The sequence below is a fragment of the Leisingera sp. S232 genome, from assembly GCF_049800895.1.
Lineage (GTDB): Bacteria > Pseudomonadota > Alphaproteobacteria > Rhodobacterales > Rhodobacteraceae > Leisingera.
Genome location: NZ_JBNAFX010000006.1, coordinates 1 through 115343, shown reverse-complemented (window position 1 = coordinate 115343; position 115343 = coordinate 1). Strand labels below are relative to the sequence as shown.

Genomic DNA, 115343 nt, shown 5'->3' with positions numbered 1-115343 from the left:
GAAGTCCGCGCCTCAAGCAGCACCAAGCTGGTTGAACGCGACGTGGAATCGCCTGAGGTTTTCCAGGTGACCGAGGCAGGCCTGTGGGACGGTCGCCCCTCGATCGGCGGTGTCTGGGTGGCCCACCCCGACACAAAAGATCCGGAACGTGTGATCATCCGCAACCATGCCAACGGCCAGTTCGTGATCGGCGCCCTGTTCCGGCGCGAGCGTGAAATTCCGGGGCCGCGGCTGCAGGTTTCGTCAGATGCCGCTGCCGCTTTGGGAATCCTGGCCGGGGCCCCGTCTGAACTGAACGTGACCGCCCTGCGGCGCGAGGAAGTTGCGCCTGAGCTACCAGCCGAAGAACCTGCCGCCGGAGAGATCAGCGAACCGGACACCGCAGCAGCTGCCGAAACCGCACTGGCCAGCAGCGAAATCTCTGCAACGCCGCTGGACCCGATTGCCGGTGCTGCCGCCGCAATTGAAGCCTCTGCGCCCTCTGCCCCGTTGGTTGACGCCGCAGCACCGGCGTCCAAACCGCAGAAATCCTCGCTGAGGAAACCGTTCATCCAGATCGGCATTTTCAGCGTCGAAGCCAATGCAAAACGCGCAGCCGACGCCATGCGCAGCGCCGGAATGGTGCCCGAAGTGCGTGAGCAATCCACCAACGGCAAGGCCTTCTGGAGGGTGCTGGTCGGCCCGTCACAGAGCAGAAACGAACGCAGTGAATTGTTGAAAAGCGTGAAGGAAGCCGGGTTTGCGGATGCCTATGCAGTTTCAAGCTGACTTGCGGACCGCGCGTCTGCAGAGCGCCCTGAAGTCATCGCTTTGCATCAGCCTGGTCGCCGGGCTGGCGGTGAGCCTGTCCGCACTGTCCGCCGCCGCCTTTGATACCAAGGCGCGGGCGGCCTATGTGCTGGATGCAGGCACCGACACGGTGCTGCTCTCCAAAAACGCCGACGTGCCTCTGCCACCGGCCTCCATGTCCAAGCTGATGACGCTTTATGTAGCCTTTGAAGCCCTGCGCGACGGGCGGCTGACACTGGACGAAACCCTGCCGGTCAGCCAGCATGCAATGAGCTACAAGGGCTCTACCATGTTTCTGGACACGCTGGACCGCGTCCGGGTCGAGGATCTTTTGCGCGGTATCGTCGTGTTGTCCGGCAACGATGCCTGCGTGGTGATTGCCGAGGCGCTGAGCCCGGACGGAACCGAAGCCGGCTTTGCCCGCTATATGACCAAACGCGGCCAGGAGCTGGGCATGACAGCCTCGACCTTTGCCAATTCCAACGGCTGGCCCGCGGCCGGCCACCGGATGTCGGTACATGATCTGGCGATCCTGGCCGAGCGGCTGATTGAGGATTTCCCCGAATATTATCCGCTGTTTGCCGAGACCCGCTTTGAATTCGACGGCCGCGCGCCTTCGAACACCCGCAACCGCAACCCGCTGCTGAAGCTGGGCATTGGTGCTGACGGGCTGAAAACCGGCCACACCGAAGAGGCTGGTTATGGCCTCGTCGGCTCTGCCAAACAGGGGGGGCGTCGGGTGATCTTTGTGGTCTCCGGCCTGGCCAGCGAACGCGCCCGCGCAGAGGAGGCAGAAGCTCTCGTTAACTGGTCGTTTCGCCAATTTACCAAAAAAATCGTTGCCAAAGAGGGCATCCCCATCGCCGAAGCCGAAATTTGGCGCGGGGCCGAGCGATCGGTAGGGCTGGTTCCGGCAGAGGATCTGGAAATTCTGCTGCCGTCGCTGTCAGCCAAGACCATCGAAGGCGAAGTTGTCTATAGCGGCCCAATCGAGGCGCCCGTGGCCAAGGGCCAGCGTCTGGCCGAACTGGTGCTGCAACCAGAGGAACTCCCCGAAGTGCGGCTGCCGCTGGTGGCTGCAAGCGATGTCCCGGCCGGCGGCTTTGTGGTGCGGGTGAAAACCGCAGCTCAGGTGCTGATCAAGCAATTCCTGACCGGTCCTGAGGGGGCGCTGTGACGGCTGATAGCAAGCGCGGCCTGTTCATCACCTTCGAAGGCATTGACGGGTCCGGCAAGTCGACGCAATGCCGCCTGCTGGCCGATGCCCTGCAGGCCGAGGGCCACGATGTGGTGCTGACCCGCGAGCCCGGCGGCTCGCCGGGGGCGGAGGAAATCCGCCGCCTGGTGCTGGAAGGCGACCCGGACCGCTGGTCCGCGGAGACCGAGCTGCTCTTGTTCATGGCGGCGCGGCGCGACCATCTGGAGCGCACGATTGAACCTGCCCTGGCGGCAGGCAAAGTGGTGATCTGCGACCGCTTTGCCGACAGCACCCGGATGTATCAGGGCCTGTCGCGCGGCGATCTGCGGGCGGCAGTGGACCAGATGCACAAGCTGATGATCACCCGCGAGCCGGATCTGACCTTGCTGATTGACATGGACCCGGCCGAAGGGCTGGCGCGGGCCAAGGGACGGCAGGGCAAGGAAGAACGATTTGAGGATTTCGGCGTCGAACTGCAGGAAAAGATGCGCGCGGGCTTTCTGGCACTGGCGCAGGAGTTTGCACACCGTTTCCGGGTTGTGGACGGCGCCCGTTCGCAGGGTGACGTGGCCACGGATGTGCGCCAGCTGGCGGATGCAGCCCTGAAAGGCGCCAGAGCATGAGCGCCGAAGAAGAGCGCCCCCGGGCCGATCAGGCCGAAGGCGCGCCGCATCCGCGCGAAACCCTGCGCCTGATCGGCCAGGAAGCGGCGGAGCAAGATTTCCTGACCGCCTATACCTCCGACCGGCTGCATCACGGCTGGCTGCTGACCGGCCCGCAGGGTGTCGGCAAGGCAACGCTGGCCTGGCGGATTGCGCGGTTTCTGCTGGCAACGCCCCCGGCTGAGGACGGGCTGTTCGGCGCCCCGCCGCCGCCGCAGACGCTGGACATTGCCCCGGAACACCCGGTCTCTCATCGCATTCAGGCGCTGGCGGAACCGGGGCTGGCGCCGATCACCCGTTCTTATGACGACAAGGGCAAGCTGCGCAGCCAGATCGTTGTTGATGACATCCGCAAGCTGAACCGCTTTTTTGGTCTGTCGGCCACCGATGGTGGGCGACGGGTGGTGATTGTGGATGCTGCGGATGACATGAATGTCAGTGCTGCCAATGCGCTGTTGAAAATGCTGGAAGAGCCGCCTGCGCGCACCACGATCCTGCTGATCGCACATCAACCCTCGCGCCTTTTGCCGACAATCCGCTCACGCTGCCGCACCCTGCGGCTGGGCCCGCTGTCAGCACCGGATATGGAGGCGGCCTTGGCCCTGTCCGGGGTAGAACTGCCTGCGAACATGGACAATCTGGCCGCTTTGGCAGGCGGCTCGGTCGGTGCGGCGCTGCGGCTGATCAATCTGGGCGGGCTCAGGATCTATGCCGAGCTGGTGCAGATCCTGGACACGATGCCCCGACTGGACCGGCAGCGGGCGATGGCGCTGGCTGAGGCCGCCGCCCAGCGCGGTGCTGCGGAAAAATTCGAACTGCTCTTGTCGCTGACCGAGATGGCGCTGGCCCGACTGGCGCGCACCGGCGCCACCGGAGCACCGCCAGCGCCGGAAGCCGCACCGCAGGAGGCAACGATGCTGAGCCGCCTGTCCCCCGATCCCCGCAAGGCGCGCGCCTGGGCCGACCTCGCTGCCGACGTGACAGCACGCGCACGCCACGGGCAGGCGGTGAACCTTGACCCCGCCGCCCTTGTCCTAGATACGGTTTTCAAGATGCAGGAAACCGCGTCGCGCTGAGGCCAATGGCCCCCCGCGGCACATGTGGCGCCAGAGGACAAATGACCGAAACGACGACCCAGATTGCTCCCCGGATCACAGACAGTCACTGCCATCTGGACTTCCCTGATTTCGAAGGGCGGCTGGATGAGGTGATCGCCAGCGCGGCTGAGGCCGGCGTCACCCGGATGGTGACGATTTGCACCAAGATGAAGAACGAACCATCCGTGCGGGCCATCGCAGAGGCCCACGCACCGGTGTTCTATGCCGCAGGCACCCACCCGATGAGCGCCGCAGATGAACCGATGGTTTCGGTGGACGAGCTGGTGGCGCTGGCCAAACACCCGAAATTCATCGGCATCGGCGAGACCGGGCTGGATTACCACTACACCGCCGACAGCAAGGACGTGCAACAGAAGTCCCTGCGCATCCACATTGCCGCCGCCCGCGAAACCGGCCTGCCGCTGATCATCCACGCCCGCGCGGCAGATGACGACATGGCGCGTATTCTGGGCGAAGAAATGAAGAATGGCGCCTATTCCTGCGTCATGCACTGCTTCTCCTCCTCGGCTGAGCTGGCGAAGGCTGCACTGGACCTGGGGTTCTACCTGTCGATGTCCGGCATTGCCGCCTTTCCCAAAAGCCAGGAGCTGCGCGATATCTTTGCCGCCGCGCCGGTGGACCGCATTCTGGTGGAAACCGACGCCCCCTATCTGGCGCCGCCGCCTTATCGCGGCAAACGCAATGAACCCGCCTACACGGCCTTTACCGCCAAGGTCGGAGCTGAGGTGTTCGGCATGGGCTACACCGAATTTGCCGCCCAGACGCAGGCGAATTTCGACCGGCTGTTCTGGAAAGCCGCAGCCTATGAGGCTGCCGCCTGATGGCTGAACTGCGTTTCACCATTCTTGGCTCCGGCTCATCCGGCGGGGTGCCGCGGATTGGCGGCCATTGGGGCGATTGCGACCCTCAGAACCCCAGGAACCGTCGCCGCCGCTGTTCGATGCTGGTGGAGCGCGACGGGCCTGACGGCACCACCGCGGTGCTGATCGACACCACACCCGACATGCGCAGCCAGCTGCTGGATGCGGAGACGGGTCGGCTGGATGCGGTGGTCTATACCCATTCCCATGCTGATCACCTGCATGGGATAGACGACCTGCGCATGGTCTATTTCAACATGCGCAAACGCATTCCGGTTTACGCAGACGGGCCAACCCAGAACGATCTGCTGAACCGATTTGGCTATGCCTTTGCGCAACCGGATGGCTCACCCTACCCGCCCATTCTGGATCTCAAAACCATCGCCGGCCCCTTTTCCATCGATGGCCCCGGCGGCGAAATCCCTTTTCGCCCGTTTGAGGTAAACCACGGCTCCATGGACGCGCTGGGGTTTCGCATTGGTGGGCTGGCTTACCTGCCGGATGTAAAAGAGATCCCGGACGCTGCCCTGCCGGAACTGGAAGGGCTGGACATTTGGGTCCTGGATGCCCTGCGCCGCACCCCGCATCCAACGCATTTCAGCTACAGCGACGCGCTGGACTGGTTCGCGAGGATGGCGCCGGAACGCGGTGTTCTCACCAATATGCATATCGATATGGATTATGCCACGGTTGAGGCTGAAACACCGGCGCATATCACCCCCGCATATGACGGCATGGTCATGCGGGTGGAGATCTGAAAGGGGGCGGATCAGCGCCCTTTTCTTTTGCACATTTGAGGCTACACAGTGTTTCAAAGCCTGATTGATGTCATCTTGCCGGTGTTTCTGGTCGTCGGCGCAGGCTATGCCGCCACGGCAAGGGGCGTGCTGAGCCAGGACCACATCGAAGGCGTGATGAAGTTTGCGCAGGGGTTTGCGATCCCCTGCCTGCTGTTCAAGGCGATGGCAGGGCTGGACCTGTCGGCCAGTTTTGATCCGCGGCTGCTGGGGAGCTTTTATACCGGAGCCTTTGCCTGTTTTGCGATCGGGGTGTTCGGCGCCCGTATCCTGTTCAAGCGGGACTGGGAGGACTGCATTGCCATCGGGTTCTGCTGCCTGTTTTCCAACTCGGTCCTGCTGGGGCTGCCGATCACCGAACGCGCATTCGGGCCGGAGAACCTGACCGGCAACTATGCAATCATCGCCTTCCACTCGCTTTTTTGCTACGGTCTTGGCATCACCGCGATGGAGTTTGTGCGCAACCGCGGGGCTGGCGGGATCAAGACAGTCACATCTGTGCTGAACGCAATGTTCCGCAATGTGCTGATCCTGGGGATCGCTTTGGGGTTTGCGATGAACCTGTCCGGTTTTGCCATTCCGCTGGTGGTGGACGAGGCGCTGTCCTTGATCATCCGCGCCGCCCTGCCCTGCGCGCTGTTTGCGCTTGGCGGCGTGCTGGTGAAGTACCGCCCCGAAGGCGACATGCGGGCGATCCTGTTTGTCTGTTTCACTTCGCTGATGATCCACCCGGCGATTGTCTGGACCTTGGGCACGGCGCTGGCGCTGCCACAGGACCTGTTCCGCTCTGGCGTGCTGAATGCAGCGATGGCGACCGGGTTCAACGGCTATATCTTTGCCAATATGTACGGGAGAGCCAAGCGCGTTGCCGCGTCTTCGGTGCTGATTGCCACTGGCGCCAGCATCCTGACCGTTTGGTTCTGGCTGCTGATACTGAGCTGAGGAAAAAGGTCAGCATCACTGCCGCAATGTTTCGCGCGCGAAACATTTGGACAGACCCTATGACCTTATCCTTCAGATTTCATTAGCAATTTTCCACCAAACGGTTACCGCCGTCAAAACCGGGGATCACCCTGCTCCAGCAGAGATACCCTGGGGTGAAAACCCGCCAGGAACCAGCTGATGCAAGAATGGGTCAAAAACACCTGCTGGCTGGCCTGCTGAACATACATCACGGCAGAAGGGCAAAATATTGTTGCAATCCAGCATGATGGCGCCTGCTGCGGGATATTCGCCATCATCGCGTGGGCGGCCTCGAACATCTCCTGGTGGCAAACCTCAAAATCGATCCCTGCCGCGCCACCCGTAAGACCACAGGGCAAAAGCGCAGAGACCGCCGGTGCCCGCAATGGGCGTTCTGGCGCAACACCAGCCGCAACATGATGGCGGATGACGGTCTCGCTCGGGAGATGGTCAGGAGGCCAGCCGCCGCTCCGAAAACCGTTTTGCCCGCGTGCTTTCTGTGCGCGTGCTATTCGTCGGGCACATAGAGCTGAGAAAACGCGATGCGGACGGCTTCCGTTGCCTCCTCCCGGCGTTTTTCGATATGGCTGCGCATGGCCAATGCGGCCGCCTCTGCATTGCGGGCGGCAATGCCTTGGACAATCTGGCGGTGGGCAGAAATGTCGCCCGGCGCCTTGCCTCCGGCCCTGTCGCGCATTCGCTTGAGGTCAATCAGCCGGATATAGCGGGTCCGGCCGTTAAGGTTGTTCAGGATACGCTGCAGCTCGCTGTTGCCCGATAGCTGGGCAAGGCGCGCATGAAAGCTTTCGTCCATTGCCAGCAGCTCTTCCGGATCAGTGGCGCTTTGATATTCGGGTTCCATCCGGTTGAGATAGTCCGCAAGGGCTGCGATATCCGCATCTGCAGCACGGCTGCAGGCCAGCCGCGTGGCTTCGCATTCCACCGCCACCCGGGCCTCATACAGGTCCATGATATAGCTCGGCGTCAGCGGTCGGCAGAAAAAGCCGCGGTTGTTCTGGAAGGTCAAAAACCCCTCGGCCACCAGCCGGTTCAATGCCTCGCGCAGCGGCGTGCGGCTGGCGCCCAGCACCTCGGACAGGGCGCTTTCGTTGATCCGCTGGTCAGGCTTGAAGGCGAAATCCGCCGCCATCCGGCGCAACGCCTCATAGACCCTATCCACATTGCTTTCGCGTTTGGCCATCGTTCCGCCTGTCCTTCAATCCGCGGTGCAGACTAGGGGAGCCGGCAGCCCCACGCAATATTGAGTTCTAAACTGCATACAGTTTTGCGGCGCCGGTCGTCTGCTGCCGCAAGGGCACGGCACACTCGCCCGCATTTGGTCCTGCATTGGCCGGGATGTGCGATGGCTGCCAGCCTTGGCCTCTATATGCTGACTTTTGCCGCAGTGCGCCGCCGCGCGGGCAGTGGCGTGGTGCCTGTTTCCACCATCGTCGGCATCCCGGGTCTGTGCTCTCTGCCTGATCGCCCTGCCCGCAGCAACGGGCGATCCTGACCGAACCGCTTACAGCCGGGCAGCGCTCAGGACAGGAACGTAACGCCCGGCATATGACGGATCAGCTCGGTGTCGGTCAGGTAGGTCTGGCTCATTCCATCCACCAGATCCTGCGTCCAGCCAGGAAGATCGATTTCCTCCTCGATCTGCTCTTCATCGTGGAAATAGTCCAGGAACAGCGCACGCACCCGCTCCCGCTGCTCTTCAGTCAGGCCCGGCCGGCTTGCCAGATAGGTTTCCAGGCGCTCATATCCTGTCTCGGAAACGATACCTTTGGTGATATCCAGCTCGCCACTGAAACGGAAGCCGTCCTTCAGGCCGGTCACATGGCCCAGGATGCTCGGCCAGATCACCGGTGTTTCCTCGTTGCACCAGACGGTGATACGGCAGCCCGGGTTGCGGATTTTGATATCCTCGATCACTTCGGACCAGCGCAGATCCAGAAAATCAACGCCCGACGCAAACTGGCTCCAGGTTCTCCCTGACTGCGACTTGAACACCGGTCCGATCAAGGTCGCCGGATCGCGCAGGCCCAGGAAGAATTCACAGGGGTTATCCGGAAACAGCCCCCGCAGGCCGGCGGTGTTCTTGCCCGCATTGCGGTAGAGCCGCCCGCCGCTCAGCATCCATCCTGGCACCCCCAGAAAGCTGGAATTGGTCAGGATGACCCGCGAAACGGCCTGATCCTTGACCAGCCCTGCCAGCAGCGCCTCCCGTTCCTGTCCGGTTACGAAATCCTGGTTCTGTTTATGCAGCAGCTGACTGAGAGCCGACATATACGTGCCCGGACGACGGATCATGACGCCGCGGTCCAGCAGCGCCTGCGCATCTTTGCGCAGCGACCAGACCAGCTGGCCGTTGTCGGTATTGGGCGCCCCTACGTGAAAGGCGAGGGTCACATCTCTTTTGTCTGTCTCTGCCTGGCTCATGTACCTGTCCGGCCTTTGCCCGGTTCATGTTCTGCGGCGAAACAGCGGCCCGCCGCACGGTCTTGTGCGCCCGTCATAGCCGCTCCTGCATCCGCCGGAAAAACCGGTCATCGCGCTGACGCAAAATATACGCACACACCCGTTTCGCAAGCCCCGGATGACCGCGATCCAACGCCAGATTGGCCAGCTCTCTCTGGAACCGGGGGAAGCTGTGCCGTTGACGCAGCAGGCGGTGAAAGCCGTGCGGGGTCAAGTTCCCGGCGATGGCGCTGCAGGCAATCTCCTGCAAGACCCCCATCTGCTGCAGCGAAGACCCCAGCCGGTGCCCCAGCAAAGGGCAGCGCCAGAAGGTGACATTGGCGCCGGTGAAACGGGCCGCGTGAGCTGCATCCGGCACCACATAGGGATCGAACATGATATGCACATCGCCTGCCCCGCGGCTGGCCTGCGCTGCGTCACCGAAAGGTCCGGAAAAATCTCGGTTCCAGACTTTCTTGTAGCGCATTTCCCAGGGCACAATGGATTTATCCAGCGTGGACTGTGGGCTAATTGCAAACACAGTGGAGCCGGGCGCCGCAGCAGCAAAAGCCGCCGCCGCATAGCCGCCCATCGACGCACCATAGAACACCACGCGAGAAAACTGCGCAAAGAACCCGCTGTCGCGCAACTCCTCGAACTTGCGGGAGACTTCCTGATGGCGGAACCAGGTCCAGCCATTGGCCATCACCCCCAGCATCGACCATCCCTGCGCCTCGATGAAGCTGAAGCCCCAGGGCCGACGATCATCCCGTTTGGTCATCGCGATGTCGAGATTGTCAAAGGTAACGACCAGCGTGTCGCCGCGCGGGACATAGAGGAAAGAATGTTCTTCCAGTTCGTCGAAGAAACCCTGCTGACCGGCCAGCTGGCGGGCCGTCCTGGACCATTCGGCAGAGGGCGGCTGCTCCTCTTGCGGTTCCGCGGACAAGATTGCCAACCCATTGCGTTCCACCTCTGGCGGCAGCAGCGTGTTACAGCTGCCGTAGGCCTTGAGGAACGGGTAGCTGCCCGAGCCCTTGCGGATTTCGATCACCAGCCGGCTCAGCGGGTGCAGCGCTGTGTCAAGTACCGGTTTGATGTTCTGGATCTTGCGACCGACGCCGAAGCCGTTCAGCGCCAGGATCACGTCATATTGCCGGCCCGTGCCCGCATTTTCCGTGACCTGGACAGTTTCCAGGTCGACCCCGCCCTGTTCGAGCCGGGCCAGCCATGCCTGACGTTCCGAGGCTTCAGGCGTCCTGGGCCTGCCCTTGCGGTCAAGGCTGATCAAATCAATACGGCAGCCAAACCTGTGATGCAGCAGGATGCACAGCTCTGGCGCCTGCCCGTTGATATCGGCGACCGATTGGATATCGTCGACGTCGAGTTCCGGCAGAACAGTATTATAGTCGAAATCGTTACTCAGCATATATTCCTACGCCTTGCCAAAGCCCCGCCGAACCCGTTACGCAATTGCCCGCTGCGCGCCGCGCTCGATACACCTGCGGTCCAAGGCCCTGACATAGCAGCCAATGATTAATATCTCTGTGCCTGTCACGCAGCCTGCCCGGCCCGAGTCAGGACCGTTGAGTACTTGCCGTGTTTGGCAAGGACCTCGACCACGCCATAGCTCTTCATTGCGCCGATGCCGCCGGATCCCTTCCGGATATCCAGAACGATGCCGCCGCCGTCATTGATCTGGCTGCGGAACAACTGGTCGTAGGTGCCGACCGGATAGTGAAACCCGCAGGACGCCAGGCTGATCACAAGATCGAAGCCGCCGAGCGTGGCCGTGTCTTCAGATTTCGGGTTGAGGCATGTGATCTTCTCGGCTGGCACACCATTGCCTTCGAGAAAGGCCCGGGCGGTCTCCAGGCTTGTATAGCCTGCGCCTTCTCCTTCGAAACCGAAATGGCGGCTGTTGCCCTCTTCGATATCGATCAGAACGAGATCGCAGCCGTAGCGGCGGTGCAGCACCAGGCTGGCAAAGGCGTATCCGCACCCGATGTCAGCGGATCGCTTCGGGGCGATTGTGTCAGCAGATTTCAGGAAGAACTGGCATTCACGCTCCGCGATACGGATCGAGTCATGCAGGATGTGCTCCCGCTGCGTTCTGGCTTCCTCCAGCAGCAGCTGTTCATCGCCGGCCAGCCAGTCCCGGATTGTCTGGCCAGAGCTGGCAAGCTCACTGCGCTGTAACAGGATATTGGCCACGTCCTGATCGCCGAACATGGAAAAATCCAGTGTGGCGGGATCAATATCTTCTGTCACTGATGCCTCCGGTTCCGGCGCGGGCTGCAGCAGATGGCGGGTTTTCTCAGCGTCGATGCCGTGTTTGGCCAGCAGCTGCTGCACATAGCAGCCCTCGGCCGGCACGCCGCCGTATTTGGCGGCAATGTTGCGGAACCGGCGCCCCCAGAAATGGATCGACAGCGTATCGCTTTGGATATGGTTGCGGGCCTGCTTGGGGCGGTTTGGATTCAACACAACACCGGCCTGCTTGAACGGCACCGGATAGATCACATGGCCGGGCTGGGAATGGGATATCTCGCCAGTTTCCTGCAAGAACCAGGTCAGCGCATCCGGCCCCCAGACCCCCCAGGGCAGCAACGAAACATGCACGCCGTCGCCACGGTCCTTCAGCGCCTGCAGTTCTGCCTGCTTTTCGGCGCTGTACCAGGGCGGAATCGGGTATTCGTCACTGGTGAACTTCAGCATCGCCTTCAACGTCTTGGACGTCTTTGGCAACCGCAGCACACCATTGTTGACCATCGGCTTGTTGTCGGAAATCCAGCCATGGAAATGCTTGCCCTTGATGTTCCAGGGCTGGCAGCAATAGGCATCCGTGTCGGCCCAGACATAGTCCGTCTGGCGCAGCAGATGCAGCCGGAAGACATCTGCATGATAGGCCGGGCTGCCGGTCTTGGCATGACGGATGATGCGATCTGCCGGCAGGATTTTATTGGCATCGGCCACACGCACGCCTTCCGGCACGCCCTTGACCTCGTCATAGGTGAACAGGACCACCTCATGCCCGTTGTCCAGAAATGATTTCAGACAAAGCTGTTCCAACCAGCTGAGTTCAGCGCCGACCCATAGTGACGCAATGGCCGGAAGTGCCATGGTACCTGCCCCTTGTTAGACTTGTTACTTTTACCGCTCAAATGCGTTATTTTGTTGTCGCAATCTAGCCTTAGGCCCAAAGGACTGTCAAATTTCGCGGGCCCAGAAATACTAATGTGTGGTTTCTCCGCGCTCCACCGTGAACCAGAAATCACTCCCCGGCGCCTGTTCGGCAATTTCATCCGGAATCACGCCCGGACCGCTGAGGAAAACATTGGCCCCGAAATGGGCGTGCATCCGGGACAGTTTGCACAGCTTGCTGCTGGTCAATTCACGGAACAAGTCGATCATGTCGCTGCGGGTCTTCAGTTCTTCGATCTTCTCGCGGTGCTTGCGGCAGGCGTAATCATGCGCGGCGGCGATATCCGGGTCCGCCAGGAGCCGCGCCATCTCTGCTTCCAGCGCCGGGATCATCCGCTGGATTGAGCGTTCCTCCTCGGCGTTGTTGTTCATCCGGAACCAGTAGGACAGGCCCTGATCGCGGTCCACATGGTTCACCCGGCCCCGGTCGCGTTTGACCAGAAAGCTTTCCGCACTGCGCACGGCGTAATGGTTGAGCTGCACCAGATCATAACCGTAGGTGCTCATCGATGACCGCCAGCCATTGCGGAACATCTCTCGTGGCATATCCCGGCCAGAGCCGTTGACCCAGCGGATATCCTCCCACAGCTGCGGTTTCAGACCTTTGGGCCGGTGCACACCCAGCTTCTTGAAAATGCCGGTGTTGCGGAACAGGGTTTTGAAGCCCCAGGCCTGATGCGGCTTGCGCGTGACCTCTTGCGCACAGCGGGTGAATTCCTGCGTGATCAGACCGCCGGTGAAATCGCGCACGTCATTGTTGCCGAACAGCCGCCAGGTCATCGAGATCATGTTGGCCTCACCCACCGCTTCGAACAGATCGGACAGATGTCCGCCACCGCATTTGATATTGATGAACTCATCCACATCCATGCAGATCAGCCAGTCGGCCCCGGTGATGACAGGTTCGTCCTCCGCCGCTTGCAGCGCTGCGTGCTGCGGCTTCAGGTCGGTGCTGCGAAAGGGGTTTTCACGGTGCTGCACCAGCCCCTTTTCCTGCAGCAGCTGCAGCATGGTATCGGTGCCGTCGGTGCAATCGTTGGTGTATACCAGAAAATCATCGACCCCGATCATCCGGTGATAGGCCAGCCATTCCAGAATGAAGGGGCCTTCGTTCTTCATCGTGGTGACGATGGCGGTTTTGGGCGTGCCGCCGGGGCGCTTGACCGCCTGTTCATCGGGGATGCGCACTGGCCTGGCGCCGAAGTAACCGGTGGCCAGATCCAGCAGTTCCGGGGTCTCCACCAGGCTGGTCTTCGGGACAATTTTGGAAACCGTATCCGCAGGATGGCGCAGCGCCATGCAGCGGTAGAACCGGGGCATCTCCTGTGGGGCAGGGTCTGCGCCCACCACCCGGATCAGCCGCCAGATGCAGCGCTCTCCCGCCTGGGCGGGCGCCAGGCACCAGCGAAAACGGAACCCGGAGGCATCAAACTGTGTGCAGATATGATCCGAAAAGGCAGGCGCATCTCCCTGGCGCACCCGCCAGGGGTAGGCCTGCACCCCGCCCAGCCGCAGACAGCCCGACGGCGCGGCCACCGCCCGGTCAAACACATTCGACCCGCTGTCCGGCGCCAGCAGGTCGAACAGATCGATATTGGCCACCGCCCGGGCGCGGGACAGGAAACGCGCGCGCAGGATCTCGTAGATCAGGAACTCTCCCAGCGGCGCCTGCCACGGATCCGCCGGCGGTATGTCCATCCGGTCTTTTCCCGGCGCGCCCGGCACGTTGAAAGGATGCGCCTCCGGCGGCAGACCCGGCTTGCCCAGGGGCAGTTTGGAATGAACGGTCACAACCCGCTCCAGCCCCGGAATGGCACTGGCAAGTTCCTGCAGCTCAGCGGCAAAGCAGCGACTGTCCTGCGGTTTCGCCTGATCCAGAATGACGGCGCCCTGCAGGCCATGCTGCGAGACATGGTACCGCAGCCATTGCGCCGCTGTCTCTGCGGTTTCTCCATTGCGGACGGCCATCAGAACATTCAGCCCTGCGAACAATCCGGTCTCTTCCGAGTGCAGCGGGACATGATGCCGGGCGCCGCCGACCGTGACGACCAGAGGGCTGCCGGAGCCGCCAAGCGGGATATCCAGCACCGGCGCGCCGCCAAAGTTATGCAGAACCGCATCGGGCCGCGGGCTCATCGCAGCGGCAGTGTCGCCCGGCGTTCCCGATCTGAAAAACAATCTGGCGAAGCGGCCTGACGGGCCATCCATCTCCACCGCATCCAGCAAGTCGGCCCCGACGAACTCCGCAGCGCCGAGTTCACGCTCGAGGATCTTGCCGCCGTTTCCGGCATCATGACTGGACATACTGCTGCATCACGCTGTGAATTGCCTCTTCGCCCCTGGCACTCAGCCATGGGCCGCTTCCTTATAGCCGGCAGGCAGAAATGCCGGAACCGGCAAACGCAGCCCTGCCATGTGAAAGACCGGCGCAGCTGATATTAGAGCAACAGACGGCCGCACATGTGGTGATCAGGCGTCAGATGAAAAAGATGCGGCCTCGGCAGATGGCTGCACTGGGGCCCTGGAGCTCTGAAGCCCTGGGGGGCGTTCTTTGTTCTTTTTTCAAGCGGGACGACAACTGGAAAAACCGACTGTTCCCTGCCTGCTGGCAGCCCGGAGCGGCAGTGGTGATATTCTGCGCAAAAAAGACGATTTTCGGCTTCACATCGCATCTGGGCTGGTCTATACGCCGCTACAGCAAGCCTAAGACAGTGCGGTCGTGGCGGAATTGGTAGACGCGCAGCGTTGAGGTCGCTGTTCCTTAACCGGAGTGGAAGTTCGAGTCTTCTCGACCGCACCATTTCACATTTTGATGTGAAACATCCCCCCAAAAAGTCAAAGACTTCAGATCTTTTCCGATTTCGGAACTGGTTTTTTCCGGTCGCAGCCCAAAGGTGCTTTGAAGGCTGCTTCGGGGATAGTTTTCTTTGTTGCAGCGCTGAGGGGGCAATGCCGCCGCCCCTTTTTCTGGTTCCAGGTTAGGATGCCCGGCTGAACCGTGCTCCCTCTGGCATATGCTGATCCAAGCAACTGGCAATAATCCGGGTCAGAGGGCGTCCTGCCGGTGAAATTTCCAGCGTTTCTTCATCCAGATGCGCCAGATCTCCGAAACGTGCAGCGATCTGAGCCAGGTCCTGCGCAAGGGTTTCTGACAGACTGCCAAAACGGCGGCGGAGTTCATCTCTGTCCAACGTGAATTCGCACATCAGCATTTCAATGGCCCGGCCGCGCAGCATGTCTTCCTGGCTCATGGTGTGGCCGCGCACACCGGTCAGCTGACCGGCTTCGACCCGCTGCACATAGGCAGGCGTGGCTGGCGCGTTCTGGATGTAGCCGCCGGCAAAACGGGAAATAGATGACGCGCCAAAGCCAATCAGGGACGGGCAGGTGTCGTCGGTATAGCCTTGGAAGTTTCGCCGCAAATGGCCGGTTCTGGAGGCCGTTTCCAGCCCGTCTCCGGGTCTGGCAAAATGATCGATGCCGATCGATGCAAACCCTGCTTCTGCGAATTTGTCGGCCGCCAGGGCTGCCAGATGGTACCGCGCGAGGTCATCCGGCAGCGTCTCTTCCTTGATCAGTTTCTGCCGTTTGGCCATCCAGGGAACATGCGCATAGCCAAACAGCGCCAGCCGGTCCGGGGTCAGGCTCAGCACTTTCTCCACTGTATCCGCCATCCGCGCCTGGGTTTGATGCGGCAGCCCATAGACCAGATCAGCATTCAGAGATTTGATGCCAGCCCGGCGCAGATCTTCGACACAGGCCCTGGTTGCTTCGAACGGCTGCGCCCGGCCAATCGCCTGCTGCACCAGCGGATCGAAATCCTGGATGCCGATGCTGGCACGGTTCATCCCCTCTGCGGCCAGCGCGTTGATTTTCCCCCGGTCCACCATGGTTGGATCGATCTCAACCGAAAACTCCCAGTCTTCTGCCTGCAGGAACACCTCTTTTACAGCCTGCGCCAGACGATGGATCAAATGCGGTGGCAGGATGGTCGGAGTGCCACCGCCCCAATGCATCCGTCCCATTTTCAAACCTTTTGGCAAAAGCGGCGCCACCAGTTTCAGCTCCTGCTCCAGCGTACCGATATAGCTTTCCACCGGGCTCAGCGTTTGGGTGCCCTGTGTGCGGCAGGCGCAGAACCAGCACAGCCGCTCGCAAAACGGGATATGGATGTAGACTGAAACCGGCACCTCCGGGTCCAGGGCCTGCAATTGCATGGCCTGCTGTGACGCGCCGGTTTCCGACGAGAAAACCGGCGCGGTCGGATAAGAGGTATAGCGGGGCACCCGGCTGTCGAAGAGCCCAAGGGCTTGGAGGCGGTCAATCTGTTTCATGACTTTGCTATGCCCCTTTGGCGAAACCGTCACTTTGCGCAGGATCAAACCGGTACTGAAAATTCCGCATGGCTGACATTTGGGCGCCCCATCAACGCGCTGGATTTGCTGGAGAAAATCCTGCCAGAGGGAAAGTTGAAAAAATGCATCAGGTGAAATTTTCCGTTTGACGCTGCCAGAGACTGTGCTTATACGCCGGTCCCACGACACCTGCCCAGGTGGCGGAATTGGTAGACGCGCTAGCTTCAGGTGCTAGTGTCCGTATGGACGTGGAGGTTCGAGTCCTCTCCTGGGCACCATTTTACATTCAGACGTAAAACATCCCAAAAAATCAAATATTACAGATACTTGCGGAGTTCGAAAACCGTTTTCACGGTCATAGGCCAATGGTTCTTTGAGTGCCATCCTGAGGACGTTTTTGCGCAGCAGTAAGTTGCCTTTATCCCATATATTCCAAGGGCTTGAGAGGAAGGCCTTCAAAAGTTCGAAAATTTCCGCCTTGGAATATTTCGGCTTGCTGTTTTGAGTGAGTTTATCCATCAGCAACAGCTTCTCATCTTCCAGCTTGGCAACCTTGCCTTCATAGGCAGACACCACCTTTGCATTGGTCGCATCGACCAGTTTTTCCAGCAGTGAGTCTTGCTGTTTGTCGAGTAGTGCAATGTCCCGTTTGATCTGTACCTTGCCACTATCGTTATGGGCGGTGCGCTGATCCCAGGCATCCGAAAGCATGGAGGTCACGATGGAGAGAATATTCTGCGATGGCGTCAGGCTCTTGAGCAGGGCTTCAAAACCTGCGTCCACTTTCTCAGCGCGGATGTTTTTCCGGTACTGCGAACAATCACGCGTCTGGCACCAGTAGTAGGGATAGCGTTTGCCTGTGCCGCTGCGTGACCAGCAGGAGGTCATTGGCTGATCACAGCAAGCACAGTTCAGCGCCCCGCGCAGTGGGAAGTCCACATGGATGTTCTGCTTGGCGGGGGCAAGAGCGCGGGCATTCTTGCGGTCTTGGATTTTCTGATAGGTCGCCAGAGAGATAATCGGTTCATGATGGCCTTTACGGCGTGTAATGCCCCAGGGTTCATGTTCGACATATCCTGCGTAAACCACACGCTTAAGAATATCGCTCACCTTCTGCTGGCGGATTTGACCGCCCGGCAGGTCTTTGGGAAACGCAGGCTGGCTTTCGAAGAAACGTTTGACCTCGACCTGAGAGGCAAAACGCCCGGCGGCATAACCTTCCAAACCCTCTTGGATGATAGAGGCCACAGGTTCATCACGAACCAAGAGCTTGCCGTGTTCCTTGGTCTTCTCAAAGCGGTAGCCTATGGGGGCAGAGAATACGGCATAGCCGTTCATCATCCGTCCGCGCATGCGGTTCTGGGTTTGCTCAGCGTTTTTCTCACGCTGATGCTGCGCCACAGAGGCCAGCATGTGTTCAACCAGCCGCGAGTCACTGTCTTCGCCAAACTCAATGGATGGGCTTTCAAGAACACCACCAGCGTCTGACAAAGTTTCGCGCAGCTTGATATGGGCCTGCACATTGCGGGCAAAACGGCTAATGTCATCAATGATCACCACCACCGAGTTCTTGGGATGCAGACGCAAAAACGCCAGCATCCGATCCATCGCAGGACGGCGCTCAAACTTCCCCGACATATCGTCGGAGAAGACTTCAACCACATCATAGTCCTTGTAGGTGGCGTATTCGCGGCAACGGTTTTCCTGGGAGGCGAGGCCGTCACCTTCGCGGACTTGCTTGGCACCCGACACACGGGTGTAAATCACTGCTTTTCTGGGTTTGTTTGCTCCTATCATTGGTGCTCCTTTCTGCCGATTTCATCCTCAATCAAGGATACCACATCCAAGGGATCGTCCGTGTCCAGCTCTTGGGGTTCTCCACAGATTTGCTGCACGGGGTTCAGGTCAAATCCGAGATCCACAAAACTCACGACAATAGACCAGAGGGTTTCGATCAGCTCTTTTTGTTGTTCAAGCGGCATGTCGCTGCCCTCAAGCATGGCGGCGTAGACTTCCCAATCAATGCTGAGGCTTGGGCGGGGTGATGCTGTTGCATCGGACTCATTTGGCGGACAGGTCATGCGCGCTCCTTTCTTCAAATCAATTTTGGGGAAATGTGGTTCTCATGTCGCCTGTTTCGCACGGCGCACAGTGAGAACAAATACAGAACATATTCACACATATCCCTCGATCACGCAAGGAATATCTTCCAATGATCCTAAGCGCTTAACCTGTCCGTAGCATGGCCAACCAACGACGATCTTGGGTAATGGACGGGTAAATGGGGGTATTCTGCGCTGTTGGAAACCGTGCCGCGAATACCTATGCATGTGCTCATGGATTTTGATGCAAAGAACCCGTTCCACAGAAAACAATTGTTCCCCGTTCTGCGTAAGCTCGCTGAAAGCGATCCTGTCAGAGGACCTTTGGATTTTATCGATGAGGCCCTGGAACAGCCTCTGGTACGGGGTAAGGACTACCTCAACAATGTTCGTAAGGGGCAGTTTGCAGCGCCTATTGCCGCCCAGCTCCATAGCTGGCTCGATCAGAACCACTTTACGCTGGCGCACCAGACCAGCCCGGACATCTTTCCAGAACTGCCAGCCAAGCGATGGACAAAGATCGTGAGCGAAGAGGCTATCACAGGTGAGCTTGCCATAGCCGTGCACCAGGATCGCTTTGGCGTTCTTGAGAAAGCCAGCAAGCTTTCCAGTGGTGATGTTACCGTCAGGCTGGGGGAGTTCTTTTATTTTGAGATGAACGCGCGCAGGTCGGGCTATTTGACCTTGTTCCAGCATGTCGGATTGGAGTGGAACCCGCTTGAACTGAACGAGGATGATGCAATGTCTTTGGCGCTGACCGAAGGAGAAAACCGTTTTCCCGTCCTTGCAAATGGGCAAGTTGATCCTCTCCGGGAAAGCAGGGATGAAGGACCGCAAGAGTTTGTGGCGATTGTGACAACGACAGACAACATTCCGCTTACGCCGGAGCGATTGCTCAGTTGGTACCCGTCAAGCGGTTGCGAGCTACACAGCATCACTGTGAACTTCACGAAATAGGTGTTTCCTCATCCAATCCGGTGGGCAGGTTCTGGTAGGTCTTCAATTCCTCATTCTTGAGAACCAGTTCAGCCCATTGTCTTGCGCCCGCGGTTCTGAGGTCTGCAAAGCGGCTTGGATCAGCGGCCTTGGCAATCTGAATGTCGCGGAAGAAATCTTCGGGTTCACCCAAATCTATCGAGATGCTGTCCGCACCTGCAACGCGCGCCAGAGACACAGCGTCAAAGAAACTGGGGATGGTCACCTGACGGCCAAAGGCGTTGATTTCATCCTTTGATGGGGAGTGTGCAGGATCGATAGCCGGAAGACCCTGCTGCCGAGCGTGAAGCTGTGCCGGGATCAGCGGCATCTCTGTGACATGACCCAACAGTTGAAAGATGCGTGTCGCAGCCTTGGGGTGAGTAATGCCGGTTTCGCCGTTCTTGGCATCTTCCCGTTCTATCAGCATCATCATCGCTGATATTGCCGTTACCCGATGGCGTAAGTTTTTCCAGTCCTCTGATGAGTATGCCCCTAGCTCTATTTCTGCGGCGTCGTGATCTGCCTGCAGTTCCAGGCACAGAGGCACGTGAGGGCGCAGCTCCGCAGGCAGTTTGATGAGTGGTGCAGGCTTGACCTTGCTTTGCCGAGTCAGGCCAAAGCGGGGCGCGTTGCGGGTTTCCGCAATGCGAAAGCTGTCAATCAGATCGAAGTGGTTCAGGATGATATGGTGCAGTTCGTGCTGGATCAGCCAAGACAATGACTGATATGCCATCTGTTCCGCATCTGAGGCAAAACGTTGTCCAGCTCCCGCCAAGAACACATCATCGGAACATGCTGCAGCCCATAGCTGTTCAGCTTGCTCCACCATCCCTGTGCTGATCTGTAGAACGAACCCGTCATCCTCGCGCTCTACAAACGCCCAGAAAGCAGCATCTTGGACATACCCCGCGCACGGCAGAAGTGAGCGCGCGTAGTCTGGATCTGTGGCTTCTCCGAATATTGCCAACGCGGCTTTGAGAGCCGCGTTGTAGTTTGGCTTTTCGGGGATCGAATCTTGTCGCAAGAGAATGTAGCCGCTCAAGCGGTGGTCGGGGTCAATATTTTAAGGCGTTTTCAGCAACTAGAAACCCACCAAACACACCGGAATTGGCTTTGTCTTGTCTTTGGTTCTTTACCCAGGGTGATACGATAATCGCTTCGTCCATGTCGCGCTCTCCAGGCCAAAGGGTATATCCGCCTAAGTGATTGGAGGCACTGGCTCGGATTTTGTGAATCAAAAAACTTCGCTTCATTAATCCACCGCCCAAAATAATCCGTCGAGGAGATGAGAACATGAAGATATTCGCGCAAAGTTGTCCCAGGTAATAACCTACAAAATCCCATGCCTTGTGATCGTCTGGCAAATTGACGGCATGCTCTCCCGTAGAGGCCAAAACAGCTCTGCCAGAAGCGAGGCCTTCAAAGCATTTGCCATGGGCGATACAACAACCTGGGTAGTCATCGTCAGGGTGTGGTTGTGCGAAGGTGTGACCGATTTCGCTATGCGCAACGCCGGAAACTAACTTTCCATTCGCAATGATTGCTCCACCGATGCCGGTTCCTACGGTTAGGTAGCAAAGGTTCTTTAGTCCGAAACCGCCCCCCCATTTTGCTTCTGCCAGCGCGGAACCAGCGACATCAGTTTCAATTCCAATTGGAGTATTGGGGAAGCGTCTCTTTAACTCCTTTCCAAGGTCGAACATTTCCCACCCGACATTGGGCGTCTTGTGAAGTTTGCCCCAATCAGGGTGGGAAATGTCACGCTCAAGGGGGCCAAAGCATGAAAGGCCTATGCTTGAGAGTTTCCCTTCTTCTAGCCAGTCGGAAAAGAAGGTTGCTACCTTATCTAATGTCTCGTGTGGGTTGGTAGAGGTGGGGATTTCAATAGAGGATCGCACGTCACTTGGCGATGTTCCTACAGCGCAAATCCACTTCGTTCCGCCGCCGTCGATGCCGCCAAACAGGGGAAACTGATCTCTCATTTTGGTTCTCCAAAAGTAACCTGCGCTCTACTAGTTGAGAGCGCAGTTTTTTGTATGTTTCACTGGTCGCTGTTTCGTTTGAACAGGAGTTTCGAGAGTTCGATTACGCCTTGGCCAAGCATGACGATTGCCACCGCCACCCCATAGGTTTCAAGTTTCGAGAGCTCAGTAAGGCTGTGAGTGCCGCTGCCAAAGTGGGCGGTAAGCGTGAAACCCGCGACGAGCGGGTGAAGGAAGGAAATCATTCGTGGCTCCTGTCATTGTTGGGTCGGTAGTGCTGACACCACCGTTGCCGACAAGGAACGTCCTGTCAACTGAAAAAACTTTGCTTTGAGTTTAAGTTCTAGTTTGGAGATCGCTTTCTTGCCGCAAGGAGCCCTTCTAGCACCTTAGTGGGAACTCCTGGAGATTGGCTTGCCAGTCGATCATTGAGCTCTTTTTTTGTTGGCAAGTGGAGTTCGGGAGGGAGCACCTTGCCGCTTCCGTCTGATCTGATTGCTGTGTAGTTGTTGACGGCCATGTCAGCCGATCGATCGGCCCGACGGAGGTCTACTCTCGTTGCCCCTGCTTGAATAAGAGGTTTCCAAACACGCTCAAGGAACTCGACGATATTCTCACCCTTTCCTTTGTGAGCGTCAGAATACTTTTCCTCGGGCCAAACAACTGTTTCGTAATTAATGCTTTTATGTTCTACCACAAGATCATGCGCTCGCCCTTCGCGAACTGCATCTGCTGCGCGTGAGAAAATTCTAAATAAACTGCTCTTCTGCTCTTCTGAAATTTCATTAAGGCCTGATGCTTCGATTAACTCATCGAATGCTCGCATTTGCCTTTTTTCATCTGAGCTAATTACTCTCAAATTCATTTTTTTGCATATTATTCCAAGCTCGCTCAATGTGTCAATGAAAAAATCTGAATCCCCGAATATATCAAGGGCAATTTTATCTCCGTAACCCTCAATGTTTGTAATCTCAAGAAAGTTAACCCCCTCTATGCCGCTTAACTCAATCACTCCGTCGTCAATGTGTGCAATTTTATAGGGAGAGCTTTGCGCTAAGGAGATTTTAGGTATTATTACCGCTCCAAATTGAGATCTTGCGCGAAGGGTGTTTACAACATGCAGCAACCATCCAAATGGTGGGGGAGTTTCCCCTTCTGTTTCAAGGACTGTGCATTCAGAGTCGGAGAGCAATCTCTTAGTAGAAACACTGTACTTCGCGTTGGCAAGTTCAATCGAGGGATTTGCGTCGCCTGGGTGCTTGAGCGCATCTTGTATTTGCCTGAACGAAGGCTTGTTGGCTCCCACGGTGTTCTCCTTCTAAGTGAAGCCTTTGCTTAAGCGGCCTAGCCATTGCAATGCAACGTTTTGTGGGTGCGCCGGTTTAATCAACGCAGCATGACCGACAGACTTTACCTACAATAGTAGGTTAGTTTGCCAAGCTGGTGAACCGCCTGATTGTCACGATTGACCAACGTTCGAGGCGTGTGTCAGGTGACGCTTGGGCGTTGCTAGTCTTTCGGCTTAAGGTTCACCGCGAGATGTGGGTCATGCTGACCCGTTTCCGCTGCGTCCCCTACGGGCCATCTTCCGGCATAAGGTTTGCCGCGAGATGTGGGTCAGATGACACCATGCGCTGCGATCCCTGCGGCCATCTTACAGCATTAAGGTATACTGCAAGAAGTGCATGGTAGTACCATGCATCTTGGCAAGGGGGTCCGCTGCGCGCCCCCGTTGCATCCCCCTCGGCTGTGGCTGGATCAGGGTGTTGAACCCAGAACCAGCCAGCAAACATATCGGTGTTTGATCCCTCGCAGGTGAGATTTCGCTCTCCCTGCACCCATCGACATCAGGGGCGTTCCTGCCCCTGAGAACCCAGATCAACCGTCCGCCGATTGAATGCCGCCAAAAGGGGTTATCGCACCCCCTTGGAACCCACTCGCAGGGCTTGGAGATTTGCCTCTCCACCTTGCAACCGAACCATGCACAAACGATAGCGCGTTTGATCCGCAATTGGGGAGATCTGTCCTCTCCCCAATACCCCATGACTAACTGGGGCTGCCGCCCCCGCGCGCATCAAAGGGTGGGTTCTCGCCATGCTCGGTTCGCTGCGCTGCACCTGCGCGTGGCTCTGGTCCTGACCTTGCTTTTGCGGCTCTGCGGTTCCCGCAACCGCAAACGGTCACCTTTGATCCTTGCACCCCTGCTTCTCGGCGAAAGCCAGACGGTTGCATGCGCAACCCGTCATATACGAGAGGAGACAGACACATGCCGCAGCTATTCGCACAACCCTACGACTTGGACGCTATCGGCTTCTTTTTTGAAAGTGCTGAGGAGTTTCAAACCATTTCAAAGCGTCACTTGAACGCCCACTTTGAACCGGTTGAAGAATATGAGATTCAGTTCATTGATGGTGATGATATTGATGCAGCCCTTGCCAAGGCTTGGAGCCTCAATCAGGCCAACATGGCGGGCTATTTCACGGCCTGTGATGAATGGGAAGATTACCAGAAAAAGATCTTCATTATCGCCGTTGGTGAAGTGGGATTCGGCTTTGATCCTGCCAATGTACACCCCGAGGAGTTTGACGTGGATCTGTACCATGTGGAAAGCATGGCAGAGTTAGCCGAACAGATGATTGAAGAAGGCATGTTCGGTGACATCCCCGAACATCTGGAGCGTTATATCGACATAGACGCCATCGCCCGCGATCTGCATTACGATTACACAGAAACAGAAATCGCAGGCGAAACGCTGATTTATCGGGCAGCGTAATGCTGCTCTGTAGACAAACGGGTGTTTAGTGGCTTCCTATCGATAGGTTCGAATATCGGGCCTGTACCATTTTGGTTCTTGCGCAAGATCGATGATCCAGCCGAATAAAAACAACACTGCTCCCAACCCAAAGGGCGCGCCAACCAAATACTGTACGATTGGTTCACTGGAGCCATAGGCCATCAGTCCAAACAATGTACAGGCGAGGCAACCAACGCCATTTACCATTGGCGTTTGACCAGCTCCGCCGTGGCCTTTTTGAGCGCCACATGACGGACAGACCGTCGCACCGGAATTTACTGGTTCCATACAAAACGGGCAAAAACCTTGGGGCATAGGAAATCCTTAATGAGGCGTCTCAAAAGGGTTCCCTTTTGGTACAGCTACCACATCACCGCTTTCACGTCACGCCAGCCAGTTTTCCACAAGAAAATCAATGAGGGCGGAATCCGTGAAACTCCCATCCACCCTGCGTTCAAAAGGGAACCCTTTTGGAAAGCGAAATTCGCACCCGCAGGAGGACTTGTCACATGGCTGTGAAGGCGCACAATATCCGCATGAACAATGATACCACGCAACCAAAATCAGGGCGGCGCATTGGCTATGCCCGTGTCTCGGATCAGGATCAAAACGAAGCCCTACAGATTGAAGCTTTAGAAGCCGCAGGCTGCGACATCATCTATGGGGACTATGGTGTCTCAGGTGCAACCGTCACGCGGCGCTCACTGGATACGCTGCTGCGGGATCTGACCGAGGGCGACACATTGATTGTGTGGAAGCTGGATCGGTTGGGGCGGTCAACTCTGCACCTGCTGCAACTCTTGCAGGATCTGAGAGAGAACAAGGTGGACTTCATCGCCATCACCCAAGGCATCGACACGACAACCGCCGTGGGGCGGTTGCTGTACGGCCAGTTGGCTGTGTTCGCTGAGTTTGAGCGTGAACAGATAGCCGAACGCACCCGAGCAGGCATGGCCGCTGCTAAAGCCAGAGGCGTCCATGTGGGACGCCCCCGCGCTATTCCACCAGATGTTGCCGCGCTCCTACGTCATCGCATCGACATCGGCGACGCCTCCGTCGATCAACTCGCCGAAGAACTCAAGCTCTCACGACAAACCATCTACCGTGCAGTCAATGGGCAGGCTTGCTGTTGTTGTGAGATGGGTTGGTGATGCGCGTTGCAACGTACCGGTCTAATCTTGAATGTTTGCTGACCCTACCACACGCGCGCAGGTGCTTTTAAACCGATCTTCCGCTGAAATTGGTACAAAGCACATCAATTCCAAATGGTGCGGTTCTTCAGAGGTTCCGTGATAATAGTCAATAAAAGAAACTTTTTCTATATAGTACTTGCTTGTTCTATACCTAAAGCGATCAGCCCAGCTTCCTTCTCCAAGGAACACTTCCTCCATACCGGAAATATACTCGAAATCCCGCAATCCTTGATTTTCAAGATCATTCGAGAGCTTTAGTTGCTCGTCATATTCGGCATCATTGAGGCGTGAATACCGTTCGAAAATATATGGAAATCCGCCATTTCCTGTTTCCGCTGTACCGAAATCGAATGTTTCCAAATTTGAGTTCGGGGGAGTAACATAAAGCCAGTTTTCAATGTGCCCACGGTTGACAATCCATTCGACAGGCACGTCCGCACTTAATCTCAGCAGATCCTTTTTCACAAAACTTTGAGGTTGCGGCGTCTCTACGGGAATTTGATCCTGTGTTAATTTTTCCCATAGAGTTCCGATGTCCTCGATGAAACTTGCTAACCCACCGACGATTGCAACAACAAGGAGGACGCCGCTGATCATGGGATTCCGCTTGAGTGCTTCAATCACTATTTTGCTCCTAAAGATAGATTATTGTATAACTATTCTTGGGCAACCGTTGCGGATAAACGCTAGCAAAGTCAATCTTGATCATTCATCACGACTCATTGGTTGAAATGGTTGTCAGCAAGTGGCCTTCTGGGATTATATTCTGTGGCATGGGGGGGCACAGCCAATGCATGAGGCGTCCACGTAGGCCGCCCCCGTACTATTCCGCCAGATGTCGCCGCGCTCCTACGTCACCGCATCTACATCGGCGAAGCATCCGTCGATCAACTCGCCGAAGAACTCAACCTCTCACGTCAAACCATATACCGTGCAGTCAAGGGCCAGGCGTGTTGTTGTGAGATTGGGTGGTGATGTGCTGAGTTCACATTTCGCGCTTCTTTTGCCATTCCATTAACTCCAGTATAGGCACATTCTCCTTACCCTCTGGGATGATTGGATCGATGTTTGGGGACACTGCCATACCATCAGGATCATTAAGTCCTATCGTCCAAGCTTCCCTAATCACAACCTCGCGTTTCAGGATCGACAAATTAAAGTGGAACTCAGGTGGTCTTCCATCGTCGGACAAGGTCACAGGAACCAGGGCATACTTTTGAGATGCCGCGAATGCTCTGCCAAAATTCTCTAAGTTTCGTGGATCGGGGTTCTCCATGGTCTTCATTTTTGAAGTTACGAAGATGCGGTCGAGTTCCTTGAATTTTGCTTTGTCAATATTTGAACTCACTGCCAGCGTGTAGGCGTTGGGATTCGACTTTTCGACACCGGTTAATATCACAATGCGAATTTTTTCATTCGAATCCTCCCGCCCGATGTCGGAAATCCAGTTCTCAAAGATGCGTCGTCCAGCTTCGCCGTTTCCAAATAGAAGGCCCAAGTAGGGTGGTGCATTCGGTAGGTTTGGCTGAAGGGCGACTCCTACCCCCTCCCAACCAGCCTCTTGCCACAGCTCAATATCCACCATTGACAGGGTCTGATAAGCGCCGTGCTTGAGAGGTGTGTCTTTAAGAAAATCTTCGGGTGGCGCGCCTTCCCCGAATTTCATCTCCTCCTTATTCTTCTGCTGTCGGAGAGACATTATCGACTGCAAAGCGAGGTTGCAGGGTGGAGCAGCAACTATTTTGTAATTCTCGCCCCCAACCGACCAGTCAGTCAGGGATGGAGATCTACAGTCATCGAAAACAGTTGATGAACTCGCCAAAACGTCAGCGAACATAAGCGAACGAGGCAAACCCTCCTCTGATCCGGCAACAACATCCAAGAACGATTTGGTGTCTTTGGGAAACAAAATTTTCGGTAGTATGTTCACCAGCGAATATACGAAGAAATCACGTAACTTATCTGTTCTAAGGCTGCCTAACGGAAATCTCTCCGGCCATATCACTACTGTGGCTAACTCGCTTCCCGATCCAATGCGAAGTTCCAAGCCCTGTTCGTTTGGGCAAGCCTCGCCCTCAGATGCCAATTGGAAACGCATTTTCGTTCGTTCCATCATGCCGACCGCTTGATGAGAAAGGCTGGTTGCAAGAAAGGCTTCGAGGAAGCCCATATAGCTTTCTCCGATTCTCACGCACCAAGGATTATGCTGGCACACAATTTCCCATCGTGTCCCCAGCAACCGAGATATCAGGCTCACGCTCTTGCCTCCAAACGTGTCAATTCGTTCGGGCAAGCTATCTTGCGCAGGCTGATCCCACAGTCTCTTCATCATCTCCCAAATCTCTGTGTCACTTTCAGAATCTGGGACGTATTCGTGCTGCCGAAGGTAATCAGGACCTCCAAAAGCGAACAAGAGAGCTAGCGAACAAGCAATCAGACCATTCTGCTCAAAGAAATCCACTAGACCTGTGAACTCGTTCAACTGGCTAGCATCCGCCTTCAGCAGTAGCATTGCCAACACCCCGTCTTTCAACTGGTAGTCTTCCTGAAAACCTTCATCTTCTTCATCAAGGCCAGTTTGCCTTAAGGTCGAGATTTGCAATTCTAGGCACCACAGCGCATGTGGAATGCGTCCTGTTGAGATTTCCCCCCAGAACATTTTTTCCAACAACATAGGCAACAAAGGATCGACTTCTCTGGTTTCGCCGAAGTCTTGGATCAGTAACGAAAGAGCTGACATGTGGTTTGCGTATGCAGCCCAAAACAAATCCATTGAACTGTAAGCTGAAGCCAGCGCTGCGAGGCAGCGAACCATGCGCTCCTTTTTCTCAGCCTTAATTAGCTTTGGTAACGCTCGCCCCAGCAGGTCGATGCCAGAGATGACCTTGTCGGCGCGAAGTTTGTCTATGCCGCGATTGAAGAGCTTATCTGCGACGGCCACATCACTATGCCGTTCTTGGTAAACAGGGAGAACTTGCTCGAATACCTCATCGTAAACCTCTAACTCGCCAAAGGGGGTGCCAAGTACCTCAAACTGCTCATATGCTCGATTGAATTCGAAACCTCCGAGATGCTGTGAACCGACCAACAAGTCGCCAAAATCTCGCAGTAACTTGTCGCGTTGGCTTTCATCGACTGCGTGCTGGGCAATCTGCATCCCCAACTTAAGCCATTTTGAGTTTGCGGCGTTATTGGGCCTATCCGTGTCGCTGGAAAGCTCTTCCAAGTGGTGGATCAGGCGATTTGCTCTATCTACCAATTTGGTTTCTTCCAACGAAAGCGCTTCAGAAATAACCGCAGTGTGCAGAGTATGCCAAAGGTTGATTGCCTTCTCTATGTCCGATGAGTTTCCGCTAGCAAGAGCAAATGCCCCGATTTCATCATAGACGCTAAGCAGGACTCCAAAATCATCGTGCCAGTACACCGCCGTCCAAGCCTTTTGATACAATGCACTGGCGATCTGACGTTCGTTTCCTTGTTCCCTAGCAAGCCGTATGGCACGTTCATGCCGACCTTCTGTAATGTGTCGTTCTAGCTCGAGTTCCCTTGAGATTATCGCCGCAGAGATACAATCCTCAACAAGTTGGTACTCAACTCCTTGATATCTATCTGTGTCAGAAATTTCTTTTTCGAGTTCATCCAAGGCCTCCTGTTTGGAAAGATCGTTCGGCCCAATTTTCTTTGAAGTCTTAAAGTTTGATAGATTCAGTGCCTGAGAAGCAATGTCTTCGTTGCCCTTTTCAATGATCGCTTCCATCAGCCAAGTACGATCAAGAATTCGGACATCAAACCCGTGCTCATTTGAAAGCTCGTCCTGAAATTTCGACTTGGACTTGTCGCTAATGAATTGATTGGAAACAAAATACGCTACTCTATAGTCGCGACCCGTGGATGCTATGGAAGCCATGTCCGAACGAAGCTTGCCCTGCCACTGTTTCTTTGCGCTTACGGCAAAGCCCCAACGCTCGTTCGCTGCTTCGACGTTCCCCTCGTACCAACGAGACGAAATATCCTCGTGAACAGGGTAAGTTTCGGTATCAACTTTGCTGTCGCCACCGCCAGTCGGCCCAGTCTGAGGTATGAGGTTGGGGCAGATCAATCGTTCAGCGAGACGCCTCGCGAGATGTTCGAATTGTTTTTCTTGACTGCGGCTTGTTATGCTTTCCAGCGTGTACTCGAGAAAGCCCGCATCCAATTCGATGTTCTCTTCGACATGCGAGTCCGAAAACTGTTCCGGACGCCGCCCTCGCATAAACTCAGATGGCGATGGAAAATCATTCTTAGACAATAAACTACTCACATTTCTTGATTCTGCATTGAGGGTACCTCTTAAGCGAACCCTATCTAGTCGGTGCTGATACCGTCACGCCTCATTGGCTGGAATATTTGCCAACAGATGACCCTCTGGGATCATGTTCGGTGGCATGGGGTGGTCGTCGCGGTGGCGGATGGAAAGGTCATACCACAACCAGTACATGAGTTGATGGGAGAGTGACCAGTCTTCATGTGGGTTTTCGCTGCAATGCCTGACCCATTCGTTGAAGTCGATGGCACCTTGCTCTTCAAGCCAAGCGGCTATGTCCCAATAGCATTGCGGTAGCAGGATAATTTCTTCTACACCGAGATGGTTTTTGTAGCTGCGCGCGATGGTGGCTCTAAACTCGCTTCCGTCGTCTAAGTCACTTATATATTGTGTAAATTCTTGGTGTTGCATAGACAAAAGGATAGCACAGGGCGTGCTATCCTTCAGTAGGATGATGATCCTAGGCTTTGGTTCTATCGGTCGAAGTCAAAGCCTGAGTTGCGGTCTGGCCCTTTCTGATCCTTGGATCTGAACACGATTTTCTTGGGTTTATCTTTCTCAGGATCAGCCTGCTGCTGTGCCGACTTGGGTACAAGGTTACGGCGAATGCCAAGTGCGCCTGCGGGGGCGAGGTTGGCTGGGTGTCTTGCTCCGGCTGGTGGTTTGGGAACCAGTTGCGCATTGTCTTTGTCGCGGATTTTGTCATCTGGGGTTATGGGCAGGTTAGCGTTCCTGAATGCTTGTCTGGCTTTGTCTTCCATCGTTATGCCTCATCGTTTCAGAGAGAAGGAGGAAGGCCGGTGCAGCCTTCCTACGATTGCATCAATCACTGAGGTTTGTGGGTGTTGGTGCCTTTGTCTTTGAAGGCAGGATCTTCATACCACCGGATTTTGCGCGCCATGATGGGGTTACTGTCTTCGATCAGTAGCAATTGCAGATCCTTGGACATGCGGCGCAACTCATCGGGATAGGCCAGTTTGCGTTGCACGCCCGATGTCGTGTTGGACGTGCCATCGCTGGTGCTGGAACCACCTTTTGTAGCCCAGCTTACAGAGTTTGAGATTGCCGAAGACAGGTTCCACACGGTGGTTTCACCACAAAGCCCTGAGAAATACTCCGCACTGGTTTTGTCGGGCGAGCCAAAATAAGCCACTGCGCCGCTATTGGCGATGAAGCTTTCATAGTCCGTCCCATAGACACGGCGGAGCTGGCAGAGATCTTGTGTAATGCCCCAGAGCTGAATGCCGAACCCCGCCATCAAACCATAAGCCTGTTCGACCATGGTCAGTCGCCCAAGGGCTGGCATCTCATCCAGAATGAACAACACAGGCTTGGCGGGTTTGTCCTCAATATTGCGGGCATTCACTGTAATGGCCTGCTGCACGATCAGGCGCAGGAAGCGGTTGAAGGCTTCCAGCCGATCTGCAGGCAGGATCACAAACACGCTCATCGGGGTGCGTTTCAGATCCGCAAAATCAAAGTCCGAAGCCGACAAGGCTTCACGCACACGGGTGCTATCCAGAAAGTGGGTTTCCGCCTGTGCCGATGCCAACACATTGGAGATCAGCTTAGGATCTTTCTGCAAGAACCGCGCGCCAGTGCTGGCAATCAGCGCATGGACTGATCCTGCCATATAGGTGAACAGCTCGACTTGCTCTCCCCCTGTGAGCAACAGCAAATCCCGCACTGTGCCAAGATCACGCCGCTCTGCATAATGATCATCAAAGGCCACCAGCAGGATCAGACCTTGCAGCAGGGCTTTGGATTCTTCCTGCCAGAACGCATCTGCTTTTTGGTTTTTCTGGATCAGGGCATCGGCCAGCAACATCGCGTTCTCTGGTGCGTCAATGTCTGAGAGCTTGAGCCAATCAAGCGGGTTAATCCGTGCTGGTGCCAAGCCAGCCTTAGATGCTCCAATATTCCATGGATCAATCGCCAGAACCTCTTGTCCCATCTCCATACGGGCATTGGCCGTGACCAGCAGGTTTTCAGCTTTGGGATCAATCACCAACACCGAGCCGGTATAGCTCAGCAAATTGGGAATGATGTGGGATACACCTTTGCCGCCACGGGTCGGGGCCGAGGTAAGCAAATGCCGATCCCCTGCATAAGTGATGGTGCGGGTCTTCTCACCGTCATAGCAGGAGCCGAGGATAATCCCGTCTTGATCCAGCAGGTCTTTCTCTTCCAAATGCTCAACCGTGGCCCAACGCGAAGACCCAAATGTTATTGGCGGCTGCATCAAACTCTTGATGCCACGACCAAGCCAATATCCAATGCCCCAGCAGAAGCCGCAAAAGGCAAAGAGATAGACAAGCAACTCGACCATTGGGCCATAGCCAAACAATGCCAGCAGTCCTGTGAGAGCGGCAATCGTCATAAAGATGGTGCGGCGCAGGCTTTTGCCATTGGGTGATAGGAACCAGCCACAGGCAAACCCTGCCAATGTTGCCAAGCCGACCAAGGCGGCGCGAAGAACCGCAAGCATAACAGCGACGTCGATGCCCCAGCTATTCGGCAGTTCAAGCCACCAATATGTTTCGGGAATAATCGCCAATGCGGGATCAGCAATCATCAGGCTGGCGATCCCAACAAGCGCGAGTTTTGCACGCTGTGTTGAGTGCTTGGGTGTGTGATGTGTCAAAGCACGTCTCCTCAAGTTTGAGTTTCAGTGCCACTCACATCAAACATGACGCGCGTGATTCTCGCGGGTAAGAGTCCGGTATTTTCGGGTAGAAGCTGGCGGCGCTATGGCGACAAATCCCAACCCCGCGTTCGGTATCGAGTCCTCTCTTGTTGGCGCTGCTGCTCTTGTGCCCGATCCACATCTGGCGGAGAGCGGCGCAAATAATCAGCGATATTGCGCGCCAATAGTTTGCGTTCTTCCTTATGGCGATCACGGGTGACGCGCATGTCCTTTTGTAATCCTTGCCTGTCTCGCATCTGGGCGATGATCAAATCATCCCGTTGCTCCTGATCCCGCTTGGCACTTTCCATCGCTTCGCGTTCATTGTCCAACCGTGTTTTCTTGGCTTTGCCGCTGAGGCGATCAAACAAACCGCGCAGGCCTTTGTTGAGCCGGTCAGACCGGACTTTGGTTTCCGCGATCCAACGCTGTTCTTGCTTGTCTTTGAGATCTTTGCGTTCTGCCCGTTGTGCCGCCACCATGCCTGCGCGGGCTTCCAAATACGGTTCCAGCTCATCCGTATGGCGGTCTTTAATCTCATTGATATAGCTCTTCACCTGCTGCGTCATGCGCGAGCGCAGATAGGATTGGGTTTCAGAAACCGAGCGCAAGCCATCAGGTGATCCCAGCTTGGCTTTCATCTCTTTGGCTTTGACGCTGGACCACCGACCCGCCGCATAGACATTGCCCTGATGATCCAAGGCGACAAAGCCGCGACGATCCCCTTTGGCGAGGTAAAAGCCACGTTCTTCCAACGCGGCCTTATATCCGTTGATCCCATCGCTGCGTCCCCATGCTTGGCGAAAGATCTGTTTCACCTCACGCGGATCATGGCCTTGACGCAGGGCTTGTTGCCATTGCGCAAGGGTGAAGTTCAGCGGGTTCTTGTTGCCATAGGTCGCCAACCCATCGGGTAAAACCCATCCGTGATCCAAATGCAGATCCCGCGCCACATCCCGCAATTTGTTTTTGAAATGGGGCAGTGGCACAGCCTTCATTGCATTCACATCAATGCGCGACCACACGGCGTGCGCATGGCGGCGACCGTTCTTCTCATGCACGACAATGGCGCGGGCCTGGCCTGACAGACCAACCGCTTTTGCGACACGATCCGCCGCTTCACGGAAATCATCATCACTGATGATTGCTTGCTCAGGCGGATTCAGCGACACAGAGAACAAAAATTGTTGGCACTGGGTCGCCTTGGAAATCGCCTGCGCTTCTTTGAAGGCCCCGTGCAGATCCTCTGCCACAAAGCCATCAATCTCGATGACTTCAACATGATCATTATCACGCATGTTCATCAGGTGATCGGCCAAGGCGACTGCGCCCGAGCGTTGAGAGGCCACAATAATCATGATTGCACCCCCAAAGCTTCCATCAGCTTGACACGCATCCAAGCAATGTCCACGAGTGCGGCATTGATATCCGCAGCCAGTTCGTCATCCAGCACCAAGGTGCCTTGGTTTAGATGCTTTGCGATCTGATTAAGGTTATTGGCGTGTTTGGTCTGACCGAGACGCGCCAGCACCTCGGCCAACAATTGTTGTTCTGCCGACGGAGCTTGCCGCCGCTTTCGATACTTGGGTGCATCATCGGCAAAAATCACAGACTTAATATAGGCGCCCTTCGGCATCGACCCAGCTTGGGCTTTAAGTCGCGCTTGTTCTTCGTCGGTCAATCGCAATGAAAATGGTGCAGGACGGGGCGACTTCGTGATGTTTTGATCAGCTTGCACACTCATGGTCGCGGCCCTCGCAACTCATGGCGATGGTCTTTGAGAACATCACTCCATCGCTCAAGCTCTTCAAAAATCGCTTCAAAATCGGGATCGGATACCGACGAAAATGAAGGTGAGATTTGGTTTGAAGCCGTTCTTTCGCGGCGCACCAAAACAGACTGATAGTCTAGATTTTCCCATCAAAGATTTGAACGGAAAAGCTGTTTACGCGGCTCCAGTAGCTTCGAAATTGCCCTGATCCCGCCCGCAGACACCGGTTTGCATCACCGCAGCGTTTGGCAAAGGATCAGCACCGCGAGGATCTCGGAGAGATCGGACCATTCTGCGCATAAACGGCCAGAAAGAAGGGCCGGCAACGCGGCCAGCCCTTGTACTTGCGCAAAATACGGGTCCGCCCCCTATTCGGTAGGGAACGATGGCAAAGCCGCCGCCCCGGACGCCTGCACTGGCTGCACGCGGCCGCCAGCCAGTTCGGTCGAGGCCGCCTTGATCAGCCCGGCGCGGTCTGGCTGGCCTGGGGCGAACACAGGCTCAGCGCCGCTTTCAAGCGCGGAGACTGCCAGACTGTACCACTCCTGCGCCAGCATCACCGCATTCGAAGCGCCAAAGCCCAACGCCAGATGATGGCCGATCAGCTCTGCATAGGGTCTTTGACCGGTGCCGGTCAGAATCAGCGCCGCGCCCAGCGCCACATCCATGTCGTCGCGCCGGTAACCGGAGAACAGGCAAATCCCCGCGGTATTGGAAAGCTGCTCCAGCGACATGCCGGACTGCAGAACAAATTTCTGCACATCCCCCATCACCTCGCCGCTGCCAGACGTGCCGAGCTTGGCCAGATAAGGCTTCAGCGCAGGGCCGAAGGCGTCGCACTGGCTGTCGATCTGCGCCTGCGAGGCACTGGCGACCTTGGCCGCCCGGGCTTCGCCTGCGTTGATGGCATAGGTCCGGGCCAGACAGAACTGCTCACCCAGCGCCAGTTCCGGGTCGGTCATGCTGCTGGCAGTCATGAAGCCGCCGTTGGAACTGGTCAGCAGGCTTACCTTGCTGCAGTAGCTGGTCAGCGAGGCGCTTTGCTGCGGTTGTTCGAACAGGGTGATGCCGCCGAGGGCTGCACTTTCCTGCCCTGCAAAGGCTGTCACCGTGCTGCGGTTCTGCGCGGCCTGTACAGGCGCGTCAGAGCCGGTGTCCGTCATCCGGCACGTGCCCTGATGGCAGGCAAAGCTGGCCGGTGTCACGCCGCGGGCCAGGAAATCGTTGCGCTGATACCCCTGCGGCGTCGAGGCAAAGACCATCACCGAACAATTGGAGGCGCCGCACCAGAAGGAACTGCCGGAGACAGAGGAATCCAGCACATAGTCGTTGCGGCCGTCCCCGTTCAGATCAGCAAGCTGCATGAAACCGGCGCGCTGCAGCAGCTGTTCGCCAGTGGGTTCAGAGCTGGCTGCGATTTCATCCACGGCTTGGCTCACCTCTGGCGGAAGCCCGCCATACCCGCCCCCGGCATAGCCGCCGCCTGCAGTGCGCAGGCCTGCGGCCTCATCCCGCCAGCTGTGCAGCACGCCGCGCACGCCCTGCGGCCCCTGCATCGCCTTGATGACTTGCGGGCCGCCGACCTGGGCCCGGTTGTAGGAACTGACCAGGAAATTGCGTTCATAAGGTGCCAGATGGCCGGTGGCCGGATAGCCCATATGGGCCTGGTACTGGGTAACGGCGGCACGGGACCGGCGCCCCAGCACCCCGTCCGGCGAGCCGGCATTGAATCCAAAGTAGTTCAGCGCCACCTGGGTTTCGCGGTTTTGAGCCCGGGTTGCGGAATAGGCCGGCGCACGCCGGTAGGTGGTGGCGGCCCGGCGCCTTTGTTTGTTCTTGTGGACTTCGTTTACTATGACGCCGCCAATCACGGCGCCGGCAATGGCGGCCCCCAGATCGTCCGCAACAGCGGGACTGGTGGCTGATGTTGCCAGAAATACGGCTGTCAGGGCCGGCTTGAACGGCTTGAGAAACATGATACGCGCCCCCTATGGATACTTGCTACGGAATCAGGATACTCCAGAGGCGGCGCAGGCACCTAGGAGTTTTCCGGTAAAGTTCGCCCGCCCGATCCGAAGCACTGGGAAAAGATGGCAGTCGGCATGGTTGAGTGGATCACATCGGACAGTTTAGTCGAGTATGATCAAGCTGTTGCCTTCATGGAGGACCGGGCGGCTGCGATCGCCGCGGGATCGGCGGAAGAATGCATCTGGTTGGTTGAACATCCACCGCTGTACACGGCGGGCACCTCTGCAAGGCAGGAAGATCTGACCGATCCGCAGCGTTTCCCGGTCTACCAAAGCAAGCGCGGCGGCCAGTACACCTATCACGGGCCGGGCCAGCGCGTGGTTTATGTCATGCTGGATGTGGGCAAACGCGGCCATGACGTGCGCCGCTTTGTGCAGCAGCTGGAAACCTGGGTGATCGCGGCGCTGGATGCGTTCAACATCAAAGGGCATATCCGCGAAGGCCGGGTCGGGGTCTGGGTCGAGCGGCCGGAAAAACCGCGAACCATCTCTGGCGGCATGGCAGAGGACAAGATCGCTGCCATCGGCATCCGTCTGCGCAAGTGGGTCAGCTACCACGGCATCTCCATCAACGTGGAGCCGGAACTGGAGCATTTTTCCGGCATTGTGCCATGTGGGATCACCGAATACGGCGTGACCAGCCTGGTCGATCTGGGTCTGCCTGTGAGCATGGCGGATGTGGATGTCGCTCTGAAACGCAGCTTTGCCCCGATCTTCGAGGCATAGACTCAGCCTTCCAAAGTAGCGGTAAGATCCTGCAGCGCGGTCAGCACCAGCTCTGGAAACGTATAAAACAACAGTGCACCGGACTCCTGGCTGACACAGAGCCGCGCCTCTGGCAAACCGCCCAGCATGTCACGGACAGTAGCGAGCGGTGCGACGTGGTCGTCACCGCCATGCACGAACACGGACTGTGTTGCCCGGCCTGGCGCAGCCAGCTGCGCGCCCTGACGCAGCATCTTAATATCTGCCAGGAACCCGGCACCGCCCTGCTCACGGAACAGCAGCTGGCTTTGCTGCAGCAGCGGAAGCAGGTCCAGCTGCCACAGCGCCGCCTGTTCTCTGCTGCCGCGGCGCAGCTGTATCCGAAGCAGCGTCTCGTGCCCGTACCAGCGCAGCGCCGCCGACCAGCACTTCATCAGCGCAGGCAGCATCCAATTGGCCCGTGCCGCCCCCAGGGCCATCAGCCAGGCGTAACCGCTGACGCTGGAAAGCCGTCGCGCTGAATTGATGGAGCAATTTGAAGCCACCGCCACCAGGCCCGCAATCCTGCTGTGCAGCTGCCTGGCGGCCAGAAAGCCGTATAGAGCGCCGCCGCGATGGCTGAGCAGCACCGGCCGCTGTAGGTTCTTATATGCCATCAGCGCCTCCAGCTGCCTGACAAAGGCCGCAGCCGGATCCTCACCCCGCCTCAGCGGCACAGAGCCGCCGTAGCCGCGGCGCATTGGCACATACACCCTGAACCCAAGCTGGCGCAGCTGTGGCTGCAACCGCTGCAGCGGCGCAATCCCATCCAGCATGCCGTGCAGAAAGATCACAGGCTGGCCGGTTTCCGCACCCAGCCTGAAATATTGCGAACGCTGCCCAGAGCTGTCCTCAAAGGTGCCGGATGGTGGCAGCTGCGTACCGCGAGCAATCGCCAGATCCCGGCTGTGTTCATTCATCAGGAATGCTGCCAGCCGGATCAGCTCTGCCGGACCCGGCGCGCCGGCCCGTTCAGCAGCTTGTTCCAGAGCGTTGCCAATTTTGCCGCTGGCGCCGCCCGCCGCTTCCCGCAACGGTTCAAAATCCGCCTCCTGCAGGCTCAGCGCTTCTGCAACCGGCGCCACGGCCTCAGGCGTCCAGCCCGTATCCAGCCGCTCCGCCATGATCGCAACCGCGCCGCTGCCGTCAAAGCGGACCGGACGGCACAAAAACTGCTCCCCCGTTCCGCATCCGGCCAGCAAAAGCACATCCCGCCCAGAATAGTCGTCGCGACGCACATCCTCCAGATAGTTGTGCCAGCACTCTGTCGCCGCCTGCGTCAGCCCCATCGCCTTTGGCAGGGACACGCCTCCGGTCAGCTGCCGTGCCGCCCGCTGCGAGGCATTCAGAACCCCGCCGCCCTCGCGGACATCCGCAAGCAGCCAGAAACGGGTGCAATTGCCGGAATAGGCGCCCGGATGCGGACGTCCGGACCGTTGCCATTGCAGCTCCTGAATCTGGGCAGCCCGAGCAAAATGCGCCTTCAGCATCGGCGCAGGCCTACGTTGCCCCTGCTGGCGCCGCACAGGCGCTGCTGCGGCCGCACTATCCTGCGGGCCCACTGTGAACCGGTCGAATTGTTCCGGCCGGATCACCGTTTCATAAATTGCCGCCACGACCTGGCCCAGGGACAAGGTCTGCATTTGGCTCAAGAGAGTCACCCCTGCCCCTCCAATACTGATCTTTCATCAAAGAGACCCGCGCCCGGCAAACAAGCAGAATGCACATAGACGGTTGCAGACCTTCTGGCCCGCATGTTTCAGGCAGCCTGCCTGGAAACTGAAAAAACACGGCCGATGCCACCCCGTTTCCGGGCGGTCATTTCATGCCAGGTCACCCCAATTCTTGAGGCCCCGAAGGCTTGAGCGCGGGCACCCTCTTTAACGCACAACTAATTTGCGAAACAGCTATGATTAAATTCAACTAAGATTCAACACTTATTTCAAATGCACAAATTCGTATTTAAAGCACTGCAGCTTTCCGCCACAGTACTTTCGCTTTTGTCAAAACGCCCTGAGCATCAGAAGACGATCAGATTGCGTCCAGCGCCGCACGTATCTTATCCGCTTGGGCCTGGATCAGCGCCATGTCGCCCATCTTGCCCGGCGGGCGCAATTGGTCGCCCTCGCGGCGGGGCAGCACATGCATGTGCAGATGGAACACTTCCTGTCCGCCGGCGGCCTCATTGAACTGCTGCACGGTCACCCCATCCGCGCCAAAGGCCCTGATCACCGCATGCGACAGTTTCTGCACGGTCTGCATCACCGCAGCCATCTGCGCCGGGCCGGCATCCAGCAGGTTGCGGCAGGGTGTTTTCGGAATCACCAGCAAATGCCCGTCGGCGCGCGGCATGATATCCATGAAGGCCAGCGTCTCCTCATCCTCATAGACCCGTGTGGAAGGAATCTCACCGCGCAGAAGCTTGGCAAAAATATTGTCGGGATCATATGCAGACATGCGTCCGGCCTCCTTGGTTCTGGATGTTCCGGTTTTGCGCCCGCCCCGCGGCCAGGTCAAGCCGCCAGCGGCAGGCAATTCCCGCGGCATTCAAGCCCCTGCGTCAATAAATCTTGATCCAGATCAAACTCCGCCATTGAAGGCCCCGGCGGGCCGCTCTAATACTCCGAAGGAATCCAGGCCACCCGGAGTCCGACTCCGGGGGCCTTTCGTTATGCAGCAGGAGGCACCTAAATGGCAGACGCAGCCATTCATGGTCACGGCCACGAGGACGAGCGGAGCTTTTTCACCCGCTGGTTCATGAGCACGAACCACAAAGACATCGGTATCCTTTACCTGATCGTTTCGGCGATCGCAGGTCTCATCTCTGTCATCTTCACCGTCTATATGCGGCTTGAGCTGATGGACCCCGGCGTTCAGTACATGTGCCTGGAAGGCGCGCGCCTGTTCGCAGACGCCTCTGCGGAATGTACCCCGAACGGCCACCTCTGGAACGTGATGATCACCGCCCACGGCATCCTGATGATGTTCTTCGTGGTGATTCCGGCGCTGTTCGGCGGTTTCGGAAACTATTTCATGCCGCTGCAGATCGGCGCGCCTGACATGGCGTTCCCGCGGATGAACAACCTTTCGTTCTGGATGTATGTCGCAGGCACCTCGCTGGCGGTCCTCTCGGTTGTCTCCCCGGGCGGCAATGACCAGCTGGGCTCCGGCGTCGGCTGGGTTCTGTACCCGCCGCTCAGCGTGAACGAAGGCGGCTACTCGATGGATCTGGCGATCTTTGCTGTCCACGTCTCGGGGGCGTCTTCGATCCTGGGTGCGATCAACATGATCACAACCTTCCTGAACATGCGCGCACCGGGCATGACCCTGTTCAAAGTGCCGCTGTTCTCCTGGTCGATCTTCGTCACCTCCTGGCTGATTCTGCTGTCCCTGCCAGTTCTGGCCGGCGCCATCACCATGCTGCTGATGGACCGCAACTTCGGCTTCACCTTCTTTGATGCAGCAGGCGGCGGCGACCCGATCCTGTACCAGCACATCCTGTGGTTCTTCGGCCACCCGGAAGTCTACATCGTGATCCTGCCGGGCTTCGGCATCATCTCCCACGTGATCGCCACCTTCGCGCGCAAGCCGGTCTTTGGCTACCTGCCGATGGTCTGGGCCATCATTGCCATCGGCGTGCTGGGCTTCGTCGTCTGGGCGCACCACATGTACACCGTCGGCATGTCGCTGAACCAGCAGGCCTACTTCATGCTGGCCACCATGGTGATCGCGGTCCCCACCGGGGTGAAGGTGTTCTCCTGGATCGCCACAATGTGGGGCGGCTCCATCGAATTCAAAGCTCCGATGATGTTTGCCTTCGGCTTCCTGTTCCTGTTCACCGTCGGCGGTGTGACCGGTGTGGTGCTGTCGCAGGCTGCCGTGGACCGTGCCTATCACGACACCTACTATGTTGTGGCTCACTTCCACTACGTGATGAGTCTGGGCGCGGTGTTTGCGATCTTCTCGGGCATCTACTTCTACTTCGGCAAGATGACCGGCCGTCAGTACAATGAACTGGGCGCACAGATCCATTTCTGGCTGTTCTTCATCGGCGCCAACCTGACCTTCTTCCCGCAGCACTTCCTGGGCCGTCAGGGCATGCCCCGCCGGTACATCGACTACCCGGAAGGTTTCGCCTACTGGAACAAGATCTCGTCCTATGGCGCGTTCATCTCCTTTGCGTCGTTCCTCCTGTTCTTCGGCGTGGTGATCTACTCGCTGCTGCGCGGCGCCCGCGTTACCCAGAACAACTACTGGAACGAATATGCGGACACGCTGGAGTGGACCCTGCCCTCCCCGCCGCCAGAGCACACCTTTGAAATCCTGCCCAAGCAGGAAGACTGGGATCGGCCTCACTCGCACTAAGCGGCTGAGACCCTGAACACGCAAAAGGCCCCGGCGCAGATGCTCCGGGGCCTTTTTCATGCCCGGCGGACAGGCTAAAAAGCCGCAGTGGAAATCCCGCCTTTCCAGCACATCATGTTCAAAAAACCGTATCTCCTCCAGCAGGCCCCAACCGATGCCATACAACTGGACCCGCCCGCAAACCGGCGCTGAACGCGAATTGCACCTCTGGCCGCACCAATCGCTGGCGCCCAAAGGCTACGTGCGTTTCATCGCTCTGACATCGGTGCTGATCTGCATGCCGCTGGTGCCGCTGCTGGGATCGTTCCTGCTGTGGGGGCTGCTGCCCTTCCTGCTGCTGGCACTGTTCGGCATGAAATGGGCGCTGGACCGCAGCCGCCGCGACCATCAGATCCTCGAAGTGTTAACCCTCACCGCTGAGGAAGCCCGGCTGGAGCGTATCAACCCGGACGGGAGCCGCCAAAACTGGAAGTGCAACCGGTACTGGACCCGGGTTGAGATGCACGGCAATGACGGCCCGGTGCCCCACTATGTGACCCTGCAGGGCAGCGGCCGCGAAGTGGAGATCGGCGCATTCCTCTCAGAGGAAGAGCGGCTGGAACTCTACGACGATCTCAAATGCGCCTTCAGCCGCTGAACCTCACAAGAAAGGCCCGCAGCAATGCGGGCCCGCTCTTTCATCTTTCCCAAAATACTCCCGCCGGAGGCCGCGCGCGCAAGCGCGCCTCTTAGATCAGCAATCGCTTTTGCTGCAAAGCTGATCCTTGACCATCGGGCCGGTTTTGCCAAAATCCATCTGGCCGGTGTATTTTGCCTTCAGCGCCGCCATCACCTTGCCCATGTCACGAATCGATTCGGCGCCGGTCTCAGCCACTGCGGTCTTCACCGCCTCGGCGGCTTCTTCGTCGCTCAGCTGCTGCGGCAGAAACTCCTCGATCACGCTGATCTCACCCAGTTCCCGCTCTGCCAGGTCCAGCCGCCCGCCTTCTTCATAGGCGCGCGCACTTTCCTTGCGCTGCTTGGTCATCTTACCCAGAATGGCAAGGATTTCACCGTCTCCGATGCTGTTGTCCTCGCCATCCGCACGGGCTGCAATCTCGCGGTCCTTGATGGCGGCATTGATCAGCCGCAGTGTGGCCAGCCGGTCGGCGGCCTTGTCTTTCATCGCCTGCTTCAGGGCCTGATTGACCCGCGTGCGCGTATCCATATTCAAAAGCATCCCCATGGTTGCCGGACACCGATGGTTATCCATTCTGATGCAGCTGCGCAAGTTTTCAGTAAACTTTCCATTCCTGCCCCCGCATCAGCCTGCCCGCCTCTTGCAGGCTTGACCCGCATGGGCGCTCCCCTTACAAGCCCATGAATTTTACCCGCATGGAGATCTGCGCAATGGCCGCTTCCGCCCCGACCAAGCCCACCGCATGCCTGGCGCTCGCTGATGGCACTGTCTTCTACGGCACCGGTTTCGGCGCGACCGGCGACACCGTGGCAGAGCTCTGCTTCAATACCGCGATGACCGGCTATCAGGAAATCATGACCGACCCCTCCTACGCCGGGCAGATCGTCACCTTCACCTTCCCCCATATCGGCAACACTGGCGTCACCCCCGAGGATGACGAAACCGGCGATCCCGTCGCCGCCGGCATGGTGGTGAAATGGGATCCGACCCTGGCGTCCAACTGGCGCGCCACGGAAGAGCTGAAAGACTGGCTCAGCCGCACTGGCCGCATCGCCATCGGCGGCGTCGACACCCGCCGCCTGACCCGCGCGATCCGCCAGCAGGGCGCGCCGCATGTGGCGCTGGCGCATGATCCCGACGGCAATTTTGACGTTGAAGCGCTGGTTGCCAAGGCACGGGAATGGTCCGGGCTTGTCGGCCTGGATCTGGCCAAGGACGTGACCTGCGCGCAAAGCTACCGCTGGGACGAAATGCACTGGGCCTGGCCGGACGGCTATGCCCGCCAGGAAGCCCCCAAGCACAAGGTCGTGGCCGTCGACTATGGCGCCAAACGCAACATCCTGCGCTGCCTCGCCTCTGCGGGCTGTGACGTGACCGTGCTGCCTGCAACCGCAACCGCCGAAGACGTGCTGGCGCACAATCCTGACGGCGTCTTCCTGTCCAACGGCCCCGGCGATCCGGCCGCAACCGGCGCATACGCGGTGCCGATGATCCAGGACGTGCTAAAGGCAGACCTGCCGGTGTTCGGCATCTGCCTTGGCCACCAGATGCTGGCACTGGCACTGGGTGCCAAGACGGTCAAGATGAACCACGGCCACCACGGCGCCAACCACCCGGTCAAGGAGCATTCCACCGGCAAGGTGGAGATCACCTCGATGAACCACGGCTTTGCGGTGGATGCACAGACCCTACCCGAAGGCGTCGAGGAATCGCATGTGTCGCTGTTTGACGGCTCCAACTGCGGCATCCGCATTGCCGACAAACCGGTCTTTTCGGTGCAGCACCACCCCGAAGCCAGCCCTGGCCCGCAAGACAGCTTTTACCTGTTCGAACGTTTCGCCGAGGCGATGGACGAACGTAAATCTGCGTGAAAAACCCGTTAACCATGCCGTCCGACGGCATGGTTAACGCTGAGTTTACCAATTCTTAAGCCACCGCCGCCAGTCTGAAGACTTCTGACCTTCAGCGCGGGGACAGGCGATGGGAATTGTATCACAGCCGCTGCGAAAGCTCCGGCCGTCCCGGCATGGGACATCCCCGCTCCGGGGCGCCCCCCCGGTTGCACGCGGTCCCGGTGCGGACGACAGCATGCTAAAAGCACTGGTGCTGCGCCAGCATCAAAAGGCTGCGCTCGGGCGGGTGCTGGTGGCCGAAGGGCTGGCCAGCGAAGACCAGGTTCTAAATACCCTGTCGCGCCAGTACCGGATGCCCCGCGCCGATCTGTCCGGCCAGATGGGCAATGCGCGCCTGCTCGCGTGCAGACCCGCCCAGTTCTGGCTGCGCCACTGCGCTGTGCCCTGGATGCAATTTGGCCAGACGGTCACTATCGCCGTTGCCCGCCCCGACCAGTTTGCCCTCCTGCAGCGGGAACTGCAGCGCAGTTTCGGGCAGATCATCCCGGTGCTGGCCAGCGAAACGCAGATCAATGCTGTTCTGACCGCGCATTTCAGCCCGGCCCTGGCACGCCAGGCCAGTTGCAGTGTCGCACCGCAGCTGAGCTGCCGCACCTTGCAGCCAGCCCGGGGCCGCGCTCTGCTTGCAGCGCTGGCCGTGCCGGCGCTGTATCTTGCCTGGCGCGCGCCTTCCGCAGTGTTCGCCGCCCTCAGCTGTCTGGCGCTGCTGACGGTGCTGATGTTCACAGTACTCAAGATTTGCGGGCTTGTGTCCTTTTGGCGCGCCCGCGCGCAGCAGACCGGGTCTCCACCAAAGACAGCATCGCCAGGATTGGCCGAAGATCCGGTGATTTCAATTCTGGTGCCGCTTTTCAAGGAGGCCGAGATCAGCCGCGCCCTGCTCAGCCGGATCCGGAAACTCAAATATCCGCGGGCCCGGACCGATGTGATCCTGGTTCTGGAAGCGCATGACAGCGTCACCCGTGCTGCTTTGGCAAATACCCGGCTGCCGCCGTGGATTCGGGTGGTAGAGGTGCCGGCCTTTGGCGGGCTGACGACAAAACCGCGGGCGATGAATTATGCGCTGCACTTCTGCCGCGGCGATATCATCGGCGTCTGGGATGCAGAGGACGCGCCGCAATCGGACCAGTTGAATCAAGTGGCACAAGCCTTTGCAGCGGCGGACCGGCGCACGGCCTGCTTTCAGGGTGTGCTCGACTATTACAACCCGGGAACCAACTGGATTTCACGGTGTTTCACACTGGAATATGCCAGCTGGTTCCGCATCGTCCTGCACGGCCTTGCCCGGCTTGGCATGGTGGTGCCGCTGGGCGGGACGACCATGTTTATCCGCCGCGATGTTCTGGAGGAGCTGGGCGGCTGGGACGCTCACAACGTGACAGAGGACGCGGATCTGGGCGTCCGCCTGTACCGGGCAGGCTACCGAACGGAAATGCTCGCCACCACAACATTTGAGGAAGCCAACTGGCGCCCCTGGCCCTGGATCAAGCAGCGGTCCCGCTGGCTCAAGGGGTTCATGGTGACCTACTTGGTGCATATGCGCCACCCGCTGCAGCTGCGGGCGGAACTGGGCTGGAAACGCTTTCTGGGCTTTCAGGCGTTCTTTCTGGGCACAATCGGGCAGTTCCTGTTTGCGCCGGTCCTGTGGTCCTTCTGGCTGTTCACCCTGGGCCTGCCACACCCCGGCGCGGACAGCCTGCCGCCGCCCCTGCTGCTGCTGGCCGCCGCAGCACTGGTGTTCTTTGAGGGGCTGGGACTGATCATCAGCATCCTTGCGGCTTTTGCCATGGGGCGGCCAGGGCTGGCCGCCTGGGCGCCTGCAATGATCCTGTACTTCCCGATGGGCGCCATCGCCTGTGCCAAAGCTGCCTATGAGCTGCTCGCCCGCCCTTTTTTCTGGGACAAAACGGCACATGGCATCAAACCCGCTGCCAAACACCGCCGCAGAGCCTGGCTGAGACAGGTTATCCGCGGCCGTTGGCGTCCTGCTTCAGCCGGGTCATGAAGGCAATCGAGATATGCTCTTTTAATGCGTCGCCCGCAGCCGCTTCATCACGGCGGCTGATGGCGTCAACAATGCCCTTGTGCTCTGACTGTGCAATCTCGCTGCGCCCCTCGGCGGCCAGCGAGGTCGTCGCCATCAGCGCCATGGTCCGGTGCACCAGATCCAGCTGCTGCACCAGATAGCGGTTGTGCGATGCCAAATGAATCTGCTCATGGAACCGCCGGTTGGCCTTGGACAGCGCTGCGGGATCGCCGACCAGCCTGTCGTCAGCCTCGACCATCTCCTTCAGAACCTTGATCTCTTCTTCGGTGGCATGGCGCGCGGCCAGCTGTGCGGCCAGCCCCTCCAGCTCCCGCCGTACCACATAAAGTTCAGCCATCTGGTTGTGGTCCAGCGAGGCCACGATCAGCGAGCGCCCGTCGCGTTCCAGCAGCGATTGCGTCTCCAGCCGCTGCAGGGCTTCGCGGATCGGGGTGCGTGAAACACCAAAGCGTTCTGCCAGATCGCTTTCGACCAACCGGTCGCCGGGCTTGTACACGCCGACGTCAATCGCCTCGAGGATCAGCGCATAGGCGTCTTTCTGGTTGCTGCGGCTCTGGCTCATGGTCTTTCCTGTCAAAATGGATCAGACCATCTCTACAGCCCGGGCCACCGCAATCAACCCTGATGGCGCCAACGCGCTGAAAACCCGCAGGCAAAATGCGCTTTTGATTGCGAATCCGCCGCCCGCCGCCTACTGCAAAGCCATGCCCAAGCGATTTTTCTCCCATGTCACCCAATGGGTGTTCGACCTCGACAATACGCTCTATCACCCGTCTGCGCGCCTGTTCGACCAGATCGAAGTCAAGATGACCGACTATGTCATGAAGACTCTGGGCGTGGGCAAGGCAGAGGCTGACCGCCTGCGCAGCCATTACTGGCGCGAACATGGCACCACCCTGGCCGGGCTGATGCGCGAGCATGATCTGGACCCGGCCCCCTATCTTGTCGCAGTGCACGACATTTCGATGGACCATCTGGAAGAGGACGCTCCTTTGGCTGCCGCGATCCGCAATCTGCCGGGCAAAAAGATCGTCTATACCAATGGCTCCGCCCCTTATGCAGAACGGGTGCTGGCCGCGCGCGGGTTGTCGGGGCTGTTCGATGACGTCTACGGCGTCGAACATGCGGACTACTTCCCCAAGCCGGAACGCCGCGCCTTTGACCTGGTGTTTGCCCGTGCTGATGTCACCCCCCGGCAGGCCGCCATGTTCGAGGATGACCCGCGCAATCTGACTGCTCCGCATGAAATGGGCATGCGCACCGTGCATGTGGCACCAGAGCCGGTCCGGGCGGACCATATCCATCATCACGCGGACGATCTGGCGGGTTTCCTGGCCGCCCTGTCCTGATCCGCAAGACCTGCGTCAGGACGCTTTTGCGCAGCCGTTTGCCGCATCGCGGAACATATGGGATTGCAGCCCGGTAAAACGTTGCAACTGCGGCAAAATAGACCTGTTTGCTGCATGTTTTCCTGCCTATATGCGCCGCGACCCCACGCACAGGAGACCACCTGATGAGCGCATATACCCTTCCCGCCCGCCTGCCCCTGTGGCAGCGTATCCTGTTTGCCGTGCCGCTGCTTGGGCGGATCTCCAAGGAGGTCGCCTATGGCCCCGAAGAAAACATCGGCTACGCCCTTGCCACCTTTGTCAGCCTCTGGGGCTGTTCGATCATGCTGTTCGGCATTCCGGGGCTCTACATCCCGGCGCTGTGCATGGTGCCGGTCATGTTCCTTGTGCTGATTTCCATCACCCGCGGCTAATTCCCCGCGCGGCAGGTTGCGGCTTGTCTTCCCCCTCCGCCAGGGCCTATTTCTGGCGTAACAACGGAGGGCTGAACCCATGGCCGACACCTGCGACATCCTGATTTCCGGCGGCGGCATCGCGGGACTGACCGCAGCCGCTGCATTTGCCTCCATGGGCTTCAGCGTGATCTGCGCCGATCCGGCCCCACCGGTTACGGAACGCGACGCCGAGGGCGCCGACCTGCGCACCACCGCCTTTCTACAGCCCGCCCAGACGCTGCTGGCGCGCTGCGGTATCTGGGCCCGGCTGGCAGACCATGCTGCGCCGTTGCAGATCATGCGCATTGTTGACGCCGGCGGCATCCGGCCCGAACCGCGGGTGGTCAAGGATTTCAACGCGGCCGATATCTCGGACCAGCCGTTTGGCTGGAACCTGCCCAACTGGCTGCTGCGGCGCGAGATGATTGCCCGGCTGGCAGAGTTGCCCAATGTGGATCTGCGCTTTGGCACCGGCACCACCGGCCTGTTCACCCGCACCGATGAGGCGCGCGTCAGCCTCAGCGATGGCCGCCAGGTCTCTGCCAAATTGGTGGTTGCCTGCGACGGCCGAAACTCTCCGATGCGCCAGGCTGCTGGCATCCCGGTCAAAACCACCCGCTACGGACAAAAGGCGCTGGCCTTTGCCGTCACCCATCCGGTGCCGCATGAAAACGTCTCAACCGAGATCCACCGCTCCGGCGGCCCCTTTACCCTAGTGCCGCTGCCCGATTACCACGGCCAGCCGTCCTCGGCGATTGTCTGGATGGAACGCGGCCCGCGTGCGCAAGACCTCCTGAACCTCGACACCACGGCCTTTGAGGCCGCAATGACCGAGCGCAGCTGCGGGCTGTTCGGCGATCTGAAACTGGCGTCGCGCCGCACCATCTGGCCGATCATCAGCCAGTCTGCCGCGCGGCTGAACGGCGAACGGCTGGCGCTGATGGCCGAAGCCGCCCATGTGGTGCCGCCGATCGGCGCGCAAGGCTTGAATATGTCGCTGGGCGATCTGCGCAGCCTGCTGGAACTGGCAGAGGCCCGCCCGGAAGGCCTGGGTGACGCCCAGATGCTGGCCGCCTATCACAAGGCCCGCCACACTGAGATCCTGCTGCGCGTCAAAGGCATCGACCTTTTGAACCGCACCTCGATGCTGGCGCCGCGTCCGTTGCGCGACCTGCGCGCCTTTGGCCTCAATGCGCTTTATTCGCTGGCACCGGTGCGCAAGACGCTGATGCAGATGGGGCTGGGCGTGAAATGACGGGCGTCAGGTGACATGCGGACTGCCGGACGCTTCCTCAAAGGCCACTGGCAGCTCCTCTGCCTGACGCTGGCCATTGCCGCCCTCTGGCAGACACCGGCATTATTGCCCCTGCGCATCCTCACGGTCTTTCTGCACGAGCTGTCACACGCCGCCGCAACCCTGCTTACCGGCGGCGAAGTTGTCAGCCTCTCCATCAATCCCTACGAGGGAGGCATGGTGGTTTCGCGCGGCGGCAGCCGGTTTCTGGGACTGTCGGCGGGCTACACCGGGTCGTTGCTGATCGGCTCTGCCCTGTTCATCATTGCGTTGCGCACGGATTGGGACAGGAAGGTGTTGGCGCTGTTTGGCGCAATCACCCTGGCCGTTGCTGTCTTCTATGTGCGGGAAACGTTTGCGCTTGGCTTTACGCTCGCCGCCGCTGCGCTGATGCTGGCGGCCTCGCGTTACCTCAGCCTCAACATCAACGATATGGTCCTGCGCCTGATCGGCGTCAGCAGCATGATCTATGCGCCGCTTGATATCTGGGATGACACGATTGCCCGCTCTGACCTGCAATCTGACGCGCGGATGTTGGCCGAAGAATTCGGCGGCGCAGCCATGCTGTGGGGCGGGATATGGCTGGCCATCAGCCTTGGGGTGATCTGGTTAACCCTGCGCCATGGGCTGGGCCGCACAAGCAATATTCCCTTGCGCAGCCCAATCCGGATCTTGCGTTAAAGCACCTGATCCACAATGGTTTTCAGCCGCGCGATGGTGGCATCCACGTCATAAAGCTTGTCGAGACCGAACAGGCCCAGACGGAAGGTGCGGAAGTCCGCCGGCTCGTCGCACTGCAGCGGCACGCCCGCGGCAATCTGCATGCCCAGCGCCAGGAACTTCTTGCCATTCTGCACGTCCGGATCGGAAGTGTAGCTGACCACCACGCCCGGCGCGCCAAAGCCGTCCGCCGCAACCGAAGTGATGCCCTTTTCCTTCAGCAGCGCCCGCACGCCGTTGCCCAGTGCCCACTGCGCATCCCGCAGTTTGCCGAACCCGTATTCCTTGGTCTCCAGCATGGTGTCGCGGAACGCTTTCAGCGCATCAGTCGGCATGGTGGCGTGATAGGCGTGGCCGCCGTCCTCATAGGCCTTCATGATGGTGCGCCATTGCTTCAGGTTGATGGCAAAACTGTCCGAGGTGGTCTCTTCCAGCCGTGCCAGCGCAGCTGGCGAGAACATCACCAGCCCCGCAGAGGGAGACGCGCTCCAACCTTTTTGCGGTGCCGAAATCAGCACATCGACACCGGTTGCCTTCATGTCGATCCAGGCACAGCCCGACGCGATGCAGTCCAGCACCATCAGCGCGCCGACTTCATGCGCGGCGGCGGCCATGGCGGTCACGTAATCATCGGGCAGGATCACGCCGGCGGCGGTTTCCACATGCGGAGCAAAGACGATATCCGGCTTCTGCTCATGAATCGCAGCAACCACATCGGCAATCGGCGCAGGCTCAAACGGCGACGCGCTCTCGTTGCCGGTGCGGCGCGCCTTCATCACAGTGGACGACTCGGTGAACCCGCCCGTCTCAAAGATCTGGCTCCAGCGATAGGAGAACCAGCCATTGCGCACGACCAGCGCGTTTGCACCGCGGGCAAACTGGCGCGCGACCGCCTCCATCGCATAGGTGCCGCCGCCCGGCACCAGCGCCACGGCCTCGGCGTTATAGACCTCTTTCAGCATCGCATTGATGTCCAGCATCACGGTCTGAAACGTCTTGGACATATGGTTCAGCGAGCGGTCGGTGAAGACCACCGAAAATTCATCCAGACCCTGCGGGTCAACGGTGTCGAGCAGTGCCATTTCGGCCTCCCTTGATATTCCTCATGAAACGGCTAGCCGGTGCGGCAGGGTTTGGCAAAGCCTACCTTGGCATACAGCGCAGTGTCCGTCTCCGAAGGCGGATACTGGCGATGTTCCGCGGAAAAGACAGCCCAAGCACGACAAAAAACACATGCATTTGCGCCAAGCCGGTTTCGGATCGGCAACAATGGAGCACCTTTAGCCCAGCGGCCCCGGCCTGCGTTCCTCGCTCAGCAGCACATTGGCCTCGACATTGCCCACCCCCGGCAACGTCATCACCCGGCGCCGCAGCACCCGTTCAAAATCGGCGATATCCCGCGCCGTCACCCGCAGGCGGTAGTCATACATGCCCAGCACATGCTCCACCGTCTGCACTTCGGGTATGGCAGAGACCGCACGTTCGAAGTCCTCCAGGCTGACCCGTCCCTTGGTGGCCAGTTTCACGCCCAGAAAGACGGTGACGCCAAAGCCCAGCTTTTCCTTGTCCAGCTCCAGCCTGCGGCCCGCGATGATGCCCGCGTCCTGCAATCGTTTTATCCGCCTCCACGTTGCAGGCTGGCTCAGGCCCAGCTGCCGCCCCAGAGCCCCTGCGGACAGCGTCGCATCCTCGGACAGCGCCCGCAGAATGGCAAAATCGAGATCATCCAGCGCGCTCAAACCGGTAACACCTCGTCCCGTTTGATGCGCGCCACATGCATCAGGGCCTCGATATCGGTGATATGCGGCAGGTTCAAAATGGCGGCGCGATAGATCTGCTGATAATGCGGCATGTCGCGCGCAATCACCGATAGCCGCACATCGACCTGGCCCAGAAAGGTCTGAATCTCAATCACCTCGGCAATGGTGCGGGCAGCCTCGATGAATTCGTCAAAGGCGCGCGGGTTGGTCTTGTCCAGTGTCACCCGCAGCGACACTTCCACCTCATAGCCCAGGGCGCGCCAATCGATCACCGCGCGCTGGCCAAGGATCACGCCGCCCTCGCGCAGCTTTTCCAGCCGCCGCGCCAGCCGCGAGGCGCTGAGACCGAGGCGTTCGGCCAAGTCCGGAATCGATTGTTCCGGGTCGCCTTGCATGTAGCGCAGAATGCGCCGGTCGAGATCATCAAGCATGATTTTGTCATTATCAGCCAAAACGGCGAATGGCCACTGCAAAGAAACTGCAGAATTCATGCATAACAGCAATCGCCTTCCCGCCACACATGCCTATGATGCCCTCAAACCCCAAACGAAAGGACGTGGATCATGCGCGTTTATTACGACCGCGATTGCGATGTGAACCTGATCAAGGACAAAAAAGTGGCCATCCTGGGCTATGGCTCCCAGGGCCACGCCCACGCGCTGAACCTGCGCGATTCCGGCGCCAAGAACCTTGTTGTTGCGCTGCGCGAAGGCTCCCCCTCGGCCAAGAAAGCCGAAGGCGAAGGCCTGACCGTCATGGGCATCGCAGAAGCGGCCGCATGGTGTGACGTGATCATGTTCACCATGCCCGACGAACTGCAGGCAGAGACCTACAAGAAATACGTCCACGACAACATCCGTCCGGGTGCCGCCATCGCATTTGCCCACGGCCTGAACGTGCATTTTGGCCTGATTGAGCCGAAAGAAGGCGTCGACGTCATCATGATGGCGCCCAAAGGTCCGGGTCACACCGTGCGCGGCGAATACACCAAAGGCGGCGGCGTGCCCTGCCTGGTTGCGGTTCACAACGACGCCACCGGCAAAGCGCTGGAAACCGGCCTGTCCTACTGCTCCGCCATCGGCGGCGGCCGCTCTGGCATCATCGAAACCAACTTCCGCGAAGAATGCGAAACCGACCTGTTCGGCGAGCAGGCGGTTCTGTGCGGCGGCCTGGTTGAGCTGATCCGCTGCGGTTTCGAGACCCTGGTCGAAGCCGGCTATGCGCCGGAAATGGCCTATTTCGAGTGTCTGCACGAAGTGAAGCTGATCGTTGACCTGATCTATGAAGGCGGCATCGCCAACATGGACTACTCGATCTCCAACACTGCCGAATACGGCCAGTACGTCACCGGCCCGCGCATCCTGAAGTACGACGAAACCAAAGCCCGCATGAAGGAAGTCCTGAACGACATCCAGCAGGGCAAATTCGTCCGTGACTTCATGCTGGAAAACGCGGTTGGCCAGCCGACCATCAAAGCGTCGCGCCGTGCCAACGACGAGCACGCGATCGAGGCGACCGGCGCCAAGCTGCGCGGCATGATGCCGTGGATCTCGGCCGGCAAAATGGTCGACAAAGAGAAGAACTAAGGCGCCCGCGGAAATTTCCGCAGCCTTTTCCTCTGCAGGGCGCTCCTTTCGGGGCGCCCTTTTTCTTTTCACCAAGGCCCCCATCCAGCTTTGGGCAAAGGTGCCGGGCGCAGTGGTCCCGAGAGAAGATCTGCGGCCACGACACTGCCGACCATGGCCATGGCCATGATCCTGGGCGGCCTCAGCCCTCCCCCTTGCCCTAGCCTTGGTCAGATCGGCGGCTCAGCCGCCAGTTCCGCAAAAGTCGCTGAACGCCTGCCGACTTAATCGGCGACGGCGGTTTCCACTGCGGCGACCACGCTGTCCACTGCCAGCGTCATCACTTCGGCGTCCTCGCTTTCGGCCATCACCCGCACCAGCGGCTCTGTGCCGGACTTGCGGATCAGCAGGCGCCCCTGCCCTTCCAGCATTGTCTCGGCGGCGGCAATCGCCTCTTGTACCCGCGCATCTTCCAGCGGCAGCTGGCCTGCCTGGAACCGCACATTGCGCAGCAGCTGCGGCACGGTTTCAAACTGATGCGCCAGCGCGGATGCCTTTTTGCCGGTCTGCATCATCTCCGCCAGGAAATGCAGCCCCGCCATCAGCCCGTCGCCGGTGGTGGCATAATCGCTCATCACGATATGGCCGGATTGCTCACCACCCAGGTTGAAGCCGCCCTCGCGCATGCGCTCCACCACATAACGGTCGCCCACGGCCGTGCGTTCCAGCCCCAGCCCTTTGGCGTCCAGGTGCCGCTCCAGCCCGAGGTTCGACATCACTGTCGCCACCAGCGCGCCCCCCTGCAGCAGTCCCTGCTCCGCCCAGCGGGTGGCCAGCAGCGCCATCAGCTGGTCGCCATCCGCCACCGTGCCGGTCTCGTCGATCACAATCACCCGGTCCGCATCGCCATCCAGACAAATGCCCACATGGGCGCCATGCGCCACGACCGCCTCTGCCGCGACCTGCGGCTGGGTGGACCCGCAGCCGCGGTTGATATTCAAACCATCCGGCGTCACGCCGACCGGGATCACTTCCGCCCCCAGCTCCCACAGGACCTCAGGCGCAGTCCGGTGCGCCGCGCCATTGGCGCAGTCAATGACCACTTTCAATCCGTTGAGCCCCAGATTGCGCGGCAAGGAGCTTTTGACCCGCTCACCATAACGAAAGCGGGCATCATCAATCCGCTTGGCGCGGCCGATATTGGCCGCCTGGGCCGCCTCGACCCCGACCTCGACCAGTGCTTCGATCTCCATCTCCGCATGGTCGGACAGTTTGAACCCGTCCGGGCCGAAAAACTTGATGCCGTTGTCTTCGGACGGGTTGTGGCTGGCAGAGATCATAACCCCCAGGTCCGCCCGCATGGACCGTGTCATCAGCCCCACTGCTGGCGTCGGCACCGGCCCCAGCAGCAGCACATTCATACCAGTGGACGTCAGCCCCGCCGTCAGCGCGTTCTCGAACATATAGCCCGACAGCCGGGTGTCCTTGCCAATGACTACCCGATGCGCCCCAGAGCCGTCACGTCGGAAATACCGCCCGACGGCAGCGCCGATCCGCAGAGCCATCTCCGCGGTCATGGGATGGATATTGGCTGTGCCGCGCACGCCATCGGTACCAAAGAGTTTCCGCATTATGCTTTCCCGCCAAAAAGGCCTTACCGGACCGCCTGCCAAAGCCGCAGGGCCTGAACCGTCTCAGCCACGTCATGCACCCGCAGGAATTGCACGCCTTGCGCCAGGGCTGCAAGCCCCACGGCGACCGATCCCGGCGCACGGGCATCTGCGCGCGGCTCCTTGCCGATGGTGCCGATGAATTTCTTGCGTGACACCCCCAGCAGAACCGGACAGCCCAGCCCGTGAAACAGGCTGAGATTGCGCAGCAGCGTCAGATTATGCGCCTGCGTCTTGCCAAAACCAATACCCGGATCAACGACGATCTGTTCACGCACCACGCCGATGGCTTCCAGCCGGTCGATTTGGTCGCTCAGGAAGTCATAGACATCCAGCAGCACATTTCCATATTGCGGGTTTTCCTGCATCGTGGCCGGATCGCCCTGGGCATGCATGATGCAGACAGGCACGCTGGCCTGCGCCGCCAAAGGCGCCAGCGCCGGATCGAATGTAAAGCCTGAGACATCATTCAGCAGGTCTGCACCGGCTTCCAGCGCCTCCATGCCGACGGTGGCTTTGCGGGTATCGATGGAGACCGGCACCGGGCTTTCGGCGCGGATTGCTGTAATCACCGGCGCCGTGCGTTCGATTTCCTCAGCCTCGGCAACCTCTGCTGCGCCGGGCCGGGTGGATTCGCCGCCCACGTCGATAATGGTGGCGCCATCTGCGACCATCTGCAGGGCTGCTGCCTTACCAGTCTCGATACCGGCATGCTTGCCGCCGTCCGAAAAACTGTCCGGCGTCACATTCAGAATGCCCATAATCTGCGGCTGCGTCATGTCCAGCCCGGCAATCGACGCCCGACGTGCGCTCAGCCGACGGCGCTCCAGGTCCGGCACCAACCCGGCAGGCACGATCCTGGGCGGCCCTTCGCGGCTGAGGATCTCAACCTCGGTGAACCACAGGGCACTGCCCGCCAGGGGAACCGCACCTTCGGGGCGCGCTTCGCCGTGCTGAACCAACGGCCGGTAATATGTCACAGTTGTGCTTGCTCCACGCTGACAGCCCGCAAAGGGACACCGGGATTATCTGGCAAATCCCCGCCAAGCACAATCATCTCACCCGCTTCGAAAGTCGCGGCAAACCAGGCGGCCAGCGCCACTGTGTCCGATGGCGGCGCCGAAGGCCCGTCCACCGCATCCAGCACAATCTTGGACGGCGCCCAGACACAGATCTGGCCGTTCTTCATCGCCCAGTCCAGCTCTGTCCGGGTCGACACCACCACGCAGCGGTCGTCCTTGGCAGCCAGGCGCCAGGCATTCTGTTCTATGGCCAAAAGATCAATCCGCCGCTGGGTCCATTTGTGGCCCGTGGTCGGCACTGCCAGCGGATGGGCGCCCACACACAGGATCAGCGGCCGCTGACGGCATTCCATCTGGTCGATCCAGCCTGTCAGATTGCCGTTGTCGACAGCATCGTTGGACAGGTACATCAACCGCGGGTGCGGACGCTCCTCCTCATCCACCTGATGGCTGATCTGATCCTTTGAGCGCACAACTTCGACGCCCAGCGCGCCGGGGCCGCGGTCCAGCTTCTCGATCCGCACAAAGGCGCGCACGGCCTGATGCTCCAGCAGGATCCGCTCTGCCACCCGTTCAGCCAGTGTCTCCAGCAGGTTCAGACGTTCTGCCGCCAGTTCATGGGCAATCGCCTCGGTCAGCTTGTCATAAGACAGAATCCGGTCGACATCATCGTCCAGATCCTTGGGTAACGGCGCAATTTCGACCACCACATTGAAGCTGATCCGTTGAGTGGAGCCGCGCTCGGCCTGAAAGGCGCCGATCTCCACCTCGACGGTATGGTCCCGCAGGGAAATCCGGTCCAAAGGCCCCGGCCCCGCAGTGGCCATGGAACGCTCGGAGGGATGCGCAAAGGCAAGACGGATTTCAGAAGACATGGGAAACGGGCCTTTGGCTGGCTGTGTCAGGTGCGGGTCCCAACAATAGACTTTCAGCGCCTGCATAACAGTCCCGCATACGCCATGCCAATGGCAGAAAGCGGCACTAGCGCGCCGCCTTCAGGCAATCAGTTGTTCAACGCAGTCAGATAGCGATCGTCACGGTAGAACAGATGCACACCGATACGCGTGGTATTTGTAAAGGTCCGGCTCCAGCGCGGACGCACCGCCGTGGTGTGATAGTAGGTCGCGCCTGCGGTCAGTTCGGATTTCAAGCCATCCATCGCCGCGCGCGCCACCTTGGCCACCCGCTGATACGCCTTCTGCTCGCGGATCACTTCCTTGTGGCCGTCACAGGTATAGGTGAACTGGCACTGGTATCTCCGGCCCGTCCCCTGGTTGATCACCCCGCACGGCGAGTTCGGGAACTGTGCGCTCCGGACCCGGTTCAGGATCACTTCGGCCACCGCAAACTGGCCTTTCACGGTCTCGCCGCGCGCCTCGAAGTACAACGCCTCGGCCAGGCAGGAAAACTGCTTGCCGCCAGTCGCTTGGGGCTGTTTGTCCAGCCAGTCGTTTGTGTACTCCACCTGTTGCGTGCCAGTCTTGCGGCTCTTGAACGGATTGGTGCGGAATCCGAAGAATCCGCTGAACTTCCGCTCAGGCACCGCGTTCAGACTGGCCTGTTCACGCTCGATCAGCGCATCCAGTCCTGTTTCGGCAGCAACACTCTTACCAATCGTGATGGTGGCAGCCATCACGGCAATCATAGTCAACAGTTTCATTCAGGGTTCCCCCGTCCTTGCAGCTTGCAACCGGTTTCCCCGGCCACATGCGGTCGCATCCCTTAATGGAAACAACCCGAAACGTCCAGCTCGTCGCGCAAAGCGGCGACGGCAAGGTTAACGCCAGTGCCAGGCCAGCCCCATTGTCAGCGGCTGGATGACCTGAATTTCCTTAATACTTTGTGTAAGTTGGAGCAATCTGCCCGGTTTTGCTGCCAATTGCCAGCTGGGCGGCGGCTAACCGCGCAACCGGAACCCGGAACGGCGAACATGAAACATAGTCAAATCCCGCGTCACGGCAAAATGCAATCGATTCGGGGTTGCCGCCATGCTCACCGCAGATCGACAGCGTGATTCCGCCGTTCTCTGCCCGGCCCCGCTGCACCCCCAGTTTCAGCAGCTCGCCCACTCCGTCGGTGTCCAGCACATGGAACGGATCCTCTGGGAATACGCCCTGGTTCACATACTGCGACATGAACCGTCCGGCATCATCCCGCGACAGCCCATAAGTCATCTGCGTAAGGTCATTGGTGCCAAAGCTGAGAAAAGCCGTGTGCGGAGATATCTCTCCTGCCCGCAGCGCCGCGCGCGGTGTCTCGACCATCACCCCCAGCCGATAGGTGAAATCCTCGCCCCACTCGGATTTAACAGCCGAGGCTACCGCATCAATACGCGCTTTGACCAGCTCCACCTCCCGCTTGGCCGAGACCAGCGGGATCATGATTTCCGGCACCACCGGCTCCCCCTCCTGCGAGGCCTCCAGCGTGGCTTCAAAGATTGCCCGGGCCTGCATGTCGTAAATTTCCGGCACGGTCACCCCCAGCCGCACACCGCGCAGGCCCAGCATCGGGTTGTATTCGCCCATTTCCTCGACCCGGCGGGTCACATCGCTCACAGGAATGCCCAACGCCTCGGACAGCTCGCGCTGGCCGGTTTTGGTCGCGGGCAGGAATTCATGCAGCGGCGGGTCGAACAGCCGGATGCAGACCGGCATCCCCTCCATGATCCGGAACAGCTCGCGGAAGTCGTCGCGCTGCATCGGCAGCAGCCGTTCCAGCACCGCCGCCCGGCCGGCAGCTGTCTCCGCAAAGATCATTTCCCGCATCACCGTCAGGCGGCCCGGGTCAAAGAACATATGCTCTGTCCGGCACAGACCAATGCCTTGCGCGTTGAATTTCCTTGCGGTTTCAGCATCTTCCGGCGTGTCCGCATTGGCACGGATACCAATGTCGCGCGCCGCATCCGACCAGGTCAGGATGGTCTGCAGCGCCCCGTCTTCTGCGGCTTCCAGCATCTGCGGCTGGCCCGCCAGAACCTGACCGCTGCTGCCGTCGATGGTGATGATGTCACCCGCCTTGAACAACCGCCCGTCCTCGGCGCCCAGCATTTTGCGCTTGCTGTGAAACTTGAGCTGCGATGCCCCAACGATGCACGGCAGGCCCAGGCCCCGCCCGATCACCGCCGCATGGCTGGTCATACCGCCCTTTTCCGTCAACACACCTGCCGCCGCATGCATGCCGCGCACATCCTCGGGCGAGGTTTCCCGACGGACAAGAATGCAGGCCTCCCCGCGGGCAGCGCTGGCCTGCGCTTCGGCAGCCGTAAAGACCAGCTTGCCTGTGGCCGCACCAGGGCTTGCGGCGATCCCGCTGCCAATGACATCGCGCGCGGCTTCCGGCGCCACCTGCCGGTGCAGCAGCTCGTTCAGCATATGCGCATCAAGCCGCATCAGCGCTTCGTCCTGCGGAATGATGCCGTCTTCGGCCAACGCCACCGCGATCCGCACCGCAGCGCGGGCCGAACGGGTCACGCGCACGCCGTCCAGGATATGCACCCGGCCGTTTTCGATGACAAACTCCAGCTGCATCTCCTCGCGCAGCTTGCGCCGCATCAGCGCCGCATGCGCCTGCAAACCGGCAAATGCTTCCGGCGCCAGCTCCTCCAGCGACAGCCCGCGCGCATCCTTGGCCAGATACAAGGCCCGAACACCGGCGCCCAGCGCATCGCGCCCCTGGCTTTGGCTCAGATAACGCCCGGTCAGCTGCGGCTCGCCGGTGGCAGAATTCACCAGCTGCAGCACCCCAGAGCCGCATTCCCCCTGGCCAACGCCCGGGATCATCTCCTGCACCACCAGTCCAAGGCCCGCATCGGCCGGCGCGCCTTTGGCTTGCCGCAGCAGCCGCGCCGAAGTGCCCTCCCAGGCCCGCGCCATCGAGCGCAGAACAGCGGCCAGCTGCTCTTCCGGGTTCTGCGGAAACGGCTCATCCGTTTCCGCCTCATAGGCATGCAGGATTTCACTCAGCGCATCCGGGCCGCCGTCCTCGACATCGTCGAACACATCCGGGTCCAGCCGCGCCACATGCACTGCGTAGGATTGCACAAACCGCAGGTAAAGCGCGGCTGCGGCATCACGCCCCAGACTGTCGCACAGATCTACGTAACGCGCGTCATTCATGCCGATATTCAGGATCGCCCCCGGCCCGCCCCAATCCGGATCCTCAGAGGACGGGCGCACACACAGCAGCGCCTCCGGGTCGAATTCTCCCAGCACGGCAGACAGATCCGGCATTTCACCTTCGGCGATGGAGTGCACCGCATCAAAAGACAGCGCCACCGTGCGCGGCACCGGCAGATCCAGCCGCACCAGCCGCTGCAGGCATTTCGCCCGGCCGCCATGGCTGGCGGTGGCAATCGGCGCGGTTGAAGTGATCAACGAGGCCGGCGGGGTCTGTACGAAATCTTTCTGCACTGCAGCACGTCTCCTTTGCCTGTCACCATAAGGCGGCAGCACGATGGCGCAAGGGTCTTGTAACGGTGCCGTGACGGATGGAACCGGGCGGGAAGCAAAAACCGGTCTTCCCTTGCGGCAAGACCGGTGCCTCCGGCGGGAGTATTTTCGGGAAAGATGAAAGGACTGCTCTCTCAGCCTTCAACCTTGGTGAGATCTGCCACCTGGCCGCAGACCTGGCGGATCTGGTTGAGCAGATTCAGACGGTTGCGGCGGACGATCTCATTCTCCGCATTGACCTGCACCGCCTCAAAGAACGCATCGATTGGCGCGCGCAGGGCAGCCATGCCCCGCATGGCTGCCGCGAAATCTTCGGCCTCGATGGCCGGAGAGATCGCATCCCCGCCCGCAGCAAGCGCATCAAACAGCGCAGTTTCGCTGTCGTTCTCGGCAAACTTGCGGTCGGCGCCATAGGAATATTCGACGCCGTCCTTTTCTTCTGCCTGAGACAGGATGTTGTTGGCGCGTTTGAAGCCCTGCAGCAGGTTGGTGCCGTCCTCGGTTTTCATGAAGTCTTCGAGGGCGCGGGCGCGTTTCACAAGCAGGGTCAGATCGTCGCTACCGTCCATGGCGATACAGGCATCGATCACATCGTGGCGGATGCCCTGATCGCGCAGGAACACCTTGAGGCGATCGTGGAAAAAGGAGAGGAGATCCGGGCCGAAATGGCTCTCCAATTCAGCCTGAGTTTTCAAACATGCATCTAGAGCGGTATTTTTGCCCACTCGAAACTCAGTTCGAATTGCCTCAGTCTTTTCATCGATTTCTTTAAGCCGAGGGCGCTGTTTAAGCGCTTCTTGCCATCCTGCGTTAAACATCCCAGCACAGAATTCACTATTCCTGAGTTCATCATCACTCGCATTGCGACAAGCTTTCTCCCAAAATGCAGAGACATCAAAAAAATGGTGTTTCCAGCAAGGAGCAAACAAAGCCAACAATTCCACTCGCACATCATTCTCTAGCACCAGCCGGATCACCCCCAGCGCAGCACGGCGCAGGGCATAGGGGTCTTTGGAACCGGTGGGCTTTTCATCAATCGCCCAGAAACCGGTCAGCGTGTCCAGCTTGTCGGCCAGCGCTACAGCCACGGAAACCGGCTCTGACGGGACATCATCGCCCGGACCCAGCGGCGAGTAATGCTGTTCGCAGGCGTTGGCGACCTCTTGCGGCAGGCCCGCAGCCTCGGCGTAGTAGCGGCCCATCAGCCCCTGCAGTTCCGGAAACTCATAGACCATTTCCGAAGACAGATCAGCCTTGGCAACCCGTGCCGCCTGCTCTGCCAAATCAGCATCGGCGCCAACCACAGGTGCGATTTCGCGGGCAAGCGCGGCGATGCGGTCAATCCGCGCGGCCTGGGTGCCCAGCTTGTTGTGGAAGGTCACATTGCCGAGGTTTTCGACCCAGGCGCTCATGCCCGCCTCGGATCTGGCGGTACGCAGATCGTTCTCCCAGAAGAACTTGGCATCGGCCAGACGCGCCGACAGCACCTTTTGGTTGCCCGCCAGAATGGTCGCGCCATTGTCCGCAGTCTCGCGGTTGGCGACGGTGATGAACCTCTCAATCCGCCCGGTCTTGGGGTTCTTCACGGAAAAGAACTTCTGGTGTTCCTTCATCGAGGTCTGCAGCACCTCTGGCGGCAGTTCCAGGAACTCCTCGTCGATGGCGCCCATCAGCACGACGGGCCATTCGACCAGCCCGGCAACCTCGGCCAAGAGGCCCTTGTCTTCGACCACGTCCAGCCCGTTGGCAAAGGCCTGATTGCTGGCCTCCTGCCAGATCGCCGCCTGCCGTTCCGCCGGGTCCAGCACCACAAAAGCGCGTTTCAGCTTGGCGGCGTAGTCGTCAAAACCGGTGACGGTGATCTCTTCCGGCGCCATGAAACGGTGGCCACGGGTGCTGCTGCCGGATTTGATGCCGTCGATGTCCAGATCGACAACGGATGTGCCTGCCTCATCCGACAGGATGCAGAGGATCGAATGCAAGGGGCGCACCCAGCGCAAGCTGCCCGTCCCCCAGCGCATGGATTTCGGCCAGGGAAAGGTGCGGATACAGTCTTCCAGCACCTCGGCAATGATTTCGGCTGCCGCCCGTCCCGGCTTTTCGATCATCGCGAAATAGACCGCGCCTTTCGGCGTTTCGCGCTCTTCCAGCTGGTCGCGGGTCAGGCCCGCGCCGCGCAGGAAGCCTTCGATCGCCTTGTCCGGGGCGCCGACCTTGGGGCCTTTGCGCTCTTCGCGGATGGTGGGGCTTTCGGCCAGCAGGCCATCCACCGCCAGGGTCAGGCGGCGCGGCGTCGACAGCGCCGCGGCCCCGGCATAGGTGAGGCCCGCCTCGACCAGACCGTCGGTCACGCGCTTTTTCAGGTCTTCGGCGGCACGCGCCTGCATGCGGGCCGGGATTTCCTCGGAAAACAGTTCAATCAGCAGGTCGGGCATTGGATGTCCTCGGGCGTGGCCGCGCGGGCGGGCGCAGCGGAATAAATGGAGTTGGCGGGCATGGTGCGCGGGCTCATCAATTGCCCCCGCCTGCCTCTGGCCGGGGCGGGCATTCCTCGCCCACCACGGTACCGTCATAGGCTTTCTGGCCGCAGTCGTTCAGCTCATGCCAGACATAGCCGCGGCCCTCGTCCGTGACGGCGACAATGCGGTCGACGCCATAAGAGATGTTCTTGACCGACAGGAACGGCTTGGCCGAGCCTTCTGCCAGCTTGGCACCGATGGCGGCGGCATCGAAACAGCCAAACCAGTCCGGAGCATTGCGCGGCTCGATCTTGTCCGACAGGGTAAAGACCTGCGCCAGCGCATCCGGCGTCATCTTGGTGGTGAAACAGGCGCGGTAGCGGATCGGGGAGCTGTCAGCGTCAATCGCCTGGAAATCCGCATAGGCGATCGGCTGGGCCGCGCCGCCATCCAGCGGCACCAGCATCACATCGCGGCCCGGTTGCAGCGCAACCTCATCATAAAAGCCATAGACCTGCAGGTAATACATCGCCCCCCCGGCCGCGAGGCCGGAGACGATCAGGATCAGGGCAAGGAGTTTCCCCATAACGTGCTGTCTCCTGCTCAGGCCGCGGTCTCGGCCACATGGCCGCCGGCTTCGGTCAGCACAAAGGCATCGGCGCATTGCTTGGCCAGCGCCCGGACACGGCCGATATAGGCTTGGCGTTCGGTCACCGAAATCACCCCGCGGGCATCCAGCAGGTTGAAGATGTGGGACGCCTTGATGCACTGGTCATAGGCCGGATGCGCCATGATGATGCGCTTGTCGGTCTTCGGGTCCTGATGCTCTTGCGCCAGGATGGCGGCGCATTCGGCCTCAGCCTCCTCGAAATGGCGCAGTAGCACTTCGGTATTGGCCACGTCAAAGTTCCAGCGGGCGTATTCTTCCTCGGTCTGCTTGAACACATCGCCATAAGACAGCGGGATCAGCGCGTCCGGGTCATTATAGGGCATGTCCATCACATGATCGACACCCAGCACATACATCGCCAGACGCTCCAGACCATAGGTCAGCTCGCCTGAGACCGGATGACAGTCATGGCCGCCGACCTGCTGGAAATAGGTGAACTGGCTGACTTCCATGCCGTCGCACCAGACCTCCCAGCCCAGACCCCAGGCGCCCAGCGTCGGGCTTTCCCAGTCATCTTCGACAAAGCGGATGTCATGCATCGCCATATCAACGCCAATCGCCTCAAGGCTGCCCAGATACAGCTCTTGGAGGTTCGGCGGGCTGGGTTTGATCAGCACCTGATATTGGTAGTAATGCTGCAGCCGGTTCGGGTTCTCGCCATAGCGTCCATCGGTCGGGCGACGCGACGGCTGCACATAGGCCGCAGCCCAGGCCTTGGTCCCCAGCGAGCGCAGCGTGGTCGCCGGGTGGAAGGTGCCGGCGCCGACTTCCATGTCATAGGGCTGCATCACTGCGCAGCCTTTGGCGGCCCAGTAGTTCTGAAGCCTCAGGATAATCTCTTGGAAGGAGCGCGGCGCGCCGTTGGTCTGGGTCATCTCTCATCCCTTTGGGGGCATCTGGGGCAGCAATTGCGGGGTTCTTCCTATGCAAGGCTCTTGGCAGGGTCAACGCCCTCTGCCCGCTTGAACGCCATCCATGCACCGGCGGCCGGCGCGCATCGGCAACAAAAGTGCGGGAATGCGGCAACGGACCGGCAATTCCCCCTGACATGAGGAGTTCCCTTCGGCGCCGCAAAATGCTTAACCTCCGCCTCAAAGAATAAGTGTATTTCCGGGATACGAGGCCGACACATGAAAAAACTGTTTGCCGCTCTGGCCCTGCCGCTGATTGCGCTGGCCATTGCGTTCACGGCGCCTGTTGCGGCGCAAAGCAGCCGCGATGGCGTCTGGATCCAGATCGCCGCCCGCCCCTCTTTGACGCAGGCCGAAGCAGAAGCCCGCAGCTTCGCCACCCGCCTGCCCGATGTGTCGGGCTTTGCGCTTGGCGGCGGCTGGTACGGCGTGGTTCTGGGCCCCTACACCCGCGCGGATGCCGAACGGGTGCTGCAGGTCTACCGCGCCGAAGGCCAGATCCCGCGTGACAGCTTCATTGCATTCCAGCGCAACCTGCGCAGTCAGTTCTACCCGGTTGCCGCAGAAGCTGCCCCGTCTGCTGTTCCTGCGCCGGTCCCGGCGGCCCCCGCCACGCCAGAACCGCAGCCGCAGACAGCTGTGCAGACAGCCCTGCCGGATGAGACCCCGGCCCAGGCCCGCCGCAGCGAGCGCGAGCTCAGCCGCGAACAGCGCATGGAGCTGCAGGTCGCGCTGAAGGCCGCTGGCTTTTACACCTCCAGCATCGACGGCGCCTTTGGCCGCGGCACCCGACGCTCAATGAGCGACTGGCAGGCCGCCCGCGGCTTTGAGCCGACCGGGGTGCTGACCACCGCCCAGCGCCAGGTGCTGATGGATGAATACAACGCGCCGCTGATCTCTGTCGGCATGGCGCGGGTGGAGGATACCAAGGCAGGCATTGCTCTGCAGATCCCGGCCGGCGAAGTGGGGTTTGACCGCTATGAATCGCCTTTTGCCCATTACGCCAGCACGGGAGATCTGGGCGCCCAGCTGCTGCTGATCAGCCAGCCGGGCGACAAGCGCACCCTGTTTGGCCTCTATGACATCCTGCAAACGCTGGAGATCGTGCCGCTGGAAGGCCCGCGTGAGCGTGGCTCTGACAGCTTCACCATCGAAGGCCGCAGCAGCAAGACCGTCTCCTTCACCCAGGCAAGCCTGAAAAACGGCGAGATCAAGGGCTTCACCCTGATCTGGCCCGCAGGCGACGAGGACCGCCGCACCCGCGTGCTGGCCGCCATACAATCCAGCTTCAGCCGTCTCGAGGGCGTGCTGGACCCGGCTGCAGGCGGCGATGCGGTGCAAAGCATCGACCTGGTCTCCGGTCTGGAAATCCGCAAGCCGAAACTGTCGCGCACCGGTTTCTTTGTAGATGGCAGCGGCAGCGTCCTGACCACCTCCGATGTGGTGGCCGGCTGCACACGGATCACTCTGGATCACGGCTATCAGGCTGATATTGCGGCCAACAACTCCGCCGAGGGCATCGCTGTTCTGAAACCGGCAGAGGCACTGGCGCCAGCCGCTGTGGCGGGCCTCAGCACCGCCTCGCCGCGCCTGCAGTCCGAAGTCGCGGTCTCCGGCTTCTCCTATGAGGGCGTGCTGGGCGCCCCCAGCCTCACCTGGGGCCGGATCGCTGATGTCAAAAGCCTGGATGGCGACACCAGGGTGGCGCGCCTGGATCTGGCTGCCCAGCCCGGCGATGCGGGCGGTCCGGTTCTGGATGCAACCGGTGCCGTTCTGGGCATGCTGCTGCCGCAGAAGAGCGGTGGCAAACAGCTGCCGGAAGGCGTCAGCTTTGCTGCCAATGCCGAGGCAATCCGCAGCGCTCTGGACGCAGCCGGCGTGGCCCCCGCGGCCCAGCCGGCGGCGGCTGGCAGCCTGCCCAATGCGGCAATGACCCGGCTCGCCTCCAGCATGACCGTTCTGGTCAGCTGCTGGGAGTAACCTATCCGGCCGCAACTGACCCGCGGTCCTGAAACATCAAAAGCCGGCGCGGTTCCCGCGCCGGCTTTTTTATGAACAGCTGCGGCAGGCTGCCGTTTGGCCTATCCAAAGGCTCCCGCCCGGCTCCGGGCCTCCCCGGCCCCTCGGCCGTTTGGGTTTGCCCGGGGCCGGGGGCCTGGGGCCCGCGCCGCGCATCGCGCGGCGCCCGGCCCAAGGCCGGCAAGGGAGCTGGCACAGCCAGGTTTCTGCGGGCGCGGGAGCAACCCCTGAATTCCGGTCTAAGTTTCAGCCTTTGCTGCCGCCAAGGTCAGTAGGGATGAATACGGCCATCCCAGGTGTGGAAGCACCCGGAGGTGTCCAGGGACAGAATGTCAAACTCATTGATCAGCCCGGCCACCGACTCCTGCACCGTGATCTCCCCCTCGTAACCGCCCATATCAGTCTGCACCCAGCCCGGATGGTAGATCCCCACGGCGATGCCCTCTGGTTGCAGGTCAGTGGCCAGATTGCGCCCGATGTTCAGCGCCGCGGCTTTGGACGCCCGATAGGCATAACTGCCACCCGGCGCCTGCGAATGGCTGGCCATCTGCGACGACAGGATGGCGATCTTGGGATTGTCCGCCAGCCGCAGGTTCGGCAGCATCGCCTGTGCGGTCAGAAACACGCCAGTCACATTGGCCGCCAGCGTCTTGGCCCAGACCTCGGCCGAGTAATCCTCTAGCCCCATTGCCTTGTCGATATAGACGCCGGCATTGCAGACCAGCAAATCCACCGCGCGCCCCTTGATCTGGGCCGCAAACCGCGCCTGCTGGCCGGGGTCCGAGACATCCAGCTTGACGCCGGAGGAATGGTCGCGCGAGGTTCCGGTCACCTCATGGCCTGCGGCCTGCAGCTGTTTCACCAGCTCCTTGCCGATACCGCGGCTGGTTCCCGTTACAACTGCATGCATTCTGCGCTGCCCTTCAATGATTGGTTCTGCCTCAATTTGATTTCCGGCCCGGACGGAAGGGCAGCGGCATCACCGGCACACCCTCCTCAATCAGCTCCCGCGCGTCTTCCAGCTTTGCCTCGCCGTGGATCGCCCGCTCTGGCGCCTCGCCCAGATGCATGGCCCGGGCTTCCTTCACAAAGCTGTCGCCGACGTAGTCCGAGTTTTCCTCGACCTTCTTGCGCAGCTCGCTCAGCGCCTTCTCCACCTCTCCCGAGGGGCGGCTGAGCATGCCCGGGCTTGTAAGGGCAGAGGCTGCAGGCGCCGGTGCCGCAGGGACCGGTGCCGCCGTAGACCCGTCCGCCGCAGAGTGATCTGCGGCCCTCCGCTCCGGCTCGCCAACTGCCGACACCGCCTTGCGTCCAGGGCGCACCCGCGGCGCCATGATTGCCTTTTCTACATCGGTGCCGCCGCATAGGGCACAGGACACCATCCCGGCTGCCGCCAGCTTGTCAAAAGCCGCCGCCGACTGGAACCAGCTGTCGAACTCATGGCCGGCCGCGCATTTGAGGCTGTATTGAATCATGTCTTTCCTCTTAGCAGGAAAAGCTGATTAAATCTGCCTGTCCGCCAAGCGCAAGAGGTCTCTGTGTCACCTGTGCCGCTACCGCGCGGCCTTTGGTGCCTTCAGCCGCATCCGCAGCCGGGCAATCAGCTCCTGCTGCGGCACATCTGCCTCCACCGCAAGGCGCCGCAGTCCGAAATGCACATGCGCCATTTCCCGGTAGTAGCCCGCAAAGACATAGTTGATGGTGGCCCCGGCCACAGCCCCCGCAACCGGCACCGCCTGCGCCGCCAGTTTCTGTCCCAGCACCGCACCCAGCTTGGGCGCCACCTGGGCAATCAGCTTGTGCAGGGCGCCGGGCAGCCCCAGCCGGGCAGAGACAAAGCCCAGATCCGCCCCGTCATCCTCTGCCAGCGGCCCCGCCGTGGCAAAGACTTGGATGCAGTCAAAAGTCACGTTCTCCGAGTCCGGGTCAAAGCCCTCCGCCGCCGCGGCGCTCTGAATGCTGCGCAGCAGAAAGGCTGTTGTTGCGGGCAGCTCCACCAAGGCGCCGGGCAGCCCGGCTGCGCCCCCCGCAGCACCCATGGCCGCGCTCACCAGCCTGTCAACGCCGGGTTTCTGATCCGGCACCAGGCGGCGCGACCGGCTGGCGCCCTTCATGGCCGCCCGCAAGGCAGTCTCCGTGGCGCCGGTCAGCCCTGCCCGCACCGGCTCTGGCAGCCGCTCCAGCAGGCTCTCGCCGCTGCCACCCAGCCGGTTCAACAACTCCACGCCAGCGCCGCCCGCCCCCCGGTAGCGCGCCGCCAGCGCATCCAGCTCCGCCTCGATCTCTTGCGGGGTATAGGCCCGCGCCTTTGTCAGAAACTCTGCCACATGTGTCTCCTCTGCCCTCATAAAGATCGGCAGGGAGCCGCCTGATTTCAAGCCTGCCAGCGGCTGACCCGGCCCTGGATGCCCTGCCAGGCACCCGCCTGCAGCGCCAGCCCCAGCACCCGCTCCGGGTTGGTGGGCGGCGGCATTTCGACCCCTTCCAGCCGGGTAAAGCCGAAGCGCTGGTAATAGGGGGCATCGCCCACCAGCATCACCCTGCCCCAGCCGGTTTCCTCTGCCTTGGCGAGACTGTCGCGAATCAAAGATCCGCCCAGCCCTTCGCCCTGGCGGGTCGGATGCACCGCCACCGGCCCCAGCAGCAGCGCAGGTGCTGCGCCAATCAGAACCGGCCAATAGCGGATCGCTGCCGCCAGAATGCCATCGCTGTCGCGCGCAACCTCGCTCAGGCTTGCAACCGGCGGCACACCATCACGCAGACGGTAGGACGACAGCGCCTCGCGCCCGGGCGCAAAGCACAGGTCATAAAGCGCCTCAACCTCCCACCGGTCGTCCGGCTGTTCTGCCCTCAACTCGATCACGCCGCCCCTGCCTCCGCATTCTTCCTTGCAGGCTGGCGTTTGGCCTAGCATGCGCGTAAGCCTTGGGCAAACATCTATGAACTGCGCAGGAAACAGAAATGTTCTACCGCCCCGAGGACGGCCACGGCCTGCCCCACAATCCGTTCAACGCCATCGTCACCCCCCGGCCCATCGGCTGGATCTCCACCCGGTCCGCCGACGGGGTGAACAACCTGGCCCCCTATTCGTTTTTCAACGCGGTGGCCTATACGCCGCCGCAGGTGATGTTTGCCTCCACCAGCAGCAAACCGGATCAGGCAGGCACCAAGGATTCGGTCGCCAATATCGAGGCCACCGGCGTCTTTTGCGTCAACGTGGTGTCCTACGCGCTGCGCGACGCGATGAACGCAAGCTCTGCCGCCCTGCCCAAAGACGTGGATGAGTTCACCCATGCAGGCCTTGAGGTCGCAGACTGCAAAACCATCGCCTGCGCCCGTGTGGCCGCCGCGCCTGCAGCCCTTGAATGCAAGCTGACGCAGATCGTCACCCTGCCGGGCGAAGCCAACAAGGTGGTGTTCGGCGAGGTGACAGGCGTGCATCTGCGCGATGACTGCCTGAAAGAGGGCACCTTTGACGTCACCACCTTCCAGCCGCTGGCCCGCCTCGGCTACCGTGACTATTCCGTGGTGCGCGACCTGTTCCCGCTCACCCGCCCCGGTGAATGAGACCCGCCATGCCGCTTCCTGATCCCCGCAAGCGCAACCCGATCATCCTGCCCGATGGCACGCCCCACGCGGGCACCGTCATGCTGTCCCAGGTTCTGGATCACCCCAATATCCAGGCAGGCGATTATTCCTATGCCTCAGATTTCCAGGTGCCGGAAAACTGGGCCCAGCACCTGGCCCCATACCTGTTCCCCGGCGCCCGCGAACGGCTGCTGATCGGCCGTTTCTGCCAGATTGCCCATGGGGTGCGCTTTATCACCTCCTCGGCCAATCACGCCCAGGATGGGCTCAGCTGCTATCCTTTCCCGGTGTTTGACCCGGCCCAGATGGCAGGCTACCAGCCAGATACCCGCGACACGGTGATCGGCAACGACGTCTGGATCGGCTACGGCGCCCTGATCCTGCCCGGCGCCCGCATCGGCGACGGCGCCATCATCGGCGCTGGCGCCGTGGTGCGCGGCTCCATCCCGCCCTATGCCATCGTCACCGGCAACCCGGGCGCGGTGCAAAGCTTCCGCTTCCCGAAACCCCAGATCGCCCGCCTTCTCAGCCTCAAATGGTGGGACTGGCCAGCCGAGCTGCTGACTCGCGCCGAACCCGCCCTCCTCGCGGGGGACCTCGACATGCTGGAAACCCTCGCCCCCGACTGACCCTGCCCCCATGCCCTTGCTGGTATGGTGGGCCCCAAGCCCCCTCAAACAAGAAAGCCCGCAGTCCTCAGAACTGCGGGCTTTTCCTTTAGCACTCCGAACCGCTCAGTGGCCGCCCAGGACCCCGGTCTTGACCGAGTAATCCACCGCGATCTCATATTCAGGGTCGTCATCGCTGTCGACCATCAGGTGGCCCGCTTTGGCCAGCAGCTGGTGGCAGTCGCGGCTCAGGTGCCGCAGAACCACTTTCTTACCCTCGGCCTCATACTTCCCGGCAAGCGATTCAACCGCCTGCAGCGCCGACTGATCCACCACCCGGCTGCGCGCAAAATCGACAATCACATGATCCGGGTCGCCTGCCACATCAAACAGCTCGATGAACCCGTCGGTGGAGCCAAAGAACAGCGGCCCCTCGATCTCATAGACCTTGGCGCCCTTGTCGCTTTCGGACTCGCGGGTATAGGCGTGAATGCGGCGCGCGTTGTTCCAGGCATAGGCCAGCGCCGAGACAATGACACCGACAACCACAGCAATCGCCAGGTCGGTCATCACGGTCACCACCGTCACCAGCACGATCACAAAGGCGTCCATCATCGGCACTTTGGTCATGATCTTCAGGCTGTTCCAGGCGAAGGTGCCGATCACCACCATGAACATCACGCCCACCAGCGCCGCCAGCGGGATCTGCTCAATCAGTGGCGAGGCCGCCACGACGAACAGCAAAAGGAACAGCGCTGCAGTAATCCCCGCAATCCGCGTCCGTCCGCCGGATTTCACATTGATCATCGACTGGCCGATCATCGCACAGCCGCCCATGCCGCCAAAGAAGCCGGTGACCACATTCGATGCGCCCTGCGCAATGCATTCCTGGCTAGCCCCGCCGCGCTTGCCGGTGATCTCACCAACCAGGTTCAGGGTCAGCAGGCTCTCGATCAGGCCGATGGCCGCCAGAATGACCGCATAGGGCAGGATGATCCACAGGGTCTCCAGCGTGAAGGGCGCAAGCGCCGTGCCATAAAGCCCCTCACCGCTGCCAAACGGGTTGTGGAACGCCGGGAAACCGCCCTTGATCGAGGCCATATCGCCCACGGTCGGCACGTCAATGTTCAGCGCAATGACCAGAACCGCCACAACGCCGATCCCCGCCAGCGGCGCCGGGATAACGGATGTGATCTTAGGCATCCCCCAGATGATCAGCATGGTGAGGCCAACCAGTCCCAGCATCATATAAAGCTGCATCCCGCCCAGCCATTCTTCGCCACCAGAACCCGGCACCTTGAACTGGGTCAGCTGCGCCAGGAAAATCACGATCGCCAGACCGTTCACAAAGCCCAGCATCACCGGATGCGGCACCAGCCGGATGAACTTGCCCCAATGCATGACGCCCGCGATGATCTGCAGAATGCCCATCAGCACCACGGTGGCAAAGAGATATTCCACCCCATGCTGCGCCACCAGCGCCACCATCACCACCGCCAGCGCGCCAGTTGCTCCAGAAATCATCCCCGGCCGGCCGCCGAACACTGCAGTGATCAGACCCACCATAAAGGCCGCATAAAGCCCCACCAGCGGATGCACCCCGGCAACAAAAGCAAAGGCAACGGCCTCTGGCACCAGCGCCAGCGCCACAGTAAGGCCCGACAGCAATTCGGTGCGCACGCGGCCCACGGTAAAGCCCTCGTCCTGCATGATCGAAAGATTGGGCGGGGAAATCTGCTTGGCCAGCAAAGCCATGGCTGCGCGTTTCATAAGGTATACCTGTGCTCGGGAGGAAAGCTGTTGCGCCGCCCCTAGCGGAAATGCGCCTTTGGGGCAAGGGTGCGGCGCCGGGGAGTTCCTGTCGCGCAGCCAAATATAGCACCATCTGCCTGCCATTCACCGCTTCAACCGCAGTGTGATCCTTGCAGAAATGAAAGGCGCGTTCCGCTTCACTGTCCGGCACGGGCAGGAGCAGAGGCACGGGTAACCGCAGGAACTCACCCGGCTGCCTGAAAGCTCCGATACAGCCCTTGCCGGTTTTCTGGTCCCTGGCAAAATCCGCGACCTTGTGAACGGATGCCCGCGCCATAGCCCACCCCCTTGCCTGTACGGCATTTCCCGGCGCAAATTGCCCCCGCTCTTTCATCTTTCTCCAAATACTCATGCCCCGCTCCCGGCAGGCGGCTGTGCCCCCAAGAGAAGACCCCCCGCCCTCGCCGTGCCCGCCCGCTGTACAGCGGGTGCCAGGCGGCGCCCCCGTCACCCCCTGTTGAACACCCCGCCCTTGCCAAATCCGGCCCCGCTTGCGCATATCCTCATAGCAGCATCAGGAGGGCAAAACTTGACCAAGGAAACCATGATCGCCGTGATCGGCGGCTCCGGCATTTATGACATCGACGGGCTGGAAGGCGCCGAATGGGTCACGGTCGACACGCCCTGGGGGGCGCCGTCGGACCAGATCCTGACCGGCAGCCTGGACGGCGTCAAAATGGCCTTTCTGCCTCGCCACGGCCGCGGCCATGTGCATTCCCCGACCCAAGTTCCCTACCGCGCCAATATCGACGCGCTGAAGCGGCTGGGGGTCACCGATGTGTTCTCCGTCTCTGCCTGCGGCTCCTTCCGCGAGGAAATGGCGCCGGGTGATTTTGTGGTTGTGGATCAATTCATTGACCGCACATTTGCCCGCGAGAAAAGCTTCTTTGGCACCGGCTGCGTGGCCCATGTCAGCGTGGCACATCCCACCTGCGAACGGCTGTCGGACGCAGCCGAAGCGGCGGCCAAGGATGCAGGGATCAAGATCCACCGCGGCGGCACCTACCTGTGCATGGAGGGGCCGCAGTTCTCCTCGATGGCCGAAAGCAAACTCTACCGCGCGCAATGGGGCTGCGATGTGATCGGCATGACCAATATGCCCGAAGCCAAGCTCGCCCGTGAGGCAGAGCTGTGTTACGCCTCGGTGGCCATGGTCACCGATTACGACAGCTGGCACCCAGAGCATGGCGCGGTGGAGATCACCGATATCATTGCCACGTTGCAGGGCAACTCTGCCAACGCCCGCGAGCTGGTCCGTCGCCTGCCCGCCCTTCTGGGCAAAGAGCGCAAGGACTGCCCGCATGGTTGCGACACCGCACTGGAATACGCCATCATGACCGCGCCTGAAAAACGCGACCCGGCGCTCTTGGCAAAACTGGACGCGGTTGCCGGCCGGGTACTGGGCTGACCCGCAGCCCGTGCAGGCAGCAACGCATGGGAGTGGTCTTTTCAGGCCGCCCCTTTTCATTGCCCCCTGCCGTGCCGATATCTGTGCAGTTGCAGCCATTGCGGTTCTGTCGAGCAGTTCTTTCGAGCCGTGCGTTTGAACGTTTCTTTTGATTTCAGGGGGTCTCATGCGGCTGCACGGATTGGACATCGCCCGCTTTCTGGCCTTCTGCGGCATGGTGCTGGTGAACTTCCGGATTGCCGCCAAGGTCACCCCAGGCACCGATACCGCATCGCTGCTCACCAACGCGCTGGAAGGGCGGGCCGCAGCGCTGTTTGTGGTGCTGGCTGGCATCGGCCTGTCGCTGGGCCGCCCGGACCGGGCTGCAATCTTCCGCCGTGCACTGTTCCTGTTCGCGGTCGGGCTGTTGAACCTCACCATTTTCGAGGCCGACATCCTGCATTTCTACGCGCTCTACTTCCTGTTGGCGCTGCCGTTTCTGACTGCCTCCAGCGGGGCACTCCTGCGGACAGCAGCAGCCGTTGTTCTCATCGGCTTCATCAGCCTGCTGGCGCTCAACTACGAGGTGCATTGGACCTGGGAGACCCTGGAATACACCGATTTCTGGACTGTTGAAGGCTTCCTGCGGCATTCCTTCTTTAACGGCTGGCACCCGGTGTTTCCCTGGGCGGCCTTCCTGTTCATCGGCATGTGGGCTGGACGCCTCCCCCTCTCCAGCCGTCGCACTCAGGCCCATCTGGTCTTTTGGGGAACCGCAGCCGCAGGGCTGGGGGTCTTGCCGGGCCTCTTCAACCCGAACCCTGAGCTGGCAGAGCTGTTGGGCACAAGTTCCATCCCACCCGGCCCCTTCTATGTCATCGCCGCAGCCGGCAGTGCGCTGGCGGTCACCGGGCTGGTGCTGGCCATTACGCCTGCGCTCAACAAAATCGGGCTGGCGAAAGGGCTGGCTGCCCCGGGCCGGCAGGCGCTCAGCCTTTATGCCGCGCATATCCTTTTGGGCATGGGCATGCTGGAGACAATGGGCCAGCTCGACGGCTCGCTCAGCACCAGCGGCGTATTCGTCTATTCACTGGGGTTCTGCGCCTTCTCCATGGTGCTGGTGTGGCTGTGGAACATCTTTGCAAAACACGGACCACTTGAGGCGTTGATGCGGTGGACAACCCGTTTCCCCCGTTGACGTGGGCCTGTTTCCCGGGCTTGCTGCTGGCAGGCTTTTTTCCGGGAGACCCTGATGGACCTGAATCTTTGGCTCGCATTCTGCGCCGCTTCGATTGCCCTGCTGCTGATCCCGGGGCCTACCGTCCTGCTGGTGCTGAGCTATGCACTGTCCAAAGGTCGGCAGGTCGCTGTGGCGTCGGCCCTTGGCGTCGCTTTGGGAGACTTCATCGCCATGAGCGCCTCTCTGGCGGGGCTGGGCGCGCTGGTGATGGCCTCAGCCACGCTGTTTTCTGTGCTGAAATGGGCCGGTGCGGCCTATCTGGTCTGGCTGGGCGTGAAACTCTGGCGCAGCGCGCCGCAGGCAGCCATTGAACAATTTGCGCCGGACAGCGGCATAAGGGCGCGCGGGGTCTTCGGGCATGCAGCCGCGGTCACTGCGCTGAACCCGAAATCCATCGCCTTTTTCATCGCCTTCGTGCCGCAGTTCATCCGGCCGGATGCAGGGCTTGCGCCTCAGTTCGCCGTTCTGATTGCCACTTTCGTAGGGCTGGCAGCCTTGAATGCGCTGGCCTATGCATTGCTGGCTGACAGGCTGCGGAAATGGATCGCCCAGCCTGCAGCTGCCGCGGCGGTGACCCGCACCGGTGGCCTCGCCCTGATCGGAATGGGCGCAGCCACAGCGCTTCTGCGCCGCCCCGCCTGACAGCAACCAGGCCGCACAGCCGTCCGGCCTGCCCCTCTCCCCTCTTGCAAGAAACCTTGGCTTCGGCCAAACCGCATATGGCCCGGCTGCACTTCAGGGCCGATTTCATATTTGAGCCAGTGGAGCCGAACCGATGCCTAAGAAGCCCGCCGTCAAGGATTACATCCGCACCATCGTGGACTTTCCCCACGAAGGGATCATGTTCCGCGATGTGACCACCCTGTTTGCCGACCCGCGCGGCTTTCGCATGGCGATCGACCAGATGCTGCATCCCTATGCGGGCGAGCAGATCGACAAGGTGGTCGGGCTTGAAGCCCGCGGTTTCATCCTGGGCGGTGCCATTGCGCATCAGCTAAGCGTCGGTTTTGTACCGATCCGCAAAAAGGGCAAACTGCCCGGCACCACCATCAGCCAGGACTACAAGCTGGAATACGGCGAAGCGATTGTGGAAATCCACGATGATGCGATCAAGCCGGGCGAGAAAATCCTGGTCGTGGACGACCTCTTGGCCACCGGTGGCACCGCAGGCGCCGGCATCAAGCTGATTGAGCGGCTGGGCGGCGAGATCATCTCCTGCGCCTTCATCGTCGATCTGCCGGAACTGGGCGGCCGCAAGCTGCTGGAGGACATGGGCATGGATGTGCATGTGCTCTGCGAATTCGAGGGGCTTTGATCCCGTTCCCCGGCCTGCGGGAAGCTCCCGCCGGTCAGACGCCTTTCTGCCGAAAGTCTGTTCCCGTTGGGCATGGCCCCTTCAGGCCCCCTGGGCCAGAAGGGGCGCGCCGCGCGAATGCGCGGCGCCCGGCCCAAAGCCGCCAGGCGGTCCGGCGCAGCCGGGCAGCCGCGGGTGCGGGAGCGCTCCGCCGGTTTGAGACCCCTCCGCCTGCCAGAAGGCTCAGCCCTGTCTCAGCACTGCGCCCGGGTTCATGATGCCATTGGGATCCAGCGCCTGTTTGACCGCCCGCATCGCTGCCAGTCTCACCGGATCGCCATAACGCTCCAGATCGCCGGTCTTCAGCCGTCCCACCCCATGCTCGGCACTGAAAGAGCCGCCCAAGGCATGCACCAGCTCATGCACGACCTCTTTTACTGCGCCGCGCAAGGAGTCATAGTCTTCCCGCCTGCGCCCTTTGGCCGGAAAGACATTGTAATGCAGATTGCCGTCGCCCAAATGGCCAAAGCAATTGATGCGAAAGTCGCCAAGCCGGGCGATCACTTCGCTGCCCTCATCAATAAAGGCTGGGATCTGCGAAATCGGCACCGAGATGTCATGGCTCGACACCGAGCCGATCGCCTTGTTTGCCAGCGGGATATTCTCGCGCACAGCCCATAACATCTGCCGCTGCGCCCCGGATTGGGCAATCACCCCGTCTTGCACCAGATCTGCGGTTTCCGCGGCTGCGAACAGCTCGGCCAGGACCTCTTGCGCCTCCAGCCCCTTTGGCAGCCCCAGCTCGATCAGCACACTCCATTCAGGCGCTCCGGCAAAGGGCTGGCGGACCTGCGGCAGTGTCTCCGTCAGGAAATCCAGCCCTTGGCGATGGATCAGCTCGAAGGCGCTGACCGCTTCGCCCACCTGGTCGCGGGCCAGCGCCAGCAGAGCAAGGGCCGCCTGCGGGTCTGTCACGGTGAAGATGGCCGTTCCCAGCGACGCCGGAACCGGTGAAAGCTTCAGAGCCGCAGCGGTAATCACGCCCAAGGTGCCTTCCGCCCCGATCAGCAGGTTCCTCAGGTCATAGCCGGTGTTGTCCTTCCTGAGCCGCGACAGCCCCCGCCAGATTTCACCTGAGGGCAACACCGCTTCCAGCCCCAGACAAAGGTCGCGGGCATTGCCGTAGCGCAGCACATTGACACCGCCGGCATTGGTCGACAGGTTGCCGCCAATCCGGGCCGAGCCCTCCGCCGCCAGCGACAGCGGGAACAAGCGCCCCGCATCCTGCGCCGCGGCCTGAACATCGGCCAGTATGGCCCCGGCTTCAGCGATCAGCACATTCTCCTGGGCATGCACAGCCCGGATGGCTGCCAGCCTTTCCAGTGAAACCACCAGCGGCGCCGGGCCTTCCGGCATGAGCTGACCACCAACCAGACCGGTGCCGCCGCCATAGGGAACCACCGGCACCCGTGCCAGATTGGCCTCGCGCAACAATGTGGCGACCTGCTCGACATTCTGCGGTGCGGCCAGCAGACCTGCCTGCCCCTGGAACCGGCCGCGCGGCTCTTCCAGATACCGTGGCTCAGGCGCGCGCAGAACCCCATCGGGCAACAGGGCAGAGAGGCGGGCGGCAAAGCCAGTGTCAGCAGGGTTCAGCGTCATGCCCTATCCATGCCGCAAGGCCCTGCGGCTGGCAAGCCGGGTCACTCGTCTTCCAGCAGGAACTTGGGGCGCAGTACATGGATGGTAGGGCGGCCGGGCAGGCTGCGCAGCGACACGGTCAGTTCACTTGCCCCGTCATCCACCACATCGAATTCCGGGCCGATCCGGGCCAGGAAACGCTCCAGAGAATAATCGCTGAACCAATGCATCGGGATGATTACAGACGAGCGCAGCCGCCCCAGCACCTCCAGCATCTGCTCCAGCGGCAGGGTAATGCCGCCATCCACCGCCGCCATCACCACGTCCAGCCGACCGAGGGCTGCAAACTGCTCCGGCGTTGGCACATGGTGCAAATGCCCCAAATGGCCGATACACAGGCCCGCGGCCTCGAACACAAAGATCGAATTGCCCCGCACCTCCACCCCGCCGAACATGTTGCGGATGTCGGTCGACACATTGCGGATCAGCATTTCGCCAAGATCCAAGAAGTGATCGATGCCTGCACCCGGCGGCCCCCAGCCCTGCAGCACATGCGGGATCGCGGGGTCGGGGTGGGCGGTCCAATGGGTTTCATGGGCGTGGTTCATGGTGACCACATCGGGGATCAACGGCGCGGAACCCGTGAAGCCGGTGAAGTCGGTCACGATATTCAACCCGCCTTCGGTCCTGATCAGGAAAGAGGCATGGGCAATGTAGCGGATATGCACGCTGTCCTTGGCAACCGGCGCCTGCCAGCTGGCCTGGTGCAAATACTGCAGGCCGGGCGCGGCCCCCGCCAAAGCAATGCAATGGCTGCCCCGCCGCTCCTGCGCCTGCAGGGCAGTGGCACACAGAATGAAGCACAGCAGAGAGAAAATCGCGCGCATGAGGCAGTTCTAGCGCGCCAGCACCCGCTGTCAGCCCCAGTCGCGCGAAATTCGAACCACATGCTCTCCCGCCTGCTCATGCAGAATTGAAAATTCTGCCCCGCAGTTGGGCCTGGCGCCATGCTGGCGCATGGCGCGGCACCGCTTGCGGCCTGATCCAGCGCCGCACCGCAGGGGCGGCGCCCGGCCCAACGGGCGTGGTGCATCTGTGATGCGCCGACGCCGGGCGGGAGACCTTCGCGGCAAGAAGAACCGCCCTTGGCTCCTGCCCCTAGGCCTGCCCCGTCAGCGTCTTGCCGCGGCGGTCGTGGCGCAGGGAGGCATAGAGCACATGAGTGCGCCAGCGACCATTGATCTGCAGATAGGACTGGGCGACGCCTTCGTATTTGAAACCGGATTTTTCCAGCAGCCCACGCGATGCCTGGTTTTCCGGCAGGCAGGCGGCCTCAATCCGGCTGAGGTCCAGCTTGGTGAAGGCATGATGCACCACCGCGCCGATGGCCTCGCGCATGTATCCCTGTCGGGCAAAGGACTGGCCGGTCCAGTAACCCAGCGTGCCCGCCTGGGCCGGACCGCGCCGGATATTGTCGAGCGTTATGGCGCCAACCAGCAGGTTGTCACAGCGGCGGATCAGGAACAGCGGCATTGCGGTACCGCCGGACACTGAACGCCGCGCCCAATAGACCCGGTTGGTAAAGCTTTTGCGGCTGAGATGATCCGCCGCCCAACTGGGTTCCCATTGTGTCAGATAGGACTGGCTCTGCTGCCGGAGCGCCGACCAGCCGTGAAAATCCGCATGCACCGGCGGCCTGAGGGTCAGGCGCTCGGTTTCGATACGGACCTTGCGGCGATTGAGCAGCATCAGGCGGCGCGCCTCTCCTGCAGCCTCTCCAGCGTGGGCGCCCCGTTCACCGGGCCATAAAGCGCCAGCGCCGCAGGTGCCGACACCGCCATGGTCTCCGCCAGCGCGCGCACATCTTTGGTGGTGACCGCATTGATACGGTCCACCGTGCTTTCCAGCGACGGCACCTTGCCCCAGATCTGCACCAGCCGCGCCAGCCGTTCAGCCCGGTTCGAGGGGCTTTCCAGCCCCATCAGCATCCCGGCCTTCATCTGGGCACGGGCGCGTTCAACCTCGGCATCGCTCATATCATCCGCGGCGCGTTTCATCTCGTCGATGGTGATGCCCGCCAGCTCTGCCAGCTGCTCGCCCGAGGTTCCGGCATAAACGGTCATCGCGCCGGTATCGGCATAAGAGCCTGCCTGCGCAAAGATCGTGTAGCAAAGGCCGCGCTTTTCGCGCACCTCCTGAAACAGCCGCGAGGACATGCCGCCGCCAAGCGCGCTGGCATAGATCTGTGCGGTGTACATCGACTGGTTGCGGTAGCCGGGCCCTTCAAAGGCCAGCGCGAAATGCGCCTGCTCCAGATCCTTCACCTGCCGTGCCTCGCCGCCGGTGAAGGTCGCGCCTTCTGCAGTGAATTCCGGCTTGGCCTGCATATGGCCGAACAGCTGCTCTGCCAGTTTGACCAGCGCGTCATGATCCACGCCGCCCGCGGCTGCCAGGATCATCTGGCCGGGGCCGTAATGTTCGCCGACAAAGCCTTGCAGATCCTCGCGGCTGAAGCTGCGTACACGCTCCGCCGGGCCCAGAATGGTCCGTCCCAGCGGCTGGCCGCGATAGCTTTCTTCCTGCAGCCAGTCAAAGATCACGTCGTCCGGCGTATCCAGCGACTGGCCGATCTCCTGCAGGATCACGCCGCGCTCGACTTCGATCTCGCGCGCATCGAACGCCGGATTGAGCAGGATATCCCCGATCACATCCACCGCCAGCGGCACGTCGCCTTTCAGCACCCGGGCGTAATAAGCCGTCACCTCGCGCGAGGTGTAGGCGTTGATGTAACCGCCTACATCCTCGATCTCCTCGGCGATCTGCAAGGCCGTGCGCCGCTGGGTGCCCTTAAAGGCCATATGCTCCAGAAAATGGGCGATGCCGTTTTGCTCCAGCCGCTCGTGGCGGCCGCCGGCGCTCACCCAGATCCCGACCGCCGCCGATTCCAGGCCCGGCATACGCTCGGAGACGATACGGAACCCGTTGGCGAGTGTGTGCTGCTGTACGGTCAATGCGCGATGTTCTTTCTGATGTGATTTTCAAGGGCAGCCAGATCATTGGCAATCCGGGTCACCCGTTCCGATCTCTCATACAGGTCGGACATGCGCGGCGGCAAGGGCGGATGAATGCCGCTGGCATCTTCTACAGCGGCCGGGAATTTCGCCGGATGCGCGGTGGCCAGGGTAATCATCGGCACGTCTGCCTTGCGGTGCTCATTTGCCACTTTCACGCCAACTGCGCCATGCGGGCACAGCAATTCGCCCGAGGCCGCCAGTTCGGACTTGATGGTGGCCAGCGTTTCTTCTTCAGAGGTACGGCCCGAGGCATAGGTTTCCGACAGCGCCTGCATCGCGCCTTGCGAGACGTCAAAGCCGCCGGTCTTCAGTTCATCCATCAACTGGGCAATGGCCTTGGCATCCTTGCCATAGGCGTAGAACAGGGCGCGCTCAAAGTTCGACGACACCTGAATATCCATCGACGGCGAGATCGAGGGCTGGGTGTCGCCCTTGTGATAGCCCTGCCCCGACAGGCAACGGTGCAGGATGTCGTTCTGATTGGTGGCGACCACCAGCTGATCAATCGGCAGGCCCATCTGCTTGGCGATAAAGCCCGCAAAAATGTCACCAAAGTTGCCTGTCGGCACGGTAAAGCTCACCTTGCGCTGCGGCGCGCCGAGGCTCACGGCGGCGGAGAAGTAATAAACCACCTGCGCCAACACGCGGGCGATATTGATCGAGTTCACACCTGCCAGCTTCACGCCATCGCGGAAATCGAAGTCATTGAACATGTCTTTGACGCGCGCCTGGCAATCGTCAAAGTCGCCGTCAACCGCCAGTGCATGCACATTGGCGTCCTGCGGTGTGGTCATCTGGCGGCGCTGCACCTCGGACACACGGCCATGCGGATAGAGGATGAACACATCCACATTGCTGAGGCCGCGGAAGGCCTCCATGGCGGCGGAACCCGTGTCGCCAGAGGTGGCGCCCGCAATGGTCACCCGGTCGCCCCGGCGCTCAAGTGCGGACTGGAACAGCTGGCCGATCAGCTGCATCGCAAAGTCCTTGAAGGCCAGCGTCGGGCCGTGGAACAGCTCCAGCAAGAAATGGTTCGGTGCCAGCTGTTTCAGCGGCGCGCGGGCGGCGTGGCCGAACCCTGCATAGGCACGGGCGATGATGGCGCGGAATTCTTCATCCGTGAAACAGTCGCCGATGAAAGGGCGCATGACGCGAAAAGCGGTTTCCTCATACGACAGCCCCGCCAGCGCCGCGATCTCGTCCTGGGACATCTGCGGGATTTCGGCTGGCACATAAAGCCCGCCGTCGCGCGCGAGGCCGGTCAGCATTGCGTCTTCAAAGGTCAGCTCGGGCGCTTGGCCCCGGGTCGAGATATATTTCATCGCCTTCAGCTCTTCAGGTTAGGGGCGGCTGCGCCGCAGAAAGTAGAGGGTCATCGCGGCCCAGATAAAGGCCAGCGAAAACCAGGTGATCGCGTATTGCAAGTGGTTGTTCGGGATGCCGGCAGTGTCGACCGGCATTGGCAGCAGGCCTGTCTCGCCCTCGGGATTCGCACGCAGGACAATCATCACTGCTTCGGTGTCCAGCTGTTTCGCCATCTGGTCCGCGTCGCGGGTGTACCAGATGTTGGCTGCAAGGTCCGGCTGGGGCGTGAAGCTGTCAGTCTCCTGCGGCCAGTGAATATTGCCTTCGATGACAGTTGCGCCCGTCAGACGCGCAGCCTGCTTTTCGGTCACCGTCACAAAGCCGCGGTCAATCAGCACCCGGCGGCCATCTTCCAGCGTGAAGGGGGAAATCACCCGGTACCCGGGACCGATGTCCTTGATCGACGTCAGAACATGCAGCTCTTCTGCACCGGCTTCCCCCTGCAGGCGGACAGGGCGGTACTTGTCCGTGTCCCTGTCCAAGGCCAGCGGCAGGTGGTCGGCAGCCGCACCGGCGATGCGCGCCTCGATGGTGGACAGGATGTCTTCCTTCCAGGCTTTGCGCTGCAGTTGCCAGGTGCCCAGGCCGATCAGAATGGCCAGGCCCGCGCCGCTGATGATCAACAGGAAGATGACACGCCGCATCCGGGCTGCTCCGCTTCAATAGACAAGGCGCGCAAGGTGTCCCCTGCGCGCCTTGCTCATTAAGGTCTGTCTGCGGTTTTTGAAACCGCAAACATGTAACCATTACAAACCAGCGGTGCCCCAGATGTAGACAGCCACAAACAGGAACAGCCAGACGACGTCCACAAAGTGCCAGTACCAGGCCGCGGCCTCAAAGCCGACGTGCTGTTCTGGGGTGAAGTCACCCTTCATTGCGCGGATCAGGCAGACAGTCAGGAAGATGGTGCCGATCACGACGTGGAAGCCGTGGAACCCGGTGGCCATGAAGAAGTTCGAATAGAACTCGTCTTCGCCAAATTTCCAGCCTTCGTGCAGCAGGTGCGCGTATTCATAGCCCTGCAGGAAGGTAAAGGCGACGCCAAAGGCGATACCGATGGCCAGGCCCTGGATCAGCGCCTTGCGATCGTTGTTGTGAACCAGCGCGTGGTGCGCCCAGGTCACCGCACAGCCAGACAGCAGCAGGATCAGGGTGTTGATCAGCGGCAGGTGAAACGGGTCAACTGCGTAGATCTCAGGTGCGGCATATTCGGTGCCGAAATAGGTCTCCATCGGGTACATGGCGTGTTTGAAAAATGACCAGAACCAGGCGAAGAAGAACATCACCTCGGACATCACAAACAGGATGAAACCGTAGCGCAGACCAATGCGGACAACGGGGGTGTGATCGCCGACCTTGCTTTCCTTGACCACTTCTGCCCACCAGGCAAAAGCGGTGTACAGAACGCCGACGAAGCCGATCCAGAACATCCAGGACGACATGCCCTTCATCCAGAAGACTGCGCCAACCAGCATGACGAATGCGCCAACCGCACTGGCCAGTGGCCAGATCGACGGTGGCAGAATGTGATAATCGTGATTTTTAGCGTGCGCCATTTAAGTGTCCCTCACCTAGCGGCCTAGTTCGTGGCTGTGCCTGCCCCGGTGTTATCCCCGGTATCAAGAGCAGCGACGCCCTCGGGCAGATCGATTTCATGGAACGTGTACGACAATGTAATCGTATGCACGTATTTCGCGTCCCGGTCATCAATGATTTCCGGATCAACATAGAAGGTCACGGGCATCTGCACCCGCTCCCCCGGCTGCAGCACCTGCTCGGTAAAGCAGAAGCAGTCGATTTTCTCAAAGAAGTAACCCGCCTGATAGGGCGCCACATTATAGGACGCCTGACCCGCGACAGGGCGGTCGGTCGGGTTATAGGCTTCATAGAAAGCCAGGCCGGTCTCTCCCAGCCTGATCTCCATCTCGCGCACCACGGGTTTGAACTCCCACGGCATGCCGCGTTCCTTGGAGCCGTCAAAACGCACGGTGATGGTCTGGTCCAACACGGTGTCGGACCCGGCATTGGCCACCTGCGTCACGCCGCCAAACCCGGTGACGCGGCAGAACCAGTCGTAAAAAGGCACAGACGCCCAGGACAGGCTGCCCATCAGCACAACGACGCCAATCAGCTGGGCCGCAGTCTTTTGGGGTCCTTGCAGCGCCATCAGTTCTGTTCTCCCTGCGCATCAGGGAACTTGAAGCTGGCAGAGGTCACTTTGACCATGGTCAGCGCCATCACCAGCACCACAAAGGCCGCCAGCAGGATGCCGACACCCTTGTTGAGCCCAGAACGCCGTTTGTGCAGTTCATGTTCCTTGTGCAGAGCCATGTTACCAGCCTCCCAAGCCATAGGGCTTTAGCAGCGCCTCGGCGAGAATCGCACCAAAGTGCAGGAACAGATACAGAAGCGACAGTTTGAAGAAGCTGCGCTCCACCTTGAAATTGTCTGCCTCGCAATCGTCTTCGTTGCGGCGGGTGATTTTCCAGGCCCCATGCAGGAACAGCGCGTTCAGCACCAGCGCCACCGCCAGATACAGCGGGCCGCCGATGCCAGAGAACGCGGTGCCCACGGCCAGAACAGCCAGCAGCACGGTGTAGACCAGAATGTGCACACGGGTGGCGCGGCGACCATGGGTCACGGTCAGCATCGGCACGCCGGCATCGTCATAATCCGAGCGCATGAACAGGGCCAGCGCCCAGAAATGCGGCGGCGTCCACATGAACGTCAGCAGGAACATCAGCCAGGGTTCGACCGACATGGTGCCAGTGGCGGCAATCCAGCCGATCACCGGCGGGAAAGCCCCCGCAGCACCGCCGATCACGATGTTCTGCGGCGTCGCCCGCTTCAGCCACATGGTATAGATCACCACATAAAAGAAGATGGTGAAGGCCAGAAAGGCACCGGCAAAAACATTCGCCGCCAGCGCCAGCATGATCACCGACAGACCCGACAGCGCCAGCCCCAGAGACAGCGCTTCGCCCTCTGTGACTTTGCCTGCGGGAATCGGGCGGCCCTTGGTGCGTTTCATCACCTTATCGATATCCGCATCCCACCACATGTTCAGCGCACCGGATGCGCCGCCGCCGATGGCGATGAACAGGATGGCGCAGAAACCAATGACCGGATGAACGCCAACCGGCGCCGCCAACAGGCCGACCAGAGCGGTGAACACCACCAGCGACATGACACGGGGCTTCAGCAGGGCGAAATAATCGCCAAAGCTGGCCTCGTCCTCATATGCCCGGCTTGCGTTGATGCTTGCGTCGCTCATCTTGGGTCCTTTGGCGGCAACGGGCGCGCAGGTCTGCGCACCCGGATCGTGTCACTGTACCGCATGCCGCCCATTCAGGCGCGCTGCGGCCAGGCTATCAGTTGGAAGCGACCTGATAGGCCTGCGGGATGCCCGCGTATTCTTCCTTGGCGCCTTCCAGCCAGGCGTCATATTCTGCCTGGGTTACCACTTTGACGGTGATCGGCATATAGGCATGGTCCTTGCCGCACAGTTCCGAACACTGACCAAAGTAGATGCCTTCCTTGCCCTCTTCGACCTCGAACCACAGCTGCGCCAGACGGCCGGGAACCGCGTCCTGCTTCACGCCGAAGGCCGGGATGGTCCAGGAGTGGATCACGTCGGCTGCAGTCACATTCATCACGATGGTCTTGCCCGACGGCACCACAACGGCGGTATCCGTGGCCAGCAGCCATTCATCCTCGGCATAACCGTGTGCAGCCAGATCTTCCTTGGGCAGCAGGAAGCTCTCGAAACCGAATTCGTGATCCTCATACTCATAGCCCCAGTACCACTGGTAGCCGGTCACCTTGATGGTGATGTCGCCTTCGGGGATTTCCTGCTGGGCAAACAGCTGCGGCAGCGAGAAGGATCCGATGAACACCAGCACCAGGATCGGAATGATGGTCCAGGCGATTTCAATCGGGGTGTGGTGGGTGAATTTGGCCGGGGTCGGGTTGGCACGCTTGTTGAACCGCAGGATCGCCCACAGCAGCAAACCCGCCACAAAGATGCAGATCACGGTGATGATCACCAGGATCATCCAGTCCAGCCTCACGATCCCGTCCATCAGCGACGTCGCCGCCGGCTGGAAGTTCAGGCCGCCGTCAACCGGCTTGCCAATGGTCTTCAGGCCTTCTTGCGCCATTGCTGGAAGGCTCGAAAGGCCGGCGAAAAGGCCCGAAAGCATCAAAGCGTTTTTCATGTTCTGTCCTGATCGGTTGATCGCATTGTTCCTGCGGCAGCACGAACGCCGGGAATCATTGATTCCACAAAACGCACCTGCCCCGTTGTCTTTGATGCCGCTTAAAATCATATTCGGGCGTACAGATAAAGAGGCAGCCAAGCGTCAAACCGTCGCTTTCTTGATTTAGATCAAAAAAATCTGAGGACCGTGCCATGGAAAACCCAGACTTCCGTCCCTTTGAAACCGCGCTTCCGCAGGATGAGGCCCTGGCCACCCTGCGCGATGCGCTGAACGGAGCAGAGGACGGAGAGATCTTTGCCGAACGTCGCAAGTCAGAGGCGCTGTCCTTTGATGACGGGCGGTTGCGCAGCGCCAGCTATGATGCCTCCGAAGGGTTTGGCCTGCGGGCCGTGAACGGCGATGTGGCGGGTTATGCGCATTCCACCGATGTTTCCATCGCCTCGCTCAAGCGGGCAGCGGAAACCGCCAAGCTGGCGGTTGGCGATGGCGGCGGCAGCTATGCGGATGCACCGCAGCCCACCAATACGAAGCTTTACACTGATGCTGATCCGATCAGCGCCATGCCGTTCCCGGTCAAGGTCGAGACACTGCGCGAAATCGACGATTATGCCCGCAACATCGACAAACGCGTGGTGCAGGTCTCGGCGTCACTTGCCGCCTCGCTGCAGGAGGTGGAGATTCTGCGCGCCGACGGGGTGCGGGTGCGCGACACCCGTCCGATGGCCCGGCTCAATGTCTCGGTGATCGTCGAAAAGGACGGCCGCCGCGAAGCCGGCTCGGCAGGCGGCGGCGGCCGGCTGGGTCTGGACGGGCTGGTCGATCCCGAACACTGGCAGGCGCAGGTGCAGGAGGCGCTGCGCATTGCCCTGGTCAATCTTGATGCTGTCCCGGCCCCGGCCGGCGAGATGGACGTGGTGCTTGGCCCCGGCTGGCCCGGCATCCTGCTGCACGAGGCAATCGGCCACGGGCTGGAGGGCGACTTCAACCGCAAAGGCTCCTCTGCCTTTGCGGGGCTGATGGGCCAGCAGATCGCCGCCAAGGGGGTCACCGTGCTGGACGACGGCACCATCCCGGACCGCCGTGGCTCAATCACCGTGGATGACGAAGGCACGCCAAGCCAGAAGACAACGCTGATCGAAGACGGCGTTCTGGTCGGCTTTATGCAGGACCGCCAGAACGCGCGGCTGATGGGGGTTTCCCCCACCGGCAACGGGCGGCGCCAGAGCTATGCCCATGCCCCGATGCCGCGGATGACCAATACCTACATGCTGGGTGGCGATTCTGCGCCGGACGATCTGGTGGCCGGCATCAAGGACGGCATCTGGGCAGTCGGCTTTGGCGGCGGACAGGTGGATATCACCAATGGCAAATTCGTGTTCTCCTGCACCGAAGCCTACCGGGTGAAGGACGGCAAGGTCGGCGCACCGGTTAAGGGGGCCACACTGATCGGGGACGGCGCCACCGCGCTCAAACAGATTCGCGGCCTTGGCAATGACATGGCGCTGGACCCCGGCATGGGCAACTGCGGCAAGGCCGGACAATGGGTGCCCGTCGGTGTCGGCCAGCCCTCGGTGCTGATGGGCGGACTGACAGTCGGCGGGTCAGCTGCATAAATCCGCCGCAAACCCATGCAGCTGATGCAAAATCCCGGACCGGCAGCAGGCTTTGCCGGTCCAGGCCGTGGCACGATGCACCACGCAACCCTGAATTGATTTTGAAAATTCCCCTACTTCTAACAGCTTAGGAAAATTTTCGACGCATTGGCAAAAAACTGCGGACTGTTCATCACCTGTTAACCCTCACAAGGTTAATTCTTGTCTTGCAAACAGGCGGAGCTGCGGATGACCGAAGAAACACTTTCTTCCACTCACCCCCCACTCCCACCCACCACGGAAGATAACCGGTATTCATGGCTTCGCCTTTTGCGCTCTAAACGGGTCGGCCCGGTGACTTTTCACCGGCTGCTCGCCGAATATGGTTCAGCGCAGAATGCGCTGGATGCGCTGCCCGAAGTGGCACGTTCCGCAGGCATCAAAGGGTATGAAACATGCCCCGCCAAAGCGGTAGATGAAGAAATCAAGATCGCAAAAGCCGCCAAAGCGCGGCTTTTGTGCTTTTTTGACCCTGCATACCCCGAGCTGCTGAAAAGCCTGAAAGATGCGCCGCCCCTTCTCTGGGCCATCGGCGACCTGTCGGTGCTGGACCGTCCGATGATTTCCCTGGTGGGCGCACGCAATGCTTCCTCGCTTGGGATACGCATGGCCCGGTCGCTGGCGGCATCCCTGGGGGAGGCCGGGTATATAGTTGTGTCCGGGATGGCCCGCGGCATTGACACCGCAGCCCATCAGTCAGCCCTGAAAACCGGCACCATCGCAGTTCTGGCAGGCGGGGCTGACGTGATCTACCCCGCCGAAAACGCCAAACTGGCAGCTGACATAAGCGAAACCGGACTGCTGCTGTCGGAACAGCCGATGGGCTTGGCGCCCCAGGCCCGCGACTTTCCCAAACGCAACCGGATTATTGCCGCCTTGTCCCGCGCGCTAGTGGTGGTCGAGGCCGCCGCCAAATCGGGCAGCCTGATCACCGCGCGGGATGCGCTGGATTATGGCCGCGAGGTGCTGGCGGTGCCCGGCCATCCGTTTGATGCCCGCAGCTCCGGCTGCAACCGGCTGATCCGCGACGGCGCCACGCTGGTCCGCGACGCAAGCGACGTGTTGGAGGCCCTGCCACCGCCGGAGACAGTGCCGGCTGCTGCGGCGGCGCCGCAGGATCTGCAGCAGGCCCTTGCGGCCCTGCCACAGCCGCCACAGCGGCGCAGCCTCGCGGAAACCCACGCCTTGCATCAGCAAATCCTCGGCCGGCTTGGCCCTTCCCCCACGTCTGAAACCCAGCTGATCCGCGACCTGTCCCTGCCGCCGCAGGATCTGGCACCAGCCCTGACGGACCTTGAGCTAAGAGGCGCCATCCGCCGCGACCCGGGCGGCCTGCTGTCAAGGCCCTGCCCGGATGAGGACGACTGATCCCGCAGGCCTAACAGTTCCTTTCCCGGTGCCAGGACCACGTCCGGCCCAGCCCTCTGCAGCGGCAGAAATGCTGGAATTGCGCAGCTTCGACAGAGCCTGGATTGACATTCTCCCCTTGCGCCCCACATCCTGCGCCGCCATAGAACCCGGCAAAGCGGTCCGAAGAGGTATCAAAATTTATGCCAGTAGTTGTTGTCGAATCCCCGGCCAAAGCAAAAACAATCAATAAATATCTTGGCCCCGACTTTACGGTTCTGGCGTCTTACGGGCATGTGCGCGACCTGCCACCCAAGGACGGATCGGTCGACACCGACAATGAATTCGGCATGACCTGGGAGGTCGCCAATGATTCCCGCAAACATGTGAAGGCCATCGCCGACGCGCTGAAAGACGACAATGCGCTGATTCTCGCAACCGACCCCGACCGCGAGGGCGAGGCGATCAGCTGGCACTTGCAGGAAGCTCTGACCAAGCGCCGTTCGATCAAAAAAGACACCGCCGTCAGCCGGGTGACCTTCAACGCGATCACCAAGGAAGCGGTGACCGAGGCGATGAAGAACCCGCGCCAGGTCGACATGCCGCTGGTCGAGGCCTATCTGGCGCGGCGCGCATTGGACTATCTGGTGGGCTTCAACCTGTCGCCGGTGCTGTGGCGCAAGCTGCCGGGCGCCCGCTCTGCGGGCCGGGTGCAGTCTGTCTGCCTGCGGCTCATCGTTGAACGCGAGACGGAGATCGAGGCGTTCAATCCGCAGGAGTACTGGTCAGTACGCGCCCAGCTGGCCACACCGCGCGGCCAGGAATTCGAGGCCCGCCTGACTGTTCTGGGCGGCGAGAAGCTGGACAAATACAGTCTGAAGAACGCCACTGCCGCCGAACTGGCGGTGCAGGCCGTGGCATCCCGCAAACTGTCGGTGCTGTCGGTGGAGGCCAAGCCTGCCGCCCGCAACCCCTCTGCGCCCTTCATGACCTCGACCCTGCAGCAGGAGGCCAGCCGCAAGTTCGGCATGGGCGCCAAACAATGCATGAGCGCGGCCCAGCGGCTCTATGAGGCGGGCTACATCACCTATATGCGGACCGATGGCATCGACATGGCGCCGGAGGCCGTACAGGCCGCCCGCGACGAGATCGCCAAGCGCTATGGCGCGGACTACGTGCCGTCCAGCCCGCGGATCTACAAGAACAAGGCCAAGAACGCGCAGGAAGCGCACGAATGTATCCGCCCGACCGACATGGGCCGCGACGCAGCTTCGCTGAAGCTGTCCGAAGACGATCAGCGCAAACTGTATGACCTGATCTGGAAGCGGACCCTGTCCTGCCAGATGGAAGGCGCCCGGCTGGAACGCACCACCGTCGATATCGGCTCGGATGACAAACAGATCGTTCTGCGTGCCACCGGTCAGGTGATGCTGTTTGACGGCTTTATGCGCGTCTACGAAGAAGGCCGCGACGATGTGGCGGACGAGGATGACAAGCGTCTGCCACAGATCATGCAGGGCGAGGCGCTGAAATTTGCCTCCTCCCTGGCGGCGCAGGCCGAAAAGGCCGGCAAGGACGCCTCAGCCCTGTCAGATGACGGCGCCGTGCTGGCGCTGCAGCACCACACCCAACCGCCGCCGCGCTACACCGAGGCAACCCTGGTCAAGCGGATGGAAGAGCTGGGCATCGGCCGCCCCTCGACCTATGCGTCTGTGATCACCACGATCCAGGACCGCGAGTACGTCCGCAAGGAAAAGAACCGCCTGTTCCCCGAGGACAAGGGGCGGATCGTCACCATCTTCCTGCTGAACTTCTTTCGCAAATACGTCGGATACGAATTCACCGCCAACCTCGAGGAAGAGCTGGATGATGTGAGCGCGGGCCAGCGCGACTACAAGGACCTGCTGGGCCGGTTCTGGCGCGATTTCTCGGCGGCGATTTCGGAAACCTCCGATCTGCGCATCACCGAGGTGCTGGATGTGCTGGACGACGCGCTGGCGCCGCAGCTGTATCCGCCACGCGAGGACGGCACCGACCCGCGCAGCTGCCCGAAATGCGGCGCTGGCCAGCTGCATCTGAAAACATCGCGCACCGGCGGGTTTGTCGGCTGCGGCAACTATCCTGAGTGCAACTATACCCGGCCGATCTCGGGTGAAGGCGCCGAGGGCTATGAGCGTATTCTGGGCGAGGATGCGGGCGATGAGATCCACCTGAAATCCGGCCGCTTCGGCCCGTATGTACAGCGCGGCGAAGCCACCCCCGAGAACAAGAAGCCGCCGCGGTCTTCGCTGCCCAAGCAGGGCAAGGATTTCCTGCCGGGCTGGGGCCCGAATGAGCTCACTCTGGAACAGGCGCTGACCCTGCTGACTCTGCCGCGCGAGATCGGACAGCACCCGGATGGCGGCGCCATCCAGTCCAATCTGGGCCGCTTCGGGCCGTATATCGCGCATCAGCTGCCCGATGATGAAAAGCCGGTGTATGTGAACCTCAAAGACACATTGGATGTCTTTGAGATCGGCATGAACCGGGCGGTGGAGATGCTGGCAGAGAAGCGCGCCAACCCCGGGCGCCGCGGCAGCCGGGCTGCCGTTAAGCCGCTGAAGGAATTGGGCGAACACCCCGATAGCGGCGGCGCCGTCAACATCCTGGACGGGCGTTACGGGCCTTATGTCAAATGGGAAAAGGTGAACGCCACCCTGCCCAAGGATGTAGAGCCCAAGGACGTGACCATGGAAATGGCTGTGCAGCTGATCGCTGAAAAATCCTCAAAAGGCGGCAAGAAGAAAACGGCAGCGAAGAAACCCGCCGCCAAGAAGAAGGCCGCGCCGAAGAAAGCTGCCGCCAAGGAATGACCGCAGGCGGGGTGCTCCCGCCGCTTCCGGGCGCATTGAAATGCGCCCTCACCGTTGGGCCCGGCGCCGCTGGCGCGGCGCGGGCGGCTTCTCTTTCTGGCCCCTCCCCCCCGTTTCGCTGCGGGTCAAGGGCGGCGCAGCCGCCGCGCCAGCGGCTTGCCCTTGAGGCGCTGGGAAACAAGAACACACTGGCGTTTGCTCTGACAGGGCAGACCTGCCCTTTCAGAGCATCTCAGCCAACTTCTTTTTTGCGCCGCGCAGCGGCGCCACGCCCAAGCCTGTTGGAGCATTTGCCGCAGGCAAACGCTCCTGAAGGGCGCGGGAGCCGCTCCTTTGCTGTCTTCCGTAGAAATACGCAGCCCCCTGCGTATTCATTGACTCCGCCCCGGCCGACCGCCAGAACTCAGCGCAACCGGCATAATGGGAGAACTCCATGAAAAAGGTATATTCCAGCGCTGCTGAAGCGCTCGACGGGCTGCTTCACGACGGCATGTTCATCGCCGCGGGCGGCTTCGGCATCTGCGGCATTCCCGAACTCCTCCTCCAGGCGATCAAGGACGCGGGTACCAAGGACCTGACCTTTGCGTCCAATAACGCAGGCGTGGATGACTTTGGCATCGGCATCCTGCTGCAGACCCGGCAGGTGAAAAAGATGATCTCCTCTTACGTGGGAGAGAACGCTGAATTCATGCGCCAGTATCTGAGCGGCGAACTGGAGCTGGAGTTCAACCCGCAAGGCACCCTGGCCGAGCGCATGCGCGCAGGCGGTGCCGGCATCCCCGGCTTCTTCACCAAGACCGGCGTGGGCACCGTGATTGCCGAGGGCAAGATGGAAAAGCAGTTCCCCACCGGCGCGGACGGCGCCATGGAGGATTACATCCTGGAGGAAGGCATCTTTGCCGATCTCGCCATCGTCAAGGCCTGGAAGGCGGATGAGACCGGCAACCTGGTGTTCCGCAAGACCGCCCGCAATTTCAACGTACCAGCGGCCACCTGCGGCAAGGTCTGCGTGGTGGAGGTCGAGGAAATCGTGCCCACCGGCAGCCTGGATCCCGACAGCATCCACCTGCCCGGCATCTATGTGCACCGCATCATCCAAGGCGCGCACGAGAAACGCATTGAACAGCGCACTGTCCGTCAGAAGGAGCAAGCATAATGCCCTGGGATCGTAATCAGATGGCGGCACGGGCCGCGCAGGAGCTGCAGGACGGCTGGTATGTGAACCTGGGCATCGGTATCCCGACGCTGGTCTCCAACTACATCCCCGAGGGTGTGGAAGTGACCCTGCAGTCGGAAAACGGTATGCTGGGCATGGGTCCCTTCCCCTATGAGGGCGACGAAGATGCCGACCTGATCAATGCGGGCAAGCAGACCATCACGGAACTGCCGCAGACCGCCTATTTCGACTCGGCGCAGAGCTTTGCGATGATCCGCGGCGGCAAGATCGCCATGGCGATCCTGGGCGCCATGGAAGTGGCCGAGAACGGCGATCTGGCGAACTGGATGATCCCCGGCAAGCTCGTGAAGGGCATGGGCGGCGCCATGGATCTGGTTGCAGGCGTCGGCCGGGTGGTGGTGGTCATGGACCACACCAACAAACACGGCGACAGCAAGGTGCTGAAGGGCTGCACCCTGCCGCTGACCGGCAAGGGTGTTGTAGACCGGATCATCACCAATCTGGGAGTGCTGGATGTGGTCGAAGGCGGGCTGAAGATCGTTGAGCTGGCCGAGGGTGTCAGCGAAGACGCGCTGCGCGCCGCCACCGAAGCCACCATTGTCGACTGACACTTCGCTCTTTATGCAGCAACATCGGCCCGCCAGTTTCTGGCGGGCCGTTCTCGTTCTGGCCTATACTCCGGCTGCCAGATCGGGCCGGTGACGGGGGCGAAGAGTGTGCCAGACTGCGCCTTGCGGCGGGTTGACGATCTCGTACACTGAAACCCGTTTGTTGTACCAGTTGACGATCTTCTCCTGTCGGCCTTCAAAGACAACCACGCAATAGCTGCCGCTTGCCGGTTCACAGCTGTCGTTGCCCAGCCAGGTGACGATGACGGGCTCCACCAGATGCTGTTTAAAGAGCACCGTGGCCTTGGTTGTTTTACCAGAAGCATAGAGACCCCCGGCAAACAGCGCTGCCGCCAGCAGGATGAAACCACCTGCCGAGAAATTCTTGAATGGGGCTGCTTTTGCAATTCCGGGGCCAAAGGCAACAAAAACCATTCTGCCCACAATGCCGACAAACGCGATGGTTCCAAACATAACAAATGTATTGGTCAGTTCTTGTGACCCCGCGGCCACCGCCGACGGATCAATACCTAAATCCAAATCATGCCTCCATTAGCTTGAGCGCCTGAAAATACCGGTCAAAAATCAGTCAACTCGGGCAGCAACAAGGCCAACTGCCACAGGAAACATAATTTCTCCGTAAAACCAGGAGTAGACCTCAGCAAAGGCTCAGCCCATTTAGGATCAGACGCCCTGGTCAACCGGCAGGATCAGCGGCGGCGTCATGCACAGGCCCCAGGCACACAGCAGATCTAGCCACCCGGGGCATTCTGCCCTTGGCGGTTTTTCTGTGCGGATCTTTGCGGGTTCCTTTTTTCGTTCGTTCCGTTCGGTTGTGCCTGAGGTCCCGTTTCAGGGGGCGGCGCCGCCGGGTGGAAGTGGACAGAACCCCACAGGGGGCCTGCTCGGACAGGATATCCTGGACGACCCCCTTTTTATCAGGGCCGGTTCCGGGGTGTCGCGCAGGCAGCCCATAGATGCCTGCGCCTCGTATCATGGCCCATGCGCGGAGCCATGGCGGTAGATCGCGATCGGGAGGCAGTTTGGCATTTACATGTGAGGATCACGTGAAGGGGGCGTGCGGTGGATGCGCAACACCCTGCGATGCGCCACCAACCCGCCCGGAACAGGGCCTGCGCGACCCGGTGAGCAAACATCCGCCCGAATCCCCGCCTCTGCCACCGGCCGCATTAGCCGTGCAGCGCGGTTTCAGTTCTGCATCCGGAACATGCAGCCGTCGGACAGAAACATCTGCGGCGTCGTGCACAAGCCGCGCGCCACCTGATAGGCGGCCAGAACCTTGGGCACGTAATCACGGGTTTCGGCATAGGGCGGCACCCCTTGATGGCTGCGCACCGCGCCCTCGCCTGCGTTGTAGCCGGCCAGGACCAGCAGCGGGTCACCACCGAACTCCTTCATTAGCCAGTCGAGATAGCGGACGCCGCCCGCGATGTTCTGCTTGGCCTCCAGAGCATCACTGACCCCGAACCGCTCGGCGGTGGCCGGCATCAGCTGCATCAGCCCCTGCGCCCCTGCAGAGCTGACCGCATCCGGCTTGCCGGCGGATTCGACGGCAATCACCGCCAGCACCAACGCAGGAGACACTTCAGTGCCTGCGCTTTCGATCAGAATCTGCACGCCGCGCTGCTGTGCGATTTCCTGCAGCAGCTGAAGCCGCGGCGCCGGCGGTCCCTTGGCCCCCTTCAATGCTTGCAAGGCGTCATCCAGCCGCCCCGGCCCAGCGCCTTCCAAACCTGGCGCGACCTTATCCCAGAACCAGCCATAGCGCCCGGTCGCAGTCGGCACTGCGGCGCCGTCTGCCTCAGGCGCGTCCAATGCCGGTTCGGCAACCGCAGCTTCGGGCTGCGGTTCAATCTGCACGATGATACGCTTGCCCGTTCCCGGCAGCGGCGGCTTGATCCGCTTTGCCTCAAACTCGGGAAATGGCTTCGGCGCCTCCTGCCCCGGTGCAGCCACGGGCAAACCGCATAGCACCGCCGCCAATACTACGTCACGCACTGACATTACTCTGCCTGCCTTTGTTTTGCTTTGCCCCGAGACTCGGGAATCTGGCGGGGAAATTCCAGCTTTTCCGCATCAGAATCTGGCGCATTTGCCATATTTGCCCCCAACTGGCGCGGAAATACCACGAGAAGCTGGAGGGTAACGAATTTTTAACCCTTAGAAAACAGCAGGTTACCAAAAGTATTTTTGAAAAGTTAAAATTGGGCAGCGCTTTGCGGCTTTCAGCCCAAATCCTGCCACGCTGCACTGGCTATATATGTTCATCCAAGCCGGACAGGAACCAAAGCTGGTGAGAGAGCAGGTTCCAGAGCGACGGCAGGATGAAGCAAATTTAGAGATCCTTTGGAGGGACCATACCATGATCAAGTTCATCAAAAACTTCCGTAAAGACGAAGACGGCGCCGTAACTGTTGACTGGGTCGTGCTGACCGCAGCAGTCGCAGCCCTGGCCGGTGTTGCCTACACCAGCGTTGCACAAGGCGTTGACGATGTTGCAGATGCAACTGGCACTGCCCTGACCAGCTCCGTGCCGTCCTCCTACAGCCTGGGCACCGACCCGACCTAAGTTTAGGCGTACGTCTAACCGAGCTACGGAAGCCGCCTGCCCTCAAGCGGGCGGCTTTCATCATGGGATTTGCCGCCCGAGGCGGCAGCGGAGATCCAGCCGCGCATCATGATGACCGGAACCTAAGCTAGAGTCACGGCACGGCTTCCATGCCGGAAAAGTGGCCAAAGGAGCGTCATGCGAACAGTATTCGGACTTATTCTCATCCTGGGGGTTGCCCTGGCCGGTGGCGCCGTGGTGATGGCAAAGAAGTACATTAGCTCATACCAGCAGGCTCTGGCTCAGGAACGTGCCTCCCGGGTGGAGACTATTCCCACCGTCGACATCTTTGTCGCAACAGATACTTTGAAATACGGCCACCGGCTGACCAAGGAAAACATTCGCCAAGTCCGCTGGCCGCAGGAAAGCCTTCCTGAAGGTGTGTTCACCAGCCTGGAAGCCCTGTTTCCGCCCGGTGCCGATGAAACCCCGCGTGTCATTTTGCGCACGATGGAAAAGAACGAAGCGATCTTGGCCAGCAAGGTCACCCTGCCGGGTGAAGATGCCGGCATCACATCGCGGCTGGAACGCGGTATGCGTGCCTTTGCGATCCGGGTCGATGTCTCTTCGGGCGTCTCTGGCTTCCTGCGCCCCGGTGACAAGGTCGATATCTACTGGACCGGTCAGGTCCGCCAGGCCGGCGCTGCCGAGGGCGAGTTCACCCGGCTGATCGAGACCAATGTGGAATTGATTGCAGTCGATCAGAAGGCAAACAATGACATTAACGGTGCTGTTATCGCCCGCACTGTCACGGTTGCCGCCAAACCGGAACAGGTTGCCGCCCTTGCTCAGGCGCAAAGCACCGGCAAACTGACGCTGGCACTGGTCGGCGCAGGCGATGATACCGTTGCCTCCGTCATTGAAGTCGACCAGCGCAAACTTTTGGGACTGGGTGCAATCGAAATTCAGCCAGAGATTGAGCGGGAGAAAGTCTGTACTGTCCGCACCCGCCGCGGCGCAGAGGTGGTGGAAATCCCGATCCCCTGCTCCAACTGAATTTCCCCTTACTTCACAGTTTGTTAACGAGTTCAGCCGCGCTTCAATGTCAAGCGCGGCTGACGTGCCTGTTGCCGTGGCCACACATTGCCAATTCCTTAGCAAAGGCTTCGAAGCCTTTGATTCTTGCAATAATTCGGGAACTGCACCACAGTGCGGGAAACAGCGGGCAAAAAGACCCGATAAATGAGGCGTGATCGGAAAGGCAGGTCACATGGCAATTCGACGGTTCGCGGCGGCGGCCCTGATGGGGCTTTCGCTATTTGGCATACCAAATGCAGATGGGGCATCGGCGCAGTCCGTGCGGGTGGTTAAGAAGGGCACGGCGTCCACGCTGGATGTGCCCATGAACCGCGCCGTGGTTGTGGAAAGCGAAACTCCCTTTGCGGAGCTCAGCATTGCAAACCCAGGCATCGCTGACATTTCCTCCCTCTCTGACCGAACAATCTATGTGCTGGGCAAATCGCCGGGCCTGACCACATTGACCCTGCTCGACGCGTCCGGGCGGCTGATCACCAATGTGGATGTCCGGGTTGCAGCAGATGTGACCGAATTCAAGCAGCGCCTGCGCCAGATCCTGCCCAATGAAAAGATCGAAGTGCGCACTGCCAACGACGGCATTGTGCTGTCGGGCACTGTGTCCAGCGCGGCCCGCCTGCAGCGGGCGCTGGACCTGGCAGAGCGGTATGCGCCGGAACGGGTCAGCAACCTGATGTCGGTGGGTGGCGTGCAGCAGGTGATGCTCAAGGTTCGCTTTGCCGAGATGCAACGTTCGGTTTCCAAATCCCTCAGTGCTTCGCTTGGCTTCAACGGCGGTACCGGCAATGGCCGCACCGGCGGCGTGAACACGCTGAACACCTCCGGCGCGCTGGCAAACTCGCTGGCGGGCAACATCCCGGCTGCCAATGCCAACACCGGCGCCTTCCTGTTTGGCTTCAATGCAGGCTCCGTGCAGGTCAGCCTGCTGCTGGAAGCCCTGGAACAGAAAGGCGTTGTCCGCACCCTGGCCGAGCCGAACCTGTCTGCCCTGTCGGGACAGGAAGCCAAGTTTCTGGCCGGCGGCGAATATCCGGTTCCGGTGGCTCAGGAAGACGGTGTGATCACGGTTGAATTCAAGCCTTTCGGCATTGAACTGAACTTCATTCCGCGGGTTGTTGACGGCGATCTTATCAATCTGGAGCTGAACGCAGCTGTATCCGCAATCGACCCCACCAACTCTCTGGAGCTGAACGGTCTGACCATCGACGCCTTCTCGCGCCGGGAAACATCGACCACAGTGGAAATGCGCGACGGCGAAAGCTTTGCCATTGCGGGCCTGATCCGCGACGAATTCCTCGACAACTCCTCGCAGTTGCCGTGGCTGGGCGATGTGCCTGTGCTTGGCGCCCTGTTCCGCAGCGCCGACTACCAGCGCGAGCAGACCGAACTGGTCATCATCATCAGCGCCCATCTGGTGACACCGACCCGTGGCGAGGCGCTGACGCTGCCCACCGACCGGATTGCGCCGCCCAGCGAAAAGGATCTGTTCCTGTTCGGGCGCACCTCGCGCACCAAGAAAGGCCCTGCTGCGGAAGTGGCCAAGCAGGATTTCAACGGCTCTTACGGCTACGTGCTGGACTGATAGGGAGTGGCACAGATGATCAGAACCGCTGCAATTCTCGGCCTTCTCCTGACTGCTGCCGCCTGTGAGCGCGAAGCCGGCCGGGAACTGAACCGTAAGGCGACCTTTGGCGAAGCCACGCTCAACAACTCTGCGGTGATGAGCGGCGAGCGGAGCTATGCGATCCAGCTGGCCAACCGGTTTGCAAAAGAAGTCCCCAACACCATCAACTTCGATTTCGACAGTGCCCGGCTGGATCAGAACGCCCGCGCCGTCCTGGATCGGCAGGCACATTGGATCAAGCAGTTCCCGGAAGTGCGTTTCCGTGTGTTCGGCCATACCGACGCGATAGGCAGCAACGGCTATAACAAGTCTTTGGGCCTGCGCCGGGCCCGTGCGGCGGTGAATTACCTGGTGTCGCGCGGCATCAGCCGCAACCGGCTGGAAGCGGTGGTTTCCTTTGGAGAGACCCAGCCGCTGATTCCCACGCCGGAGCGTGAGCGCCGCAACCGCCGGACTGTGACTGAGGTCAGCGGGTTCCTGAAGCGCCACCCGTCTTTGCTGGATGGAAAATACGCCCAGGTGATCTACCGCGAGTACCTGAAAAGCGCAGTTCCGGGGTCAACGCTGACATCGCAGCAATCGCTGGAGCGGTCACTGGAGTAGGCGCGTTTGCCCCTTCAGCGGTTACGAATTAGTAACAATTCCCCATATTTGGGGATTTTTGGCCCCAATATCGCCTAGATTAGCGCCGACATTGTTTCCAAGAGGCGGACTGTGCCCAAGGCCCGGTCCGCCCAAGTGAACAAGGATGATGGCGATGAGCAGCGGTATGCCGCAAACAGAGACACCTGCGATTGTTGCCTGCACAGTCAGCCGTGACGTGCAGAATTTCGACCTGCTGATTGAAGATATGGAGGGCGCCCTGGGCGAGGCTTGGGGCGATCTCGGGTTTACCGAAGCGCTGGCCTTTTTCAGCCAGGCCGAGGCCGAGCCGCTGCAATTCATCGCCCTGGCCATCGACAGCAACGACGAAGGCGATTTACCGCTGATGGGGGAAATCATCAGCCAGGCCAAATCCCGCGGCATAAAGGTCATTCTGATCGCTGAAGACGTGACCCCGACCGCGCTGCATACGCTGCTGCGCCAGGGTGCCGACGAATTTGTCCCCTACCCGCTGCCGGAACAGGAACTGCAGGCGGCCATTGAACGGTTGCAGGCACCGGCTCCGCCGGTCGCGCAGAACCCGCATCAGCTGCAATCCGGAAGCCAGCGCGAAGGTGCGGTCATCGTCTGCCACGGACTGGCCGGCGGCACCGGCTCCACCACCACGGCTGTCAACCTGGCCTGGGAGCTGGCCGCGCTCAGCGAGCACGATGAGCCCAGCGTCTGCCTGCTGGATCTGGATCTGCAAGCCGGCTCCGTTGCGACCTATCTCGACCTGCCCCGCCGCGAAGCGGTGATGGAAATGCTAAGCGAAACAGACAACATGGACGAAGACCTGTTCGGCCAGGCGCTGCTGCCGTTCCAGGACAAGCTGCAGGTCCTGACCGCACCTTCTGAAATGGTGCCGCTGGATCTGCTGTCGCCTGAGGATATTGAAAGAGTGATCAGGCTGGCGCGCAGCCACTTTGATTTTGTTGTGATCGACATGCCGCACACGCTGGTGCAGTGGACCGAAACGGTGCTGAACATTGCACATGTCTATTTCGCACTGATTGAGCTGGACATGCGCTCTGCCCAGAATGCGCTGCGGCTGAAGAGGACCTTGCAAGCCGAAGACCTGCCGTTCGAAAAGCTGCGCTTTGCGCTGAACCGGGCACCGAAGTTTACGGATCTGACGGGCAAGAGCCGGGTCAAGCGCATGGCTGAATCCCTGGGCATCTCGATCGATTTGCAGCTGCCCGATGGCGGCAAGCAGATCCTGCAGAGCTGCGACCATGGGCTGCCACTGGCTGTTTCTGCAGCAAAGAACCCGTTGCGCAAGGAAATCGCCAAGCTTGCGGCTTCGCTGCATGAGCTGGGCCGCAGTGAAGCAGAAGCCGCCTGAGCGGATTGAATTGGGGGTGAGTTGATGTTTTCGAAGTACAAGAAACAGGCCGCGCAACCCGTGGCCCCAGCACCGACGCCGGTTGCAGCACCGGACGCCGCCAAGCCGGCGGCCAGCCTGCGCCGTCCTATGGAGAGCAAGGCAGCCGAAGCGCAGCCGATGGACAAAGAGCGCAAGCGCAAGGAGCGGCTGAGCGAGATCAAGGTCCAGCTGCACCGTGAACTGCTGGAAAACCTGAACCTGTCGGCACTGGAACACGCAGGCGAATCCGAACTGCGCACCGAAATCTCGACTATCGCAACTGAGATCCTGGCCGAACGGAGCATTGTGCTGAACCGCGAGGACCGGCAGCAGCTGAACAAAGAGCTGTATGACGAGGTGACCGGTCTCGGCCCGCTGGAAGCGTTGCTGCAGGACGACACGGTCAGCGATATTCTGGTGAACGGCCCGCAGCAGATCTTTGTCGAACGCAGCGGCAAGCTGCAACTGTCGGACATCACCTTCAAGGATGAGCGGCACCTGATGCGGATTATCGACAAGATCGTGTCCGCCGTGGGCCGCCGTGTCGATGAAAGCAACCCTTACGTGGACGCCCGTCTGGCCGATGGCTCGCGCTTCAACGCGATGGTGCCGCCGGTTGCCGTGGACGGATCGCTGGTTTCGATCCGGAAGTTCAAAAAAGACAAGCTGGGCATCGACGATCTGGTGCAATTCGGGGCCTTCACCGAAGAAATGGCTGCATATCTGCAGGCAGCCGTGTCCACCCGGCTGAATGTTATTGTCTCTGGCGGTACCGGTTCCGGTAAGACAACGACGCTCAATGCGCTGTCGTCCTTCATCGACAATGCCGAGCGTATCCTGACGATCGAGGACACGGCGGAACTTCAGCTTCAGCAGACCCATGTGGGCCGGATGGAAAGCCGTCCGCCCAACGTCGAAGGCAAGGGCGAAGTGTCCCCACGCGACTGTCTGAAAAACGCACTGCGGATGCGCCCGGACCGGATCATCGTCGGCGAGACCCGTGGCGAGGAAGTCATCGACATGCTGCAGGCCATGAACACCGGCCATGACGGTTCGATGACCACAATCCACGCGAACTCTGCCCGTGACGGCATTTCACGTCTGGAAAACATGATCGCCATGGCCGGTATTGAAATGCCGATCAAGGCGGTGCGCAGCCAGATCGCATCAGCTGTGAACCTGATTGTGCAGGCCTCGCGCCTGCAGGATGGCTCGCGGCGGATGACCTCCATCACGGAAGTCACCGGCATGGAGGGCGACGTGATCTCGATGCAGGAAATTTTCCGCTTTCAGCGCGTCGGCCTGACACCGGACAACAAAATTATTGGTCATTTCACCGCCACAGGCGTGCGCAGCCATTATTCCGAGCGCTTCCGTCTTTGGGGCTATGATCTGCCGCCGTCAATTTACGAACCCTCAGTGATGGAGCCGCGCTGATGCAGCTGAGTTCTGAACCGCTTATTTATGGAGCGATCTTCTTTGGCGTACTGGCGCTGGTCGAAGGTCTCTATCTGTTTGTCTTCGGCAAATCGATCAGTCTCAACAGCAAGGTGAACCGCCGGCTGGAGATGATGGAAAAGGGCAGCAACCGCGAACAGGTGCTGGAGCAGCTGCGCAAGGAGCTGGGCCAGCATGCCAAGTCGCAGACGATCCCGCTGTATTCACTGCTGTCGGAGCGGGCCCAGAAGGCCGCCATCGCCTTTTCCCCCAAGCAGCTGATCATGATTATGGCCGCCCTGGGAGGCGTTGCATTTGTCGGCCTGAGCATCGGCACCAGTGCGCCGCTGCCAGTCCGTGTCCTTGGCGCCGTGATCATCGGCGTTGGTGCGGTGTTCTTCTGGGTCAACAAGAAGGCCTCCAAGCGGATGGCACTGATCGAAGAACAGCTGCCTGACGCGGTTGAACTGATGGTGCGCTCCCTTCGCGTCGGCCACCCGTTCACCTCTGCCATTCAGATCGTCGCCAATGAGGTCGAAGACCCGCTGGCCACTGAATTCGGCATCATCTCTGATGAAAGTGCCTATGGCCGCGACGTCGGTGAGGCGCTGAAGGAAATGGCGGAACGGCTGGATATGCAGGACATGCGGTTCCTCGCGGTTGCGGTGACCATCCAGCAGCAATCAGGCGGCAACCTGGCTGAGGTTCTGGCCGGCCTGGCCAAGGTGATCCGTGCCCGCTTTCGCCTGTTTCGCCGGGTCAAGGCAATCACCGCCGAGGCGCAATGGTCCGGCAAATTCCTGTCGGGCTTTCCGCTGCTGTGCCTGATCGGAATCCTGGTCAAGGATCCGGGCTATTACGACGATGTGATCGACCATCCCTGGTTTATCCCGGCCTGTTTTGCGGTGGGCGTGATGCTGACCGCCAACCTGATTGTCATGCGCGTGCTGACAAACATCAAAGTATAAGGAGCGGATCGTGGATTTTTTGACCGGCATTGACGACTTCCTCACCTCGCAATTCGGCGAATTCGGACCGCTCCTGGCGCTTGGCATTGCGGGCCTGTTCATGATCCTGCTTGCCATTCCGCTGCTGCTGAACCAGCCAGAAGACCCGCTGAAAAAGCTGCAGAAGAACCTTAAGCCCGAAACCCGCAAAGCCCCGCAAAAGGACCGGCTGCGGCAGTCCAACCGCAACGAGCAGCTGCAGAAATTTGCCAATTTTCTGGAACCCCAGAATGCGGCTGAGCTGTCCGCGATGGAGCTGAAGCTGCGCCAGGCGGGCTATCATTCAAAGGACTCTGTGCGGTTCTTCCATTTCGCGCAGTTTGCCCTTGGCCTGCTGGGGCTCATGGGCGGCCTGTTCTTTGTCTATGTGATCAAGAGCGATATGGACTACGACAGCCAGCAGATGGCGCTGCGCATCCTGGCCCCCGGCGCGGCAGGTTATATGCTGCCTAAATACTGGGTCACCCGCCGCATCGGCGAACGTCAGGAGAAGATCACAGAGGGGTTTCCCGATGCGCTCGACATGATGCTGGTTTGTGTCGAAGCCGGCCAATCGCTGGACCAGGCGATTGTCCGTGTGTCCAAGGAACTGCATGCCTCCTTCCCCGAACTGGCTTCTGAATTCGAAGTGGTTGCCCATGAATTGAAAGCAGGCAAGGACAAAGACAAGGTGCTTCGGGACATGGGCACACGCTGCGGGGTGCAGGATGTGTCCTCCTTTGTGACGGTGATGATCCAATCCGCCAGCTTCGGCACCTCGATCGCTGAGGCCCTGCGGGTTTATGCTGGTGAAATGCGCGATAAACGCGTGATGCGCGCCGAAGAGGCTGCAAACAAGTTGCCCGTGAAGATGACACTTGCCACAATGGGCCTGACCGTCCCGCCCTTGCTGATCATTCTTGTTGGTCCATCGGTGCAGGGCATCCAGAACATGGGCAACATGGGACCCCAGTAATGAAAACAGCACTTCGGGCAGCTGCTGCCCGTCTGCTCAAAGCAACAGCTGCCGCCAGCGCCCTCGCGCTGGCGGCTGCATGTTCACCGGGCGGAATGAAACAGGACAAGGGCAGCCCCTGGGCACCCGGAGACAATCACCGCCAGCAGGCCGAAGACGGGCTGGTGGTCGGCCACCGCCTGATGGCAGCTGGCGAACACGACCTCGCGCTGAAAGCCTTTACCCGCGCTGCCCTTGATCACGGGCTGACTGCCGAGGTGCTGTCGGGCATGGGCAGCGCCAAGCTGGGCCTTAGGCGGCTGGGCCAGGCAGAGGAGCTGCTGCGCCGGGCCGTGGACGCGGACCCGGCCTGGCCGGAACCGATGAACAACCTCGGCGTTGCACTGATGGAACGCGGCAAAACGGCGGAAGCGGTACAGATCTTCCAGCGCGCCTATGCGCTCGACAATGGCGAAAGTGACGCAATCCGCGATAATTTGCGGCTGGCCCTCGCAAAACTTGAAAATCCCGCGCATACTGAACCGCAAAAAGAAGACTATAAATTGGTGCGGCAGGGCAGCGGCAGCTACCTGATTCGCGAAGCACCATAACAGAGGCAGAGCAGTAAAAAGGACGCATCAAATGCGCCAGCAGATATTCCTATCCGCTTCTCTGGCAGGGGCGTTGGTCCTGTCGGCCTGCGCGGACAAGGCCGATGAAACCGTCGAGCGCGCCTTCCAAGAAGTGAACGTCATCGACGAAAGCAATCTTAACGATGTCATGCTGTCGGTGGCCGACCCCAATGAGGCGGTGGTCCATTTCCAGCGCACCCTCAAGTCCAGCCCGAACCGGATCGACCTGCAGCGCGGCCTGGCGCATTCCCTGATCCGCGCCAAGCGCAATACCGAAGGCACCGCCGCGTGGAAAAAAGTGGTGACAATGAAGGGCACGACCAGCGAAGACCGCGTTCAGCTGGCCGGCGCTTTGGTGCGCAGCGGCGAGTGGGATGCGGCCAAGGCCGAGCTTGACCAGGTGCCGCCAACCCATGAGACCTATGAACGCTACCGGCTGGAAGCAATTGTGGCCGACGCCAACAAGGACTGGAAGCGCGCCGACAGTTTCTATGAAATCGCCACCGGGCTGACCACAACGCCAGCCAAAGTGATGAACAACTGGGGCTACTCCAAACTGACACGCGGCGACTTTGCCGGTGCGGAGCGCCTGTTCGGCGAAGCAATCCGCCAGGATCAGCGCCTGTTTACCGCCAAGAACAATCTGGTGCTGGCGCGCGGCGCGCAGCGCAACTACACCCTGCCGGTCATCCCACTGGAACAATCCGAACGCGCGCTGCTGCTGCATACGCTGGCCCTGTCCGCGGTCAAGCAGGGCGACGTCAAGGTTGGCGAAAACCTGCTGCGTGAAGCCATTGACACGCACCCGCAGCATTTCGAACAGGCGGCCCGCTCGCTTGCGGCGCTGGAGAACGGCTGAATCATGCAGTTCCCGGCCTATGCAGCCCTGTGGTTCCTGCCGTTTGTGCTACCGCTCTGCTATACGGTGGCGCTGACAGATTTGCGCGGCATGCGCATTCCCAACTGGGCGGTTGATCTGCTGGCGGTGATCTATATCGCCGTTGGCGCTTTGGTCATGCCCAGCTGGGCGGACTATGGCTGGCATCTGCTACACCTGCCGATCGGCATCGCTCTGGGTTTTCTGTTCTATGCGGCTGGTGCCGTCGGCGCGGGCGATGCCAAATTCGCCGGTGTTGCCGCGCCCTTTTTTGCGCTTGGCGATCTGCGGCTTCTGATGGTCATTTTTGCCGCCACCCTGCTGGCCGGCTTCACTGCCCACCGCATTGCCAAACACACCCCGCTGCGCCAGCTTGCGCCGCAATGGCAAAGCTGGGACACCGGCAAAAGCTTTCCAATGGGCCTGTGCCTGGGCGCGACCCTGGCTCTCTACCTTGGCCTGGCTGCCTGGTTCGGCAGCTGACGACATTCTGGCGCCGCTGAACGCGCGGCGCCTGCCAGTCGTTAAAACTGCAGTGGATATCCTGGCTGTTTCGCGGAAATGCTGCAGCTCTGCCCCGCTGTTGCCACACTCCTGAATAGTCTGTTTCCAGAGCCGCCCCATGCCCCGGGGCCAGATATCGATTTCAGGAACAGGCACCGCCATGAACATGCAGAACCTCGCCGTGATGGCCCCTCCCGCTCCCAAAGGGATGGAACAGATGCAGCTGCCAGTGGTGATGATGCGGGATATCCTGCTCAAGACCATCTTTCGCAAAAACGTGGAGAACGTGACGGAGATCGCCGAAGCCATCTGCCTGCCTTCTTCGGTGACGCAGGAGCTGGTGGACATGGCCCGCGAGCAGAAGCTGCTGGAGGCCACCGGCACGCTGAATGCAAACAGCGGCAACGAGATGGGCTATCAATTGACCGACGCGGGCAAGGCGCGGGCGCTGGATGCGCTCAGCCAGTCTGAGTATTTTGGTGCGATGCCGGTGCCGCTGGCGGTCTACCGCGAACAGGTCAAGCGCCAGTCGATCCGCAACATCCAAGTGACCCGCGATCAGTTGACCAATGCCATGGGCCACCTCGTTCTGCCCAACAGCCTGCTGGACCACCTCGGCCCGGCCGTAAGCGCCGGTCGGTCAATCCTGATGTACGGCCCGCCGGGCAACGGTAAGTCCTCGATCTCCAACGGCATCCGCGATGCCCTGGGCGATCACGTCTATGTGCCGCGCGCCATCGAATACGCAGGCCAGGTGATCACCGTTTTCGACCCCATTGTGCACACCGAGATCGAACAGGAACCTGAAGATCCCAACGCCCTACGCCGCCGCAAACGGTTTGACACCCGCTATGTGATGTGTGAACGCCCAACCGTGATCACCGGCGGTGAACTGTCGCTGGACATGCTGAACCTGGTCTACAACCCCACTGCACGCACCTATCAGGCGCCCTTGCAGCTGAAATCCACCGGCGGCATCTTCATCGTCGACGACCTTGGCCGCCAGGCTGAGCCGCCGCAGGCGCTGATCAACCGCTGGATTGTTCCGCTGGAAGAAAGCAAGGATATCCTGGCTCTGCAATCGGGTGAGAAATTCGAGGTGCCCTTTGACACGCTGGTGGTTTTCTCCACCAACTTCCACCCGAATGAGATCTTCGACCAAGCGGCGCTGCGCCGGATCTTCTTCAAGATCAAGATCGACGGGCCGAACCAGGAAAACTTCCTCAAGATCTTTGCCATGGTCGCCCGCAAGAAGGGCATGCCACTGGACGAAGCCGCGCTGGTGCATCTCTTGAAGAAGAAATATCCGGAAATTGACAACATCTATGCCAACTATCAGCCGGTGTTCCTGATCGATCAGATGATTTCGATCTGCGAATTCGAAGGCATCCCCTATCAAATGTCACCGGAACTGATCGACCGTGCCTGGGCCAATATGTTCGTCAAGGACGAGCATATCGTGAAGTGACACCCGGGCTGGAACCAGCAACGGCAAGAGTTTCCAACAGCTCTTGCCGAAACTTTTCGAAAAGTTTCGGGCCTTCCTCTAGAAGGAAGGTATGAGCGAACTGCCAAAGGCCATAGAAAGCTGGTTCACAGCCCGCGGCTGGACCATCCACCCGCATCAGCGCGCCATGCTGGAGCGGGCCGGGGCGCCCTGCACCCTGCTGATTGCTCCGACTGGCGGCGGCAAGACCATGGCGGGTTTCCTGCCCACTTTGGCAGAGCTGACAAACGGCCCCCATGACGGGCTGCACACGCTCTACATTTCGCCGCTCAAGGCACTGGCCGCAGACATCAAGCGCAACCTGCGCACACCGGTTGAGGAAATCAGACTGCCGATCCGCATCGATGACCGCACCGGCGACACGCCCGCCAGCCGCAAAAGGCGCCAGCGTGCCGATCCGCCGCATATCCTGCTGACGACGCCAGAAAGCTTGGCGCTGCTTACCTCCTATGAGGACGCCGCCCGCACGTTTAAGGGGCTGAAACGGGTAGTGGTCGATGAAATCCATGCGCTGGCCGAGAGCAAACGCGGCGACCAGCTGATGCTGGCGCTGGCGCGGCTGCAGACGCTGTGTCCGGACCTGCGCCGGGTGGGCCTGTCGGCCACGGTGGATGATCCGCAGGCCATTGCCAGCTACCTCGCCTGCCAACCGGACCCCTGCGATATCGTTCTGGCCGACCCTGGCCCGGCGCCCGACATCAGGATGCTGGAAACCAGAGAGGCCCCGCCCTGGGCTGGCGGCGGCGCAGCCTATGCGATCCCGGCGGTGATGGAGCAGATCAGGGCGCACAGGACCACGCTGATCTTTCACAACACCCGCGCCCAGGCAGAGATCTTCTTTCACAACCTCTGGCTTGCCAATGAGGGCGCGCTGCCCATCGGCATCCACCACGGCGCCCTGGACCGGGTGCAGCGCGAACGGGTCGAGGGCGCCATGGTCCGCGGAGAGCTGCGTGCCGTGGTCTGTACCGGTTCGCTGGATCTTGGCATCGACTGGGGTGACGTGGATCTGGTGATCCAGATCGGCGCGCCCAAGAACGTGAAACGTCTGGTGCAGCGCATCGGCCGTGCAAACCACCGCTACAATGCGCCGTCCAAGGCGCTCTTGGTGCCTGCCAACCGGTTCGAAGTGGTCGAATGCCACGCCGCATTGGAAGCGGTGCGCGAACACGATCTGGATGGTGATCCGCGCGAGCCCGGCCCCCGCGACGTGCTGTGCCAGCACATCCTGATTGCTGCCTGCGCCGGCCCGTTTGACGCAGATGACCTTTATGCTGAAATGACCCGGGCCGGTGCCTATGCCGCCCTGAGCCGCGCCGCATTCGACGCCTGCCTCGATTTCTGTGCCACCGGCGGCTACGCTCTGAAGGCCTATGACCAGTGGCAGCGCCTGCTGCAGCGCCCCGACGGCACATGGCAGCTGCGCGACCCGCGCGCCGCCAGCCGCATCCGCATGAATCTTGGCACCATTCAGGACGCCGACCTGATCAAGGTCCGCCTGAAACGCAGCCGCGGCGGCAAGCCCTTGGGCGAGGTGGAGGAAGCCTTTGCCGCCACCCTCACCCCCGGCGACACCTTTCTGATCGGCGGCAAGACCGTGCGCTATGAGGGCCTGCGCGAAATGACCGTGGAAGTGACCCGAAACCCCGGGCGCAAGCCCAAGATTGCGGTGTTTTCCGGCACCAAATTCGCCACCTCCACCCAGCTCAGCGCGCGGATTCTGAAGATGTTCAATGAGGACAGCTGGCCCTCCCTGCCCCGCCACACCGCCGAATGGCTGGAGTTGCAGCGCGAGGTTTCCGAACTGCCGCGCGCAGGCCACTTGCTGATCGAAAGCTTCCCGCAGGAGGCCCGAGAGCATATTTGCATCTACGGCTTTGCCGGCCGCAACGCCCAGCAGACCCTGGGCCTGTTGCTGACCAAGCGGATGGAGGAGTTGGGCCTCGATCCACTGGGCTTTGTCTCAACCGACTACGCCACCCTGATCTGGGGGCTGCAAGAAGTCACCGACCCAGCCCCGCTGTTCGACCCAAAAGCTTTGCGCGACGGGCTGGAGGGCTGGCTGGCTGGCAATGCAGTGATGAAACGCGCCTTCCGCGGTGCGGCCACCATCGCTGGCCTGATTGAGCGCAACACGCCGGGCGCACGCAAGAACGGGCGGCAGGCCACATTCTCCTCCGACATTCTCTATGACACGCTCAGAAAATACGATCCTTCACACCTGCTGCTGGACATCACCCGCGAAGAAGCCCTGCGCGGGCTGGTGGATTTCGGGCGGATCGAGGAGATGCTGGAACGGACCCGCGGCCGTATCACCCTGCGGCGGCTGCAGCGCATCTCCCCTCTCGCGGCGCCCTTGCTGCTGGAAGTTGGCAAAGTTCCGGTCAAGGGCGCGGCAGAAGAGAAACTGCTGCAGCAGGAAGCTGCGGCGCTGATGCAGCAGTCCGGTCTGGACAAACTGCTGCAATAGGACTTGTCAGTGTGGCTGTGACAGATACACCCAAGCCATGACCGGATATGACTTCCCCCTTGCAGGCGCCCGCCTCACCGCATTTGGCAGCGGCGCGCTGTGGTGGGCCGAGCACCGCCTGCTCTGCGTCTCCGACCTGCATCTGGGCAAATCCGAACGCCACGCCCGGCGTGGCGGCAGCGCCCTGCCACCCTATGAGACGCAGGACACGCTCACCCGCCTTGCAGAGCTGGTTGCCAGTCTGCAGCCCCAAACGGTGGTCTGCCTTGGCGACAGTTTCGACGATGACGCCGCTTCGCAGGCCTTGCCGGATGCAGAGAAATCCCAGCTGACTGCCCTGATGCAGAACCGCCACTGGATCTGGATTACCGGCAACCACGATCCGGCGCCTGCGGGTTTGGGCGGCGAACAGATGCCAGCGCTGCATCTTGCGCCGCTCACCTTCCGCCACATCGCCGCCCCCTTGGCCAAGGCGGAAATCTCAGGCCACTATCACCCCAAGGCGCGGCTGCGCAGCACCTCCCGACCCTGCTTCCTGCTGGACCGGTCCCGGCTGATCCTGCCCGCCTTTGGCACCTATACCGGGGGCTTGCGCAGCAGTGACCCGGTGCTCAGCTCCCTGATGGCGGCAGATGCGCTGGCGATCCTAACCGGCCCGCAAGCGCTGGCGATCCCCATGCCCCGCTAAATGGCGCAGCGTCACGCGCCTTTTGCCAGTCAGCCTCATCTATGCTGAACCCAACAGGAAAAGGACAGATGTGATGGATCAGCGCATCCGCAGCAGTTTCGCCAGGCAAAGCATGATGCAGACCCTGGGCGCCGAAATAGAAAACATCGCACCGGGAAACGTGGTGATCACCGCGTCGATCCTGCCCGGCAGCCGCCAGCAGCATGACGTGGCTCACGCCGCGCTCAGCTTTGCCATCGGCGACACGGCGGCTGGCTATGCGGCACTCACCCTGATGCCTGAAAGCAGCGAAGTGATGACGGCGGAAATGAAGATCAACCTGCTGGCCCCCGGTGCCGGAGATCTCCTGCGCGCCACCGGCAAGGTCATCAAACCGGGCCGCAGGCTGGTAATCGTAACGGCAGAAGTCCACGCGGTGACGGGCAAGGAAGAAAAGCTGGTCGCCCTGCTGCAGGGCACCATGGTCCCCGTCTCCGCTTAACCCAGGCTTTCATCTTTCCAAAAATACTCCCGCCCGCGGCCCGTCAGGCGGCTTTGCCGCTGAGAGGGGAGGCGATGCGGCGGGAGTATCTGTTTCAGCTGTTGCGGTTCTGCGGTGCCGTTCAGGCCGTGAGGCCTTCTGGCTCGGGGAGGTTGTTGGCGCGGCAGCAGGCGGTGACGGTGTTGGCCAGGAGACACGCAATGGTCATCGGGCCGACGCCGCCGGGAACCGGGGTGATGGCGCCGGCGCGCTCCGCGGCAGAGGCAAAATCAACGTCGCCGACCAGCTTGTTCTTGCCGTCCCGCTCAATGCGGTTGATGCCCACGTCGATGACGGTGGCGCCTTCCTTGATCCAGTCGCCCGGCACCATTTCCGGACGCCCCACGGCTGCCACCACGATGTCGGCGCGGCGCACCACATCGGGCAGGTCCTTGGTGCGGCTGTGCGCGATGGTCACGGTGCAGCTGTCGCCCAGCAGCAATTGCGCCATCGGCTTGCCAACGATGTTGGAGCGGCCGATCACAACCGCATCCATGCCCGACAGGCTGCCATGGTGGTCGCGCAGCATCATCAGGCAGCCCAGCGGCGTGCAGGGCACCATCGATTTCTGACCGGTGCCCAGAAGGCCCACATTGGAGATGTGGAAACCGTCCACGTCTTTTTCCGGCGCGATCGAGTTGATGATCAGATCTTCGTCCAGATGCCCCGGCAGCGGCAGCTGCACCAGGATGCCATGGATCGCCGGGTCGTTGTTCAGCTGCTCGACCACGGCCAGCAGATCCGCCTCGGAGGTCTCTGCGTCCAGCTTGTGCTCCACCGAGTTCATGCCGACCTCGACGGTCTGCTTGCCCTTGGAGCGCACATAGACCTGGGAGGCGGGGTCTTCGCCGACCAGAACCACCGCCAGGCCGGGGGTGATGCCGTTTTCCTCTTTCAGCCGCGTCACATGTTCGGCCACCTGGCCGCGCACCTTGGCCGCAAAGGCCTTGCCGTCAATCAGAGTTGCTGCCATTTGATCTCTTCCTTTTGCCGCAGGCCTCCGGCCCGTCTATTCACTTCAGTTGGTCGCGATGCCCGAGCCGCAGGTGGCCCTGCTCAGCATCACACACCTAAGTTGGTCGCGATGCCCGAGCCGCAGGTGGCCCTGCTCAGCATCACTCCTCCCGGATCACCCGCGCCTCGCGGGCAATCGACCAATCCACCAGCTGCCGCCACAGGGCTTCGATCAGATCGGGGTCCAGCCCCTCTCCTGCTGCCACGGCGCGGGCGTTCATGACCACTTCCTCGACCCGCTCCGGGATCCGCGCCGGCCAGCCGCTGAGCTGCTTCAGCGCAATCGCCCGGTCGATATACCCCGCCCGGACGGCCAGACGTTGCACCAGCTCACAATCGAGCCTGTCAATTTCCGCGCGCAGCGCCTCCATCGAGAAGCAATCTTCTGGCGGTGTCAGTTTGGTCATATGTCAGAGCCTCGGCTTTCATTGCTTTGGGCCAAATGAGGCTCTGACCATTCTCAGTGGTCGCGCACTTCCTTCCAAAACCCGGTTCCCGTCTTCGTCCCCTCGGACCAGTGGCGGTGCCTCAGACTTCGGATTGCGCTTGAAACTCTTGCGGCCCGGGGTCTCCCCGGGCCGCAAAAAGCGCATTTTGCGTCTTAGAACAAGCCTTCGATCTGGCCGTCGTCATTGAGGCAGATGGTTTCCGCTGCCGGTTTGCGCGGCAGGCCCGGCATGGTCATGATCTCGCCGCAGACCGCAACGATGAAGCCCGCGCCCGCAGACAGGCGGACTTCCCGCACCGGCACCGAATGGCCGGTGGGCGCGCCGCGCAAGCTGGGATCGGTCGAGAAGGAGTATTGGGTTTTCGCCATGCAGACCGGCAGGTTGCCGTAGCCTGCGTCTTCCCATTCCTTCAGCTGGTTGCGGATCTTGTTGTCCGCCAGCACCTCGTCAGCGCGGTAGATGCGCTTGGCGATGGTTTCGATCTTCTCAAACAGCGGCATCTCATCCGGGTAGATCGGCGCAAAGTTGGCAGTGCCGCCTTCGACGATCTCAACCACTTTCTCGGCCAGCGGCGCAGAGCCCTCGGAGCCCAGCTCCCAGTGGCGCGACAGAACCGCCTCGACACCATGCTCGGCGCAGTAGTCCTTGACCGCCTGCACTTCGGCATCGGTGTCGGTCACGAAGTGGTTGATGCCCACAACAACCGGCACGCCAAAGGATTTGACGTTCTCGATGTGGCGGCCGAGGTTGGCACAGCCGTTGGAGACCGCCTCGACGTTTTCCGCACCCAGGTCGGCCTTGGCCACGCCGCCGTTCATCTTCATCGCGCGCACGGTGGCAACCAGCACAACCGCGGACGGTGCGATGCCTGCCTTGCGGCATTTGATGTTCATGAACTTCTCGGCGCCGAGGTCGGCACCAAAGCCTGCTTCGGTCACGACGTAGTCGGCAACCTTCAGCGCGGTCTTGGTGGCAATGACCGAGTTACAGCCATGTGCGATATTGGCGAAGGGGCCGCCGTGCACGAAGGCCGGGTTGTTTTCCAGGGTCTGCACCAGGTTCGGCTGCATCGCGTCTTTCAGCAGAACGGTCATCGCGCCCTCTGCCTTGATGTCGCGGCAATAGACCGGGGTCTTGTCGCGGCGGTAGGCCACGATGATGTCGCCCAGGCGCTTTTCCAGATCCTTGAGGTCGTTCGCCAGGCACAGGATCGCCATCACTTCGGACGCCACGGTGATGTCAAAGCCTGCTTCGCGCGGGAAACCGTTGGACACACCGCCCAAAGACGCGGTGATGGTGCGGAGCGCCCGGTCGTTCATGTCGACCACCCGGCGCCATGCAACCCGGCGCACGTCGATGTCGCATTCGTTGCCCCAGTAGATGTGGTTGTCGATCATGGCCGACAGCAGCGAGTGGGCCGAGGTGATGGCGTGGAAATCGCCGGTGAAGTGGAGGTTCATCTCCTCCATCGGCACGACCTGTGCATAGCCGCCGCCTGCAGCGCCGCCCTTCATGCCGAAGTTCGGGCCCAAGGACGCTTCGCGGATACAGATCATCGCGTTCTTGCCGATCCGGTTCAGACCGTCGCCCAGACCCACGGTGGTGGTGGTCTTGCCTTCACCTGCCGGCGTCGGGTTGATCGCAGTCACCAGGATCAGCTTGCCGTCTGCCTTGTCCTGAACAGAGTTGATGAAAGACTGGCTGACTTTCGCCTTGTCGTGCCCATAGGGCAGCAGATCGCTGTCCGAAATACCGATCTTCGCACCAATCTCCTGGATCGGCTTCTTCTGCGCTTCACGCGCAATCTCGATGTCACTCTTGTAGCTCATGGC

General features: G+C 60.6%; 105 protein-coding genes, 2 tRNA genes and 1 pseudogene (1 of these 108 running past the window's edge). 52 read left to right on the top strand and 56 right to left on the bottom strand.

The genetic code is table 11. From position 1 onward, the window contains the following. The 7 genes in view from ACP151_RS06855 to ACP151_RS06825 are tightly spaced (at most 48 nt apart) and all read left to right on the top strand, a layout consistent with a single transcriptional unit that may run on beyond the window. Window positions 1-768, top strand: partial view of an SPOR domain-containing protein gene (locus ACP151_RS06855; protein ID WP_424978127.1) — the 3' portion only. It extends 132 nt beyond the left edge of the window; 768 of the gene's 900 nt are visible here — the last part of the coding sequence; its start codon lies off the left edge, out of view; it ends in the stop codon at window positions 766-768. After that, window positions 752-1966 carry a D-alanyl-D-alanine carboxypeptidase family protein gene (locus ACP151_RS06850; RefSeq protein ID WP_424978126.1) on the top strand — a complete coding sequence of 405 codons (1215 nt, stop codon included), beginning with the start codon at window positions 752-754 and terminating at the stop codon, window positions 1964-1966. Before ACP151_RS06855 ends, ACP151_RS06850 begins: the two co-directional genes overlap by 17 nt. After that, a complete protein-coding gene (gene tmk, locus ACP151_RS06845; protein WP_424978125.1) occupies window positions 1963-2610 on the top strand; it encodes a dTMP kinase in 648 nt (215 codons plus the stop codon). The genes ACP151_RS06850 and tmk overlap by 4 nt, the downstream gene beginning before the upstream one ends. Continuing rightward, window positions 2607-3725, top strand: a complete 1119-nt coding sequence (locus ACP151_RS06840; RefSeq protein ID WP_424978124.1) for a DNA polymerase III subunit delta' — start codon at window positions 2607-2609, stop codon at window positions 3723-3725. The genes tmk and ACP151_RS06840 overlap by 4 nt, the downstream gene beginning before the upstream one ends. A gap of 41 nt (window positions 3726-3766) precedes the next feature. Continuing rightward, entirely contained in the window at window positions 3767-4588 is an 822-nt protein-coding gene (locus ACP151_RS06835; RefSeq protein WP_424978123.1) for a TatD family hydrolase, read from the top strand. Then, window positions 4588-5385 (top strand): MBL fold metallo-hydrolase, encoded by a 798-nt coding sequence (locus tag ACP151_RS06830; RefSeq protein ID WP_424978122.1) that lies wholly within the window; start codon window positions 4588-4590, stop codon window positions 5383-5385. The genes ACP151_RS06835 and ACP151_RS06830 overlap by 1 nt, the downstream gene beginning before the upstream one ends. Window positions 5386-5433: 48 nt before the next feature. After that, window positions 5434-6366 (top strand): AEC family transporter, encoded by a 933-nt coding sequence (locus ACP151_RS06825; RefSeq protein ID WP_424978121.1) that lies wholly within the window; start codon window positions 5434-5436, stop codon window positions 6364-6366. Between the two features lie 529 nt (window positions 6367-6895). Here ACP151_RS06825 and ACP151_RS06820 read toward each other — a convergent pair. Beyond that, a complete protein-coding gene (locus ACP151_RS06820; RefSeq protein ID WP_424978119.1) occupies window positions 6896-7588 on the bottom strand; it encodes a GntR family transcriptional regulator in 693 nt (230 codons plus the stop codon). 162 nt (window positions 7589-7750) lie between these two features. On the opposite strand from ACP151_RS06820, the gene ACP151_RS06815 reads away from it, so the two are divergent. Beyond that, window positions 7751-7900 (top strand): hypothetical protein, encoded by a 150-nt coding sequence (locus ACP151_RS06815; protein WP_424978118.1) that lies wholly within the window; start codon window positions 7751-7753, stop codon window positions 7898-7900. Between the two features lie 26 nt (window positions 7901-7926). Here ACP151_RS06815 and ACP151_RS06810 read toward each other — a convergent pair whose 3' ends face one another. The 4 genes from ACP151_RS06810 to ACP151_RS06795 form a co-directional block, all read right to left on the bottom strand. After that, window positions 7927-8829, bottom strand: coding sequence for a hypothetical protein (locus ACP151_RS06810; RefSeq protein ID WP_424978117.1), 903 nt, complete (start codon window positions 8827-8829; stop codon window positions 7927-7929). A gap of 73 nt (window positions 8830-8902) precedes the next feature. Next, window positions 8903-10276 (bottom strand): hypothetical protein, encoded by a 1374-nt coding sequence (locus ACP151_RS06805; RefSeq protein ID WP_424978116.1) that lies wholly within the window; start codon window positions 10274-10276, stop codon window positions 8903-8905. Window positions 10277-10401: 125 nt separating this feature from the next. Then, window positions 10402-11970, bottom strand: a complete 1569-nt coding sequence (locus ACP151_RS06800; protein ID WP_424978115.1) for a class I SAM-dependent methyltransferase — start codon at window positions 11968-11970, stop codon at window positions 10402-10404. A 111-nt stretch (window positions 11971-12081) separates the two neighbouring features. Continuing rightward, window positions 12082-14355: a glycosyltransferase family 2 protein gene (locus ACP151_RS06795; protein WP_424978114.1), complete on the bottom strand. Its 2274-nt coding sequence runs from the start codon at window positions 14353-14355 to the stop codon at window positions 12082-12084. Between the two features lie 409 nt (window positions 14356-14764). Between ACP151_RS06795 and ACP151_RS06790 the strand changes: the two genes are divergently transcribed. After that, window positions 14765-14851, top strand: a tRNA-Leu gene (locus ACP151_RS06790). A 178-nt stretch (window positions 14852-15029) separates the two neighbouring features. Here ACP151_RS06790 and hemN read toward each other — a convergent pair. Beyond that, window positions 15030-16385 (bottom strand): oxygen-independent coproporphyrinogen III oxidase, encoded by a 1356-nt coding sequence (gene hemN / locus ACP151_RS06785; protein ID WP_424978113.1) that lies wholly within the window; start codon window positions 16383-16385, stop codon window positions 15030-15032. A gap of 212 nt (window positions 16386-16597) precedes the next feature. Between hemN and ACP151_RS06780 the strand changes: the two genes are divergently transcribed. Beyond that, a tRNA-Leu gene (locus ACP151_RS06780) sits at window positions 16598-16684 on the top strand. Here the strand turns inward: ACP151_RS06780 and ACP151_RS06775 are convergent. Then, window positions 16638-18203 carry a recombinase family protein gene (locus ACP151_RS06775; RefSeq protein WP_424978163.1) on the bottom strand — a complete coding sequence of 522 codons (1566 nt, stop codon included), beginning with the start codon at window positions 18201-18203 and terminating at the stop codon, window positions 16638-16640. The genes ACP151_RS06780 and ACP151_RS06775 overlap by 47 nt on opposite strands. Further along, on the bottom strand, window positions 18200-18505 hold the full coding sequence (locus tag ACP151_RS06770) for a hypothetical protein (protein WP_424978112.1): 306 nt from the start codon (window positions 18503-18505) through the stop codon (window positions 18200-18202). The genes ACP151_RS06775 and ACP151_RS06770 overlap by 4 nt, the downstream gene beginning before the upstream one ends. Before the next feature lie 237 nt (window positions 18506-18742). Between ACP151_RS06770 and ACP151_RS06765 the strand changes: the two genes are divergently transcribed. Then, window positions 18743-19465 carry a hypothetical protein gene (locus ACP151_RS06765; protein ID WP_424978111.1) on the top strand — a complete coding sequence of 241 codons (723 nt, stop codon included), beginning with the start codon at window positions 18743-18745 and terminating at the stop codon, window positions 19463-19465. On the opposite strand, the gene ACP151_RS06760 is transcribed toward ACP151_RS06765, so the two are convergent. The 4 genes from ACP151_RS06760 to ACP151_RS06745 form a co-directional block, all read right to left on the bottom strand. Beyond that, window positions 19455-20528: a hypothetical protein gene (locus ACP151_RS06760; RefSeq protein WP_424978110.1), complete on the bottom strand. Its 1074-nt coding sequence runs from the start codon at window positions 20526-20528 to the stop codon at window positions 19455-19457. The two genes, ACP151_RS06765 and ACP151_RS06760, sit on opposite strands and share 11 nt — an antisense overlap. Before the next feature lie 13 nt (window positions 20529-20541). Beyond that, entirely contained in the window at window positions 20542-21468 is a 927-nt protein-coding gene (locus ACP151_RS06755; protein ID WP_424978109.1) for an ROK family protein, read from the bottom strand. Between the two features lie 59 nt (window positions 21469-21527). Beyond that, entirely contained in the window at window positions 21528-21713 is a 186-nt protein-coding gene (locus tag ACP151_RS06750) for a hypothetical protein (RefSeq protein ID WP_424978108.1), read from the bottom strand. 98 nt (window positions 21714-21811) lie between these two features. Further along, on the bottom strand, window positions 21812-22774 hold the full coding sequence (locus tag ACP151_RS06745) for a hypothetical protein (RefSeq protein WP_424978107.1): 963 nt from the start codon (window positions 22772-22774) through the stop codon (window positions 21812-21814). Window positions 22775-23734: 960 nt separating this feature from the next. Between ACP151_RS06745 and ACP151_RS06740 the strand changes: the two genes are divergently transcribed. Continuing rightward, window positions 23735-24241 carry an antirestriction protein ArdA gene (locus tag ACP151_RS06740; RefSeq protein WP_424978106.1) on the top strand — a complete coding sequence of 169 codons (507 nt, stop codon included), beginning with the start codon at window positions 23735-23737 and terminating at the stop codon, window positions 24239-24241. 530 nt (window positions 24242-24771) lie between these two features. Next, the gene (locus ACP151_RS06735; protein ID WP_424978105.1) at window positions 24772-25413 is read left to right on the top strand and encodes a recombinase family protein; all 642 of its coding nucleotides are present in this window, start codon (window positions 24772-24774) and stop codon (window positions 25411-25413) included. Between the two features lie 21 nt (window positions 25414-25434). On the opposite strand, the gene ACP151_RS06730 is transcribed toward ACP151_RS06735, so the two are convergent. Next, entirely contained in the window at window positions 25435-26079 is a 645-nt protein-coding gene (locus ACP151_RS06730; RefSeq protein ID WP_424978104.1) for a hypothetical protein, read from the bottom strand. Between the two features lie 198 nt (window positions 26080-26277). On the opposite strand from ACP151_RS06730, the pseudogene ACP151_RS06725 reads away from it, so the two are divergent. Further along, a pseudogene (locus tag ACP151_RS06725) lies at window positions 26278-26430 on the top strand (HTH domain-containing protein); the annotation flags it as partial. Window positions 26431-26440: 10 nt separating this feature from the next. Here ACP151_RS06725 and ACP151_RS06720 read toward each other — a convergent pair. The 7 genes from ACP151_RS06720 to ACP151_RS06690 all read right to left on the bottom strand — a co-directional run bounded on the left by ACP151_RS06720 (window position 26441) and on the right by ACP151_RS06690 (window position 36191). Continuing rightward, complete coding sequence (locus tag ACP151_RS06720) at window positions 26441-29743, bottom strand: hypothetical protein (protein WP_424978103.1); 3303 nt, start codon at window positions 29741-29743, stop codon at window positions 26441-26443. 75 nt (window positions 29744-29818) lie between these two features. After that, on the bottom strand, window positions 29819-30169 hold the full coding sequence (locus ACP151_RS06715) for a hypothetical protein (RefSeq protein ID WP_424978102.1): 351 nt from the start codon (window positions 30167-30169) through the stop codon (window positions 29819-29821). Between the two features lie 62 nt (window positions 30170-30231). Continuing rightward, window positions 30232-30519 (bottom strand): hypothetical protein, encoded by a 288-nt coding sequence (locus ACP151_RS06710; protein WP_424978101.1) that lies wholly within the window; start codon window positions 30517-30519, stop codon window positions 30232-30234. Between the two features lie 65 nt (window positions 30520-30584). Next, window positions 30585-32402, bottom strand: a complete 1818-nt coding sequence (locus tag ACP151_RS06705) for a type IV secretory system conjugative DNA transfer family protein (RefSeq protein WP_424978100.1) — start codon at window positions 32400-32402, stop codon at window positions 30585-30587. A 104-nt stretch (window positions 32403-32506) separates the two neighbouring features. After that, complete coding sequence (locus ACP151_RS06700; RefSeq protein WP_424978099.1) at window positions 32507-33802, bottom strand: relaxase/mobilization nuclease domain-containing protein; 1296 nt, start codon at window positions 33800-33802, stop codon at window positions 32507-32509. After that, window positions 33799-34125, bottom strand: a complete 327-nt coding sequence (locus ACP151_RS06695) for a hypothetical protein (RefSeq protein ID WP_424978098.1) — start codon at window positions 34123-34125, stop codon at window positions 33799-33801. Before ACP151_RS06695 ends, ACP151_RS06700 begins: the two co-directional genes overlap by 4 nt. A gap of 458 nt (window positions 34126-34583) precedes the next feature. Next, on the bottom strand, window positions 34584-36191 hold the full coding sequence (locus ACP151_RS06690; protein WP_424978097.1) for a peptidoglycan-binding domain-containing protein: 1608 nt from the start codon (window positions 36189-36191) through the stop codon (window positions 34584-34586). 114 nt (window positions 36192-36305) lie between these two features. On the opposite strand from ACP151_RS06690, the gene lipB reads away from it, so the two are divergent. Continuing rightward, window positions 36306-36968, top strand: a complete 663-nt coding sequence (lipB, locus tag ACP151_RS06685; RefSeq protein WP_424978096.1) for a lipoyl(octanoyl) transferase LipB — start codon at window positions 36306-36308, stop codon at window positions 36966-36968. 2 nt (window positions 36969-36970) lie between these two features. Here lipB and ACP151_RS06680 read toward each other — a convergent pair whose 3' ends face one another. Then, a complete protein-coding gene (locus tag ACP151_RS06680) occupies window positions 36971-38629 on the bottom strand; it encodes an alpha/beta fold hydrolase (RefSeq protein ID WP_424978095.1) in 1659 nt (552 codons plus the stop codon). Window positions 38630-39017: 388 nt separating this feature from the next. Continuing rightward, a complete protein-coding gene (locus tag ACP151_RS06675) occupies window positions 39018-39443 on the bottom strand; it encodes an HIT family protein (RefSeq protein WP_424978094.1) in 426 nt (141 codons plus the stop codon). A 234-nt stretch (window positions 39444-39677) separates the two neighbouring features. Here ACP151_RS06675 and ctaD point away from each other — a divergent pair, with 234 nt between their 5' ends. After that, window positions 39678-41351: a cytochrome c oxidase subunit I gene (gene ctaD / locus ACP151_RS06670; protein ID WP_424978093.1), complete on the top strand. Its 1674-nt coding sequence runs from the start codon at window positions 39678-39680 to the stop codon at window positions 41349-41351. 154 nt (window positions 41352-41505) lie between these two features. Then, complete coding sequence (locus ACP151_RS06665; RefSeq protein WP_424978092.1) at window positions 41506-41988, top strand: DUF2244 domain-containing protein; 483 nt, start codon at window positions 41506-41508, stop codon at window positions 41986-41988. A 96-nt stretch (window positions 41989-42084) separates the two neighbouring features. On the opposite strand, the gene ACP151_RS06660 is transcribed toward ACP151_RS06665, so the two are convergent. Continuing rightward, complete coding sequence (locus ACP151_RS06660; protein ID WP_424978091.1) at window positions 42085-42558, bottom strand: GatB/YqeY domain-containing protein; 474 nt, start codon at window positions 42556-42558, stop codon at window positions 42085-42087. Between the two features lie 182 nt (window positions 42559-42740). Between ACP151_RS06660 and carA the strand changes: the two genes are divergently transcribed. Together carA and ACP151_RS06650 are read left to right on the top strand one after the other, a co-directional pair. Then, a complete protein-coding gene (carA, locus tag ACP151_RS06655; protein ID WP_424978161.1) occupies window positions 42741-43901 on the top strand; it encodes a glutamine-hydrolyzing carbamoyl-phosphate synthase small subunit in 1161 nt (386 codons plus the stop codon). Window positions 43902-44118: 217 nt separating this feature from the next. Further along, entirely contained in the window at window positions 44119-45948 is a 1830-nt protein-coding gene (locus ACP151_RS06650) for a glycosyltransferase (RefSeq protein ID WP_424978089.1), read from the top strand. On the opposite strand, the gene ACP151_RS06645 is transcribed toward ACP151_RS06650, so the two are convergent. Next, window positions 45908-46552 (bottom strand): GntR family transcriptional regulator, encoded by a 645-nt coding sequence (locus ACP151_RS06645; RefSeq protein WP_424978088.1) that lies wholly within the window; start codon window positions 46550-46552, stop codon window positions 45908-45910. The genes ACP151_RS06650 and ACP151_RS06645 overlap by 41 nt on opposite strands. Before the next feature lie 142 nt (window positions 46553-46694). On the opposite strand from ACP151_RS06645, the gene ACP151_RS06640 reads away from it, so the two are divergent. From ACP151_RS06640 to ACP151_RS06625, 4 genes are all read left to right on the top strand, one after another. Then, window positions 46695-47339 (top strand): pyrimidine 5'-nucleotidase, encoded by a 645-nt coding sequence (locus ACP151_RS06640; protein ID WP_424978160.1) that lies wholly within the window; start codon window positions 46695-46697, stop codon window positions 47337-47339. Between the two features lie 164 nt (window positions 47340-47503). Continuing rightward, a complete protein-coding gene (locus ACP151_RS06635; protein ID WP_424978087.1) occupies window positions 47504-47752 on the top strand; it encodes a hypothetical protein in 249 nt (82 codons plus the stop codon). A 79-nt stretch (window positions 47753-47831) separates the two neighbouring features. After that, window positions 47832-49028 (top strand): UbiH/UbiF family hydroxylase, encoded by a 1197-nt coding sequence (locus ACP151_RS06630; protein WP_424978086.1) that lies wholly within the window; start codon window positions 47832-47834, stop codon window positions 49026-49028. Window positions 49029-49043: 15 nt separating this feature from the next. Then, entirely contained in the window at window positions 49044-49748 is a 705-nt protein-coding gene (locus ACP151_RS06625; RefSeq protein WP_424978085.1) for a M50 family metallopeptidase, read from the top strand. Here the strand turns inward: ACP151_RS06625 and ACP151_RS06620 are convergent. The 3 genes from ACP151_RS06620 to ACP151_RS06610 form a co-directional block, all read right to left on the bottom strand. Then, complete coding sequence (locus tag ACP151_RS06620) at window positions 49745-50869, bottom strand: aminotransferase class V-fold PLP-dependent enzyme (protein WP_424978084.1); 1125 nt, start codon at window positions 50867-50869, stop codon at window positions 49745-49747. The genes ACP151_RS06625 and ACP151_RS06620 overlap by 4 nt on opposite strands. A 198-nt stretch (window positions 50870-51067) precedes the next feature. Next, the gene (locus tag ACP151_RS06615) at window positions 51068-51526 is read right to left on the bottom strand and encodes an Lrp/AsnC family transcriptional regulator (RefSeq protein WP_424978083.1); all 459 of its coding nucleotides are present in this window, start codon (window positions 51524-51526) and stop codon (window positions 51068-51070) included. Beyond that, window positions 51523-51978, bottom strand: a complete 456-nt coding sequence (locus ACP151_RS06610) for an Lrp/AsnC family transcriptional regulator (RefSeq protein ID WP_424978082.1) — start codon at window positions 51976-51978, stop codon at window positions 51523-51525. The genes ACP151_RS06615 and ACP151_RS06610 overlap by 4 nt, the downstream gene beginning before the upstream one ends. A gap of 132 nt (window positions 51979-52110) precedes the next feature. Between ACP151_RS06610 and ilvC the strand changes: the two genes are divergently transcribed. Beyond that, the gene (gene ilvC / locus ACP151_RS06605; protein WP_259986537.1) at window positions 52111-53133 is read left to right on the top strand and encodes a ketol-acid reductoisomerase; all 1023 of its coding nucleotides are present in this window, start codon (window positions 52111-52113) and stop codon (window positions 53131-53133) included. Between the two features lie 263 nt (window positions 53134-53396). On the opposite strand, the gene glmM is transcribed toward ilvC, so the two are convergent. From glmM to ACP151_RS06565, 8 genes are all read right to left on the bottom strand, one after another. Next, window positions 53397-54743: a phosphoglucosamine mutase gene (gene glmM / locus ACP151_RS06600; protein ID WP_424978081.1), complete on the bottom strand. Its 1347-nt coding sequence runs from the start codon at window positions 54741-54743 to the stop codon at window positions 53397-53399. A gap of 23 nt (window positions 54744-54766) precedes the next feature. Further along, window positions 54767-55762, bottom strand: coding sequence for a dihydropteroate synthase (gene folP, locus ACP151_RS06595; RefSeq protein WP_424978080.1), 996 nt, complete (start codon window positions 55760-55762; stop codon window positions 54767-54769). Then, the gene (locus ACP151_RS06590; RefSeq protein WP_424978079.1) at window positions 55759-56679 is read right to left on the bottom strand and encodes a dihydroneopterin aldolase; all 921 of its coding nucleotides are present in this window, start codon (window positions 56677-56679) and stop codon (window positions 55759-55761) included. Before ACP151_RS06590 ends, folP begins: the two co-directional genes overlap by 4 nt. Before the next feature lie 128 nt (window positions 56680-56807). Continuing rightward, a complete protein-coding gene (locus tag ACP151_RS06585; RefSeq protein WP_424978078.1) occupies window positions 56808-57464 on the bottom strand; it encodes a cell wall hydrolase in 657 nt (218 codons plus the stop codon). 172 nt (window positions 57465-57636) lie between these two features. Then, complete coding sequence (locus ACP151_RS06580) at window positions 57637-60213, bottom strand: putative PEP-binding protein (RefSeq protein WP_424978077.1); 2577 nt, start codon at window positions 60211-60213, stop codon at window positions 57637-57639. Window positions 60214-60386: 173 nt separating this feature from the next. Continuing rightward, a complete protein-coding gene (gene glyS, locus ACP151_RS06575; protein WP_424978076.1) occupies window positions 60387-62687 on the bottom strand; it encodes a glycine--tRNA ligase subunit beta in 2301 nt (766 codons plus the stop codon). 76 nt (window positions 62688-62763) lie between these two features. Further along, the gene (locus ACP151_RS06570; RefSeq protein WP_424978075.1) at window positions 62764-63297 is read right to left on the bottom strand and encodes a DUF6446 family protein; all 534 of its coding nucleotides are present in this window, start codon (window positions 63295-63297) and stop codon (window positions 62764-62766) included. 17 nt (window positions 63298-63314) lie between these two features. After that, window positions 63315-64256: a glycine--tRNA ligase subunit alpha gene (locus ACP151_RS06565; RefSeq protein ID WP_424978074.1), complete on the bottom strand. Its 942-nt coding sequence runs from the start codon at window positions 64254-64256 to the stop codon at window positions 63315-63317. 255 nt (window positions 64257-64511) lie between these two features. Between ACP151_RS06565 and ACP151_RS06560 the strand changes: the two genes are divergently transcribed. Then, window positions 64512-66272 (top strand): trypsin-like peptidase domain-containing protein, encoded by a 1761-nt coding sequence (locus tag ACP151_RS06560; RefSeq protein WP_424978073.1) that lies wholly within the window; start codon window positions 64512-64514, stop codon window positions 66270-66272. Window positions 66273-66579: 307 nt separating this feature from the next. On the opposite strand, the gene ACP151_RS06555 is transcribed toward ACP151_RS06560, so the two are convergent. The 4 genes from ACP151_RS06555 to ACP151_RS06540 form a co-directional block, all read right to left on the bottom strand. Then, window positions 66580-67221 (bottom strand): SDR family oxidoreductase, encoded by a 642-nt coding sequence (locus ACP151_RS06555; RefSeq protein WP_424978072.1) that lies wholly within the window; start codon window positions 67219-67221, stop codon window positions 66580-66582. Window positions 67222-67252: 31 nt separating this feature from the next. Further along, window positions 67253-67786 (bottom strand): DUF1178 family protein, encoded by a 534-nt coding sequence (locus ACP151_RS06550; RefSeq protein ID WP_424978070.1) that lies wholly within the window; start codon window positions 67784-67786, stop codon window positions 67253-67255. Between the two features lie 78 nt (window positions 67787-67864). After that, on the bottom strand, window positions 67865-68659 hold the full coding sequence (locus ACP151_RS06545) for an EcsC family protein (protein ID WP_424978069.1): 795 nt from the start codon (window positions 68657-68659) through the stop codon (window positions 67865-67867). 26 nt (window positions 68660-68685) lie between these two features. Continuing rightward, complete coding sequence (locus tag ACP151_RS06540) at window positions 68686-69174, bottom strand: GNAT family N-acetyltransferase (protein ID WP_424978068.1); 489 nt, start codon at window positions 69172-69174, stop codon at window positions 68686-68688. 98 nt (window positions 69175-69272) lie between these two features. Between ACP151_RS06540 and ACP151_RS06535 the strand changes: the two genes are divergently transcribed. Together ACP151_RS06535 and ACP151_RS06530 are read left to right on the top strand one after the other, a co-directional pair. Beyond that, the gene (locus ACP151_RS06535; RefSeq protein WP_424978067.1) at window positions 69273-69878 is read left to right on the top strand and encodes a flavin reductase family protein; all 606 of its coding nucleotides are present in this window, start codon (window positions 69273-69275) and stop codon (window positions 69876-69878) included. Window positions 69879-69886: 8 nt separating this feature from the next. After that, the gene (locus ACP151_RS06530; protein ID WP_424978066.1) at window positions 69887-70528 is read left to right on the top strand and encodes a CatB-related O-acetyltransferase; all 642 of its coding nucleotides are present in this window, start codon (window positions 69887-69889) and stop codon (window positions 70526-70528) included. A gap of 105 nt (window positions 70529-70633) precedes the next feature. Here the strand turns inward: ACP151_RS06530 and ACP151_RS06525 are convergent, their stop codons facing one another. Next, entirely contained in the window at window positions 70634-72277 is a 1644-nt protein-coding gene (locus ACP151_RS06525) for a SulP family inorganic anion transporter (RefSeq protein WP_424978065.1), read from the bottom strand. Between the two features lie 586 nt (window positions 72278-72863). On the opposite strand from ACP151_RS06525, the gene ACP151_RS06520 reads away from it, so the two are divergent. The 4 genes from ACP151_RS06520 to ACP151_RS06505 all read left to right on the top strand — a co-directional run bounded on the left by ACP151_RS06520 (window position 72864) and on the right by ACP151_RS06505 (window position 76261). After that, window positions 72864-73727 carry an S-methyl-5'-thioadenosine phosphorylase gene (locus ACP151_RS06520; protein ID WP_424978159.1) on the top strand — a complete coding sequence of 288 codons (864 nt, stop codon included), beginning with the start codon at window positions 72864-72866 and terminating at the stop codon, window positions 73725-73727. Window positions 73728-73893: 166 nt separating this feature from the next. Further along, the gene (locus ACP151_RS06515) at window positions 73894-74904 is read left to right on the top strand and encodes a DUF418 domain-containing protein (protein ID WP_424978064.1); all 1011 of its coding nucleotides are present in this window, start codon (window positions 73894-73896) and stop codon (window positions 74902-74904) included. 54 nt (window positions 74905-74958) lie between these two features. Beyond that, window positions 74959-75588 carry a LysE family translocator gene (locus tag ACP151_RS06510; protein ID WP_424978063.1) on the top strand — a complete coding sequence of 210 codons (630 nt, stop codon included), beginning with the start codon at window positions 74959-74961 and terminating at the stop codon, window positions 75586-75588. Window positions 75589-75721: 133 nt separating this feature from the next. Then, on the top strand, window positions 75722-76261 hold the full coding sequence (locus ACP151_RS06505; RefSeq protein ID WP_424978062.1) for an adenine phosphoribosyltransferase: 540 nt from the start codon (window positions 75722-75724) through the stop codon (window positions 76259-76261). Between the two features lie 222 nt (window positions 76262-76483). Here ACP151_RS06505 and ACP151_RS06500 read toward each other — a convergent pair whose 3' ends face one another. Together ACP151_RS06500 and ACP151_RS06495 are read right to left on the bottom strand one after the other, a co-directional pair. Further along, on the bottom strand, window positions 76484-77902 hold the full coding sequence (locus ACP151_RS06500; RefSeq protein ID WP_424978061.1) for an FAD-binding oxidoreductase: 1419 nt from the start codon (window positions 77900-77902) through the stop codon (window positions 76484-76486). Between the two features lie 41 nt (window positions 77903-77943). Then, window positions 77944-78768, bottom strand: a complete 825-nt coding sequence (locus ACP151_RS06495) for an MBL fold metallo-hydrolase (protein WP_424978060.1) — start codon at window positions 78766-78768, stop codon at window positions 77944-77946. Window positions 78769-78854: 86 nt separating this feature from the next. Here ACP151_RS06495 and ACP151_RS06490 point away from each other — a divergent pair, with 86 nt between their 5' ends. Then, window positions 78855-78980, top strand: coding sequence for a hypothetical protein (locus ACP151_RS06490; RefSeq protein WP_424978059.1), 126 nt, complete (start codon window positions 78855-78857; stop codon window positions 78978-78980). A gap of 59 nt (window positions 78981-79039) precedes the next feature. Here ACP151_RS06490 and ACP151_RS06485 read toward each other — a convergent pair whose 3' ends face one another. From ACP151_RS06485 to coxB, 9 genes are all read right to left on the bottom strand, one after another. After that, a complete protein-coding gene (locus tag ACP151_RS06485; RefSeq protein WP_424978058.1) occupies window positions 79040-79630 on the bottom strand; it encodes a GNAT family N-acetyltransferase in 591 nt (196 codons plus the stop codon). Further along, entirely contained in the window at window positions 79630-80892 is a 1263-nt protein-coding gene (locus ACP151_RS06480; RefSeq protein ID WP_424978057.1) for a M16 family metallopeptidase, read from the bottom strand. Before ACP151_RS06480 ends, ACP151_RS06485 begins: the two co-directional genes overlap by 1 nt. Beyond that, a complete protein-coding gene (gene thrC / locus ACP151_RS06475) occupies window positions 80889-82277 on the bottom strand; it encodes a threonine synthase (protein WP_424978056.1) in 1389 nt (462 codons plus the stop codon). Before thrC ends, ACP151_RS06480 begins: the two co-directional genes overlap by 4 nt. Before the next feature lie 18 nt (window positions 82278-82295). Beyond that, a complete protein-coding gene (locus ACP151_RS06470) occupies window positions 82296-82964 on the bottom strand; it encodes an SURF1 family protein (protein WP_424978055.1) in 669 nt (222 codons plus the stop codon). A gap of 102 nt (window positions 82965-83066) precedes the next feature. Continuing rightward, entirely contained in the window at window positions 83067-83876 is an 810-nt protein-coding gene (locus ACP151_RS06465) for a cytochrome c oxidase subunit 3 (RefSeq protein WP_424978054.1), read from the bottom strand. 23 nt (window positions 83877-83899) lie between these two features. Further along, complete coding sequence (locus tag ACP151_RS06460; protein WP_424978053.1) at window positions 83900-84487, bottom strand: cytochrome c oxidase assembly protein; 588 nt, start codon at window positions 84485-84487, stop codon at window positions 83900-83902. Beyond that, window positions 84487-84651, bottom strand: a complete 165-nt coding sequence (locus tag ACP151_RS06455; protein ID WP_424978052.1) for a cytochrome C oxidase assembly protein — start codon at window positions 84649-84651, stop codon at window positions 84487-84489. Before ACP151_RS06455 ends, ACP151_RS06460 begins: the two co-directional genes overlap by 1 nt. 1 nt (window position 84652) lies before the next feature. Next, window positions 84653-85594 (bottom strand): heme o synthase, encoded by a 942-nt coding sequence (gene cyoE, locus ACP151_RS06450; RefSeq protein ID WP_424978051.1) that lies wholly within the window; start codon window positions 85592-85594, stop codon window positions 84653-84655. Window positions 85595-85691: 97 nt separating this feature from the next. Further along, the gene (coxB, locus tag ACP151_RS06445; protein WP_424978050.1) at window positions 85692-86537 is read right to left on the bottom strand and encodes a cytochrome c oxidase subunit II; all 846 of its coding nucleotides are present in this window, start codon (window positions 86535-86537) and stop codon (window positions 85692-85694) included. Window positions 86538-86731: 194 nt separating this feature from the next. Between coxB and tldD the strand changes: the two genes are divergently transcribed. The 5 genes from tldD to ACP151_RS06420 all read left to right on the top strand — a co-directional run bounded on the left by tldD (window position 86732) and on the right by ACP151_RS06420 (window position 94176). Further along, window positions 86732-88153: a metalloprotease TldD gene (gene tldD, locus ACP151_RS06440; protein WP_424978049.1), complete on the top strand. Its 1422-nt coding sequence runs from the start codon at window positions 86732-86734 to the stop codon at window positions 88151-88153. Between the two features lie 228 nt (window positions 88154-88381). Then, the gene (gene dprA / locus ACP151_RS06435; RefSeq protein WP_424978048.1) at window positions 88382-89560 is read left to right on the top strand and encodes a DNA-processing protein DprA; all 1179 of its coding nucleotides are present in this window, start codon (window positions 88382-88384) and stop codon (window positions 89558-89560) included. Between the two features lie 182 nt (window positions 89561-89742). Beyond that, window positions 89743-92391: a type I DNA topoisomerase gene (gene topA, locus ACP151_RS06430; RefSeq protein WP_424978047.1), complete on the top strand. Its 2649-nt coding sequence runs from the start codon at window positions 89743-89745 to the stop codon at window positions 92389-92391. Window positions 92392-92824: 433 nt separating this feature from the next. Next, complete coding sequence (locus ACP151_RS06425; RefSeq protein WP_424978046.1) at window positions 92825-93547, top strand: CoA transferase subunit A; 723 nt, start codon at window positions 92825-92827, stop codon at window positions 93545-93547. Continuing rightward, entirely contained in the window at window positions 93547-94176 is a 630-nt protein-coding gene (locus ACP151_RS06420; protein WP_424978045.1) for a 3-oxoacid CoA-transferase subunit B, read from the top strand. The genes ACP151_RS06425 and ACP151_RS06420 overlap by 1 nt, the downstream gene beginning before the upstream one ends. Window positions 94177-94239: 63 nt before the next feature. On the opposite strand, the gene ACP151_RS06415 is transcribed toward ACP151_RS06420, so the two are convergent. Both ACP151_RS06415 and ACP151_RS06410 read right to left on the bottom strand, forming a co-directional pair. Then, window positions 94240-94716, bottom strand: coding sequence for a hypothetical protein (locus ACP151_RS06415; RefSeq protein ID WP_424978044.1), 477 nt, complete (start codon window positions 94714-94716; stop codon window positions 94240-94242). A 669-nt stretch (window positions 94717-95385) separates the two neighbouring features. Further along, window positions 95386-96201, bottom strand: coding sequence for a lytic transglycosylase domain-containing protein (locus ACP151_RS06410; RefSeq protein ID WP_424978043.1), 816 nt, complete (start codon window positions 96199-96201; stop codon window positions 95386-95388). Between the two features lie 358 nt (window positions 96202-96559). On the opposite strand from ACP151_RS06410, the gene ACP151_RS06405 reads away from it, so the two are divergent. The 15 genes from ACP151_RS06405 to ACP151_RS06335 all read left to right on the top strand — a co-directional run bounded on the left by ACP151_RS06405 (window position 96560) and on the right by ACP151_RS06335 (window position 112009). After that, the gene (locus ACP151_RS06405) at window positions 96560-96766 is read left to right on the top strand and encodes a hypothetical protein (RefSeq protein WP_424978042.1); all 207 of its coding nucleotides are present in this window, start codon (window positions 96560-96562) and stop codon (window positions 96764-96766) included. A gap of 177 nt (window positions 96767-96943) precedes the next feature. Next, window positions 96944-97801 carry a Flp pilus assembly protein CpaB gene (cpaB, locus tag ACP151_RS06400; protein WP_424978041.1) on the top strand — a complete coding sequence of 286 codons (858 nt, stop codon included), beginning with the start codon at window positions 96944-96946 and terminating at the stop codon, window positions 97799-97801. Window positions 97802-98015: 214 nt separating this feature from the next. Next, window positions 98016-99422, top strand: coding sequence for a type II and III secretion system protein family protein (locus ACP151_RS06395; RefSeq protein WP_424978040.1), 1407 nt, complete (start codon window positions 98016-98018; stop codon window positions 99420-99422). A 15-nt stretch (window positions 99423-99437) separates the two neighbouring features. Further along, entirely contained in the window at window positions 99438-100067 is a 630-nt protein-coding gene (locus ACP151_RS06390; protein ID WP_424978039.1) for an OmpA family protein, read from the top strand. Between the two features lie 154 nt (window positions 100068-100221). Then, window positions 100222-101451: an AAA family ATPase gene (locus ACP151_RS06385; RefSeq protein WP_424978038.1), complete on the top strand. Its 1230-nt coding sequence runs from the start codon at window positions 100222-100224 to the stop codon at window positions 101449-101451. Window positions 101452-101475: 24 nt separating this feature from the next. After that, window positions 101476-102909, top strand: a complete 1434-nt coding sequence (locus ACP151_RS06380) for a CpaF family protein (protein ID WP_424978037.1) — start codon at window positions 101476-101478, stop codon at window positions 102907-102909. After that, the gene (locus ACP151_RS06375; protein ID WP_424978036.1) at window positions 102909-103877 is read left to right on the top strand and encodes a type II secretion system F family protein; all 969 of its coding nucleotides are present in this window, start codon (window positions 102909-102911) and stop codon (window positions 103875-103877) included. The genes ACP151_RS06380 and ACP151_RS06375 overlap by 1 nt, the downstream gene beginning before the upstream one ends. A gap of 10 nt (window positions 103878-103887) precedes the next feature. After that, window positions 103888-104871 carry a type II secretion system F family protein gene (locus ACP151_RS06370; protein ID WP_424978035.1) on the top strand — a complete coding sequence of 328 codons (984 nt, stop codon included), beginning with the start codon at window positions 103888-103890 and terminating at the stop codon, window positions 104869-104871. Continuing rightward, window positions 104871-105461 (top strand): tetratricopeptide repeat protein, encoded by a 591-nt coding sequence (locus tag ACP151_RS06365; protein ID WP_424978034.1) that lies wholly within the window; start codon window positions 104871-104873, stop codon window positions 105459-105461. Before ACP151_RS06370 ends, ACP151_RS06365 begins: the two co-directional genes overlap by 1 nt. Before the next feature lie 31 nt (window positions 105462-105492). After that, on the top strand, window positions 105493-106341 hold the full coding sequence (locus ACP151_RS06360; protein ID WP_424978033.1) for a tetratricopeptide repeat protein: 849 nt from the start codon (window positions 105493-105495) through the stop codon (window positions 106339-106341). Between the two features lie 3 nt (window positions 106342-106344). Further along, entirely contained in the window at window positions 106345-106842 is a 498-nt protein-coding gene (locus ACP151_RS06355; protein WP_424978032.1) for a prepilin peptidase, read from the top strand. Window positions 106843-107023: 181 nt separating this feature from the next. Beyond that, on the top strand, window positions 107024-108331 hold the full coding sequence (locus tag ACP151_RS06350) for an ATPase (RefSeq protein WP_424978030.1): 1308 nt from the start codon (window positions 107024-107026) through the stop codon (window positions 108329-108331). Window positions 108332-108422: 91 nt separating this feature from the next. Beyond that, window positions 108423-110840, top strand: a complete 2418-nt coding sequence (locus ACP151_RS06345; protein ID WP_424978029.1) for a ligase-associated DNA damage response DEXH box helicase — start codon at window positions 108423-108425, stop codon at window positions 110838-110840. A 37-nt stretch (window positions 110841-110877) separates the two neighbouring features. Continuing rightward, window positions 110878-111528 carry a ligase-associated DNA damage response endonuclease PdeM gene (gene pdeM, locus ACP151_RS06340; protein WP_424978028.1) on the top strand — a complete coding sequence of 217 codons (651 nt, stop codon included), beginning with the start codon at window positions 110878-110880 and terminating at the stop codon, window positions 111526-111528. 73 nt (window positions 111529-111601) lie between these two features. Further along, window positions 111602-112009, top strand: a complete 408-nt coding sequence (locus ACP151_RS06335) for a PaaI family thioesterase (protein ID WP_424978027.1) — start codon at window positions 111602-111604, stop codon at window positions 112007-112009. Between the two features lie 121 nt (window positions 112010-112130). On the opposite strand, the gene folD is transcribed toward ACP151_RS06335, so the two are convergent. The 3 genes from folD to ACP151_RS06320 form a co-directional block, all read right to left on the bottom strand. Then, window positions 112131-113021, bottom strand: a complete 891-nt coding sequence (gene folD, locus ACP151_RS06330) for a bifunctional methylenetetrahydrofolate dehydrogenase/methenyltetrahydrofolate cyclohydrolase FolD (protein WP_424978026.1) — start codon at window positions 113019-113021, stop codon at window positions 112131-112133. A gap of 142 nt (window positions 113022-113163) precedes the next feature. Then, on the bottom strand, window positions 113164-113469 hold the full coding sequence (locus ACP151_RS06325; RefSeq protein ID WP_424978025.1) for a chorismate mutase: 306 nt from the start codon (window positions 113467-113469) through the stop codon (window positions 113164-113166). Between the two features lie 194 nt (window positions 113470-113663). Beyond that, a complete protein-coding gene (locus ACP151_RS06320; protein ID WP_424978158.1) occupies window positions 113664-115340 on the bottom strand; it encodes a formate--tetrahydrofolate ligase in 1677 nt (558 codons plus the stop codon). Window positions 115341-115343 lie beyond the last annotated feature (3 nt).

Bases quoted from the DNA above. Each gene is read 5' to 3' on its own strand.
- ACP151_RS06810 (WP_424978117.1), bottom strand. From the start codon at position 8,829: ATGAGCCAGGCAGAGACAGACAAAAGAGATGTGACCCTCGCCTTTCAC.
- ACP151_RS06630 (WP_424978086.1), top strand. From the start codon at position 47,832: ATGGCCGACACCTGCGACATCCTGATTTCCGGCGGCGGCATCGCGGGA.
- folD (WP_424978026.1), bottom strand. From the start codon at position 113,021: ATGGCAGCAACTCTGATTGACGGCAAGGCCTTTGCGGCCAAGGTGCGC.
- ACP151_RS06350 (WP_424978030.1), top strand. From the start codon at position 107,024: ATGAACATGCAGAACCTCGCCGTGATGGCCCCTCCCGCTCCCAAAGGG.
- ACP151_RS06625 (WP_424978085.1), top strand. From the start codon at position 49,044: ATGCGGACTGCCGGACGCTTCCTCAAAGGCCACTGGCAGCTCCTCTGC.
- ACP151_RS06835 (WP_424978123.1), top strand. From the start codon at position 3,767: ATGACCGAAACGACGACCCAGATTGCTCCCCGGATCACAGACAGTCAC.
- ACP151_RS06505 (WP_424978062.1), top strand. From the start codon at position 75,722: ATGCCTAAGAAGCCCGCCGTCAAGGATTACATCCGCACCATCGTGGAC.
- ACP151_RS06700 (WP_424978099.1), bottom strand. From the start codon at position 33,802: ATGATTATTGTGGCCTCTCAACGCTCGGGCGCAGTCGCCTTGGCCGAT.
- ACP151_RS06365 (WP_424978034.1), top strand. From the start codon at position 104,871: ATGAAAACAGCACTTCGGGCAGCTGCTGCCCGTCTGCTCAAAGCAACA.
- ACP151_RS06590 (WP_424978079.1), bottom strand. From the start codon at position 56,679: ATGTCTTCTGAAATCCGTCTTGCCTTTGCGCATCCCTCCGAGCGTTCC.
- ACP151_RS06420 (WP_424978045.1), top strand. From the start codon at position 93,547: ATGCCCTGGGATCGTAATCAGATGGCGGCACGGGCCGCGCAGGAGCTG.
- ACP151_RS06460 (WP_424978053.1), bottom strand. From the start codon at position 84,487: ATGGCGCTGCAAGGACCCCAAAAGACTGCGGCCCAGCTGATTGGCGTC.
- cyoE (WP_424978051.1), bottom strand. From the start codon at position 85,594: ATGAGCGACGCAAGCATCAACGCAAGCCGGGCATATGAGGACGAGGCC.
- ACP151_RS06515 (WP_424978064.1), top strand. From the start codon at position 73,894: ATGCGGCTGCACGGATTGGACATCGCCCGCTTTCTGGCCTTCTGCGGC.
- carA (WP_424978161.1), top strand. From the start codon at position 42,741: ATGGCCGCTTCCGCCCCGACCAAGCCCACCGCATGCCTGGCGCTCGCT.
- ACP151_RS06550 (WP_424978070.1), bottom strand. From the start codon at position 67,786: ATGATTCAATACAGCCTCAAATGCGCGGCCGGCCATGAGTTCGACAGC.
- ACP151_RS06570 (WP_424978075.1), bottom strand. From the start codon at position 63,297: ATGGGGAAACTCCTTGCCCTGATCCTGATCGTCTCCGGCCTCGCGGCC.
- ACP151_RS06390 (WP_424978039.1), top strand. From the start codon at position 99,438: ATGATCAGAACCGCTGCAATTCTCGGCCTTCTCCTGACTGCTGCCGCC.
- ACP151_RS06520 (WP_424978159.1), top strand. From the start codon at position 72,864: ATGATCGCCGTGATCGGCGGCTCCGGCATTTATGACATCGACGGGCTG.
- ACP151_RS06345 (WP_424978029.1), top strand. From the start codon at position 108,423: ATGAGCGAACTGCCAAAGGCCATAGAAAGCTGGTTCACAGCCCGCGGC.
- ACP151_RS06555 (WP_424978072.1), bottom strand. From the start codon at position 67,221: ATGCATGCAGTTGTAACGGGAACCAGCCGCGGTATCGGCAAGGAGCTG.
- ACP151_RS06660 (WP_424978091.1), bottom strand. From the start codon at position 42,558: ATGGATACGCGCACGCGGGTCAATCAGGCCCTGAAGCAGGCGATGAAA.
- tldD (WP_424978049.1), top strand. From the start codon at position 86,732: ATGGAAAACCCAGACTTCCGTCCCTTTGAAACCGCGCTTCCGCAGGAT.
- ACP151_RS06650 (WP_424978089.1), top strand. From the start codon at position 44,119: ATGCTAAAAGCACTGGTGCTGCGCCAGCATCAAAAGGCTGCGCTCGGG.
- glmM (WP_424978081.1), bottom strand. From the start codon at position 54,743: ATGCGGAAACTCTTTGGTACCGATGGCGTGCGCGGCACAGCCAATATC.
- ACP151_RS06495 (WP_424978060.1), bottom strand. From the start codon at position 78,768: ATGCGCGCGATTTTCTCTCTGCTGTGCTTCATTCTGTGTGCCACTGCC.
- ACP151_RS06830 (WP_424978122.1), top strand. From the start codon at position 4,588: ATGGCTGAACTGCGTTTCACCATTCTTGGCTCCGGCTCATCCGGCGGG.
- ACP151_RS06425 (WP_424978046.1), top strand. From the start codon at position 92,825: ATGAAAAAGGTATATTCCAGCGCTGCTGAAGCGCTCGACGGGCTGCTT.
- ACP151_RS06320 (WP_424978158.1), bottom strand. From the start codon at position 115,340: ATGAGCTACAAGAGTGACATCGAGATTGCGCGTGAAGCGCAGAAGAAG.
- ACP151_RS06610 (WP_424978082.1), bottom strand. From the start codon at position 51,978: ATGCTTGATGATCTCGACCGGCGCATTCTGCGCTACATGCAAGGCGAC.
- ACP151_RS06710 (WP_424978101.1), bottom strand. From the start codon at position 30,519: ATGGAAGACAAAGCCAGACAAGCATTCAGGAACGCTAACCTGCCCATA.
- ACP151_RS06675 (WP_424978094.1), bottom strand. From the start codon at position 39,443: ATGTCTGCATATGATCCCGACAATATTTTTGCCAAGCTTCTGCGCGGT.
- ACP151_RS06335 (WP_424978027.1), top strand. From the start codon at position 111,602: ATGGATCAGCGCATCCGCAGCAGTTTCGCCAGGCAAAGCATGATGCAG.
- ACP151_RS06485 (WP_424978058.1), bottom strand. From the start codon at position 79,630: ATGCTGCTCAATCGCCGCAAGGTCCGTATCGAAACCGAGCGCCTGACC.
- ACP151_RS06665 (WP_424978092.1), top strand. From the start codon at position 41,506: ATGCCATACAACTGGACCCGCCCGCAAACCGGCGCTGAACGCGAATTG.
- ACP151_RS06800 (WP_424978115.1), bottom strand. From the start codon at position 11,970: ATGGCACTTCCGGCCATTGCGTCACTATGGGTCGGCGCTGAACTCAGC.
- ACP151_RS06525 (WP_424978065.1), bottom strand. From the start codon at position 72,277: ATGAAACGCGCAGCCATGGCTTTGCTGGCCAAGCAGATTTCCCCGCCC.
- ACP151_RS06510 (WP_424978063.1), top strand. From the start codon at position 74,959: ATGGACCTGAATCTTTGGCTCGCATTCTGCGCCGCTTCGATTGCCCTG.
- topA (WP_424978047.1), top strand. From the start codon at position 89,743: ATGCCAGTAGTTGTTGTCGAATCCCCGGCCAAAGCAAAAACAATCAAT.
- ACP151_RS06530 (WP_424978066.1), top strand. From the start codon at position 69,887: ATGCCGCTTCCTGATCCCCGCAAGCGCAACCCGATCATCCTGCCCGAT.
- ACP151_RS06410 (WP_424978043.1), bottom strand. From the start codon at position 96,201: ATGTCAGTGCGTGACGTAGTATTGGCGGCGGTGCTATGCGGTTTGCCC.
- ACP151_RS06470 (WP_424978055.1), bottom strand. From the start codon at position 82,964: ATGCGGCGTGTCATCTTCCTGTTGATCATCAGCGGCGCGGGCCTGGCC.
- ilvC (WP_259986537.1), top strand. From the start codon at position 52,111: ATGCGCGTTTATTACGACCGCGATTGCGATGTGAACCTGATCAAGGAC.
- ACP151_RS06355 (WP_424978032.1), top strand. From the start codon at position 106,345: ATGCAGTTCCCGGCCTATGCAGCCCTGTGGTTCCTGCCGTTTGTGCTA.
- ACP151_RS06375 (WP_424978036.1), top strand. From the start codon at position 102,909: ATGCAGCTGAGTTCTGAACCGCTTATTTATGGAGCGATCTTCTTTGGC.
- ACP151_RS06690 (WP_424978097.1), bottom strand. From the start codon at position 36,191: ATGTTTCTCAAGCCGTTCAAGCCGGCCCTGACAGCCGTATTTCTGGCA.
- ACP151_RS06380 (WP_424978037.1), top strand. From the start codon at position 101,476: ATGTTTTCGAAGTACAAGAAACAGGCCGCGCAACCCGTGGCCCCAGCA.
- ACP151_RS06740 (WP_424978106.1), top strand. From the start codon at position 23,735: ATGCCGCAGCTATTCGCACAACCCTACGACTTGGACGCTATCGGCTTC.
- ACP151_RS06405 (WP_424978042.1), top strand. From the start codon at position 96,560: ATGATCAAGTTCATCAAAAACTTCCGTAAAGACGAAGACGGCGCCGTA.
- ACP151_RS06565 (WP_424978074.1), bottom strand. From the start codon at position 64,256: ATGACCCAGACCAACGGCGCGCCGCGCTCCTTCCAAGAGATTATCCTG.
- ACP151_RS06805 (WP_424978116.1), bottom strand. From the start codon at position 10,276: ATGCTGAGTAACGATTTCGACTATAATACTGTTCTGCCGGAACTCGAC.
- ACP151_RS06360 (WP_424978033.1), top strand. From the start codon at position 105,493: ATGCGCCAGCAGATATTCCTATCCGCTTCTCTGGCAGGGGCGTTGGTC.
- hemN (WP_424978113.1), bottom strand. From the start codon at position 16,385: ATGAAACAGATTGACCGCCTCCAAGCCCTTGGGCTCTTCGACAGCCGG.
- ACP151_RS06500 (WP_424978061.1), bottom strand. From the start codon at position 77,902: ATGACGCTGAACCCTGCTGACACTGGCTTTGCCGCCCGCCTCTCTGCC.
- ACP151_RS06715 (WP_424978102.1), bottom strand. From the start codon at position 30,169: ATGCAACACCAAGAATTTACACAATATATAAGTGACTTAGACGACGGA.
- ACP151_RS06820 (WP_424978119.1), bottom strand. From the start codon at position 7,588: ATGGCCAAACGCGAAAGCAATGTGGATAGGGTCTATGAGGCGTTGCGC.
- ACP151_RS06535 (WP_424978067.1), top strand. From the start codon at position 69,273: ATGTTCTACCGCCCCGAGGACGGCCACGGCCTGCCCCACAATCCGTTC.
- ACP151_RS06765 (WP_424978111.1), top strand. From the start codon at position 18,743: ATGGATTTTGATGCAAAGAACCCGTTCCACAGAAAACAATTGTTCCCC.
- lipB (WP_424978096.1), top strand. From the start codon at position 36,306: ATGGCAGTCGGCATGGTTGAGTGGATCACATCGGACAGTTTAGTCGAG.
- ACP151_RS06385 (WP_424978038.1), top strand. From the start codon at position 100,222: ATGAGCAGCGGTATGCCGCAAACAGAGACACCTGCGATTGTTGCCTGC.
- coxB (WP_424978050.1), bottom strand. From the start codon at position 86,537: ATGAAAAACGCTTTGATGCTTTCGGGCCTTTTCGCCGGCCTTTCGAGC.
- pdeM (WP_424978028.1), top strand. From the start codon at position 110,878: ATGACCGGATATGACTTCCCCCTTGCAGGCGCCCGCCTCACCGCATTT.
- ACP151_RS06455 (WP_424978052.1), bottom strand. From the start codon at position 84,651: ATGGCTCTGCACAAGGAACATGAACTGCACAAACGGCGTTCTGGGCTC.
- ACP151_RS06635 (WP_424978087.1), top strand. From the start codon at position 47,504: ATGAGCGCATATACCCTTCCCGCCCGCCTGCCCCTGTGGCAGCGTATC.
- ACP151_RS06585 (WP_424978078.1), bottom strand. From the start codon at position 57,464: ATGAAACTGTTGACTATGATTGCCGTGATGGCTGCCACCATCACGATT.
- ACP151_RS06395 (WP_424978040.1), top strand. From the start codon at position 98,016: ATGGCAATTCGACGGTTCGCGGCGGCGGCCCTGATGGGGCTTTCGCTA.
- ACP151_RS06755 (WP_424978109.1), bottom strand. From the start codon at position 21,468: ATGAGAGATCAGTTTCCCCTGTTTGGCGGCATCGACGGCGGCGGAACG.
- ACP151_RS06560 (WP_424978073.1), top strand. From the start codon at position 64,512: ATGAAAAAACTGTTTGCCGCTCTGGCCCTGCCGCTGATTGCGCTGGCC.
- ACP151_RS06645 (WP_424978088.1), bottom strand. From the start codon at position 46,552: ATGAGCCAGAGCCGCAGCAACCAGAAAGACGCCTATGCGCTGATCCTC.
- cpaB (WP_424978041.1), top strand. From the start codon at position 96,944: ATGCGAACAGTATTCGGACTTATTCTCATCCTGGGGGTTGCCCTGGCC.
- ACP151_RS06775 (WP_424978163.1), bottom strand. From the start codon at position 18,203: ATGATAGGAGCAAACAAACCCAGAAAAGCAGTGATTTACACCCGTGTG.
- ACP151_RS06325 (WP_424978025.1), bottom strand. From the start codon at position 113,469: ATGACCAAACTGACACCGCCAGAAGATTGCTTCTCGATGGAGGCGCTG.
- ACP151_RS06735 (WP_424978105.1), top strand. From the start codon at position 24,772: ATGGCTGTGAAGGCGCACAATATCCGCATGAACAATGATACCACGCAA.
- ACP151_RS06850 (WP_424978126.1), top strand. From the start codon at position 752: ATGCAGTTTCAAGCTGACTTGCGGACCGCGCGTCTGCAGAGCGCCCTG.
- thrC (WP_424978056.1), bottom strand. From the start codon at position 82,277: ATGAAATATATCTCGACCCGGGGCCAAGCGCCCGAGCTGACCTTTGAA.
- ACP151_RS06680 (WP_424978095.1), bottom strand. From the start codon at position 38,629: ATGCAGACCTTGTCCCTGGGCCAGGTCGTGGCGGCAATTTATGAAACG.
- ACP151_RS06545 (WP_424978069.1), bottom strand. From the start codon at position 68,659: ATGAGGGCAGAGGAGACACATGTGGCAGAGTTTCTGACAAAGGCGCGG.
- ACP151_RS06840 (WP_424978124.1), top strand. From the start codon at position 2,607: ATGAGCGCCGAAGAAGAGCGCCCCCGGGCCGATCAGGCCGAAGGCGCG.
- ACP151_RS06750 (WP_424978108.1), bottom strand. From the start codon at position 21,713: ATGATTTCCTTCCTTCACCCGCTCGTCGCGGGTTTCACGCTTACCGCC.
- ACP151_RS06815 (WP_424978118.1), top strand. From the start codon at position 7,751: ATGGCTGCCAGCCTTGGCCTCTATATGCTGACTTTTGCCGCAGTGCGC.
- ACP151_RS06795 (WP_424978114.1), bottom strand. From the start codon at position 14,355: ATGTCCAGTCATGATGCCGGAAACGGCGGCAAGATCCTCGAGCGTGAA.
- ACP151_RS06620 (WP_424978084.1), bottom strand. From the start codon at position 50,869: ATGGCACTGCTCGACACCGTTGACCCGCAGGGTCTGGATGAATTTTCG.
- ACP151_RS06640 (WP_424978160.1), top strand. From the start codon at position 46,695: ATGCCCAAGCGATTTTTCTCCCATGTCACCCAATGGGTGTTCGACCTC.
- glyS (WP_424978076.1), bottom strand. From the start codon at position 62,687: ATGCCCGACCTGCTGATTGAACTGTTTTCCGAGGAAATCCCGGCCCGC.
- dprA (WP_424978048.1), top strand. From the start codon at position 88,382: ATGACCGAAGAAACACTTTCTTCCACTCACCCCCCACTCCCACCCACC.
- ctaD (WP_424978093.1), top strand. From the start codon at position 39,678: ATGGCAGACGCAGCCATTCATGGTCACGGCCACGAGGACGAGCGGAGC.
- ACP151_RS06465 (WP_424978054.1), bottom strand. From the start codon at position 83,876: ATGGCGCACGCTAAAAATCACGATTATCACATTCTGCCACCGTCGATC.